The organism is Streptomyces sp. NBC_00250 (assembly GCF_036192275.1).
Classification (GTDB): domain Bacteria; phylum Actinomycetota; class Actinomycetes; order Streptomycetales; family Streptomycetaceae; genus Streptomyces.
The window spans coordinates 5,618,435-5,733,777 of the sequence record NZ_CP108088.1 but is presented as its reverse complement, the minus strand read 5'-3'; the positions used below and the strand labels follow the sequence as shown (position 1 = coordinate 5,733,777).

Here is a 115,343-nt window from a genome sequence, read left to right as displayed (position 1 = left end):
CACCCCCTCCGCATCCAGCTGCTGCGCGCCCTGCGCAGTCACGGCCCCGCCACCGCCTCCCAACTGGCGGAGCGCCTCGGCGAGTCCAGTGGTGCGACCAGCTACCACCTGCGCCAGCTCGCCGCCCACGGCTTCGTCGAGGACGACCCGACGAGGGGCAAGGGACGTGAGCGGTGGTGGAAGGCCGGCCAGCAGGGCGTGACCGTCGACGAGACGCTCTCCCGGAACCCGGACCCCGAGGTCCGCGGCGCCCTCGACCTCTACGTCCACGAGATCGCGACGATCCACACCCAGGAGCTGAGCACCTACCTCGGCACCCGGCACGACTGGGGCGACGCCTGGCTCGGCGTGTCCGACATGAGCGACTTCACCCTGCGCCTGTCCCCCGAGAAACTCCGCGAGCTCGACAAGAGGATGCACGCCCTCATCGCGAGCTACCGGGACATCGAGGAGGCCGACGCGCCCGACGCCGAGCGCGTACGGATCCATCTGCACGCGTTCCCGCAGCACGAGAACTGACGGAAGGAACCACGGAGTCATGCACGCCGACATTCACCTCCAGCTCCATCAGCTGCACGCCGCCGAACTCCACCGCGAGGCCGCCGCCGCCACCGCCACCGCACCTCGCCCCCTCGCCCCCGCCCTCCGCGTCCAGCTCGGCTGGAGGCTCGTCGAGCTGGGCCTGCGCCTGGCCACACCCGCGGACCGTCGCCCGGTCACCCTGGCCGCATGACCGCTCCGGGGGGACACGAAGCGGGTACGGCGAAGAGGGACCGGATCCCCCTGGCGACCGTCCTGGCCGCCAACGCCGTATCGATCACCGGAAATTCACTCACGCTCATCGGCGTCCCGTGGTTCGCGCTCGACACCACGGGAAGCCCCGGCAAGGCCGGGCTCGTCGCCTTCTGCGCGGCCCTGCCAGTCCTGGTCTCCGCGATCGCCGGCGGTCCGGTGATCGACCGGATCGGGCGACGCCGGGTCTCCGTCGTCTCGGACCTCGTCTGCGCCGTCGCGCTCGCCGCGATCCCGCTGCTCAACCGGGCCGGACTTCTGCAGTTCTGGATGCTGTGCGCCCTGATGGCCGTCACCGGCCTCTTCCACGCGCCCGGCGAGACCGCGCGCAACGTCCTCATCCCCGACCTGGCCCGCCGCGCCGGCACCCCGCTCTCCCGCGCCGCCAGCCTCTACGACGCCGTCTCGCGCGGCGCCCGTATGACCGGCGCCGCCCTCGCGGGCCTCCTCGTGGCGTTCATCGGCGCCGACACCGTGCTGTACGTCGACGCCGTGACGTTCGCCGCCTCCGCGCTCCTCGTCCTCGCCGGCCTGCGCGGCATCCCCTCCGCCGAACCCCTGCGGGGAGCCCCACCGCTCTCCGCGGCGGCCTACCGGGCCGACCTGCGCGAGGGCTACGCGTTCCTGCTGCGCACCCGACTGCTGCTCGGCATCAACTTCGCGGTGATGACGACCAACGGTCTGGCACAGAGCTGGAGTTCCGTCCTCCTCCCGCTCCACGCCCGGGAGGACCTCGGCGGTTCGGGCTCGCTCGGCCTGCTCGTCGCCGTCTCCGGCGGCTGCGCCCTCCTCGGGGCGCTCGGCTACGGGGCCGTCGGCCACCGCTTCCCGCGCCGACGGGTCTTCGCCGTCGGGTTCCTGCTCACCGGCGCCCCCGCCTATGTGACCGCGGCCTTGACCGACACCACCGCGCCGCTGCTCGTGGCGATGGCCCTCGGCGGGCTGGGGGCGGGAGTGCTGAACCCCATCCTCACCACGGTCTTCTACGAGACGGTCCCGGAGGAACTGCGCAGTCGTGTCGGCGGCGCCAGCACCGCCTCGGTGCTGCTCACCGCCCCGCTCGGCGGACTCGCCGCCGGATTCCTGGTGGAGAGCACGGGGCTCACCACGGCGCTGCTCACGGTGGGCGGGGTGTACTTCCTGGCCGGCCTCTCGCCACTGGTGTTCCCCTCCTGGCGGGGAATGGACGCCCCGCCGGCCGCCGCCGCGCGCGGTACGGCCGTCAGCAAGCCGGAACCTTCGACTCCTGCCCCTGTTCCAGGGCCCGCAGGGACGCCGCCGCGTCGCTGAGCGCGGTGACGGGGATGAGCCGCAGGCCCTTCGGCAGCTCGGCCTCGGCGTCCGAGCACTCGGCCTTCGGTACCAGGAAGACGGTGGCCCCGTCGCGGGCGGCCGCCTGGGTCTTCAGGGAGACCCCGCCGACGGCGCCGACCGTGCCGTCCGCGTCGATCGTGCCCGTACCGGCGACGATCCGGCCGCCGGTGAGGTCACCGCCGGAACCGTCGCCCGCGAGTTTCTCGACGATGCCGAGGGAGAAGAGCAGCCCGGCGCTGGGCCCGCCGATGTCGGCGAGGTGCAGGGTCACCTTCACCTTCTCGGGGTCCATCTTGAGGTAGTCGAGGGCGGCGAGGGTGGCCGAGTCCTGCGACTCCTTCATCTGGCCGAGGTTGTGCTTCTCGATCTCGGCGTCGGACTTCCCCGCGGGGTAGACGGAGTCGTGCGGCAGGACGGCCCGGTCGGTACGGAACCAGGCGTCGGCCACGTCCCCGAAGTCCACGTCCGTGGACGGCCCGGTCGCGACGATCGTCGTCATCCGCAGCTGCCCCTCGGTGGGCCGGACCGGGGCGCCGGTGATCGTGATGATCTCCCGCCCCTTGTCCTTGCCGAGCACGTCGGCGGTCGTGCCGGGCTGCGCGATGGCATAGGGCAGCGGCGCGAGGCCGACGACGGCGAAGAGGGCGGCGACGGGCAGGGCGCAGAGCGCGAGAGCACGGGGACGGGAGAGACTGGAGAGCACGCCCCCAATCTACTGGGGCGCGTCTCCCGGGACACCCGAGCTACCGGGGCACGGGCAGGTGGCGGGCGAAGAAGGACCGTACGAGCTTGCGGACGGCGGGCACCGAGACCCGGGGGTCGACGGTGCCGACCATCTCGGCACGCCCTGCGGCGGTCGTCAGACCGGCGGCCTGGAGCTGCGGGACGAGGGCCGCGTAGTCGGTGAAGACCCAGTGGTCGCTGTCGGCGAGCTCCCGGCGGGCGACGGGACCGCCGTGCGCGAGCAGCGCCGACCAGGAGCGGTCGAGCCGGTCGTCGCGGAAGCCGTCGGTACCGGCGAGGAGCAACGGCCGGTCCGTGCCCTCGCGGGCCACCGGGAGGAGCGCGCCGTCCATCCGGTCCAGGTACCCCTCCAGGTTCACGGCGGCGGCGACCCTCGGGTCCTCGTGGAGCGCCTGGGCGACGGCGGTGCCGCCGGCGGAGTGCCCGTAGAGCCCGACCCGGTCGAGGCGGAGGGCGTCGAGGACGAAGCGGAGGTCGGCGACCCGGGTGTCGATCATGGTGCGGAAGGTCCCGGCGTCCAGGTCCGGGCGGAGCACGGTGGTGCGGACCCGCTCGCGTCCCGGCCGCCCGTCGGGGAACTCCACCTCGGACGCGTCGCCGGGGTGGTCGACGGTGACGACGGTCCAGCCGTGCGAGGCGAGGTCGATCGCGAGGGAGCTGCCCATGGCGCGGGAGTCCCCGCCGCCGGGGCTGTGGAGCAGCACCGGGCGGCGGCCGGGCAGGGGCGGTGCGCCGGTCCGGGCGTGGGTGAGGGTGGCCGCCCAGTCGACTCCGGCGGCCGGCAGCCGCGGGCGGACGAGGGGGGCGAGGACGGTGAACGCCTCGGCGGCACCGGGGGTGAGCTGGGGCATGCGCGGGAAGCCCCGGCCGGCGGCGGTCGGCCGCAGCACGGTGACCATCAGCTCCCGTACGCCGATCGCGGGTTCCCACGGGTCGTTGCGGGAGGAGTCGACGAGGTGCCGGACGGTGGCGCCGACGGCGTACGGGCCGGTGGGCGCGGGCAGTCGGAGGCTTCGCGCACCGGAGGGGACGGCCGGGGCGGAGGCGGAGGCGGCGGGGGCGGGCGCGGCGCCGAGCAGCAGGGCGGCGGCCCCGGCGAGGGCTCCCTTGGCCACGGTGCGGCGGGCGGGTGCGTGGTCGGGTGTCATGGGCGTCATCCTGGGAGCGGCAGAACGCCGGAGCGAACGTTACGGCCCTGCCCGAAAGGCTGGCGACAGACGGGGGGGTGTGCGGTGCTCCGCATCCGTTTCACGGCGGACGACTTGACCCGGGTACGGCTCGCGCGCCGCCCCTCTCCCGTGCCCGAGCTGCACGCGGCACTGCTGATGCTGGGCGCCCCGCACGAGGGGCTGCTCTTCGGCCGCTGGCGGGGCAGGCTCCTGCGGGCCCTGCCGGCGGCGGCCGAGCCGCTCGCGGAGCTGGCGCCGGGCGGGACGGCCCCGTACTTCCTCGACGTCCTCGGCGAGACACGGGAGGAGGGCTTCGCGCTGATGCGGTCGGCGCGGCCGGAGGTCGTACGGTCCGAGCTGGCACGGGTGTACGCGGGACAGGGCACCGTCCCGCCGTGGATCCGGGCCCTGCACGCCGGGGACGCCGAGGCCTGGGGAACCCTCGACCGGGCCCAGCGGGCGGCGTACGAGACGGTCCTCGCGCCGGTGTGGCCGCTGGTCCAGGACCTGCACCGGGCGGAGTTCACCCGGTACGCGCTGACGGCCGCCGAGCGGGGCCTCGCCGCCGCCCTGACGGCGGTGGCCCCGGGCTCACGGCTGCGCGACGGGGCCTGGGAGTGGCCGACAGACCCGGCGGGCCGTGAGATCCGGCTCGGCGGGCGGGGCCTGGTCCTGCTGCCGACCTTCCACTGGCGGGGCGGCCCACTGGTCCAGGACCTGCCGGACCGCCCGGTGGTCGTCACCTACCCGGCGGGCGAGGGCCTGCCTCTCACCCCGGAACCCCGGGGAGAGGGCCTGGCGGCGGTCCTGGGCCGCACGAGGACCGCCGTGCTGCACGCCCTGGCGGAAGAACCCCGCACGACGACGGACCTGGCCCGCCTCACCGGCACGAGCAACGCGACGGCCTCGGCCCACGCGGCGGCCCTCCGGACAGCAGGCCTGATCACCACGACGAGAACAGGGAGATCGGTCCACCACGAACAGACCCCCCTGGGGGCCCTGGTGGTGGGCATGCGTTCCGCCGGGGCGGTGGAGGCACCCCCCGGACGGAGTCCGGGGAGGGCGGGCACGACACCCCCAGGGCGGCACCGACACACCGAAAACCGCCCTCAGGGCAGTGACCGGGTGAGCCGCGCGCCCTAGCGCAACGCGTCGGCGACCTCCCGAGCCGCGTCCACCACCCGCGGCCCGACCCGCTCCGGGACCGCGTCCGCGAGCATCACGACGCCGACGCTGCCTTCCACGCCCGTGACGCCGACGAGAGGCGCGGCCGCACCGCTGGCGCCCGCCTCAAGTTCGCCGTGGGTGAGCGTGAAGCCCGGTTCGATGAGACCGCCCTGGCGGGCGGCGAGGATGGCGCGGCCGGCCGCGCCCCGGTCGAGCGGGTGACGGAAGCCGGCCCGGTAGGCGACGTGGTAGTCGGTCCAGGTCGGTTCGACGACCGCGACCGCGAGCGCCTCCGCGCCGTCGACCAGCGTCAGATGGGCCGTCGCCCCGATGTCCTCGGCGAGGGAGCGCAGCGCGGGCAGCGCGGCCTCCCGGACCAGGGGGTGGACCTGGCGGCCGAGCCGGAGCACGCCGAGGCCGACGCGGGCACGCCCGCCGAGGTCGCGGCGGACGAGGGCGTGCTGCTCCAGGGTGGCGAGCAGCCGGTAGACGACGGTCCGGTTGACACCGAGTTTGTTGGACAACTCGGTGACGGTCAGGCCGTGGTCGGTGTCGGCGAGCAGTTTGAGGACTCTGAGTCCCCGGTCGAGCGTCTGGGAGGTCTCCGCGGTCACGACGCCCTCTCCTTCGGAGTGAGTGGCGGCGGGACTCTCACGGGGTTGCGTCACCGGTCCCGTCGGCGACGCACGTCAGAGGCCGCCGGCAGGAAGGGGTACACCGGCTGCGCTCCGCGGCGGCGCTGCCACGGGGCGATTGCTTTTGAGCCGGGACAGTAGCGACCCGCTCCGCTCAGCGGAAGACCTCGTCCAGAATCCGGGCGTCGGCGACCGTATAGAGACGGTTCGGGACCTTCGTCGGTCGGACGCGGGACTTTGGCGGACAAGATCGGCTTTGTCGTGCACGTAGCGTGGAGGTGCCCGGAGGCCGACCGTGGGGGCCGGTCTCCGACGCCGGTCCCGCCGCCGTTCCTTCACCGGTTCCGCCGCGGTGGGACGAGTGAGGCCCGTACGAACGCCGTCGTACGGGCCTCAGCTGTTCCTCCGACGGGTCACCGCATCCGGGTGGCCCACTCCTGCACCTTCTTGATCCGTTCCCGGATCTGGCCGGCGGTGGCCTCCGCGCTCGGCGGCCCGCCGCACACCCGGCGCAGCTCCGTGTGGATCACGCCGTGGGGCTTGCCGGTCTGGTGGACGTACGCGCCGACCATGGTGTTGAGCTGCTTGCGCAGCTCCAGGAGCTCCTTGTGGGAAACGACAGGGCGCCGCTCGGCGGGAAGTTCGAGCAGATCCGCCTCGTCGTCCGGCTTCTTGCGGCTGTGCGCGATCTGCCGGGCCTGGCGCTTCTGGAGGAGCAGCTGGACCTGGTCGGGTTCGAGGAGGCCCGGGATGCCGAGGTAGTCCTGCTCCTCCGCGCTGCCGGGGTGGGCCTGCATGCCGAACTCGGCGCTGTTGTAGAGGACGCGGTCGAAGACGGCGTCGGACTCCAGCGCCTCGAAGGGCAGCATGTCCTGCTCGCCGGTGTCCTCGTCCTGCTGCCGCTCGGCCTCGGCGAGTTCCTTCTCGGACTCGGCGTACGGGTCCTCCTCGCCCTGCTTCTTGGGCTTGTCGAGGACGTGGTCCCGCTCGACCTCCATCTCGTTGGCGAAACCGAGGAGGCTGGGGATCGTGGGAAGGAACACGGAGGCGGTCTCGCCGCGCCTGCGCGAACGCACGAAACGGCCGACGGCCTGCGCGAAGAAGAGCGGGGTCGAGATCGTCGTCGCGTACACGCCCACGGAGAGACGGGGTACGTCGACGCCCTCGGACACCATGCGGACGGCGACCATCCAGCGGTCGTTGTTCTCGCTGAACTCGTCGATGCGGTTCGAGGCGCCGGTGTCGTCGGAGAGGACGACGGTGGCCTTGGTGCCGGTGATCTCTCGGATCAGCTTGGCGTACGAGCGGGCCGAGTCCTGGTCGGAGGCGATGACGAGCCCGCCCGCGTCGGGGATGGACTTCCGGACCTCGGTGAGCCGCTGGTCGGCGGCCCGGAGGACGTTCGGCATCCAGTCGCCCTTCGCGTCCAGGGCGGTGCGCCAGGCCTGCGAGACGGCGTCCTTCGTCATCGGCTCGCCGAGGCGGGCGGCGATCTCGTCGCCGGCCTTGGTGCGCCAGCGCATGTTGCCGCTGTAGGAGAGGAAGATGACGGGCCGGACGACGCCGTCGCCGAGGGCGTTCCCGTAGCCGTACGTGTAGTCGGCGGAGGACCGCCGGATGCCGTCGTTCCCCTCCTCGTACGTGACGAAGGGGATGGGGTTGGTGTCGGAGCGGAAGGGGGTGCCGGTGAGCGCGAGCCGCCGGGTGGCGGGCTCGAAGGCCTCAAGGCAGGCCTCGCCCCAGGACTTGGAGTCTCCGGCGTGGTGGATCTCGTCGAGGATGACGAGGGTCTTGCGCTGCTCGCAGCGGTTGCGGTGGAGCATCGGGCGGACGCCGACACCGGCGTAGGTGATGGCGACCCCGTCGTACTCCTTGCTGAGCGGCCCGGCGCTGTAGTCCGGGTCCAGCTTGATGCCTATCCGCGCGGCTGCGGCGGCCCACTGCTTCTTGAGGTGCTCGGTGGGCGCGACGACGGTGATCTGCTGCACGACGTGGTGGTGCAGCAGCCAGGACGCGAGGGTCAGGGCGAAGGTCGTCTTGCCGGCGCCGGGGGTGGCGACGGCGAGGAAGTCACGGGGCTGCTCCTGGAGGTACCTCTCCATGGCGCCCTGCTGCCAGGCTCGCAGCTTGCCGGCGGTACCCCATGGGGCCCGGCCGGGGAAGGCGGGAGAAAGGTGATGGGAGGAGGTGGTGGTGGTAGTAGTCACGATCTCCGGGTTCGACGCTCGTCCAGATATGACAACCGGGCCACCTTACCGGTGCGGGTGCCTCGCCCCACCCTCGGCGAGGGTGTGGCGAGGCCGCTTGAGAGAGTCCTCACAGCTCCCGCAGCCGCTGCGCAATGCCGGAAATGTCCACCTCGGTGCCGGCCGCGACATCGATGACCAGCGCGTATGCCCGGTCCTGGTCGACATCGACGAGATCGACTCCGTTCACGGCGAGGAAGGTCGCCGCGGAGAGCCAGGCGGCGCGCTTGTTCCCGTCGACGAAGGGGTGGTTGGCGGCGAGCGCGTGAAGCAGCACGGCCGCCTGCTCCCAGAGGTCGGTGTACGCGCTCTCGCCGAACATCCGGGCCCTCGGCCGGTGCACGGCGGACTCCAGGAGCCCGGGGGCCCGCAGCTCGGGCAGGCCCTCGCCGGTGAAGGCGATCCGGGCGATCACCTCGACCTCCGCGACGGTCAGGAACCGAGTGGTCGCACGCGTGGTCATTCGCCGAGCCTCCTCAGGAGGGACTGGTGCCGCAGGGCGAGGCGCATGGCCTGCTGCCGTACGAAGGAGGTCTCGACGACCAGGAACCGGTCGAGGGCCTGCTCTGCGAGCTCCTCGGGGGTGACGCCCCGGGCGTCGGCGAGGTCGGCGAACCCGTCGCCGACCGGAAGGGTCATGTCACGCATGGCGCGAGAGTACGCAGGCGGGCACACGGGCCGCGACGGCTTTACGGGCCCTGGCCGGCGGTCCCGGGGCCTCCGCACCGGGCCGGTGTGCGGCGGGCGGCGGGCGGCGGGCACACGGGCCAGCCACCGTGGTCCGGGCCCCGCCGCACACCCCTGCGCCCGCGCCGCCCTGCTTGCAGCCACAGCCCTGCGCCCGACGCCTGCCGCGTGCACCCCTACGCCCCCGCCTGGCCCGCGTACACCCCTGCACCCCGCCTGGCCCGCGTACGCCCCCGCACCCCGCCCGGCCCGCGTGCAGTCCTACGCCCGTGCCTGCGCCTTCTCCGCGTGCAGCCGGGTCGCCACCCACGCGCCCACCGCCGCGACCCCCGCCATCGGCAGGAAGACCGCCGCGAAGGCCCCCGGGTGGGAGCCCGTGGCCGCGGAGGACGTGACCGCGTGGCCGACCGCGCCGCCGCCGAGCGCCGCGAAGGCCGCGCCGCCCGCCGCGAGGAGCAGGACGTTGGAGAGGCCGTCGGAGATCTGCAGGGCGGCCGAGTTCGCGCCGACCTCCTCGGGCGCGGAGAGCTTCATGAGCAGCACGCTCGTCGAGGCGATCACGGCCCCCATGCCGAGGCAGCCGAGGCTCCAGGCCACGGCGAGCACCCACACCGGCACCGCCGGGATCAGCACGGTCGGCGCCGCCGCGATGGCAAGCGCGACCAGGACCATGCCGAGGACCACGAGCCGTTCCCGGTACGGCTCCGTCCACGGCCGGGCCTGGATCCAGGAGCCGAGCGCCCAGGTGAGGCCGCCCGCGGCGAGGGAGAGTCCGGCCAGGGTGGGGCTCAGGCCACGCTGGGTGACCAGCATCAGCGGCACGAAGGACTCGGCCGCGATGAAGGCACCCGCGGCGATGCCGCGGAGCAGGACGACGGACGGCAGGCCACGGGCCGCCCGGTAGGTGCCGTGCGGAAGGAGCCCGCGGACGGCGGGCACGAGGAGCGCGGCGCCCGCGGCCGCCGGGGCCAGGGAGAGCCAGCGCAGCTCCTGACCCGCGTACTGGAGGAGCGCCGCGCCCGCCGAGATGCCGAGCGCGAGCCGGATCCGGCGCCGGTCCCAGGGGGCGAGGGGCGCGGTGGGGTCGGCGGGGCCGGAGGCGGTGCGGCGTATCGCGGGGAGGGCGAGGGCCAGCGGGAAGACGACGAGGGCGGGGATGCCGACGAAGACCCAGCGCCAGCCGAGGTGCTCGGTGATCGTTCCGGCGGCGAGCGGCCCGACGACGGAGGGGACGACCCAGCTCGCGGCGAACGCGGCCATGATCGCCGGTCTGAGGTGCTCGGCGTAGGCCCGGCCGACGATCACGTACAGCGCGACGATGACCAGCCCTCCGCCGAGGCCCTGGACGGCCCGGCCGAGGATGAACAGCCACATGGCACCGGCGGTCCCGGAGAGCAGCAGCCCGGCGGCGAAGGCGCTGATGCCGGCGGTGAGGGGGGCGAGCGGCCCGCCGCGGTCGGACCACTGCCCGGCCAGGACCATGGCGAAGAGGCTGGTGGTGAAGTAGGCGGAGAAGGCGAAGGCGTAGAGGGGGATGCCGTTCAGCTCGCGGGCGGCGACGGGCATGGCGGTGCCGACGGCGGTGGCCTCGAAGGCGATGAGCAGGACGACGGAGACGATGCCGATGCTGAGCGCCCGGTGGGCCGGGTCGAGGACGGACCCCTTGGAGTCGACGCCGTCGAAGGCGTCGACGACGGTGTCGGCGTCGCGCGGGGCAAGGGGTCCGGGGCTTGGGGCGACGTCGGTGTCGCTGGGTTCGAGGGCGCTCATTCCCCCAGAGTAAGAGGTGAAGAGGCAAATGACCCCTGTCAGGAGTCCCAGTACGGCTCAGCCCTTGGACGTACGACGGACGCCCGACGGCCGCAGGACTGTGAACGCGGTGTGGCAGCACCGTTGCAGTCACATGGCACGACCCCGGAACCCCTTGAGCCCCTCCCGGCCCCCGCCTACGGTCGTACTCGTTGCACCACATGACCGTGTGCCCGAGTGGTTGAGGGGCTCGCCTGCAAAGCGAGTTACGTGGGTTCAATTCCCGCCACGGTCTCCAGCGCCTTGACCAGGCAGAAGAAAAGGGCGGCACCCCTCACAGGGTGCCGCCCTTTCGTTCGCCCGGCTCGGTTTCCGTCTCGATCGGCCGGCACGAGCACGCCGGCCGTCCCATCGTCGCCATCGTCTGGCCGGGCCCGAAGATCGGCGACCTCCGGATCGAGGGCCTTGGCACGATCCTCCTCGCGGCGCTGATCACCCGCGCGACGGTGGTGCTCCTGTCCCGGCTGTCCCCGCCGGCGATGTCGGAGACGGCGGAGGACTGATGGCGGAGGCCGCGCGCGTCACGGGAGCAGATCAGCAGGGACGGACACCGTCTCCCTACAGCCGAGAAGCCGACGCGTGTTCTCGGCGAGGGCCTTCAGGAACTGCTCCGTCGACACGGCCGAGTCCGCCTTCCGGCCCTCGTCCTTCACCGCGACCTGGAGCGGCAGCTCGCGACCCTGGCCGGCGGCGGCGCCCGGGACGGTGCAGGGCACGACGAGCGGCGTACCCCAGGCGTCGGGGCGGGAGGCCACGTGGACCCCGTCCGCGACGGTGCGCCACCGAAGCCTGCCGTCGCCGGAGCCCACGGAGTCGATGTCGTACATCGACCACCCGACGGTGCCGGTGACCCGAGCCGCGCCCGCTCCGCCCTCCATCTCGCACGGGTGATAGGTGGTACGCCGAAGATCGTCCCCAACGGCGCTCCAACCACGCGCCTCCACGACCATGGCGTCCCGCATCCCGGCCGGCGAACGCCCGAACGCCCGAAACCCGCCACCGAACTCGGCCCGCACCGCGTCGACGCCGGCCACACCGAACACCTCCTGGCAGGACTTGAGAGCCGCCGAGTGCTCCACGTCCGCCGCGTCGGAGGCCTTACCGGTGTCCCCGCCTCCGGAACACGCCGAGACGGCGAGAAGCACAACGACCGCCGCGCTCAGGATTCTTCGCATCTTCCGCTTCACTTCTTCTCCGTGAGAACCGGCTTCTCGGGAAGTCCGGCGTTGTTCTCGCAGCCGAGTTCCTTCACCACCGCAAGGCTCACGGAGTGCAGGATCGCGATGTACGCCTCACGAGTGGCTTCTCCTGCACGGTGGACATCGCGGACCCGGTGAGGAAGCCGTGGCTGGACATGCCCGTCGCCGCTTCCGTCGTGTTCGTACGCGCGTGGTTCCCGTCCTTGACCAGCCGGCCGTGCAGCGCGTAGGCGGCGCTGCCGATGGCTCCGAGCTTGTCCTGGTCGACGCTGAGGTCGGCGTTGCCGCCGCCACCGCCACCCGGCTCGGGGGCGACCTGGTTGAGCCTCATGCTCACCTCGGCCGTGGACGTGGACCGTACCGTCGCCCACTCCTGTTCGAACGACATGCTCTCCCCCGTGACGTGATCGTTCCGGCTTCGCCTCAGCAAGTTCTGTTCCCACGGAAACATCGCGATCGTAGTACTCCGGGTGAGCGTTCGAGCACTGCTCACCGGGAATCACGGACACCCCCGAGATCTTCACGATGTCCGCATGCCTACTTCGCCTTCGCAACCGGGACAGCCCGGACTTCCCGGACCACCACGCATCCGGGCCCCGCTCCCCGCACCTCCCGGGCACAGCTCCCCACCCGCCTCTCGGTAGGCTCGTCCCGCCCCCGTCACCACGGGGTGCACGAAAGACGGGGGGCACGAACGGTGGAACAGTCGCGCACACAGCAGGAATCCGCGCGGCAGGAATCGGCGCGACGGATCGGACCGTACCGGCTGATCACCCGCCTCGATCCGCCCCACTCCGCCCTGCCCTGCCGCCGGTTCGTGGCCCGCAGCGAGGACGGCGAGCACACCGTGCTGCTCAGCGCCCCGCTGCCCGGCACCGATCCCGCCCGGTTCGCCGTGGAGGCCGGCGCCGCCCGTCACCTCCTCGGACCCTGGATCGCTCCGGTGACGGGCGTGGCCGGCCCCGGCGAGGCCCCCTGGTACGCGAGCCCCTACGTCCCGGCGCTCCCGCTCCCCGTCGCCCTCGCCGTCCACGGCGGTCCGCTGCCCGAGACCACCGTCCGGGCCGTCGGCGCCGCCCTCGCCGAGGCGCTGGGCGCCGCGCACGGCCAGGGCCTCACCCACGCCGGGGTCTCCCCCGCCGCCGTCCTGCTCACCGCGGACGGCCCCCGGCTGACCTGCTTCGGCGCGGTACGGGCCGCCTCGGCCGACGGCGAGCGGCGCACCGGCCTGCCCGGCCTCGACCCGGGCGCCCTCGCACCCGAGCAGGCCTCGGGAGGCCGGCCGCGTCCGCCGGGTGACGTCTTCGCGCTCGGCGCCGTCCTCGCGTACGCCGCCACCGGGCACACCGTGCCCGAGCGGGACGAACTCCCGCCCGCCCTGCGCCCGGTGCTCGCCTCCTGTCTGGCCCGCGACCCGGCCGACCGGCCCACGGCCGCCGCCCTGATGACCGCCCTCGCCCCGCCCTCGACGCACGGCACGGTCCTGAACTCGGCCGGTTCCCTCCTCGCCCCGGGCTGGCTGCCGGGCCGGGTGGTCGCCGCACTGGCCCGCCAGTCCTCGGAACTCCTCGCCGCGGAACTCCCCGCGCCGGCCCGGGTCTGATCCCCCCGCCACAGCCCGCCCTTCCATACGCCCCCGGACCTGACGGACCTCATCCCATGCTGTCGCCCCTGACCCACGACGACCCGGCCGCCGTCGCCACGTACCGTCTCCTCGCCCGCCTCGGCTCCGGCGGCATGGGCACGGTCTATCTGGCGCGCACCCCCGGCGGGCGTACCGTCGCGCTGAAGACCGTGCACGCGCGGCTCGCCACCGACCCCGCGTTCCGTGCCCGTTTCCGTCTGGAGACGGACGCGGCGCGGATCATCGGCGCCCGGCACGGTGCGGCCGTCGTCGACGCCGACCCGTTGGCCGAGACGCCGTGGCTGGCCACCGAGTACGTCCTCGGCCCGCCGCTCGACGACGCCGTGGCGCTCGGCGGCCCGCTCCCCGAGCCGACCGTCCGCGCCCTCGGTGCCGCGCTCGCCGGGGCGCTCGCCCAGCTGCACTCCTCGGACGTGGTCCACCGCGACCTCAAGCCCTCGAACGTCCTCGTCACCGCCTACGGCCCGAAGATCATCGACTTCGGTATCGCCCGCGCGGCCGGCGACGACCACCTCACGCGTACGGGAGCGGCGGCCGGCACACCCGCCTTCATGTCGCCGGAACAGGCGAGCGGCCAGGAACACCCGCCCGCGGGCGACGTGTTCGCGCTCGCCGGCGTCCTCGTCTTCGCCGCCACCGGCCACGGCCCCTTCGGTACGGGCTCCGCCGCCGACCTCCTCTACCGCGTCCGCTACGCCGACCCCGACCTCACCGGCGTACCGGAAGCACTGCTCCCGCTCCTGACGGCCTGCCTGTCCAAGGACCCGGCGGCCCGCCCCACGACCGGCGTCCTGGTCGACCACCTCCACGACGGCCACGGCGAGTTCGCCGACCACCTCCCGCCGCTGCTCCTCACCGACATCGCCCGCCGCGCGACCGACATCTGGCTGCACGCCCCCCGCCGCCTGCCCGCCCCGGCGGAGTCGGCGGTGGCGGAGACCGTGGCGAGCACGCCGCTCTCGCGGCGACGGCTGTTCTCCCTGGGCGGCGGAGCCCTGCTCGGTGTCACGGCGGCGGGCGGAGGCCTCTGGGCGTGGCTGGGGTCGGAGGACACCCCGCAGGCCACCGGCGGCACCCCCACCCCCACGGGTCCCACCGCCGTCCCTGCCCCGACTGCGGCCGACGGATCGCCGAAGGCGCTGTGGCAGGGGTCGACCCTCGATCGCGAGCAGCGGACGGTGCAGCTGCTCGCGGGCGATGCCGTCGGCTTCGCCGAGACCGTCTCCTTCCGGGCCCTCAACCCGGAGAACGGCCTCGAACTCTGGTCCGATGCCCTGGATCCGTTCCAGATCGTCAGCGACGGCACGAACTTCTACGCGTCGGCCGGCACCTACGAAGGTCCGGGTGCCCTGAAGATCCGTACGCTCGCCCCCGCTACCGGCAAGGAGGCGGCCAAGCTGATCGTCCTCAAGGGCTTCGACGGCACGAACTCGGGCACCGCACTCCTCGCCGCCTCCGGCGGAATGCTCTTCGCCGCCTCCCGGCGCGGCAAGAAGGAGATCGATTCGGACGCGAACGAGAAGGGCTGGCACCTGATCGCCGTCAACCTCCGGGCGGGCAAGGAGGCATGGCGCCAGGCGTACGAGTGGGACGGCGTCCGCCCCTGGATCTCCAAGGTCGTCGGCGACCGGCTGATCCTCGGCAAGAACAGCGGCGACCTCAAATACTTCGTCGTCCAGGCGCGGGAGCTGAACACCGGCCGCCTGCTCTGGCAGCGCCGCATCGCCCTGAAGGAATCCCAGAGCTTCCGGCCCGGCGAGCTCGCGGTCGACGAGCGGCACGTGTACATCGGTGGCAACCGGCTCCGCGCCCTGCGCCTCACGGACGGCAAGAGCGCCTGGGAGCACGGCTCCGGGTCCACGTTCTTCGGTCTGCCGGCCGTCGCACGCGGCATCGTCTACGCGCAGGAGTCCAGGACCTCCCCGGGGCTCGTGGCCCTCGGGGCCGACAAGGGAACGCCGTACTGGACGGAGCGGCCCGCGGACCGCGAGCTGACCCCCTCCTACTTCACCGTCCCCGTGGTCGGGGACAAGTACGTGTACGCCCCGGTGCGGGGCGGGCTGAGCGCGATCGACGTGACGACCCACAGATCGGCCTGGGTGTTCGCCACCGAGGCCACCCGGTACGTCGTCGACAAGGAACGGACCCGGATCATCGGGGCGGGGGCGACGTCCGTCGTGGCCATCCCCTTCGCCTGATCCCCGGCCCCGCCCTTCACCCCCGTCCCTCACCCCGCCCTTCACCCCCGTCCCTCACCCCGTCCCTCACCCCGTCCCTCACCCCGTCCCTCACCCCGTCCTTCGTCCCCATCCCCCTCCCCGTCCTTCGCCCCATCCCTCGTTTCCCCCGATCCGGAGAACACCCCGTGACCACGCAGCCCCTCGCCACCGGCGACCCGCTCCGGCTCGGCCCGTACCGTCTGCTCGGCGTCCTCGGCGAGGGCGGCATGGGCAAGGTGTACGTCGGCCGGGACGGTGACGGGGCCCCCGCCGCCGTCAAGGTCCTGCGGCCCGAGCTCGCCCACGACCAGCACCTCGCCCAGCGCTTCGTACGCGAGGCCGACATGGCGCGGGCCGTCACCAGCGGCGGCGTGGCCCGGGTCCTCGGCGCGCAGACCGAGGGCGGGCGGCCGTGGATCGCCGCCGAGTTCCTCGCCGGTCCGACGCTCGACGAGGCCGTCCGCGCGTACGGGCCGATGGACGTGCCGGCGGTCCGCGCCCTCGCCGCCCACCTCGCCCGCACCCTGCACGACATCCACGCGGCCGGTCTCGTCCACCGCGACCTCAAGCCCGCGAACATCGTGCTCACCTCCACCGGCCCCCGGATCATCGACTTCGGCATCGCGCGCCCCGAGCACGGACTCACGCTCACGACGACGGGCCAGATCCCGGTCACGCCCGGGTACGGGGCTCCCGAGCAGGTCCTGGGACAGCGGGTCGGACCGGCCTCGGACGTCTTCTCTCTCGGCGCGGTCCTCGCGTACGCGGCGAGCGGCCGGCGGACCTTCGACGGCGCCCACGTGTCGGCCGTCCAGTACGAGGTCGTGCACGGCACCCCGGACCTGAGCCTGGTGCCGCCGGAGCTCCAGGAGCTGATCGGGCCGTGCCTGGCGAAGGACCCGGCGTACCGCCCGCTGCCCCCGCAGGTCGCGGAGGCCTTCGCCCCGCCCAAGGGCGCCGACCGCGCCTGGCGCAAGGGCCCGCTCGCCGAGGACATCAAGCGCCGTGAGACCGCCACGAAGCGCCTGACGGCACCCGCGGACACCGTCGCACCCTCCTCCTCGCCGTCCCGCCGCCGCTTCCTCACCGGCGCGGCCGTGGGCGTGGCGGTCCTGGGCACGGCCGGCGGGGCGGGCGCGTGGTGGCTGAACCGCGAGAAGGGGCAGTCGAAGTCACCGACCGCCGATGTGCCGCCGGCCGTGGCAACCCCGGAAGCGGCGTTCGTCTCGGCCATCGACACCCAGCAGGGCCAGGTCCCGAAGCCCCTGTGGGGACCGCTCGACGTGACGGCGCCCGGGGGAGAACTCCCCTTGCCGGTACGGGACGTGGTGATCGTGCAGGCGAAGATGGGCGGTCTGCTCGCCCTCTCCGTCAAGGACGGGAAGGAGCGGTGGCGGGCCAAGGACGTCGACGCCGACGCCGGTTTCGTCTCGGTCGCCGACCGGCTTGTGGTGGGTGTCGACAAGGAGGGCGGCCTGAAGGCCTTCGTCGCCTCCACCGGCGCCCCCGTCTGGCAGACCGGCAGCGATGTCGACGACCTCCTCGCCGCCGACGACACCCATGTCTACCTGGTGACGAAGGACAACGAACTCCGCGCGCTCAATGCCTGGACCCTCGCGACGACATGGTCCCGCCCGATGACCTCGCCCCGCTCCCACAACGGTCCGGCGAAGGCCGCCGTGGGAAGGAAGCGGCTCGTGATCCACGGCAGGGACGGCTATGTCGCCGCGCTCTACACGGAGAACGGCGAGACGGACTGGTACATCAAGGGCCAGGGCACCGACGGCCAGGCCCCCGCGGTCGGCGAGAACAACATCGCCTACCTGGGCGGTCACAGCCTCATGGCCCGCCGCCTCGACCGCGGCGACTTCCTGTGGGAGGACGAAGCCCTGGGCGCGGAGCCCGGGGAACCGGGCTTCGGCTCCCCGGCCGTGGACGGGGAACACGTGATCGCGGTGGCGGAGTACGGCGTCTACCGCCTCGGCACCATGCCGCAATTCCACTCGCCGGACTCGAAGTGGTCCAAAATCCTGGACGGCTTCGGCCGCTCCGCCGATCCCATCACCCCTCCGGCAGTGCAGGGAACGACGGTCTGGGTCCACGGCCTTGAGGACCGCGTCGAGGTCATCCACAAGGTGTCGGGCGACCTCCTCTTCACGACGCAGATGGAGGGCGCGGGCTCCTACCAGCTGGCGGGCGGCGGTAACCGCGTCTTCATCTCCCGCGCGGGCCAGATCGCGGCGATGCCGGTGTACGGGGTGTAGCGGACTCCACCGGGCCCGGTGCCCGCGCAGCCGGCTCGTCGGCGACGTGCCGGGCGGCGGCGCTGCCGGGCCCCATGGTGCGGCCGACCGCACCCCGTACGAGGGATGCGGCCGGAAGGACGGCTCCGAGGACGCCGGCCCGTATCGAGCGGCCTGGTCAGGAGGACGGAGCGGATGAGGTGGCCGGGATGGCCTTCGGTACCCCGGTCGCCAGCTCGTCTCCCTGGCAGCCCAGCTCCGCCGAGACCTGCCGGGCCGCGGCGTTGGCGAGCGTGATCAGCCGCGTCCGCTGTTCCAGGTCCGCGTCCGGGATGCCCGCGGGGCCCCAGATCGTCGTCTCGACGACGAAGTCGTGGGCAGGCTCCTTGAGATCGCAGGAGAAGTAGACGTTGCCCAGCCCCGAGGACGAGTAGGCCAGCGCGCCCGAGGTGTAGAGGGTCACCTTCTTGAGCAGCTCCGGGTCCATCCCCGGGGCCTTGGACGCCGGGCTCAGTTCGATCTTGAGGTCCTTGTCGATGTCCCCGACGCGCCAGATCTTGCAGTACGGCCTCGGCTGCGGCCGGTAGGAGTCGGACAGCGGCGCGCGGGTCGCGTCCCGCAGGAGGTCGAGGGCCTTGTCCGGCTGGGACGCCGACAGGCCGTCGTGGAAACGCTCACTGTCGGTGGCCGTCTTGAGCGCCGCCGTGACAGCGGCGTCCTTCGCGAAGCCCCGGCAGACCTCGGCCGCCGCCAGGCCCTCCGGTTCCTTCGTGGCGTCCCCACCGTCGCCGCCGGAGCAGCTCGTGAGGAGGGCGGCCGCGACGGCGGCCACCCCGATCCTTCCCAGCGCGGACCTCATGAACGTCACTTCTTCTCGTACGGGTCGGGGAGCGAGTTGTCCCGGGCGTGCAGGCGTGCGTCCCGAACGTAGTCGACGAGCGTCTCGTCGAGGTAGTTGCGGTCCTTCTCGCTCCAGCCGGGCGCGTTGGCGTAGGCGATACCGGGTCGAAGCGAGTTCTCCTTGCCCATGGCCAGCGCCTCGTCCTTGAGGTCGTCCGACTTCTTCTTGAGCATCTCGTCCTTCTCGTACTTCTCCCCGATGTCGTCGGCCTCCATCCCGATGAAGGTCGTCACGGCACCGCCCACCGTCTCGGCGGCCAGCGGGACGAGGACGCCACCGGCGCCACCGGTCAGGGCCACGACACCGCCCGCCGCGACCGCGCCCACACCGAACTTGACCCATTCGGTGGTCCTGCCGACGGCCTTCTTGTGCTCCTCGGAGTCCTTCTCGTAGTCCTTGTCGATCTGCGCCATGCGGGACTCGTCCATGATTCCCTGCGCCTCCGACCCGATGCGCAGCGTCGTCCGCGCGTCGGTGAGGTCCCGCTCGTCGAACGGGGTTCCGGGCTTCGGGCCGACCTGGTCGAGGACGCTCGTCGTGTACAGCGTCTCGGCCGCCGACAGCGTGGCGTGTCCGCTCTCGCTCTGCGAGACGATGCCCATGAAGTTGACGGTGTCGCCGCGGTTGAACAGCAGCCCGGTGTCGAACTCGGGGCCGAAGCGGGACTTGCCCTTGTCGTCGTTGTTGCCGAAGGGGGAGTTGGTCTTCTCCTCCATCGTCGTGTCGCTGTCCGTCTCCAGGGAGCGGTTCAGCTCGTCGATGTAGGCGGCGCCCATCTTGCCCAGGCTGTCGTCGATGCCCGGCTGCTCGTGCATGTACTTCGGGTCGCTGCCGTACCGCTCCAGGACCTTCTGCATGACCTCCGCGTTCTCCTTGGTCCGCACGTCCTTGAGGCCCTCGGCCTCGGCGTCGTACGGATGGCCGGTGGTCGCGGACTCCAGGGCGTGGCCCAGCGCGTTGTAGCCGGGCTCCTTCGTCATGTTGCCCTTGTCGTTCAGCTCCTCGGGCCACTGGCGGTCCTTGGAGAAGTAGTCGAACGGGTCGAGCTTCTTGTTGTCCTTGCTGTTCTCGGGCGTGAGGTCGATGTCGCTGTTGAAGAACTCCGTGGACGCCTTCGGGTTGTGCCCGAGGCCCTCCATGAAGCCGATCATCGGGTCCTTGCCGAGGTCGCCGCCCAGCCAGTTCAGATGGCTCGGCTGGCCGCCCATCTGCTGCCAGGCGCGGCCCGGGGGCAGGGCCCCGTCGTGGGTCATCTTCCGCTCGGCGACGACGAGTCCGTTGCCGTAGTCCTTCAGGAACTTGTCGTCGTAGTCGCCGACCCGCAGCAGGTTGCTCATGACCTGGAAGCCGTAGGGGCTGGTGCCGCGCGTCTGGATCGGCTCGGTGCCGGCCTTGATGACGTCGGCCTTCCACTGCTCCATCTCGGGGCTCGTGGAATGGGTCGCGGTGGCGAGCGTCATACTCCAGTTCGTCTGGAGCTCCTTGAGCTTGTCCCGGTGGTCCACGCCCAGGCGGGAGCCGTCGCTCGGGTCGCCCATGTCCGCCCAGTACTCCATGCTGCCCTTCGGTCCGACCTCCAGGGCGAACTTCTCGGCGAAGTAGGGGTCCTTCTGGTTGGCCTTGAAGAGGGCGTTGAGCTTGTCGATCTCCTCCGGAGTGGCCTCGTCGCCCTTCTTGTACAGCTCGTAGGCGGCGTGCGCGTCCTCGGCGTCCTGGGCCTTGGAGGCGGTCTTGAGGGAGTCGTAGTTCGTGCCGGAGAAGTTGTTCTTGTCCCCGCCGACAAGCGTGCGCAGGGCCCGCGAGGCCACGTCGTCGGCGTCGTCGGCGCGGGTGATCGCGGCCTTGATCGCGGATCGCATCGCCTCGAAGTCGGCCTGCTCCGGCTTGGGGCCGTCGTAGTCCTTGGACCGGCGGTCGGGGTGGATCAGATAGCTGACGACACCGTCCTGGTCGATCCGGATGCCCTTGCCGGGCGCCTCCGCGACCAGCCTCTCCAGCTCGGTCTTCGCGGCCTGGAACTCGGTCTCCGCGTCCCGCAGGATGTTGCGGATGCTGGACGCCTCGGTCAGGGCGTCGCCGAACTCCTTGGCCGTCTTCCGGACAAACGCCTGCGTGACGCCGGCGTTCTCACCCTTCCAGTCGGCCTTCTCGGCCTTGCCCTGGAGGCCCGTCTCCGCCTTCTCCTTGGCCTTCTCCAGCTTGGTGACCGTCTCGGACCAGCCCGTTATCGCCTCCTTGAGGCTCCCGAGGTGGGCGTGGAGGACCTGGTCGAACTTCAGCATCTGTTTCCCTCGTCAGCCGCTGGCAGGCGCGTCGGCTCAGTTGAAGTGCTTGTCGATCGTGGACATGGAGAAGTTCGTGACCAGTACTTCTTCATGGTTGGCGTGGCTGATGACGGTGTCCTCAAGGTGGTTGTGGATGTGCGCGCACGCGCTGAGGAGCGTCTCGCACTGCTCCCGCCAGGTGTCCCACATGGCCCACATCGCCGACCCGGTCCGGAAGCCGTCACCGTCCAGGCTCTTGCCGGCCGCGTCGGTCTGGGCGCCCGCGTGGAAGGCGTCCCGCTCGAACCAGTGGAAGAGCTCCTGCGCCTCGTTGCCGACCGCCTTGAGCTCGGCGGACGTCACCTTGTAGTCACTGGCACCGCCCCCGCTGGGCTCGGCGGGCACACCATTGAGCCTCATCGCCGCAGTCTCGCTGCGGACCTGGCTCCACTCCTCGTCGAACGACATCTACTTCCTCATAAGTGAGTTACGGACGTCCACCGGCAGAGTCGCGCTCAGCTCCGCCGTGAACGGAGTACGGGTACGGCGACGGCGGCACCGATCAGCACGGCCGCGCCGATCCCGAGCCCGATCCAGAGGCCGGTGTTGCCGCCGTCGTCGGTGGCGGCGGCCTGGGGAGCCGGGGCGGGCGCGGCGGACGACTCCGCGGGAGCCGGGTCGGCCGACGGCAGGTCCGTGGGCGTGGGCGTAGCCGTCGCGGTCTCGGGTGCGGCCGCGGTGAGGTCGTCGATGGGCCGCACATCGGCCGGGCCGGGATCGCCGGGCGTCTTGAGGGTACGAAGCGGGCGGACGGCACCGAAGCCGATGTAGTCGCTGCGCTCCTCAGCCCCCTTGGGACCGGCGATCGTGTTGAGCATGACCTTCAGGACCTGGTTGTTGGTCCAGTCGGGGTGCTTCGCCCAGAGCAGCGCGGCGGAGGCGGAGGCGAGGGCGGTGGCGTCACTGGTACCGCTGGACTTGCAGAGGCCGGTGCCGCCGCCGCAGGCGTGCACGGTGTCCTTCCCCGGGGCGACCAGATCGACCTGGGGGCCGAACTGGGACATCGTGATGCGCTTGCCCTTGTTGTCGACGGCACCGACACCGACGACGCCGGGGGTCGCTGCCGGGTACTCGGTCTGATTGCCTTTCTCGGCGCTGTTCCCGACCGCGGCGAAGACCAGAGAACCCTTGTCCAGCGCGTACTTCACCGCGTCGGTGAGTGCCTGGGAACCGGCGGTGGCGCCCAGCGAGATGCTGATGACCTCGGCACCGGAATCGGCCGCGTACTTGATCGCCGGCGGAACGACGCGGTTGAACTCCTTGTCGCTCTCCGCCATGCTCCCGTCGCCCGCCTCGAGCCCGGGAACACGAACCGGAAGGATCTTGGCGCCCGGAGCCAGTCCGAAGGCCCCGTTACCGCCGTCCCTTGCTCCGGTACCGGCGATCAGGCCGGCCATCCCCGTGCCGTGGCCGATGTAGTCGGTGAACTGGTCGCCCTTCTCCTCCGGCGCGAAGTCCTTCCCTTGGAGCACTTGGCCACGGAGGTCCGGGTTGTTCCTCTCCACACCGGAGTCGATCACTGCGACGGTGATGCCCTTGCCCGTGCTGTGCTGCCAGATCTCCTCGGCACCGAAGGCGTCGAGGTGCCACTGCTGGGCGCGGACGCCTTCCGCGTGGGCGGGCACGGAAGCGATGCCCACCAGCAGCATCCCCAAGGCGGCCGAGGCGGTGGCTCGGGCACGGCTCCGACGAATACTGCTGGTACGCATCTGCTTCCTCGCGCTGATCAGTCGATGACGGGCGGCGCCACGCGGCGCCCCTGCTGCCAGGTCTCCTCGTCCTCGACGAGGTAGTCGGGACGCTCTCCGTTCGTTTCCTCGCGGTCGCCGGCCTGCGTCGAGCCTCCGCGCACGAGGCCGGAGCCACCGGGCGTGAAGGGCCGTCCGGCGCCACCGGTGGCGCCGGCGCGCTGCGCCTTGCCTCCGACGACTCCGCCGGACTCACCGGCGAGACGGCGTCCGCCGGTGATGCCGTTCTGTCCGGCGCCCATGCCGCCCATCGGGCCGCCCATGCCGCCGCCCATGGGGCGGCCCATGCCCATGCCGTTCCGTCCGCCCTGCTCGGTGCCGATCACCGTGCTGCGCGGGAGGCCGGTCTGGGGGCGCCCCGTGTGGGGCACCGCCTTGCCGCCGCTGATGCCCTCACGGGTACCGCCCAGCGGGCCGGGACCCGTCGGAAGGCCGCGCGGTCCGCCGGGGTTCATCGGGTTGCGCATGCCGCCGGTGACGGGACCGGTGGGAGGCGGCAGCCCCGGGCCGCCCTTCGAGGGGAGCGGGGGCATGCCGGTGGTCACGAACGGAGGCGTGCTGCCGTCCGGCTTCGTGATCGGCGGCGGAGAGCCGGGGGTCTGCGTCGTCGGTCCGGTCGTCGGCGGCGTCTTGGTGTCGACGCTGTCGATGCCGAGGTCCACGGGGGCGTCGGGCCGGACCTCGGGGCGTACGACGTGCGTCGGCCCGGTGGGGTCACCCTTCGGCGGGACCGTGTTCGTGTCCTGAGCGGGGCGGGTGTCCTGCTGCGGACGCGTGGTGTCCACCGTCGACGTACCCGTGTCCGTACCCGTGGAACGCCGCTCGCTCTGAGAGGGCGAACCGATGTAGGTGGACTCGCCCCCTCGGACGTCCCGCTCCTCGGGAACGAACGCCCCGGGCGGCGGCGGGAAGGTCGGCGGCTGGTCGTTCTTCATGTAGAAGCTCGACCACTTGTACGTGTCCGAGAGGCGGTACATCTCGGCCGCCGCAGCCTGCTTGTTCGCCTCTTCCTTGGCCGCGATCGCCGCGGGGTCGTCGCTGGTGGCCATCGAGCTCCGCGCGTTGCGGGCGATGGTCTGCGAGTCGGGGTCGTTGCGGTACTTCAGCGCTGCGTCGAGGTTCTCCTTGGCGTTCGCCTGGGAGGTGTAGCGAGGCATCGCGCTCTGCGCCGAGGCGATCGCCGCGGCGTTGTCCGCCATCCGGCTGGCCCCGCGCTCGCTGTAGTCCGAGAGGTGCGTGGTCGAGTTGGCCACTTCGGTGGCCCACTCGACGAAGGCCTTCTCGGCCTCACCCTCCCAGTCCATGCTCTTCATGCTGACGCGCAGGTCGGTGGCGATCGTGGCCAGTTGCTCCGAGACCGACTTCAACCGGTCCGCAGCGTCCCTGACGTAGTAGCTGCTCGCCTCGTCCAACCATGCCAGCATCTGCTGGTGTTCCATGCCGGCGAAGTTGGTTCCGCCGCCTCCGCCGCCCTCTGCAGGCCTCATCTCTCGCCTCTTCCCCGTGTCCCCGGAATTCTGTCCGCGCCTCCCTACTGGAAGGAGCCGCCGCTTTCGGACGTGTCGCCCTGTCCGCCCGCCGCGGTGTCGCGGCCCGCTTCCTTGTCCGCCTTCTCCTTGGCGTCATACGTCCGCTGGTGGATGTCGATCATCTTGCGCTTGATGTCGTCGTCCATCTCTTCCATGCCGTTCTTGGAGGCGACGACCGCGATCCCGAGGCCTTCCAGGCAGTCCTTGAGCAGACCGGAGAGTGCCACCAGGCGCCCGAGGGTCTCGTCGTACGCCGCGTAGGCGTTCTGAGCCTCGCCCCAGGCCGCGCCGCCACCGCCGAACTGCGTGCGGGACACCGGATCCGACTTCAACTTGCCGGAACTCGCGTCGGAGCCGTTGAGCTGCTCGATGAGCTCGTCGACGCGCAGCTTGAACTTCTGCATGGAGTCGGCGCTGTACTTCACCGCCTGCGTTCGCATGCCCCCGCCTACGTAGGCTTCCATGCCCGCGCTCCTCCCCCGTGAACCACCGTCAACGTGACGTGACGTCTACTACCGAGTCTAGAAGTTCACTGTAGCCAGGAAGGACGACAACGCGCACCTCCGGGTTGCACAAGCAACGGGCATCACATGGTTACGAATTGGGCACGGCGACGGCTGCCTGGGGCCTGATCGGGAGGCGGTTGACCGGGCGGCCCGTTGCGGCGCGCACCGCTGAGGCCACTGCGGCGGGTGAGGTGACGACCGGGATCGCGCTCGCGGCCTTCGCTCCGAACGGGGCGACGACGTCTCGTTCTTCGACGAGTTTCACGATGCGAATGTCCGGGGCGTCCAGGGATGTCGGGAGTGCGTAGCCGGTGAAGTCGGGGTGCCGGACCAGGCCGCGGGCGGTGCGGAGGTTCTCCGTGAGGGCCGCGCCGACGCCCTGGGTGACGCCCGCTTCGATGCGGGTGGCGAGCTGGGCGGGGTTGAGGATGCGGCCGACGTCCTGGGCGACGGCCATCTCCACGACGCGTACGGCGCCGAGTTCGATGTCCACGTCGACCACCGCGCGGATCGCGCAGAACGCGAGGCCGACGAACGCGTCGCCCTGGCCCGCCTCGTCGAGCGGCTCGGTCGGGTGGGGGCGGCACTGGGCGGTGGCCCAGAGTTCCTTGCCGTCCATCGCCTCGGTGACGGTCGTCGAGAGGACTCCGTCGTACGAGGTGATCTTGCCGTCGGTGATCTGGAGGAGCTCCGTCGACATGCCGAACTGGTGGGCCAGCGGCTGGAGGAGCTGCGTACGGACCATCTTCGCGGCCCGCTCCACCGCCCCGCCGGAGACCCAGGTGTGGCGGCCGTGTGCCGCGGGTCCGGCCGGCGGCTGGTCGGTGTCGACGGGGGCCACGTGGACCTCGTCGATGCCGAGGGTGTCCTGCACGATCTGGCGGGCGAGGGTCGAGAAGCCCGAACCGGTGTCCACGGCCGAGCAGATGACCGTCGCCACGCCCTCCTGGACGCGTACGGTCGCCGTCGACACCTCGTCCGCACCTTCGGCGCCCAGCATGTGCACCATGCCCAGCGCGTAGCCCACGCCCCGCCGCACCGCGCCGGGTTCGCCCGCGCCCTCGGGGCCGCCGGGCAGCAGCCACTCGCCCTCGGGGGTGTCCTTGGGGAGCGGGGGCAGCGGGAAGTCCCGTACGGCGGAGAGGAGTTCGGCCACCGGGGCCGGGCACGTGACCGTCTGGCCGGTGGGGAGGATGTCGCCGGTCGACATCACGTTCCGCATGCGCAGCTCCGCCGGGTCGACACCCAGCTTCGACGCCAGTTTGTCCATCTGCGCCTCGTACGCCGCGCACACCTGCATCGCGCCCTCGCCCCGCACATGACCGGACGGCGGGTTGTTCGTACGGACCGCCCAGCCTTCGACGAAGGCGTGCGGGACGACGTACGGGCCGCAGGCGAAGGCCACGGCCGCCGCGAGGGACTCCGACGAGGAGTCGGCGTACGCGCCCGCGTCGAGCAGGATCTGCGCCTCCACCTTCACCAGCCGCCCTTCCGCGTCCGCGTGGTGCCGGTAACGCAGCAGGGTGGGGTGCCGGTGGGCGTGGCCGAGGAAGGATTCCTCGCGCGTAGCGGTGAGCTTGACCGGGCAGCCGGTACGCAGCGCGAGCAGGCCCAGCGGGATCTGGAAGCCCGGGTCCTCGCGGTCGCCGGTGGCGCCGGGGACGCCGGTGACGACCAGCTTGACCTGCTCGGGCGGCAGGCCGAAGCAGGCGGCGGCCAGGTCGCGGTCGGTGTGCGGGTCGGTCGAGGCGGTGTAGAGCTCCACCCCGCCGTCGGGGCGCGGTACGGCGAGGCCCGCCTCCGCGCCGATCGGCGCGGGGTCCTGGCGGCCGATCCGGTACAGGCCCTCGACGACGATCTCGCCCGTCGCCTCCGGGTCGCCGAAGCGGAGCGGAATGTGCCGGATCAGGTTTCCGTCGGGGTGCAGCGCCTCCGCAGCGAACGCCTTCTCCGGGTCCGTGACCGGGTCGAGCACCTCGTACTCGACGCTGATCGCGGCGGCGGCCAGGCGGGCCGTGTCGGGGTGGTCGGCGGCCACGGCGGCGAGTGCCTCGCCGTGGTGCCGGACCAGGTCGGCGGCGAACACCGGGCGGTCGGCGACCCGGCGGCCGTACGTCGCCGCGCCGGGCACGTCGGCGGCCGTCACCACGGCCCGTACGCCCGGCATGGCGGTGGCGGCGCTGGTGTCGACGGAGACGATGCGCGCGTGCGGGTGCGGGGAGCGCAGGATCGCGGCCCAGAGCAGCCCCTCGGCCCACAGGTCGGAGGCGTACGGGAAGGTGCCCTCGGTCTTCGCCCGCGACTCGGCCTGCGGGAGCGAGGTGCCGAGGCCGCGCGCGGGCGGCTCCTGGCCGAGGGGCCCGGGGGTGTCCAGGGCCGGGACCGTGGGAACGGCGGTGATCGCGTCGCTCACGCCATGCCTCCGTCGTGCGGGTGGGGAATCTGGTGCGGGACACGGGGCCCGTCGGAGGCTTCGGCCGCGCCGGCCGCGGCGCTCGCCTCGCGCTCGGACACGACGTCGCGTACGGCTTCGAGGACGCCCCGGTAGCCGGAGCAGCGGCAGAGGTTGCCGGCGAGCGCCTGGCGGGTCTCGAGTTCGCTGGGGGCGTGGTTGCCCTCCAGGAGGTCGTGCACGGTCATGCACATGCCTGGGATGCAGAAGCCGCACTGCACGGTTCCGCACTTGGCCATCGCCCGCTGCACGTCGGAGGGCTCCCCGTCGACCGCGAGGCCCTCGACCGTCCGCACCTCGCTCCCGGCGGCGGTCGCCGCGGGGACCAGGCAGGAGGCGACGAGCCGGCCGTCGACCTGCACGTTGCACGCGCCGCACTCGCCCTGCGAGCAGCCGTCCTTGGCCCCGGCGAGGCCGAGGCGCTCGCGCAGGACGTAGAGCAGCGACTCGCCGATCCAGGAGCCGGTGACGGGCCGGTCGGCGCCGTTGACCCGCAGGGTGTACGAGGTGTGGGGGTGCTCGTCGCTGTCGGTGGAGGCGGCGAGGTTCGGGCCGGAGGCCGGGTCGGATGCGGGCGCGGGGTCCTCGTGGGCGGCGGCCGACGTGTCGGGCTCACCCGGACCGTCGCCCGGCTCCTCACCCGGCTCCTCGCCGGGGCCCTCCGTCTCCGCCTCGGTCTGCTCGGCCTCCGGGCTCGCGCCCGGCTCGCCGTCGCCCGCCGCATCGGTCTCGGTGACGGCCTGCGCGGCCGGCTCCTCCGGAAGCGCCCACGGCGCCGGGGCGCCGCCCGGCAGGGTCGCCGGGGCCTCGGCGTAGGGCCTGACGGACGAGGCGGCGAACTCGCCCGGCTCCTCCGTCGGCTCGGCGCCCTCGACCTCGGCGATGTCCGGTACGACCGGAATCTCCCACTGGCCGGTGGTGCCGGAGGCGGCGGCGGGCGCCGTCACCTCCGTGAAGCGCCACTCGGCCGTCGCGTGCGGATCCTGCTCGAAGTGCTCGACGCGCTCCGTGTGGCCGGTGTGGCCCGTGTGACCCGCCTGCTCGAAGTGCCCGGGCTGCCCCGCGTACCCCGTCGGCTCGACGTACTCGGCCGGCTGCCCGAAGGGCGCGCCCTGGTCGGCGTACTCCGCACCGTCGAAGTACTGGGTCTGCTCCGCGTACCGGGTCTGCTCCGCCTGCGTCGGCAGGTGGACCGTCCACGTGCCGGTCGCCGCCGGGTCCGTCGCCGCCGGGGTGAGCGGCTGCAGCGGGGTGATCATCGGCGGTACGTAGCCGTGGCCGGGGGCTTCCAGGGGGACGCCGTCCAGCATGAAGTCCGGGGGCAGCTGGACGAACGCGGTGGCGTCCCCGTCGTACCCCTCGCTCTGCGGGATCGGCTCCCAGCCGCCCGGGCTCCCGCCCTGGTTCCCGTGCTGTTCGTTGCTGCTCACGACAGTGCCCTCCCCAGTGCCCGTCGGGCGAGTGCGGCGACGGTGCGCCGCAGGTGCAGTACGGCCGGGGGCAACACTTCGTCGCCCGGCGGGTCCGGGATGCAGGCGGCGGCGACGTACTCGCCGAACGCCGCGAGCGCCTCGGGGGCGAGCCCCCGGTCGTTGTCCCAGTCGACCAGCGAGGCGATCCAGCGCTCCGCCTCCAGCGGGCGCAGCGGCATCGGCGCGACGGCGCCGACCGCGCAGCGCACCCCGCGCCGGGCCGGGTCGAGGACGACGGCGACGGAGGCGGTGGCGCGGGCCGGGCCGGTGCGGCCGGTGGCCTTGACGAAGACCTGGGGGGCGTGGAGCAGGGGGACGCGGACGAAGGCGACGAGCTCGCCGGGGGCCAGCAGGTCACGTCCTGCCAGCAGGTGGGAGACGGGGATCTCGCGGCTGCCGAGCGGCCCGAGGACGACCAGGTCGGCCTCCAGGGCGGCGAGGACGGGCAGCGAGTCGCCGGTGGGCGCGGCGGTGACGACGTTGCCGCCGAGGGTGCCCGCGTTGCGGATCTGGGGCGGTCCCGCCGCGCGGGAGGCGGCGGCGAGGGCGGGGATGAGGGCGGCGAAGTCGGGGCGGCCCATGCGCGCGTGCGTGAGGCCCGCGCCGAGGAGTGCGTGGCCGTCCTGGTACTGCCAGCCGCGGATTTCGTTGATGCGGCTCAGGCCGACGAGTCCGGCGGGGCGGAGCTGGCCCTTGTTGACGGCGGCCATCAGGTCGGTGCCACCGGCGACGGGGACGGCGGCCGGCATGGCCGTGAGCGCCGCCACGGCCTCGTCGAGCGAGGCGGGCAGCGTCACGGACTGCGCCGTCTGTGGTGCGTGCGTGGTCAACCCGCTGCCCCTTCCCGGTGTCCCGGTGGTCCCCGAATGTGCCCGGCGGTCGCGCCTGCGTGTGGGCGTACCGTACGTGCTCACAGGCCGGACGTGGCAACTCTGGCACATCTTCCGAGCGGTCCGGCGCGAGGGCCCGCGAAGGACTGTTCCGTCCGGGACGCCCCGACGAGTGACGGTAACTTCCGTTTCGCCGCTCTTGGGTGAAGGGGGATGTCGGGTCCCTCACACGATCGGGGGCGTCCCTTCGCGAGGGCGTCCCAGGACCCCGGGGCGCTGCTGCCGGGGGTGGGGCCCGGCGGGCGGGCGGTAGTCCACGCCGAGGGCGTCCAGGCGCGCGTAGTGGGTGTCCATCCGGCGTGCGAAGGCCGGGTAGTCGCGTGCCTCCGGCGCGGGCAGCATGGACCAGGCGACCTCGGCGAAGGCGGCGAGGCGCGGGAAGACCTGGTAGTCGACGCGGGACCGGCTCTCCATCACCTCGGTCCAGACGTTGGCCTGGGTTCCCAGGATGTGGGCGGCGGCCTCCGGCGAGAGGCCCGGCGGGACGGGCTCGAAGCGGTAGACGTCCTCCAGGGTGCGGACGTATCCGATGGGCATCGGTTCGTCCTCGCCCGGTGCCTGACGGTGGTCCAGGTACACCTGCTGCTCGGGGCACATGACGACGTCGTGGCCGGCCTCGGCGGCGGCGATCCCGCCGCCGTATCCCCGCCAGGAGGAGACGGCCGCGCCCTCCGCGAGACCGCCCTCCAGGATCTCGTCCCAGCCGATGAGCCGCCGTCCGCGGGCGGTGAGCCAGCGGTCGAAGTGGCGGATGAACCAGGACTGCAGCTCGTCCTCGTCGGCGAGCCCGAGTTCCTCGATGCGGGCCTGGGCGGCCGGGGAGGCCTTCCACTGGTCCTTGGGGCACTCGTCGCCGCCGACGTGGACGAAGGGTGACGTGGCCGCCGGGAAGAGGTCGAGGACCTCCTCGAAGACGCCCTCGTAGAAGCGCAGGACGGCCTCGGTGGGGGCGAGGACGTTGGGGTTGACGCCCCAGGTGTCCCAGACGGTGAGGGCGGCGGTGTCGACGACGTCGGTGTTGCCGAGTTCGGGATACGCGGCGATGGCGGCCTGCGAGTGGCCGGGCAGGTCGATCTCGGGGACGACGGTGATGTGCCGCTCGGCGGCGTACGCGACGATCTCGCGGATGTCGTCCTGGGTGTAGAACCCGCCGTGCGGGGTCTCGTCCCAGAGCGGCGAGGCCCGGTGGCCCCACTTGCTGCGGGCCCGCCAGGAACCGACCTCGGTGAGCTTGGGGTGGCGCTTGATCTCGATGCGCCAGCCCTGGTCGTCGGTGAGGTGGAAGTGGAAGACGTTGAGCTTGTGGGCGGCGAGGAGGTCGAGGTAGCGCAGGACGTCGTCCTTGGGCAGGAAGTGCCGGGAGACGTCGAGCATGAGGCCGCGCCAGCCGAATCGCGGGGCGTCCTCGATGGTCTGCGCCGTCAGGGCCGCGACCGCGCCCTTCTTCACCGGCGCCTCGCGGAAGGCCTCGGGGCCGAGGAGCTGACGGAGGGTCTGGGCGCCCCAGAAGACGCCGGCCGGCCCGCCTCCGGTGATCTCGACGACCTGGTCGATCAGGACGTGGAGCCGGTACGCCTCGGGGGCGAGGGTGTCGTCGAGGCGCAGCCGGATGCTGTGGGTGGCGTCCTCGTCGGCCGTGTCCTGGAGCGGGAGCGCGAAGGCGGCGCCCAGGGTGGTGCGCAGCCAGCGTGCGGTGCTCTCGGTGCCTGCGGCCGCGCTGAGGGTCGTCCGCTCGTCCAGGACGAAGCCGCAGCGGTACGGCCCCTCCACGCGCGCGGGTGCCGGGATCAGGTCCATGGGGTGGGTCATCGCGTCAGTCCTTCACCGCCCCGCCCAGTCCCGAGACCAGACGGCGCTGTACGAGTACGAAGAAGACGAGCACCGGGACGGTCATGACGGTCGAGCCGGCCATGATCCCTCCCCAGTCGTTCTCGTCCGGCTTGAAGAAGACGAGCAGGGCCATGGGGAGGGTCGACTGCGAGGTGTCGCTGATGATGAACGACTTCGCGAAGAGGAAGTCGTTCCAGGTCGAGATGAACGAGAAGACGCTCGTCGCGACGAGCCCCGGGAAGACCAGCGGGAAGAGGATCTGCCACAGGAACCGGGTCCGGCTCGCTCCGTCGATCTGGGCCTGTTCCTCAAGGGCCTCGGGGACCGCCTTGACGAAGCCGCGCAGCATCCAGATCGCGAAGGGCAGCGAGAAGGCGATGTGCGGCAGGATCAGCGCGCCGAGGGTGTTGAGCCGGCCGGTGTCCCGCATGAGGAAGAACAGCGGGATGGCCAGGGCCTCGACCGGCACCATCTGGGCGACCAGGAACATGATCAGGAGCGTCGTCCGGAACCTGAAGCGGAACCGGGTGACGGCCGTCGCCGCGAGGAAGGCGATCAGCGCGGAGGCGAGGACGACCGTGCCCGCCACGATCAGCGAGTTGAGGAAGTAGCGGCCGAAGTCCTGCTGTTCGAAGACGCGCCGGAAGGAGTCGAGGGACGGGGAGAGCGTCCACGGCCGGGGGTCGGTGGACTGGATCTCGCCGGCCGGTTTGAAGGCCGAGAGGACCATCCAGTACAGCGGGAAGGCGACTGCGGCCGCGACGAGCAGGGTGACGGCCTCGGCGGCGAGGCGCCCGGGCCGCCGCACTCGGAATGTGGTCACAGTTCTTCTCCCTGGCGTCGCAGCAGGCGCAGGTAGACGAGCGTCACGCCCAGCAGGATCAGCAGCATGACGACGCCGATCGCCGAGCCCAGGCTGTACTGGGACGAGGCGAAGGCCTTCTGGTAGGCGTACACGTTGAGGACGAGGTTCTGGCCGGCGATGCCGCCGCCGTTCGTCATCACGTAGATCTGGGTGAAGAGCTTGAAGTCCCAGATGATCGACTGGATCGTGACGACGACCAGGATCGGCCGGAGCATCGGCGCCATGACCGAGCGCCAGATCCGCCACTGCGAGGCGCCGTCCAGGGCGGCGGCCTCCAGGACCTCGGACGGGATGGCCTTGATGCCCGCGTAGACGGTGACCATCACGAACGGGAAGGAACACCAGACGACTTCGAGGAGGACGAGGGCGAAGGCGCTGTACCTGCCGTACGTCCAGGAGAAGTCGCCGAGCCCGAGCAGTTTGTTGACGGGGCCGAAGTCGGCGTCGAAGAGGAAGACCCAGACCGTCGAGCCGGTGATCGCGGGCGTGGCCCAGGCGCCGAGCGCGGCCATCATCAGGACGAGCCGCGGCAGGGCACGCACGCGCGTGAGGAGTACGGCGAGGGCGCAGCCGACGGCGAGCGTGGTGACGACGCAGGCGGCGGCGAAGAGGACGGTGGCGAGGAGGACCTGCCGGAACTGGGGGTCGGCGAAGAGGGTCGTGTAGTTACCGAAGCCCTTGAAGGAGGTGGGTTCGCCGCCGCTGACCTGGGCCTGGGTGTACTCCAGGAAGGAGATCAGGCCGAGCTGGTAGACGGGGTAGACGAGGAGTCCGCCGAGGACGGCGAGGGCGGGCAGGAGGTACAGCCAGGGGGTCCACGGGCGGTGGCCCCTGGGACCGCCGCGCCCGGCCGGCCGGGGGGCCGGGGGCGCGGTCCCGCCCGGCCGCTTCTCGGTGACGGTGAGCTGGGTCGTCATGCGGCTCAGCCCGCCGGCGCGAAGGCGGCGTCCATCTTCTTCGCGGCGTCGTCGGCCGCCGCCTTGACGTCCTTACGGCCGCTGACGACCTCCTGGAACAGGGTGGGCAGCACGAGGGAGGCGTCGATCTGGCCCCAGCCGGGGGACGCCGGGACGAACTTGGTGCCCGCGCCGAGGGTGTCGATGAAGGGCTTCACGAAGGGCTGCCGCTGGGCGGCGGCGGTCCGGACGTCGGTGTACGTGGGGAGGAAGCCCATCGCGTCGAAGAGCCGGCCCTGGGTCTCCTTGCCGGTGAGGGACTTGAGGAGGTCGACGGCGAGGCTGCGGTGCGAGGTGCTCTTGAGGACGCCGATGTTGTTGCCGCCGGCGAAGGCCGGGGCGATGGAGCCGGGGGTGGTGCCGGGCAGCGGGACGACGGCGTACTTGCCCTTGACGGTGCCGGCTTCGACGGCGGCGTGGCTGAAGTCGCCGCCGATGGCCATGGCGGCCTTGCCGGAGGCGAAGGCGGTGACGGTGGCGTTGCCGCCCATCTGGGCGCACTTGGCGGCGGGGCAGTTGTCGTCGCCGAAGAGCGAAGTGTAGGTGCCGATGCCCTTGAGGGCGGCCTCGCTGTTGACGGCGGCCTTGTACGAGTCGCCGTTCGCGGTGGCGAGTTCGCCGCCGGCCGCCCAGACGAAGGGCATGGCGCCGTAGGTGTACGCGCCGCCGACGGCGATGCCGTACAGGTCGGGCTTGGCCTTGCGGATCTTCTTCGCGGTGGAGACGAGTTCGGCCTGGCTCTTGGGGGCGGTCAGGCCGAGTTCCTCGAACACGTCGGTGCGGTAGTAGAGGGCGCGGACGCCGACGAAGAGCGGGGCTCCGTAGACCTTTCCGCCGACGGTGACGGACTGCTTGGCGGTGGGGTCGGTGTCCTTGGCCTCGTCCCAGGCGCCGAACTCGGCGCTGATGTCGGCGAGTCCGCCGTCCTTCACGTATCCGGCGGTGTCGGTGTTGCCGTACTCGATGAGGTCGGGGGCCGACTTGGGGTCGTTGAAGGCGGCCTTGACGCGCTGGGCGCGGGTCTCGACGGGGATGTACTCGACCTCGACCTCGGCGCCCTGGTGCTGCTTCTCGAAGGCGGCGACGGCCTGTGCGACGACCTGTTCCTTGGGCTTGTTGCTCACCTCCTGGAAGAGCCAGACCCGCAGGGTGCCGGTCTTCTCGTCCGTCGTCGCCTTGCCGTCGGCGGTCTGGGGCGCGCAGGCGGTGGCGGTCAGGCCGGCCAGCAGGAGTGCGGCGGCGCGGGCAGGAAGCTTCATGACGGATCCCCTCCAGGTGCGTGCGTTGCAACATGCGCAATGCGCGTTTCGTTCTGCACAACACGCGTGAGGTTAGGCGCGCCTCGGGCGACCCGACAAGAGGTCTCGACCACCTCAACCACTCCGTGACCGGCGAACGCACCCTGCGCAACGCGCGCCGAAAGGTCCCCGGAACGCGAAACGGCCCCCGCCACCCGTACCGAAGTACGCGTGACGGGGGCCGCCCCCGACATCCCCGGGCGTCAGGACACCGCTACTTGTCCTTGCCGCCCTTGTCCTTGTCGCCACCGCCGGCGCCCATGGAGTCGTAGATCTCCTTGCACATCGGACAGACCGGGTACTTCTTGGGGTCGCGCCCCGGTACCCAGACCTTTCCGCACAGCGCCACGACGGGGGTGCCGTCGAGGGCGCTCGCCATGATCTTGTCCTTCTGGACGTAATGGGCGTAGCGCTCGTGGTCGCCGTCACCGTGGGACACCTGCGGCGTCGGCTCGACGAGGGTTCCCGTACCTGCCCCGCGCTCGGGCTCGAGAGTGCTCATAACCGCCAAGGGTACTGAAAGCCGGGGCCCGCGGTTGAGGGACGGGGCGCCGTCAGTTGAGGGACGGGTCGTCGGGGTACGTCGCGATCATCGCGAGGTCGCCGCGCTGCCGCCTGAGCACCTGCCGCCAGAGCGTCTCGGGCTGCGGCGAGGAGACGTCGCCGGGCTCCGACTCGACCACGTACCAGGCCCCGTCGCCGAGCTCGGACTCCAGCTGGCCGGGGCCCCAGCCCGCGTATCCGGCGAAGATCCGCAGCGAGCCGAGGGCCGGTCCGAGCAGCTCGGGCGGGGTCTCCAGATCGACCAGGCCGATCGCCCCGTACACCCGCCGCCAGCCGAGCGGGCCCTCGTCGCCGGGGATCACGGCGACGCCGAGGGCCGCGTCGAGCGAGACGGGGCCGCCCTGGAAGACGACGCCGGGTTCGCCGGCGAGTCCGGCCCAGGGGGCGAGGATGTCGCCGACGGTCACCGGCGTCGGCCGGTTGAGGACCACGCCGAGCGAGCCCTCGTCGTCGTGGTCGAGCAGCAGCACCACCGCGCGGTCGAAATTCGGGTCCGCGAGGGCGGGGGTGGCGACGAGCAGCCGCCCTGTGAGCGAGGACACCTCGGTCATGCGACACATGATCCCGCATCTTCGGCGTTCGCGGGGGTTGTCGGACGGGACGAACCGGAGCGATGGCGGGAAGTCGCCGACCACCGCAGATCAGCTCGGTGACCGCCGCGCCGAAGAGGGGGCCGTGGGCCGCCCCGGCGACGGAAACGGACGGTGACGCTCCGCAAGATCACGGGAACAGAGGGTGTTGTGCCGAATTCATTACATCTGACAGGCCCCCCGAGGCACCCGTTGGAGGTCTCATGGCCCCTTACCCTTTTCACTGGCCACCCGACCGACCCCACTCCGGAACGCGAGATTCATGACCGGCACAGACGATGTCCTGCTTGTCCACGGCGGAACCCCGCTGGAGGGCGAGATCCGCGTCCGCGGCGCGAAGAACCTCGTGCCCAAGGCGATGGTCGCCGCCCTGCTCGGCAGCGGCCCGAGCCGCCTGCGCAATGTGCCCGACATCCGTGACGTCCGCGTGGTCCGCGGACTGCTCCAGCTGCACGGAGTGACGGTCCGCCCGGGCGAGGAGCCCGGCGAGCTCGTCCTCGACCCGACGCACGTCGAGTCGGCGAACGTCGCCGACATCGATGCCCACGCCGGTTCGTCCCGCATCCCGATCCTCTTCTGCGGCCCGCTGCTGCACCGTCTCGGCCACGCCTTCATCCCGGGCCTCGGCGGCTGCGACATCGGCGGTCGGCCCATCGACTTCCACTTCGACGTGCTGCGCCAGTTCGGCGCCACCATCGAGAAGCGGGACGACGGGCAGTACCTGGAGGCCCCGCAGCGTCTTCGCGGTTGCAAGATCCGGCTGCCGTACCCCTCGGTCGGCTCGACCGAGCAGGTGCTGCTGACGGCCGTGCTCGCCGAGGGCGTCACCGAGCTGTCGAACGCCGCCGTGGAGCCCGAGATCGAGGACCTGATCTGCGTCCTGCAGAAAATGGGCGCGATCATCTCCATGGACACCGACCGGACCATCCGGATCACCGGCGTCGACCGCCTCGACGGCTACACCCACCGGGCGCTCCCGGACCGCCTCGAGGCGGCCTCCTGGGCGTCCGCGGCGCTCGCCACCGAGGGCAACATCTACGTGCGCGGCGCCCAGCAGCGCTCGATGATGACCTTCCTCAACACCTACCGGAAGGTGGGTGGCGCCTTCGAGATCGACGACGAGGGCATCCGCTTCTGGCACCCGGGCGGCTCGCTCAACGCGATCCACCTGGAGACGGACGTGCACCCCGGCTTCCAGACGGACTGGCAGCAGCCGCTGGTCGTGGCCCTGACGCAGGCCTCCGGCCTCTCCATCGTCCACGAGACGGTGTACGAGTCCCGGCTCGGCTTCACCTCCGCGCTCAACCAGATGGGCGCTCACATCCAGCTGTACCGCGAGTGCCTGGGCGGCTCGGACTGCCGCTTCGGCCAGCGCAACTTCCTGCACTCGGCGGTCGTGTCCGGCCCGACGAAGCTCCAGGGCGCCGACCTGGTCATCCCCGACCTGCGCGGCGGCTTCTCGTACCTGATCGCGGCGCTCGCGGCCCAGGGCACCTCCCGGGTGCACGGCATCGAGCTGATCAACCGCGGCTACGAGAACTTCATGGAGAAGCTCGTCGAGCTCGGCGCCAAGGTCGAGCTGCCGGGCAGCGCACTGGTGTAAACGGGCGGTACGCGGGCGCGTGGCCTGCCCCTGGGGGCGCCACGCACCCGCGTACACCGCCTTCCGAAGGCGCCAAGGCCCGTCTGACGGGCAAACGGAAGGGCGGCCACCCCCTGACAGGGTGGCCGCCCTTTCTGCGCCTCCAGGCTGCCTTACGCGGCCTTGGTGGCCTTACTTGCCCTTGGCGGCTTCCTTGAGCTTCGAGCCCGCGGAGACCTTCACGCTGTAGCCGGCCGGGATGTTGATCGGGTCGCCGGTCTGCGGGTTACGAGCGGTGCGAGCGGCACGGTGGGTGCGCTCGAAGGTCAGGAAGCCGGGGATGGTGACCTTCTCGTCGCCCTTGGCGACGACCTCACCGACGGTCTCGGCGAGAGCGGCCAGCACGGCGTCGGCGTCCTTGCGGGTCACCTCGGCGCGGTCGGCCAGGGCGGCCACCAGCTCACTGCGGTTCATGTTGTTACTCCCGTGTTCTTCTTGCCTGTGAGGCGTGCCACGCGGCGGAAGCCGCGTGATTGGGTACAGCGAAGCCGATGCTGCCAGGGCCTTCGGACAGTCCCCGGACCCGGGTCTAATGACAGACCCTCGCGCCCAAACACGCATCCTGCCCCCACCAGCGGCGGGAACGCCAATCCGGCACCCCCTGGGGTCACACGAAAAGCGCCAGAGCCCCGTGGTGGTGACGTTCTGTCGACTCCACGAAAACCACGCGGAGCCGAAAAGCCACCCTAAAGGCGGGTTTACGGCTCCGCGAATCGCGACGCGCCGTCAGCGCCCGGTCGCCGCCGGACCGCCGGCCGCCGCCTTCGCCGCGTTGCGCACGGCTCCGGCGACCGCACCCGCGACCTTGTCGTTGAAGACCGACGGGATGATGTAGTTCGGGTTCAGCTCGTCCTCGGTGACGACGTCGGCGAGGGCCGTGGCGGCCGCCAGCATCATCTCCGTGTTGACCGTACGGGACTGGGCGTCGAGGAGACCGCGGAAGACACCCGGGAAGACCAGCACGTTGTTGATCTGGTTCGGGAAGTCCGAGCGGCCGGTGGCGACGACGGCGGCCGTCTGACGCGCGGCGGCCGGGTCGACCTCCGGGTCGGGGTTCGCGAGCGCGAACACGATCGCGCCCTCCGCCATGGCGGCGACGTCCTGCGCGCCCAGCAGGTTGGGGGCCGAGACGCCGATGAACACGTCCGCGCCGACCACGGCCTGCTTGAGGGTGCCGGTGACGCCCTCGGGGTTGGTGTTGTCGGCGATCCAGCGCAGCGGAGTGCCGGGCGCCGCGTCCACGAGGTCCTCGCGGCCCGCGTGCACGACGCCGTGGATGTCGGCGACGACGGCGTGCTTGACGCCCGCCGCGATCAGCAGCTTCAGGATGGCCGTACCGGCGGCGCCGGCACCGGACATGACGACCCGTACGTCGCCGATGCCCTTGTTGACGACGCGCAGCGCGTTGGTGAGGGCGGCGAGGACGACGATGGCGGTGCCGTGCTGGTCGTCGTGGAAGACGGGGATGTCGAGGGCCTCGCGCAGCCGGGCCTCGATCTCGAAGCAGCGCGGCGCGGAGATGTCCTCCAGGTTGATGCCCGCGAAGCCGGGGGCGATCGCCTTGACGATCGCGACGATCTCGTCGGTGTCCTGCGTGTCGAGGCAGATCGGCCAGGCGTCGATGCCGGCGAAGCGCTTGAAGAGGGCGGCCTTGCCCTCCATGACGGGCAGGGCGGCCATCGGGCCGATGTTGCCGAGGCCGAGGACGGCGGAGCCGTCGGTGACGACCGCGACGGAGTTGCGCTTGATGGTGAGGCGGCGGGCGTCCTCGGGGTTCTCGGCGATCGCCATGCACACGCGGGCGACGCCCGGGGTGTAGATCATGGAGAGGTCGTCACGGTTGCGGATGGGGTGCTTGGACGCCATCTCGATCTTGCCGCCGAGGTGCATCAGGAACGTACGGTCGGAGACCTTGCCGAGGACGACGCCCTCGATGGTGCGCAGCTGCTCGACGATCTCGTCGGCGTGCGCGGTCGAGGTCGCGGCGATGGTGACGTCGATTCGGAGCTTCTCGTGGCCGGAGGCGGTCACGTCGAGGCCGGTGACGGATCCGCCGTGGGACTCCACCGCCGTGGTGAGCTGGGAGACCGCGGTTCCGCTCGCGGGAACCTCCAGCCGGACCGTCATCGAGTACGAGACGCTGGGCGCCGTTGCCATGGCCGAGTTCCTCTGCTTTCCCTGAGCTTCGTTGCTACGCCGCCCCGGCTGGTTGCCCGGCGGCGCCCTCCGATGGTCGCACCTACCTGCCGGTAGCAGGTAATGCGGTCATTTTGTTTTCGGAAAGTAGTTTCCACCATACGAGAAGTTGTGGGGAAACAGAAGAGGCCCCCGTCACCAGGGGTGACAGGGGCCTCAACTTCGTAGCTACACACGAGAAGACGACTGAGTGGCACCGACCCGCCATGCTCGCCTCGCGGCAAGTGGTCCCTCAGAGGGACGAAGGTTGGGCCCGGGGGCTTGGATCGAGCCGGTGCCACGACAAGGCTAACAAACGACCCTGTTCAGTGATTCCAGCGCCACAGGTTGACCGGAAATCGGCCCTACGACCCCTCCTTGCGGCGCCCCGGATCACTCCCCCGCGGCGCCCGGATCAGTCCCTCAGCAGGTCCGGAACCCCCGCCTCGTCCGGCATGTCCGCCGCCGCCGCGACCACCGTGAGCTGCTGCGTCGCCCGGGTGAGGGCCACGTAGAGGACCCGCAGACCCGCCGGGGACTCGTCGGCGATCTCCGCCGGCGAGACGACCACCGTGGCGTCGTACTCCAGGCCCTTCGCCTCCAGGGAACCGAGCGCCACCACCCGGTCGCCCAGCTCGGCGAGCCAGCGGGCCGCCTCCTGACGCCGGTTCATGGCGACGACGACACCGACCGTGCCCTCGACCCGCTCCAGGAGCAGCCGCGCCTCGGACCGTACGGTTTCGGCCAGATCCGGCTTCCCCGCCGTCTCCCGCACCGGTACGAAACGGGGCTCGACGCCCGTCGAGCGGACCGCGCGCGGCGACTCCTTGCCCGGCATGGCGAGGGCGAGCACCTTGGCGGCCAGCTCGGCGATCTCCGCCGGGTTCCGGTAGTTCACGGTCAGCTCGAAGCGGCGCCGCGGCCGTGACCCGAGGGCCTCGTCGCGGGCCTCGGCCGCCTCGTCCGGGTCCGACCAGGAGGACTGCGCCGGATCTCCGACGACCGTCCAGGTGGCGTGCCGGCCGCGCCGCCCGACCATCCGCCACTGCATGGGCGTGAGGTCCTGCGCCTCGTCCACGATCACGTGCGCGTACTCGGTGCGCTCGGCGGCGAGCCGCTCGGCCCGCTCGCGCTGCGTCTCCTCCCGCACGGGCATGAGCTCTTCCAGACCCGTGAGCTGGTCGAGCGGGTCGTACTCCCGGCGCTTCCTCGGCCGGGCCGGGGCGCCGACCAGGGTGTGCAGCTCGTCGAGGAGCGCCACGTCGTGGACGGACAGCTCCTTGCGGCGCAGCGAGCGGGCGAGCCGGCGCACCTCGCCCGGGTTGAGGATGCGGCGGGCCCAGCGGCCGAGCCGCCGCTCGTCGGCCATCGCGTCGAGGACCCGGCGCGGGGTGAGTTCGGGCCACCACGCGTCGAGGAAGCCGAGGAAGGAGTCCTCGGTGGAGACGTCCTCGTCGAAGGAGGAGCGCAGTTCGGCGGCCAGCTCGGGGTCGCTGTGCCGGCCGACCGCACCCGACTTGGAGTACAGCGCGTCCAGGAGCAGCCGGCGGGCCCGCGGGCGCAGCAGGTTGACCGGAGCCGTACCGCCGAGGACGTTGTGCCGGATGCGCCGCAGCTCGTCGGCCTCCAGCTCCAGGCGACGGCCGAAGGCGACCACACGCAGGCGCGTGGGGGTGCCGGCGGGCACGGCGGCCTCGTCGTCCTCGTCGCCCAGGGCGAGCTGGGCCTGAGCCCTGGGCGCCGGGGTCTCCAGGGCTCCACGGGCGGCCTTGCGCAGCACGTGGAGCATCCGGGAGGAGCCCTTGATCCGGGCGACGGCCGGATCGTCGTAGGCGGTGGCCTCGGCCCCGTCGACGAGCGAGCCGACGGCCCGGATCGCCACCTGGCCCTCCTCGCCCAGCGAGGGCAGGACGCCTTCGGTGTACGAGACGAGGAGCGGGGTCGGGGAGACGATCAGGATGCCGCCCGCGTACCGCCGCCGGTCCTGGTAGAGCAGGTACGCGGCCCGGTGCAGCGCGACCGCCGTCTTCCCCGTACCCGGACCGCCCTCGACGTACGTGACGGAGGCGGCGGGCGCGCGGATGACGAGGTCCTGCTCCGCCTGGATGGAGGAGACGATGTCCCGCATGGTGTGGCTGCGGGCCTGGCCGAGGGCGGCCATCAGGGCGCCGTCGCCGATCACCGGCAGTTCGCGCCCGTCGAGGCTGGCCCGTAGCTCGGGGCGCATCAGGTCGTCCTCGACGCCGAGGACCTGGCGGCCCTTGGAGCGGATGACCCGGCGGCGTACGACCCGGCCCGGGTCGACCGGCGTCGACCGGTAGAAGGGCGCGGCGGCGGGCGCGCGCCAGTCGATGACCAGCGGCGCGTAGTCGGAGTCGAGGACCCCGATCCGGCCGATGTGGAGGGTCTCGCCGATCTCGGCGGTGTTGTCCGGCCGGACGGCGTCCTCGGCGGGCTCGATCGAGGTGTAGGCCCCGTCGGGCCCCTTCTTCCCGTCCTTCCCGTACAGCAGATCGATCCGGCCGAAGAGGAAGTCCTCGAACTCGTTGTTGAGCCTGTTGAGGTGGATGCCGGCCCGGAAGACCTGGGCGTCGCGCTCGGCGAGGGCGCCGGGCGTGCCGACCTGGCCCCGCTGGGCGGCGTCGTTCATCAGGAACTCCGCCTCGTGGATCTTCTCCTCCAGTCGGCGGTAGACGTGATCCAGATGTTCCTGCTCGACACCGATCTCACGGTCTCTGACCGTGTCCACGGCTTCCTGCGCGGCCACCTAAGGCCCCCTTCTGACGTGCACTGGGCAGCCGTCGAGCGTACGCCACCACAGGCCACCGTGTCAGGCGGGTCAACCACGCGCCCCCACGTCCGGCTACTCGTCGTACTTCGTGTCCGCCGTCGGGTCCAGTGCCAGCCGGTACCCCCGCTTCACCACCGTCTGGATCAGCTTCGGCGTGCCGAGCGCCGCCCGCAGCCGCGCCATCGCCGTCTCCACCGCGTGCTCGTCGCGCCCCGCGCCCGGCAGCGCCCGCAGCAGGTCGGCCCGGGACACCACCCAGCCGGGGCGGCGGGCGAGGAGTCCGAGGAGGGCCATTCCGGCGGGCGGGACGGGCCGCAGGAGGCCGTCGACGAGGACGGCGTGGCCGCGGACCTCCACCCGGTGGCCGGCCACGGGCAGGGCCCGTGAGCGGGCCGGCAGCTCCTTGCAGAGCAGCTGGACGAGGGGGCCGAGCCGGAAGCGCTCCGGCTGGTACGTGTCGATGCCCTCGGCCTGCAGCGGGAGGGCCGTCACGGTGCCCACGCAGACCGCGAGGACGTCGTGCCGGAGCGCGGCGACGAGGGCGTCCCGTACGCCCTTCTCCGCGGCCCGGGAGAACAGCGAGGCCGCGGCGGGGGCGCTGGTGAAGGTGACGGCGTCCAGGCCGCCCGACAGGATTCCGTCGAGGAGCCGGTCGAGCGGGCCGATGTCCTCCGGCGGCATCCAGCGGTAGACGGGGACGCCGACGACCTCGGCGCCGCCGGCGGTGAGCGCCTCGACGAAGCCGGGCAGCGGCTCCCCGTGCAGCTGGAGCGCGATCCGCCGGCCCGCCACGCCTTCGGCGAGGAGCCGGTCGAGGACCTCGGCCATGGACTCCGAGCCGGGCGACCAGGACTCGGTGAGTCCGGCGGCCCGTACGGCTCCCTTGACCTTGGGGCCCCGGGCGAGGAGTTCGACGTCCCGCAGGACGGCGAGGAGGTCCTCCCCGCACCCCCAGCCCTCCGCCGCCTCGATCCAGCCCCGGAAGCCGATCGCCGTGGTGGCGATGACGACGTCCGGGGCGTGGCCGATGAGTTCCTTGGTGGCGGCGAGGAGTTCGGTGTCGTCCGCGAGGGGCACGATCCGCAGGGCGGGGCCGTGGACGACGGCCGCGCCGCGTCGGCGCAGCAGCGCGATGAGTTCGTCCGCGCGCCGCGCCGCGGTGACGCCGACGGTGAAGCCGGCGAGGGGGCCGTGTTCTTGCTCGTCCATGAGGTCAGAGCCTGACGGGGACGCGTGACGGTCTCGGTTCGCCCGTATTTCCTGATCGTTACGGTCCGCGCCGGGCACCGGACATCACACCTTCGCGTAGCCGGGCCGGGGCTCCGGCTCGGTGACGGCCCCGGCGTTCTCGGGTACCGCGGCCGGAGCCCGAAGGTATACCGCCCAGGTGACGACCATGCAGGCCGCGTAGAAGGCGAGGAAGGCGACGAAGGCCGCGGTGCCGGTGCCGGAGGTCTGGAAGGACTGACGGAAGGCGAGGTTGATGCCGAGGCCGCCGAGCGCGCCGACCGCGCCGATGAGGCCCATGGCAGCCCCGGAGAGGCGCCGCCCGTAGGCCTCGGCGGCATCTCCCGCGAGGCCCTTGCGGTGCCCCTGGGCGAGGAAGATCGCCGGGATCATCTTGTACGTGGAGCCGTTGCCGAGGCCGCTGAGGACGAAGAGTCCGATGAAGCCGACGAGGAAGACGGTGAGGGATTCGATCACGGAGGCGTAGATCACCACACCGGTCGCGGCGGCCATCGCGGCGAAGGTCCCGAGGGTGATGCGGGCGCCGCCGTGCCGGTCGGCGAGGGAGCCGCCGACGGGCCGGATGAGGGAGCCGAGCAGCGGGCCGATGAAGGTGAGCGAGGCGGCCTGCAGCGGGGTGCGGCCGAACTGGGTCTGGAGGACGAGTCCGAAGGCGAAGCTGTAGCCGATGAAGGAGCCGAAGGTGCCGATGTACAGGAAGGCCATGATCCAGGTGTGGCGGGCCTTCACGGCCTCCTTCGCGGCCCCGGTGTCGTTCTTGACGGGGGCGAGGTTGTCCATGAAGAGCGCGGCGCACACGGCGGCGACGACGATCAGGGGCAGGTAGACGCCGAGCACGATCCGGGGGTGCATGGCGCCCGCCGTGCCGATGACGAGGAGGCCGACGAGCTGGACGACGGGGACGCCGATGTTGCCGCCGCCGGCGTTGAGCCCGAGTGCCCAGCCCTTCTTCCGCAGCGGGAAGAAGGCGTTGATGTTGGTCATCGAGGAGGCGAAGTTGCCGCCGCCGACGCCGGTGAGCGCGGCCACCAGGACGAGGGTGGTGTACGAGGTCCCGGGCTCCATCACCGCGAACGCGAAGCCGGTGGGCAGCAGGAGCAGCAGGGCGCTGTAGACCGTCCAGTTACGGCCGCCGAAGCGGGCGACGGCGAAGGTGTACGGGATGCGGATCAGCGCGCCGACGAAGGTCGCGGTGCCGATCAGGAAGAACTTGCCGGCCGGGTCGACGCCGTACTGCGGCCCCATGAAGAGGACCATGACCGACCAGAGGCTCCAGATGGAGAAGCCGATGTGCTCGGAGATGACGGAGTAGAGCAGGTTCCGCCGCGCGATCCGCTCCCCCTTCTCGCGCCAGAACGTCTCGTCCTCCGGCTCCCACTGCTCGATCCACCGGCTGCCGCCCATGTCGTACCTCCGCGGGTGTCGGGTCCTGGGGCGTCCACAGCCCCGGTCCACCTGTCACCGACCCTAGAGAGGTCGCGTTTCAGCCTGGTGCCGAGAAGTGACGGCGACGGAACCTTGCTCTCACCCGGCGCGCGACGGCTCTGTGAGCGCCTGTACGCGCCCCTGGGGCCGGGCGACCCGCTACGGCAGCCCCGGTTCCCCCTCCGGCAGCCAGGACCCCGCCGGGCGGGTGTGCCAGCCCTCCCGGGCGCCGATCTCGGCGGCGGCGGTCCGCAGTGCGTCCAGGCCGGGGTGGCTCAGCCCCTTGCGCCACACCAGGCTCACGGGTGACAGGGGTACGGGGTCGACGAGCGGCCGCAGCACGCACCCCGGCATGGGCGGGAAGTCGACGACGGCGAGCACCGGGTTGCGGTGCTTGGCCATGATGCGGCGGAACTCCTCCTTGCCGACCGCGAGCGGCGCGGGCGGGGCGACCTCGATGCCGCGTCCGGCGAAGAGCCGGGCGGCGAGGTCGGTCCACTCGGGCGTGCGGTCGTTCCCCGCGCCCGCGTAGATCCGTTCCCCGGCGAGAGCGGCGAGCGGCACTTCGGGCAGCCCGGCGAGCGGATGGTCCTCGGGCAGGATCACGGCCATCCGCTCGTACCGTACGAACTGGACGTCGAGCCGCGCCCGCAGCCCGGCGTCGAGCCCTCCGTACCGGCCGAACGAGGTGTCGAGCTGGCCGGCGAGGATCTCCCGTACGGCTCCGGTGAGTCCGCTCTCGTAGCGGGCCATCAGCTCCTGGTCCGGGGCGAGTTCGCGGGCCCGGCGCAGGACTTCCTCGGGGGCGAGGCCGGGGCTGTTGAGGTCGACGAGGAGGGGTCGGGGTACGGCCCGGAAGGCCTCGGCCAGTTCGTCCTGGGCGGCCAACACCCGGTGCGCGTACGGGAGGAGGCGCTCGCCGTCCGGGGTGAGGGAGACCTGCCGGGTGGTCCGTACGAAGAGCTCGGCGCCCAACTCGCGCTCCAGGCGCCGGATGTCACGGCTGAGGGCCTGCTGGGCGACGTAGAGGCGGGTGGCGGCGCGGGTGAAGTGCAGGTCCTCGGCGACGGCGGTGAAGGCGCGCAGGAGGCGGGGGTCGATGTCGCGCGGTGCGGCGGACGCCGACGTGGGGAAAGGTACCGGGGAGACCATCGCCGCATTTAACAACACAGATGCGTGAATGGCCACCGAACAGGTGTTGGACCCACCCGGCCCGCTCCCGCGAGCCTTGATCCATGCCGCAACCGGACCTCACCCTCACCCCGGCGGGCCCGGCCCTCGCCCCCCGCTACAGCGACCGGCACACCGCCGCCGCCGGCACCCCCACCCCTCCCCCTGCCGCCATCCCAACCCCCCGCAATTCCTACCTCCGCCTCTTCGCCGTCCCCGGCGCCCGCGCGTTCATCGTCGGCAATCTGATCGCCCGGCTCCCCATGGGCATGTTCGGCGTCAGCGCCGTGATCATGATCGCGGGGGCGTACGACTCGTACGCCCTCGCGGGCGGGGTGACCGCCACCGGCATGGCCGCCGGGGCCCTCACCGCCCCCTGGGTCGCCCGGCTGGTCGACCGGTACGGCCAGGCGCGGGTCGCCGTCCCCGCCACCGCCTACGCGGTTCTCGGCCATCTGGTCCTGCTCCTCTGCGTCCACGAGAAGGCGCCCGTCTGGGCGCTGTTCGCCACCACGGCCCTCACCGCCACGTCCCCCAACACCGGCGGCATGTCGCGGGCCCGCTGGGCCCATCTCCTGAAGGGCGACCGGGACGCCCTGCACACCGCCAACGCCTTCGAGCAGGCCACCGACGAGCTCTGCTTCATGCTCGGCCCTGTCGTCGCCGCGCTGCTCTGCTCCACCCTCTTCCCCGAGGCGGGCACCCTCGTCGGCGCCGCCCTGTTCCTCACCGGCGTCCTGATCTTCGCGGCCCAGCGCTCCACCGAACCGCCGGTCTCGCCCCGGACCTCCGCGGGCTCCCCGCTCCGGGTCCGGGGCATGGCCCCGCTCCTGGCGGTCTTCCTCGCCACCGGCGCGGTCTTCGGCTCCATGGAGGTGGTGACCGTGGCGTTCGTGGACGGCCCCGTCGCGGGACCGGTCCTCGCTCTCCAGGCCGCCGGCTCCTGCGCGGCCGGCCTCCTCTACGGCCGCGCCCACCGCACCGCACGGCTCCGGACCTGCCTGGCCGCGATGGCCCTCCTCATGACGATGCCGCTGCTCGCCGCCTCGACCGGCTCGCTGCCCGCCCTCGCCGCCGGACTCCTCCTGGCCGGCATGGCGACGGCCCCGACCATGGTGACGGGCATGGGCCTGGTCCAGCGTCTGACCCCGGCGTCCCAGCTCAACGAGGGCATGACGCTGGCCGTGACCGCCCTCCTCGGCGGCATCGCGGCGGGCTCCGCCACCGGCGGCTGGGCCGCCGACCACGCCCCCTTCGCGGCCTTCGGTTTCCTGATCCCGGCCGGGGCGGCGGCCCTCGCCCTGACCCTCTGCGCGGCGACGCGAGTGGACGGCCGGGCATGACAGACGCCGGGCATGACAAAGGCCCGGCAGTCTGACGACTGCCGGGCCTCTGCCCACATGGGATGAGGTGTCCGAGGGGGCTTGCCTCTCGGACGCTCGGTGGAGATGGCGGGAATCGAACCCGCGTCCAACGGTACGGAAACAGGGCTTCTCCGTGCGCAGTCCGCTACGAGTTTCTCAGCCCCGGAGATCACACGGACAAGTCTCCGACGGGCTCAGTCACTGTTTGATTTCCCTCTAACCCCCGTGACCGGGGCTAGAGGTTTAGATCCCTAAATGACGCCAGGATCCGGGTCGGGACCACCCCCGGGCTGACGCTCCTCACAGAGGCTTCTTGTCGTTACCTAAAATTAGGCAGCGAGGGCGAAGCGGGAGTTATCGCTCTTGGAGTTGGCGATTATTGGTTGCGACATATGGTTAACGAGATCATTGCCGCTTCCTCGACACGCTTCCCCTGCATCGGTATCCGCTGTCGAAACCGATCATCCCCATGTTTATTTTTCAAAGCACACCTCTTGCGAGGTGGGCACGACCCATCGTACGTGACCGACGGGTGCTGTCGCCAGCGTATTACCCGCGACCGCGCCGCTCCGCCGAACAGCGCCGAGCGGGCTACGCGGCCTGTGCCGCCCGCTGCTTGCGCTTGGCCGCCGCGATGGCCCGGTTGGTCTCGCGCGTGTCCTGCTTCTCCCGCAGGGTCTGACGCTTGTCGAACTCCTTCTTGCCCTTGGCGAGCGCGATCTCGACCTTGACGCGGCCGTTGAGGAAGTACAGCGCGAGGGGCACGATCGTGTGACCCGTCTCCTGCGACTTCGCCTCCAGCTTGTCGATCTCCTCGCGGTGCAGCAGCAGCTTGCGCTTCCGCTTCGCCGAGTGGTTGGTCCAGCTGCCCTGCATGTACTCGGGCACATGGATGTTGTGCAGCCACGCCTCGTGCCGGTCGATCTGCACGAAGCCGTCGACCAGCGAGGCACGGCCCATCCGCAGCGACTTCACCTCGGTGCCCATGAGCACCACGCCGCACTCGTAGGTGTCGACGATGTGATAGTCGTGGCGCGCCTTCTTGTTCTGCGCGATGATCTTGCGCTCGGGCGCCTTGTCCTGGTTCTTCTTCGCAGGCTTGCCCTGCACGTTCACGAGTCCCTTTGCCATAGTGCCGTCATTTTCGCACTACGAGCCCCCTCCGAGGCCACTCAATACCGTCTTCGCCCGTTCTTCCGCCCGTTCCCCGGCCGTCAGGTCGGGGGTGATGCCCCGGCCGTCCACGGCGTGACCGGCCGGTGTGCGGTAGTGGCCGACGGTCAGCTCGGCGACGGAGCCGTCCGGCAGGGCGCTCGGCATCTGGACCGAACCCTTGCCGAAGGTGCGCGAACCGACCGTGACGGCCCGGCCACGGTCCTGGAGGGCGCCGGTGAGCAGCTCGGCCGCGCTCATCGTGCCGCCGTCGATCAGCGCCACCAGGGGCCGGACGGTGTCGCCGCCGCCCTCCGCGTACACGGCCCGTTGCTCGCCCTCCACGTCGTACGTGGCGACCAGACCGCCGTCGAGGAAGGCGGAGGCGGCCACGGCGGCCTCGGCGACCAGTCCGCCGGCGTTGCCCCGCAGGTCCAGGAGGACGCCGGCGCCGGCCGGGGCGTCCCGTACCGCGTCACGCACGCGCGTGCCCGCGCCCTTGGTGAAGGCGGCGACCCGGATCATCAGGGTCCCGTCGTCGAGGCGGCGGACGGTGACCGGGTCCGTGGCCAGCCGGGCCCGGCGCAGGGTCTGCGTCCAGACGGCGCGGCCGCGCTCGACCCGGAGGGCGACGGTGGAGCCGGGTACGCCGTCGCCGCGCAGGAGGGCGACGACCTCGGAGACCGAGAGACCGTCGACGGGGCGCCCGTCGACGGAGACCAGCCGGTCGTCGGCCCGGAGCCCGGCGCGCTCGGCGGGGCCGCCGGACTGCACCCGGGTCACCCGGACCCTGCCTTCGGCGGCCCGGCCCGCGGAGAGCCCCACGCCCGTGTAGGCGCCGTCGAGGGCCTGCTCGAACTCGGCGTACTCCCGCTTGTCGTACACCGCGCCCCAGCGGTCGCCGCTGCGGCTGACGAACTCCTCCGCGGCCTTCTTGCCCGACTTGCCGTCGGCCATGGCATCGGCGGCGGCCCGGCTCAGGGCGGCGCTGTCGACGGTCGTGGAGTCGCGGGACCCCTCCCCGACGCGCAGGGCCGCCTCCGCCCGCCCGGCCGCGGGCTCCTGCCGGGGCAGCGAGCCGGTGGCGGCGGCGGTGGCGAGGACACCGGTGAAGACCAACGTCAGAACGGCCCCACGGAGCACTCCGCGGGGCCGGATACAGAGGTGGTCGGTGCCGGCCGGCATGGCGCCCACTCTAGGACAAGGCAATGGCGCCGCACGGGCTTTGCCCGTACGACGCCATCCACCGTCAGAAGTGTCTTCTCACACCTTCAGGTACTTGCGCAGCGCGATGAAAGCGGCCACGGCGGGCATCAGCAGCCCGATGGCGATCACGAGCGGCAGCTTGGCGAACACGGCGTCCCAACCGATGAAGTTGACGAGCTGCATCTTCTCCGCGAGCGCGATGCCGTGGTCGATCAGGAAGTACCGGCCGACGAGCAGCAGCACGCAGGCGACCGCGCCACCGAGGAGTCCGGCGAACGCCGCCTCCATGATGAACGGCATCTGGATGTAGAAGCTGGACGCGCCGACCAGCCGCATGATGCCGGTCTCCCGGCGACGGCTGAAGGCCGAGACGCGCACCGTGTTGACGATCAGCATCAGCGCGATGACCAGCATCAGCCCCATGACGCCGAGGGCGGCGATGTTCATGCCGTTCATCAAGTCGAAGAGGTTCTGCAGGATGCCCCGCTGGTCCTGGACCGACTCCACGCCGTCACGCCCCGCGAAGGCGGTGGCGACGACCTTGTACTTCTCCGGGTCCTTCAGCTTCACCCGGAACGACTCGGGCATCTGGTCCGGCGTGATGACGGAGGCGATGGCGGTGTCGCCGTACTCCTCCTTGTAGCGCTTGAACGCCTCGTCGGCCGACTCGTAGAAGACGGTCTCGACGATGTCCAAATCCTTCAGGTCGGCCTGGAGCTGCTCCTTCTGCTGGGCCGTGACCGCGCCCTTGCCGCACTTGCCCGCCGCGGAGGCGGCGTCGGCCTTGGTGCAGAGGTAGATGGAGACGTTGACCTTGTCGTACCAGTAGTCCTTCATCGTGCTGACCTGCTCGCGCATGAGCAGCGCGCCGCCGAACAGGGCGAGCGAGAGGGCCACGGAGACGATGACGGCGAACGTCATCGTGAGATTGCGCCGGAGACCGACGCCGATCTCGGAGAGCACGAACTGAGCGCGCATGGTGTGTTGAGTCCCCTACCTGCTCAGTGCTGGTAACCGTAGACGCCGCGGGCCTGGTCGCGGACGAGTCGGCCCTTCTCCAGCTCTATGACGCGCTTGCGCATCTGGTCGACGATGTTCTGGTCGTGGGTCGCCATGACGACGGTGGTCCCTGTCCTGTTGATGCGGTCGAGCAGCTTCATGATGCCGACCGAGGTCTGCGGGTCGAGGTTGCCGGTGGGCTCGTCGGCGATCAGCAGCATGGGGCGGTTGACGAAGGCGCGGGCGATGGCGACGCGCTGCTGCTCACCACCGGAGAGCTCGCCCGGCATCCGGTCCTCCTTGCCGCCGAGCCCGACCAGGTCGAGCACCTGCGGCACGGCCTTGCGGATCTCGCCGCGCGGCTTGCCGATGACCTCCTGGGCGAAGGCCACGTTCTGGGCGACGGTCTTGTTGGGCAGCAGGCGGAAGTCCTGGAAGACGGTGCCCAACTGGCGCCGCATCTGCGGCACCTTCCAGTTGGAGAGCCGGGCCAGGTCCTTGCCGAGGACGTGCACCTGGCCCTGACTGGCGCGCTCCTCACGCAGGAGCAGTCGCAGGAAAGTCGACTTACCGGAGCCGGAGGAACCGACGAGGAAGACGAACTCCCCCTTCTCGATCTCCAGGGAGACATCCCGGAGCGCGGGGCGGCTCTGCTTCGGATAGGACTTGGAGACGTTGTCGAATCGGATCACGGATGCACCACGGTCGGCCGGGAGTAGGTGTGCGTGACCTTACGCGAACGGGGAAGGACCGCGCAGTCGCGGTCCTGGCTTGCGAGGTTTATCCTTTTCGCCCTTCGGGACGGAACGGGGGCAATCCGGTGGGGCGCGCCGAAACGCCGTCGAGCTGGCACAGTGGTAGGGGGAACGTCGGGACCCCACCGGACGTTGTCCTGATGTGAAACCCAGTGCGGGAGGAGGAGAGCGCATGACCTACGACCGACTGGTGTGCGCCAACTGCGCGGCCCCGGTCGCCGAGGGCCGCTGCCCCGTCTGCCGCGCGAACCGGGAGCGACTGACCCCGCAGGGTCTCTCGCCCGCGATGCTGCTGACGCTGGCGATCGCCCTGCTGGCCGCGATCGCACTGCTCGCGGCGGTCCGTACGGTCTAGCGGGACCGTACGGCGTCCACACGAGCCGGAACCATGAGGAAGGGCCGGGGAGAAGCTCCCCGGCCCTTCCTCATGCTCTGTACGTCATGCGGCGCATGCTCTGTACGTCATGCGCCGCACGTCACGCGCCGTACGGATCCACGCTCACGGCTGGATCAGACGGCGGTACGGCCACCGCCGACGAGACGCGGCAGCATACGGAAGCCGATGCCACCGGCGATCATGGTCGCGGCGCCGATGATCAGGAACGAGGTCTCGGCCGCACCGGTCTCGGCGAGCTCCTCCTTCGCCTGACCCTGCTGCACGGGCTGCGAGCCGGCGTTGTTGGTGTCGGTGTTGTTGTTGCCGGTGTCGACGCACTCGGCGCCGTCGAGGTCGACGGTGCAGGTGCCGGCGTCACCGTTGTCGGTGTTCCCGCCGTCCTCGTCCGGGGTGACGGGCGCCTCGGTCTGACCGGGGCCGTCCGTGTCGCCCGGCTCCGGGTCGGTGGTCGGCGGCGTGGTGACCGGCGGCTCCGTGGTGCCCGGGTCGGTGGTCGGCGGCGTGGTGACCGGCGGCTCCGTGGTGGGCGGCTCGGTGGTCGGCGGCTCCGTGGTGGGCGGCTCCGTCGTGGGCGGCTCCGTGGTCGGAGGCTCGGTCGTGGGCGGCTCCGTGGTCGGAGGCTCCGTCGTGGGCTCCGTCGTCGGCGGCTCGGTGGTCGGAGGCGGCGTGGTCTCCTCGCAACCGAGGTCCCCGGGGAGGCACGTGGGCTCCGGGGTCGGGTCACTCTCGCTGAAGGCACCCACGGCCTGCGCCGCACCCGCCGCGGTGAGCGACGCGCCGGCGGCGATCACCGCACCGGCGGCGATGCGCGCGATACGGATTCGCATCTGCTTGGTCATCTGGCTGCTACCCCCAGTAGCTCATCTCGTCATGGGGCAGCGCTCGGGGCACGCGGCAGAGGCGGCTCACTACTGGGCCGGCCCCCGCTCGCACGCGCCCCAGAAATGCGCATGCCAGTACGCCACCCTTCCGATTTTCCGATGAAGCGTCAAGGTCGTTGCGCGTGCGATGCCCGAAAGATCACCAGCTGTCCCACATACAACGATGCAACTGTGACGTAAACCCAGAACTCCGGGCCCCGCGGCGCCAGTTCCCTTGTCGACAAAGCGCCCCAGTGGCCCTGTTTCCGCTTGCGTCAGCGAATCCGCCGACCGGACGGACACGGCCGGACGGAACGACGACGGGCCCCGCACCTGACGGTGCGGGGCCCGAACGCGGGGTACTTCGGGGCTACTTCTCCTGCTGCTTGCGCCAGCGGATGCCGGCCTCCAGGAAGCCGTCGATCTCACCGTCCAGGACGGACTGCGGGTTGCCGACCTCGAACTCCGTACGAAGGTCCTTGACCATCTGGTACGGGTGCAGGACGTACGAGCGCATCTGGTTGCCCCAGGAGCTGCCGCTGTCCTTGAGGGCGTCCATCTTGGCCCGCTCCTCCTGGCGCTGGCGCTCGAGGAGCTTGGCCTGGAGGACGTTCATGGCGCTCGCCTTGTTCTGGATCTGCGAGCGCTCGTTCTGGCAGGAGACGACGATGCCGGTCGGGAGGTGCGTGATGCGCACGGCCGAGTCGGTCGTGTTGACGCCCTGGCCACCGGGGCCCGAGGCGCGGTAGACGTCGATGCGCAGCTCGGACTCGTCGATCTCGACGTGGTCCGAGGACTCGACGACCGGCAGGATCTCGACACCGGCGAACGAGGTCTGGCGACGGCCCTGGTTGTCGAAGGGCGAGATGCGGACCAGGCGGTGGGTGCCCTGCTCGACGGAGAGCGTGCCGTAGGCGTACGGCGCCTTCACCACGAAGGTGGTCGACTTGATGCCGGCCTCTTCCGCGTACGAGGTCTCGTAGATCTCGGTCGAGTAGCCGTGGCGCTCCGCCCAGCGCAGGTACATGCGCTGAAGCCGCTCGGCGAAGTCGGAGGCGTCGACGCCACCGGCCTCGGCGCGGATGTTGACCAGCGCCTCGCGCTCGTCGTACTCGCCGGAGAGGAGGGTGCGGACCTCCATCTCGTCGAGGGCCTTGCGGACGGAGGTCAGCTCCGTCTCGGCCTCGGCGAGGGTGTCCGGGTCGTCCATCTCCTCGGCGAGCTCGAAGAGCACCGCGAGGTCGTCGATGCGCCCGCGCAGGGTCTCGGCCTTGCGGACCTCGGCCTGGAGGTGCGAAAGCTTGCTCGTGATCTTCTGCGCCGCCTCCGGGTCGTCCCACAGGGACGGGGCCGCGGCCTGCTCTTCGAGCACGGCGATGTCGGCCCTCAGCTTCTCGAGGTCCAGGACGGCCTCGATCGACCCCATGGTCGAGGAGAGGGACTTCAGCTCTTCGGATACATCGACGACTGCCACGCGTCCAGCGTAACGGCTCGCCGCCGCTGTTACGGCAGCGAGGACTGCTTCGAGTCCTGCGGCGGGGTGTCCGCGTCCCCTGAGGTCGCGAGGTAGCCGCCCGCGCCGAGGGCGCCCGCGACGACGACCGCGGCGATGGTGAGGGTGATCCGGCGCTTGCGGACCGCCTCGGCCTTGTGACGGGCCGAGCCGGGTCTGCGGGCGCCCGCGGGGCGCGGGGCGCGGGCCGTGCCCAGGGGGCCGCCGGAGAGCTCGTCGGGGGCCGGGACGCGCATGGAGGTGTGGGTGTCGCGGTTGGAGTCGGCCGAGGATCCGGGGACGAGCGGGACGGCGGCCCGGCGCGGTCCGGGCTCACCCGTGCCCGTACCGGCCGGGTACACGTCCTCCTCGTACGGCTCCGGCGCCGGCTCGGCGTCCGGTTCGTCCACGTCGAGCGGCGGGATGCCCTTGAGCAGCGGCAGGACGTCCTTGAGGCGGGCGGCGAGCTCGGAGGCGCGCAGCCGGGAGGCCGGGGCCTTCGCCAGGCACTGCACCATCAGCTGCCACAGCTCCTCGGGGATGCCGGGCAGCGGGACGACGGTCTCGGTGACGTGGCGGCGCAGGACGGCGCCCGGGTGGCCGCCGCCGAACGGGGTGAAGCCGGCGAGCAGCTCGTACAGGACGGTCGCGAGCGCGTAGATGTCGACGGCGGCGCGCGGCGGGAGGCCCTCGACGATCTCGGGGGCGAGGTAGTCGGGGGTGCCGATGATCCGGGTGGCCTTGGTGCGGCCAGGCGTGTCGATCAGCTTGGCGACGCCGAAGTCGGTGAGGAGGGCGGGGTGGGCGCCGCCGGGCCCGAGCGGTCCCTCCATGTCGAGCAGGATGTTCTCCGGCTTGACGTCCCGGTGGACGATCCCGGCGGCGTGCGCGGCCGCGAGGGCGTCGGCGACGTCGGCGACGATCGCGACGGCGGCCTCGGGGGCGAGCCGCCGTTCCCGGTCGAGGCGGGTGCGCAGGTCGGTGCCGCGGACGAGGTCCATGACGAGGGCCAGGTCGTTGCCGTCGACGACGAGGTCGCGGACCTTGACCACCCGGGGGTGGTCGAGGCCGAGCAGGGCGGTCCGCTCCTGCACGAAGCGGCCGACGAGCTCCTGGTCGGAGGCCAGGTCCTCGCGCAGCAGTTTGACGGCGACGGGACCCTCGGGCCCCTCGCCGAGCCACACCGTTCCTGCACTGCCCCGCCCCAGGATCTGGTGGGTGGTGTAGCGGCTGCCGATGTTCCGTGCCAAGACTGCTCCCTCAGCGGCTGCGGTTCGCGTGCAAAGTTACGCGTCCGCAGCCGCCGGACGTCACTTCCGAGCGGAAATCACTCCCCGGAAGTCGATAAATCGGCAGTATTACGTGGTCCTACGCGGTGCGGCGCGGTGTCACTGCCCTGTCGTACCGCCGGTAGTACCCCCGGAGTCGGTGGCCTCGCCGATCGTGGAGATCCAGTCGGTCACGGTCGAGATGCCGTCGCCGATGGCCTCCCAGTAGCCCTTGCCCTCGGCGATCCAGTCCTGGAGGGGGGTCAGCTCCCAGATCAGCCAGCCCGCGACCACGAACAGCACGATCATGACCAGACAGCCCTTGAGGCAGCCGAGGCCGGGGATCCGCACCGGGTTGGCGCTGCGCTGACGCGGCGGCCGCGGCTCGCGCGGGGCCGGGGCCTGGGGCGGCGGCTGCGGCGGGGTGTACTGCTGCTGGGGCGGCGCGTACTGCTGCGGGGCGGGCGGCGGCGCGTACTGCTGCGGCTGGTGCTGCTGCTGCGGCGGGTACGGCTGCTGCTGCCGCTGCGGAGCGGGACGCTGCTGCTGGTACGGCTGCGGCGGCTGCTGCCCGTACTGGCCGGGCCGCTGGTCCTGCGGGGGCTGCTGGGGCTGCCGCTGCGGGCGTCGGCGCAGCGGGTCCTGGCTCGGGTCCAGGTACTGCACCTGCGTCTGCTCGTTGCGGTCGCGGGCCGCGCGCAGCTGGTTCTGCCAGGGGTGCGGCTCCTCGGACTGCGCGCCCTGCCCGGACTGCGGCGGGCCCGGCGGTACGGGGGGCATGACGGCCGTCGGGTCGGCGGCGCCCGCCGGGCCGCTGGTCGGCATGACGCTGGTCGCGCCGGCGGGGTCGTACCGGGGCGCCGTCCCGGCGCCGCTGGGCAGCACCTGGGTGGGGTCGGCGGCCCCCTGGGCCTCCGGGGTCCCCGGGACCGGCGCGGGTGCCGGGTCCGGGGCGAGGAGCGCGCCGACGCCGTCGGCCGCCTCGATCTGGGCGGGCGTGGAGTGCACGCCGATGCCGGCGGCGACCGCGCGCAGACCGCGCGCGAGGTTCACCGCGCTCGGCCGCCGGTCCGGGTCCTTGCTGAGGCAGCGCTCTATGACCGTCCACAGCGGTCCGGGCACGGTCGAGGGGCGGCGCGGCTCCTCGCTGAGGTGCCGGTGCAGGACCTCCAGGGCGGTGCCGCCCGCGAACGGGGGCCGACCGGTGACCAGCTCGTACAGCAGGATGCCCGCGCCGTAGATGTCGACGGCGGAGGTCTGCGGGCGGCCCTCGGCGGACTCCGGCGCCACGTACGCGGGCGTGCCGACGAACTCGTGGGTGCGGGTGAGGCCCGGGGAGTCCGCGAGGCGCGCGATGCCGAAGTCGGTGAGCATCGGGTGCATCTGGCCGCCCTGCTCGGCGAGCAGGACGTTGGCCGGCTTCAGGTCCCGGTGGACCACGCCGTCGGCGTGGCTGGCGGCGAGCGCGTCGGCGATCTGGGCGGTCAGGAGGGCGGCGGCGACCGGGGTGAGCGGGCCGCTCTCCCTGATGTACCGGTGCAGGTCGGGGCCCTCGACGAGGTCCATGACGAGCGCGAGGACATCGCCCTCGACGACCAGGTCGCGGGTGCGCACGATGTTGGGGTGGGTGAGCCGGAGCAGCACGGACCGCTCGCGCAGGAAGCGCATCACGATGTCCGCGTCGTTGGCCAGCTCCTCCTTGAGGACCTTGATCGCGACGGTCTCGCCGGGCTGGCCGGGCACGGCCGCATCGGCGCCCGCCGTCTCCCGCTGGCGGGCTCGCCAGACGGTGCCCGTGGCGCCGCGGCCGAGCGGCTCCTCGAGCAGGTACTTGCTGCCGATAGGCCGCACGTCACGCGCTCCCTGCTGATCGTGGTCCTGGAGTGGTCCGGTGGTGTTTCCCTGGGTCCCTGTCTCTGTTGTGACCCGTCCGGGTGTCCGACCCACTTTAGTGCCGCCGAACGGGGTGGAGACCGGTCGTCCACAGGCCGGTTCCGATGTCGGTGGACGGGGCCGGTGGGGTTCCGGCTCCTGTCCGGGGTGGGCCGGGCGGAGGGCCGCGACGGACCGGAGGCATCCGGTCCGGACCCGTCCTTCTGTCCGGCTTCTGTCCGGAAGAAGACGCTTCGGGAGGCCGGACGGTTGCCGGGCATGTTCCGAAGGCATGCTCAACCAGGCACTTTTGCGTTCACAGCCGACCATTCAAGATCACTTCCGGCCGACCCGGGGGCGGGTTGTCGGTGGCAGGTGCGAGGATGCCTCCAGCACGTCGCATCGGTGGGGTCGGGAGCCCCCGCGCCGTGCCGACCTGTACCGGGCGACGCGTCCGTGCCGGGTGGGGGGAGTCACAGGGCGGTTCCCCTGCCGGGCATCTCGCGCAGAAGGGACCGCTGACGGCGATGCAGATCCGGCTGACCGTCCTCGCGCCGTACGCCGGCCATGGCGCCGGACGTACCTGCGACGTGCTCGTCACGGCCCCCGCCGGGACGGCCCTGGCCGCCGTGGCCTCGAATCTCGCCGCCGCCGTCACCGGCCCCGACACCTCCGCCTCGGGCACCACCGTGCTCTACGCGGGCGCGGAGCGGCTCGACGGCCGCCGCTGCGTGCTCGGCGAACCCCCGCTGGTCGACGGCGCGGTCCTCTCCCTCCAGGTCCCCGGCCCCGACGACCGGGTCGGCGAGACGGCCGCGGCCCGGCTGCACGTGGTGGCGGGCCCGGACGCGGGCGGAGTGCATCTGCTGCACGGCGGACCGATCAGAATCGGCCGTTCCGTGGACGCCGATGTACCGCTCGACGATCCGGACGTCTCCCGCGCCCACTGCACGGTGACCGTCGGCGAGGACGGCCGCGTCACGGTCGCCGACCGGGGCTCGACGAACGGCACGACCCTCGACGGCGTACCGGTCGGCGACCGCCCGGTCGGCTTCCGCCCGGGCGCGCTGCTGCGCCTCGGCGAGTCCGCCCTCCGCCTGACCGGCCCCGGCGACGACCTCGGCGGTACGGACACGAGGGCGACGGCCCCGGACGGCGAGGGCCACCTGCGCGTCGCGCCGCCGGGAGCCGACGGACGGGCACCGGCGGACCTGGGCGACCGGCCCTCCCACGCGGGCGTGCCCCGCACGGCGGCCGGCGGCCCGACGGACGACACCACCCACGGCGGGGCGCGCGGCGTGCCGCTCGGCGGGACCCCCGAGAGCGCGTACACCGACCCGTACGCCCCGGGTGCCCCTCGCGGTACGGACTCCCCCGGCGCCGGTCACGCGCGCGCGGGCGACCAGGCCGGCGGTGCCGACGGGCCCGGCGGCGAGGCCCACGGCAGGACCCGCCCGTCCCGCGTCGACGCGGGCTCGGAACCGGCCGACGCCCCCTCCCCGCGCCCCGGTGGCAAGCGCGGCCTCGGCGCCTGGGCGCGGCGACTGGCGGGCGGGCGCGAGGAGCTCCCGGCCCCCACCGCCGGCCCCCGTACCGCACCGGACACCCACGCGGGCGCCCGGACCGGCACCGGCGCGCGGGACGGCTCGGCCGCGCCCGCACCGGTGGCCGACACCTGGCCCGATCCGGCCACCGTCCTGCTCACCGCCCTCGGTCCCGGCCCCCGGCTCTGGGAGCGCGGCCAGGACCACCCCGAGTCCCTGGTGGTGCGGCTCGGCACGACGGACCGCGCCGAGCTCTCCGGCGTGCCGGTCACGGTGGGACTCCGGGAGGCCGGTTCGCTGGGCCTCGCGGGCCCCGCCGACCGGCTCGCGGGGCTCGCCCGCTCGGTGGTCGCCCAGCTCGCCGCCCTGCACTCCCCGGCCGATCTGGAGATCGTGCTCATCAGCGCCGACCGGAACCGCTCCCTCGACGAGCGGCGCCGGGCCTGGGGCTGGCTCGGCTGGCTCCCGCACGTCCGGCCCGCCCACGGCCAGGACTGCCGGCTGCTCCTGGCGTACGACCGCGAGCAGGCCCAGGCCCGTACGGCGGAACTGACCCGACGGCTCGACGACGGCCCGCTCGGGCCCGGCTGGCCCAGCGCCGACCGCTCGTCCGTCGCCGAAGCGGCCGCCCGCCACACGGGGCCGACGACGGTCGTGATCGTCGACGGCGACCCCGGTTCCGCGGCGCTGCGCGAGACGGTCGCGCGACTGGCCGGAGCCGGAGCGGCGGCCGGCATCCACCTCCTCTGCCTCGCCGAGGCGCCCTCGGCCTCCCCCGTCTCCCCGGTGGCCGCCACGTACGAGACGGCGTGCGCCGCCTCGCTCGCCTTCCGCGAGTGCGGGGCCGCCGCGCTCCTCAGCGGCGACGTGGCGACGGCACTGCGGCTGCTCCGGACCTCCGGCGGGCGGGTCGCGGGCCACGGCACCGTCGGCGTGGTCGACGCGGTCTCCGTCGCCTGGGCCGAGCGGTTCGGCCGCGCGCTGGCCCCGCTGCGTACGGACACGACGGCGGTTCCGGGCGCGCGTGCCGCCGCGCTGCCCCCGTCGGCCCGTCTCCTCGACGAACTCGGGCTCGCCCGTGCCACCCCCGCCTCCTTGATGGCCCGCTGGGCCTCTGCCGGGGACGGCACGGCGGTCCTCGGTGCGGGGCCGCGCGGCCCGCTGGCCGTGGACCTCACCAAGGAGGGTCCGCACCTGCTGATCGAAGGCCCGGCGGGAAGCGGACGCACGGAGCTGCTCCGTTCGATCGCGGCCTCGCTCGCGGCCGGTGGCCGCCCCGACCGGCTCGGCCTGCTCCTGGTCGACGGAGCGGGCGGCGAGCGCGGCGAAGGACTCGCGGTCTGCACGGAGCTGCCGCATGTGACCGAGCATCTGGTCGCCTCGGACCCGGTGCGGATGCGGGAGTTCGCGCAGGCGCTCGGCGCGGAGCTCAAGCGCCGGGCCGAGATCCTGGGTGACGGCCACTTCGCCGACCGCCGGGGCCCGCGCGCGGCGCCCGCCGCCGACCGGCTGATCGGCCAGCGCGCCCCGAGCGCGGCGGAGTCCGTGCCGCAGGGTGCCCGCGCGACCGTCCGTCTCCGGGAATCCGGCGACCTCGCGGACCGCCGGAGCGGCCGCACGCTGCGCACGGGCGACGGCACGATCGGCGCCCTCCCGAGCACGAGGAGCGGCCGCACGGACGGCCCGTACCCCGGTTCGGACGACCTCGGTGGCCGGCCCAGCGGCCGGATCACGTACTCCGGCGACCTCGACGGCCGGCCGAGCGGCCGGAGCGCGTACCCCGGGTCGGAGGACGTGGGCGGGCGCCCCAGCAGCCGCACGCTCCGCGCGGGCGACGACGACCTGACGGGGCCCTCCAGCGGCCGGGTCCCGTACCCCGGGGCCGACGACCTCGGCGGCCGAGCCGGCGGGCGCGTGTCCCGTGCCGGGGACGGCTCGCTCGACGAGCGGTCCAGTGCCCGTACGCGGGCGGGTGGCGACGCCTATCTGGCCGATACGCCCAGTGGGCGGCTGCCGCGCAGGGACGGCGACGACCGTGCGAGCAGCCGCACCCTTCGTACCGGCGACGGCGATCTCACGGACCGCCCCAGCGGGCGCGTGCACCGCTCCGGAGCCGAGGACGTCGTCGGCCACGGCAGCGGGCGCGTGCTCCGCTCCGCGGGTGAGGAGACGGCCGGGCGGATTCCCCGTCCCGCGACCGGTGAGCACGACCCCGTGCGCGCCGCGAGCCCCGCCCACCTCCCCCGGCTCATCGTGCTCGTCGACGATTACGACGCTCTCGTCGCGCCCGCGCTCGGCGCCTCCGGGCGGCCCGCGGCCGGTTCCGTCGTGCGGGCTCTTGAGGCCGTCGCGCGCAACGGCGAGCGGCTCGGCGTGCACCTCGTCGCGACCTCCGCGCGCCCCGACCGGACGGCCGACACCGAGCTGGCCCACGGAGCCCGGCTGCGGATCGTGCTCGACGCGCCGCCGGTGACCGCCGGACCGGACGTACCGGCCGCCGGGCGCGGACGCCTCGGGCATCCGGACGGCCGGGTGACCCCCTTCCAGGCGGGCCGAGTCACCGGACGGATCCCCCGGACGGCGACGCTCCGGCCCACCGTCGTCCCGCTGGAGTGGGAGCGGATGGGTGATCCGCCCACCCGTCGCCCGGTCCGCGAGCTGGGCAACGGTCCGACGGATCTGGCGCTCCTCGCCAGCGCGCTGGACCGGGCCGCACGCTCGGTCGAGGCGGCTCCCGTGCCCCCGCTGACCCCTGCGGCCCACAGCTGACGTCACGTCACGAGGACGTCACGATCGCCCAGTTGACACGGAAGGCGGTATTGCGGGGCCCGGTCACCGGGCGTAGACCTGTCGGCACGGGACAGCGAAGCGCACGGGAGAGACGGGGCAGCGATGCGGACAACTCTTCGTCCACGCAGCAAGACCGCGGTGACCATCACGGCGTTCACGGCGATCACCGCACTCACCCTCGCGGCGTGCGGTGGCGGCGGGGCCGAGAAGGATCCGGGGGAATCCGGGCCCAGCGGCGGCGCCCTCCCCCTGAAGGGCGAGAAGATCGAGGTCGCCGCCGTCTGGACGGGCCCCGAGCAGGAGAACTTCACCAAGGTCCTGAAGGAGTTCGAGAAGCGCACCGGCGCGACCGTCACCTTCGTGCCCGCCCAGGACCCGATCGTGAACTTCCTCGGTACGAAGATCGCGGGCGGTTCGCCGCCGGACGTCGCGATGCTCCCGCAGGTCGGCGCGATCCAGCAGGCCGCCGCGCAGAAGTGGCTGAAGCCGGTCGGGCCGGAGGCCGAGGCCCAGCTGGCCGCCAACTACTCGCGCGGCTGGCAGGAGCTCGGCGCGGTCGACGGCACCCAGTACGGGGTCTACTTCAAGGCCGCGAACAAGTCCCTGGTCTGGTACAACTCCGCCGTCTTCGAGAGCGCGGGCGCCACCGAGCCGAAGACCTGGAAGGAGTTCCTCACCACCGCCGAGACGATCTCGGCCTCCGGCGTCACCCCGGTCTCGGTGGGCGGCGCGGACGGCTGGACCCTCACCGACTGGTTCGAGAACATCTACCTCTCCCAGGCGGGCCCGGCCAAGTACGACCAGCTCGCGAAGCACACCATCAAGTGGACCGACCCGTCCGTCACCGCCGCCCTGACCACACTCGGCGAACTGTTCGGCAAGCCCGCCCTGCTCGCGGGCGGCACGAGCGGCGCGCTGCAGACGGAGTACCCGGTCTCGGTCACCCAGACGTTCACGGGCGGCGACCAGCCCAAGGGGGCGATGGTCTTCGAGGGCGACTTCGCGGCCGTCAACATCGCCCAGACGAAGGCGAAGATCGGCACGGACGCGAAGGTCTTCCCGTTCCCCACCGTCGGCACGGGCACCACCCCCGTGGTGACGGCCGGCGACGCGGCCGTGGCCCTCAAGGACACCAAGGGCGCGCAGGCGCTGCTCGCCTTCCTCGCCTCCGCGGACGCGGCGAAGATCTGGGCGGCCGAGGGCGGCTTCCTCTCCCCCAACAAGAACCTGGACCTGTCGGCGTACCCGAACGACGTCCAGCGGGAGATCGCGAAGGCGCTCATCGGCGCCGGTGACTCCTTCCGCTTCGACATGTCGGACCAGATGCCGCAGTCCTTCGGCGGGACGCCGGGCAAGGGCGAGTGGAAGGCGCTCCAGGACTTCCTGAAGAACCCGAAGGACATCGCGGGGACGCAGGCGCGTCTGGAGAAGGACGCGGAGAAGGCGTACCGGGCCGCGGCGAAGGGCTGAGGCCCCGGCATGCCGAGGCACACCACTCCCCACAGGGCCGGAAGCAGGAGCAGGACGGTCGCGGCGGGGTTCCTGCTCCCCGCCCTGCTCCTGCTCGGCGCGCTCGTCGTCTACCCGATCGGATACTCCGTCCAGCGCTCGTTCTTCGACCGCTCGGGCACCTCCTTCGTCGGCCTGGACAACTACCTCGCCCTGGTCACCGACGACTCGCTCCGCACCGCCGTCCGCAACAACGTGATCTGGCTGGTCTTCGCCCCGGCGGTCGCGACCGCCCTCGGCCTGGTCTTCGCCGTGCTCACCGAACGCGTGCGCTGGGGTACGGCGTTCAAGCTGGTCGTCTTCATGCCGATGGCGATCTCGATGCTCGCCGCCGGGATCATCTTCCGGCTGGTCTACGAGCAGGACCCGGACCGCGGCGTCGCCAACGCCGTCTGGGTCGGGGTCCACGACACCTTCGCCGAGTCCTCCGGCTTCCCCCGGGCCCGGCCGCTGCCCGTCCATCCGCTGAAGGCGGCCGACGGCGGCGCGTTCGTCACCGAGGAGCCGGTCCGCGCCGGGAAGCCCGTACGGCTTCCGCTGATCGGGGTGGCGCCGGGGCAGATGCCGGAGGAGGCCCGCCCGGCCCGGCAGCCGGCTCCCGCGCCGGACACGATCGCCGGCACGGCCTGGCTGGACTTCACCCGGGGCGGCGGCGGTCGGCAGAACGCCGTCGATCCGACCGAACTGGGCCTCGCGGGGCTGCGGATCGAGGCCGTACGGGACGGAAAGGTGGTCGCCAGGACCACGGCGGCGGCCGACGGCAGCTTCACGCTGCCCGCCGACCGCGCCGACGGAGCCGTACTGCGCCTGCCCGCGAGCAACTTCCGGGAGCAGTACAACGGCGTGGAGTGGCTCGGCCCCTCGCTCGTCACCCCGGCCGTCATCGGCTCGTACGTGTGGATGTGGGCCGGGTTCGCGATGGTGCTGATCGGCGCCGGGCTCGCGGCCGTCCCGCGCGAACTGCTCGAAGCGGCACGGGTGGACGGGGCGAACGAGTGGCAGGTGTTCCGCAGGATCACGGTGCCGCTCCTCGCCCCGGTCCTGGCGGTCGTCCTCGTCACCCTGATGATCAACGTGCTCAAGGTCTTCGACCTGGTGTTCGTCATCGCGCCGGGCTCGGCCCAGGACGACGCGAACGTGCTCGCGCTCCAGCTGTACCGCTCGTCGTTCGGTACGGACGCCGATCTCGGGATCGGCTCGGCCATCGCCGTCCTGCTGCTGCTCCTGGTGGTCCCGGTGATGGTCCTCAACATCCGCCGCCTGCGCCGGGAGGCCCGCCGATGAGTTCCCCCGCCACCCGCACGCGCGCGCGTACCGACGTCTCCGCGCCGCCCCCGGGCTCCCGCGCCCGCCCGACGCTCGCCGCGCGGGCTGCGGCCCGGGCCGCCGGGGGCACGGTCCGGGTGTTCCTCGTCCTGGCCGGTCTGTTCTGGCTGCTGCCGACGGTGGGGCTGCTGCTCTCCTCGCTCCGCTCGCCCCCGGACATCGCGGCGAGCGGCTGGTGGCAGGTGTTCACGGCGCCGGCCCAACTGACCACCGAGAACTACACCCGTCTCCTCGCGAACGACACGATCACCGGCTCCCTCGTCTCCACCGTCCTGATCACGGTCCCGTCCACCCTGCTGGTCCTCCTCCTCGGCTCGTTCGCCGGGTACGCGTTCGCGTGGCTGGAGTTCCCGGGCCGGGACTGGTGGTTCCTCGGGGTGGTCGCCCTGCTCGTGGTCCCGGTGCAGGTCGCCCTCGTCCCGGTGTCGAAGCTCTTCGGCGCGGTGGGCCTCTTCGAGACGACGCTCGGGGTGGTCCTCTTCCACACGGCCTTCGGACTGCCGTTCGCGATCTTCCTACTGCGGAACTTCTTCGCGGAGATCCCGCGCGAGCTCCTGGAGGCGGCGCGGCTCGACGGGGCGGGCGAGCTACGGCTCTTCACCCAGGTGGTGCTGCCGCTCGGCGGTCCGGCGATCGCCTCACTGGGGATCTTCCAGTTCCTGTGGGTCTGGAACGACATGCTGATCGCGCTGATCTTCGCGGACTCGCAGTCGCCGCCGATCACGGTGGCGCTCCAGCAGCAGGTACGGCAGTTCGGCAACAACGTCGACGTGCTGGCGCCGGGGGCGTTCGTGTCGATGGTGGTGCCGCTGGTCGTCTTCTTCGCGTTCCAGCGCCAGTTCGCTTCCGGGGTGATGGCGGGCGCGGTGAAGTAGGGCCTGTCCGGCGGATCGCGTCGGCCTGGCCCTGTCCCGCGGGATCGGCGTCAACCTCGGCCCTGTCCGGCGGATCGGGTTCGGCCCTCGCCATGGTCCGCCGGACACTCCCTGGCTCAGGCCTTGAGCGCGGCCACCGCCGACCGCGTCAGATCGTCCACGTACCCCGGAGGCAGCGGCGTACGGACGACGACGAGGCGCCAGTAGAGCGGCCCGACGACCAGGTCGAGGGCACGGCCCGGGTCGGCGCCCGCCGGGAGTTCGCCGCGCGCGACGGCCTCGCGGACGATCCGGGTCACCACGCCCTGCTGGCCGTCGAGCAGCGCGGCGGTGACGGCCTCGGCGATCTCGGGGTGCCGGGCCGCCTCGACGAGCAGGTCGGGGATGACCTGCGAGGCGACCGGGTGGCGCAGGGCGTGCGAGGCCACTTCGAGGAGCGCGCGCACGTCCCCGTACAGGGAGCCGGTGGCGGGCGCCGGCAGGCCCTGGGTGGCGAAGGCGCCGACGAGGTCGAGGACGAGGGCGAGCTTGGACTTCCAGCGCCGGTAGACGGCGGTCTTGCCGACGCCCGCGCGGCGCGCGATGCCCTCGATGGACATCCGGGCGAAGCCGACGGCCGCGAGCTCCTCGAAGACGGCGGCGCGGATGGCCTCGGTCACGTCCTCGCGGAGTACGGCGGCTCCGGCGGGGGCGCGGCGGGGGGTCGGTTCGGTCATGAACGGCATCCTAACCAAAGGCGACGCCCCGGATGCGTCACGACGATACGGTTGCGTTCCGACGTCGAGTCGCCCTAGTCTCCACGTAACGACGATACGGACCCGTTCCATCGCCGAGGATGCCCGCACCCTTCGTCGAAAGCGCCCGCCCGTGACCACCCAGACCCTCTCCCCGCCCACCGGGAAGGCCCCTCCACAGGCGGCCCCCACCGAGGACCTGCGCGCGCTCGCCCTGCGCCACGGCCTCACCGTCAGCGGGGCCCGCCCCTCACTGCCCGCCTACACCCGGCAGCTCTGGTCCCGCCGCCACTTCATCACGGCCTTCGCGACCGCCCGCCTGACCGCGCAGTACAGCCAGGCGCGCCTCGGCCAGGTCTGGCAGGTGATGACCCCGCTGCTCAACGCCGCCGTCTACTACCTGATCTTCGGCGTCCTCATGGACGCGAAGCAGGGCGTCGCCGACTACGTGCCCTTCCTGATCACCGGCATCTTCGTGTGGACGTTCACCTCGAACACGATCCTGGCCGGCACCCGGGCCATCAGCGGCAACCTGGGCCTGGTCCGCGCCCTGCACTTCCCCCGCGCGAGCCTGCCGATCTCGCTGGCACTCCAGCAGCTCCAGCAGCTGCTGCTCTCGCTCGCCGCGCTCGTCATGATCCTGTTCGGCCTCGGCGAGTTCCCCACCTGGAGCTGGCTGCTCGCCGTCCCCGCGCTGCTCTGCCAGGCGCTGTTCAACACGGGTGTGGCGCTCGCCCTCGCCCGGCTCGCGGCCCGCACCCCGGACATCTCGCAGCTGATGCCGTTCGTGCTCCGCACCTGGATGTACGCCTCGGGCGCGATGTGGTCGATCCAGAACCTGGCGAGCAGCGGCCGTTTCCCCGGGGGCGTGGTGCTGGCCCTCCAGTGCAACCCGGCGGCCGTCTACATCGACCTCGTGCGCTTCGCGCTGATCGGGAGCTACACCTCGGAACAGCTGCCGCCGCACGTCTGGGCGCTCGCCGCCGGCTGGGCCCTGCTGGCCTTCGGGGGCGGTTTCATCTGGTTCTGGAAGGCGGAGGAGACGTACGGCCGTGGCTGACAAACAGGGCACCCCCACCGTCGTGGTCGACGGCGTCCACATCACGTACACCGTCCGCGGAGGCCCCACAGGCGGCCGAGGTACCGCGACGGCCGCGCTGAGCAAGATCCTGCGGTGCGGCGACGCAAAGCGCGGCAGCGCAAAGCACGGCACCGCAGAGCGCGGCGACGCCACTCCCCCCGGCAACCGCGTCCACGCCGTGAAGGGCGTCAGCTTCGTCGCCTACCGGGGCGAGGCAATTGGCCTGATCGGTTCGAACGGATCTGGGAAATCCACCCTTCTGAAGGCCATCGCGGGCCTCCAGCCCGTCGAGCGGGGCCACGTCTACACCCACGGCCAGCCCTCGCTCCTCGGCGTCAACGCCGCCCTCATGAACGACCTCACCGGCGAGCGGAACGTGATCCTGGGCGGTCTCGCGATGGGCATGAGCCGCGCGGAGGTCCGGGCGCGCTACGCCGAGATCGTGGACTTCTCCGGCATCAACGAGAAGGACGACGCGATCTCCCGCCCCATGGGGACGTACTCCTCCGGGATGGGGGCCCGACTGCGCTTCTCCATCGCCGCCGCGAAGAGCCACGACGTCCTGCTCATCGACGAGGCCCTGTCCACCGGCGACGCCCGCTTCCGCCGCCGCAGCCAGGAACGGATCGACGAGCTGCGCGCGGAGGCGGGGACGGTCTTCCTGGTCAGCCACTCGAACTCGACCATCACGGAGACCTGCGAGCGGGCCCTGTGGCTGGAGGCGGGCACGCTGCGGATGGACGGCCCGGCGAAGGAGGTGGTGGCGGCGTACGAGGAGTTCACGGCGACAGGGCCCGGAACGGGGCCCGGGAAACCGGGCAAATGACGCATTAAGGGCTACAGTGCGGAGGGATGACGAACGATCACCCTCAGTCGCCCCACGGGATCGGGACCGGGCCCCCCGCCCCGCACCGGACGGGGACCGAGCCCCCCCACCGCACCCGGTCGCCGTTCGACTCGGACACCTTCACCTCCGCCACCTTCGTCACGGTCGGCCGCGGCCCCTACCTCGCCCTCGCCTCCGTCTGGCTGCTGGCCCGCGCCGGCATGGTGCTGCTGCTCCTCCGCGACACCCTCGGCATCGGCGGGGTCGGCCGCGAGGTGGACCTCTACCGGTACTGGTACGGGCAGTTCGCGCAGGGCACCTTCCCGCCCGGCGACGTCACCTGGCAGTACCCGCCCGGCGCGGGGCTCGTGATCATGTCGCCGGGCCTCCTCCCCTGGCTGACGTACTTCCAGGCGTTCGTCGCGATCACCCTGCTCGCCGACGCGGTCGTCACCGCCGCCCTCGCCCGCGCCGACAGCGCCCGCCTCACCCACGGCGCCTGGATCTGGGTCTGCGGCCTGCCGCTGCTGCTGCACCTGCCGCTCGCCCGGTACGACGTCCAGACCACCGCCCTCGCCGTCCTCGCGCTGCTCGCCGTCAACGCCCGCTCGACCGCCGCCCACCGGCTCGGCGGGGCACTCGCGGGCATCGGCGCGATGGTCAAGGTCTGGCCGGCACTCACCCTGATCGGCACCCCCCGGGGCCGTACCACCCGCGAGGCCTGGACCGCCGCGGTCGTCGCGGCCCTCGCCCTCCTCGCCACCCTCGGCCTCTTCTTCTCCGAATCCCTCGGCTTCCTGCGCCAGCAGGGCAGCCGCGGCATCCAGATCGAATCCCTCGGCGGCACGGCCCTCGCGCTGGCCAAGGCCACCGGCGGCTGGCCGGGCAGGGTCGAGTTCCGCTACGGGGCCTTCGAGTACGTCGGCCCGTACGTCTCCAGCCTCGGCCACCTCGCCCTGCTGCTCACCGTCATCGCCTTCGGCTGGCTGCTCCTGTGGCGCCTGCGGGCCCACCGCTGGACCGCGGCCACCCCGCTCGACGCGGCCCTCACCGCCGTCCTGCTGTTCACCGCCACCAGCCGGGTGATCAGCCCCCAGTACATGGTCTGGCTGCTCGGCCTCGCCGCCGTCTGCCTGACCTCACGCGACACCGTGATGCGCCCGGTGGCCCTGCTCCTCCTCCCGGCGGCCGCACTGAGCTCACTCGCCTACCCCGTCCTGTACGACCAGGTCATCGAAGGCACCACCCAGGGGCTGACCGTCATGGCGCTCCGCAACGGCCTGCTGCTCGCGGCGTCCCTGCTCGCCGCCCGCCGCCTGTGGACGTCGACGGTCACGGGACCCCCGGAGGAGTCCGCGTAGCACGCACAACGGCAAGGGCCCCGCCGGACGTCCGGCGGGGCCCTTCTCGCTCAAGCCACTAGCTGTGCGAACGAAGCAGCGTGCGCATGGTCCGCATCGCCACCGACAGGTTCGCCAGGTCGAAGGTGTCCGAGCCCTGGATCTCCTCCAGGGTCGACTTCGCGCGGCCCAGGATCGCCGCGTTCTTCTCCTCCCAGTCCTTGAACCGCTGCTCCGGGCTCGCCGCGCCGTTTCCGGCCGCCAGGACGTCCGCGGTCAGCGCCGAGTGCGCCGCGAAAAGGTCCTCGCGGATCGACGCGCGGGCCATCGACTGCCACCGGTCACTGCGCGGCAGCTCGATGATCCGGTCCATCAGGTCGGTGATCCGCAGCCGGTCGGCCAGGTCGTAGTAGACCTCGGCCACGGCGAGGGGGTCCTTGCCCGTCCGGTCCGCGATCGCGACGACGTCGAGGATCGGGAAGGCGGAGGAGAAGCCGGCGACCCGCAGCGCGAGCTCCTCCGGCACGCCGACCTCGGTCAGCTCCTCCACGATCGACTGGTACCACTCCAGGTCCGCGCCGCGCAGCAGGTTCGGCAGCTGCGCCCAGACCTGCTCGACCCGCTCGGAGAAGAACTCGATGGTCTCGGTGAGCTGGAGCGGCTGCGGCCGGTTGTTGAGCAGCCAGCGCGTGCCGCGCTCGACGAGCCGGCGGGAGTGCAGCCGCATCCGGGTCTGGACGTCGGCGGGCACCTGGTTGTCGAGGGCCTCGACGGCGTCCCAGACCTGGCCGAGGCGGAAGACGACACGGGCGGCGGTCTGCGCCCGGACGATCTCCTCGATCGACGCGCCGGTCTCCTCGCGGAGGCGGTGCAGGAAGGTCGAGCCACCGGTGTTGACGGTGTCGTTGACCAGGACGGTGGTGATGATCTCGCGGCGCAGCGCGTGGTTGTCGACGGCCTCGGTGAACTTCTCGCGCAGCAGCGTCGGGAAGTACGCGTGGAGCAGCCCGCGCAGGTACGGGTCGTCCGGCAGCTCCGTACCGATGAGCTCGTCGGCCACCGTGATCTTGGTGTACGCGAGGAGGACGGCGAGCTCCGGCTGGCTCAGACCGCGGCCGTTGTTGAGCAGCTCGCGGATCTGCCGGTCGTTGGGCAGGAACTCCAGGGACCGGTCGAGGGCCCCGTCGCGGCCCAGGCGACGCATGAAGCGCTGGTGGGCGTGGAGCAGGGACGGCGACTGGGTGACGGCGTTGGCCAGGGCCGTGTTCTGCGCGTAGTTGTTGCGCAGGACGAGCGTGCCGACCTCGTCGGTCATCTCCGCGAGGATCTTGTTGCGCTGCTTGACGGTCATGTCGCCCTCGGCGACGAGCCCGTTGAGCAGGATCTTGATGTTGACCTCGTGGTCGGAGGTGTCGACGCCGGCGCTGTTGTCGATGGCGTCGGTGTTGACCTTGCCGCCCTGGCCCTCGGGGCCGCCGGTGCGGGCGAACTCGATGCGGCCCAGCTGGGTCGCGCCGAGGTTGCCGCCCTCGCCGACGACCTGGGCGCGCACGTCCTGGCCGTCGACGCGGATGGCGTCGTTGGCCTTGTCGCCGACGTCGGCGTTGGACTCGGCCGAGGACTTGACGTACGTACCGATGCCGCCGTTCCACAGCAGGTCGACGGGCGCGTGGAGCACGGCCTTCATCAGCTCGGCCGGGGTCATCTTGGTGATGCCGTCCTCGATGCCGAGGGCGGCCCTGACCTGCGCGTTGACCGGGATGGACTTGGCGCTGCGGGGGTGGATGCCGCCGCCCGCGGAGAGCAGCGAGGTGTCGTAGTCGGCCCAGGACGAGCGGGGCAGCTCGAAGAGCCGGCGGCGCTCGGCGTACGAGACGGCCGCGTCCGGGTTCGGGTCGATGAAGATGTGCCGGTGGTCGAAGGCGGCGACCAGGCGGATGTGCTCGCTCAGCAGCATGCCGTTGCCGAAGACGTCGCCGGACATGTCGCCGACGCCGACGACCGTGAAGTCCTCGGTCTGGGTGTCGTGGCCCAGCTCGCGGAAGTGCCGCTTGACGGACTCCCAGGCACCGCGGGCGGTGATGCCCATGCCCTTGTGGTCGTATCCGGCGGAGCCGCCGGAGGCGAAGGCGTCGCCGAGCCAGAAGCCGTACGACTCCGCGACGCCGTTGGCGATGTCGGAGAAGGTCGCGGTGCCCTTGTCGGCGGCGACCACCAGGTAGGTGTCGTCCTCGTCGTGGCGGACCACGTCGACCGGCGGCACGACCTCGCCCGCGACCAGGTTGTCGGTGATGTCGAGCAGCGCCGAGATGAAGGTCTTGTACGAGGCGATGCCCTCGGCCAGCCAGGCGTCACGGTCCACGGACGGGTCCGGGAGCTGCTTGGCGACGAAGCCGCCCTTGGCGCCGACCGGCACGATGACGGTGTTCTTCACCATCTGCGCCTTGACCAGGCCGAGGATCTCCGTACGGAAGTCCTCACGGCGGTCGGACCAGCGCAGACCGCCACGGGCGACCTTGCCGAAGCGCAGGTGGACGCCCTCGACGCGCGGGGAGTACACCCAGATCTCGAAGGCCGGGCGGGGCGCCGGAAGGTCCGGGATGGCCTGCGGGTCGAACTTCATCGACACGTACGAGTGCGGCTTCCCGTCCGCCGTCAGCTGGAAGAAGTTCGTCCGCAGCGTGGCCTTGATGACGGTCAGGAAGGACCGCAGGATGCGGTCCTCGTCCAGGCTCGCGACCTGGTCGAGGGCGGCGTCCAGCTCCTCCAGGAGCGCGTCGATCAGCTCGGTGCCGGCACGCTGGCGCTCCGGGGCCATCCGGGCCTCGAAGAGGTTGACGAGCAGCCGGGTGGTGTGGACGTTGTTGCGGAGGGTGTCCTCCATGTAGTCCTGGCTGAACGTCGAACCGGCCTGGCGCAGGTACTTCGCGTAGGCGCGCAGCACCATCGCCTCGCGCCAGGTGAGCCCGGCGGAGAGGACGAGCGAGTTGAAGTTGTCGTTCTCGGCCTCGCCGGTCCAGGTGGCGGAGAAGGCCTCCTGGAAGCGCTCGCGGGCGTCGTCGCCGAGGTAGTCGCCGCCGTTGCCGGTCGCGAGGGGCATCCGCAGACCGAAGTCGTAGACCCAGGCGTGCGTACGGTCGGCGCAGCGCAGCTCGTACGGCCGCTCGTCGGTCACCTCGACGCCGAGCCGGTTGAGCACCGGGAGCACGGCGGAGAGGGAGATCGGGTCACCCGTCTTGTAGATCTTGAAGCGGCGCTCGCCGGGACCCGCGCCGACCGGCTCGTAGAGCGAGAGCGCGAAGTCCTTGCCGCCGCCGGTACGGGCGAGGGCCTCCAGGTGGACCAGGTCGGCGACGGCCGCGCGCGGCGAGTGGTCGGCCTTGTAGCCCTCGGGGAAGGCGTTGCCGTAACGGCGCAGCAGCTCGGCGGCACGCTCCTCGCCGCACTCGGCGTTCAGCGCCTCGGCGAAGCCGTCGGACCAGGAGCGGGCGGCCTCGACGAGCCGGGTCTCGATGCGGTCGACATCGGCGTCGGTGAGCTTCGCCAGCTCGGTGCCGGGCTGGACGCGGACGACGAAGTGCAGCCGGGACAGGATCGACTCGGTGTTCCAGGCGGTGAAGTCGACGCTGGTGCCGTCGAGCTCCTCCTTCAGGATGTCGATGATCCGCAGCCGGACGCGGGTCGTGTAGCGGTCGCGCGGCAGGTAGACGAGGGCCGAGTAGTAGCGGCCGTACTCGTCCTGGCGCAGGTAGAGCCGCAGCCGGCGCCGCTCCTGCAGGTACAGGACGCTGGTGACGACGGACCTGAGCTGGTCGGCCGGGGTCTGGAACAGCTCGTCGCGCGGGTACGTCTCCAGGATCTGGAGCAGGTCGCGGCCGTCGTGGCTGTTGGGCGAGAAGCCCGCGCCCTCCAGGACCTCCTGGACCTTGCGCTTGACGACGGGAACGCGGCGCACGGACTCGGTGTAGGCGGCCGAGGAGAACAGGCCGAGGAAGCGGCGCTCGCCGATGACGTTGCCGTCGGCGTCGAACTTCTTCACACCGACGTAGTCGAGGTACGAGGGGCGGTGCACGGTCGAGCGGCTGTTGGCCTTCGTCAGGATCAGCAGCTTGTGCTCGCGCGCCTTGGCGCGGACGTCCTCGGGCAGCCGGCTGAAGGACGGCGAGACGGGGTGGGCGTGGTGGCCCTGGTCGTCGCCCGCGTGCTGCGGGTCGGAGCGCAGGATGCCGAGGCCGGTGCCGGGCACGGCGGACAGGGCGTCGCCGTTGACCAGCTGGTACTCGCGGTAGCCGAGGAAGGTGAAGTGGTCGTCGGCGAGCCAGCGCAGCAGCTCGCGGGCCTCCTCCACCTCGGTCGGGCGCAGGTCGGAGGCGGTGGGCTCGGCCGGGAGGCCCTCGGCGATGCGCAGCGCGGCGTCGCGCATCTTGTCCCAGTCCTCGACCGTCTCGCGGACGTCGGACAGGACGCGCAGCAGATCGGCGGTGATCTGCTTGAGGTCGGCGCGGTCGGTCTCACGGTCGATCTCGACGTGGATCCAGGACTCGGTGAGCGCGTCGTGCGGCAGATCGCCCTGGATCTGCGCCGACAGGACCTCGATGAGCTTGCCGGTGACGTCACGGCGGACGAGGACCTGCGGGTGGATCACGACGTGGATGCCGCGGCCCTGGCGCGAGAGCTCGTTGGTGACCGAGTCGACCAGGAACGGCATGTCGTCGGTGACGACCTCGACGACGGAGTGGCTGCTCGTCCAGCCGTTCTCCTCGACCGTCGGAGTGTGCACACGCACGTTCGCCGTGCCCTGCGGACGGTTCTCCGCGAGCCGGTAGTGAGAGAGCGCGGCACCGAACACGTCGACCGGGTCCCGGTCGCCGAGGTCCTCCGGCGCCGTGTGCAGGTAGTAGCGCTGGAGGTACTCGAGCACGGTGTCCCGGTCCGGGCGCTCCCCGGCACCCTCCGGGCCCGTCGGAAGTCGCCCCCCGACCGGGCTGTGCTCAGCTACCCGAGCGGCCCTTTCGAGCAGCTCGGCCTTGGCTTCGTCCAGCTTGGTCTGCATGTCCTCTGACTCCTGTCGCGCGCCGTTGCGTGACGTCGGTGGAAGAAAGGACACAACGACGCCTCGACGCGGTGATTCCGGTCGAAGACGACGTTATGCCCGAATGAGAGATGCCCGGGTCGTTATCGGCCACGGAGAGCGGCGCGCCCGGACGGAGAGGATCGGCGAACGCGCTGTCGGCCCGGCCGCTGTCGCGGACCGGGCGGCAGCCGGGGGCTTCACTGCCCCCTCGGCGTATCGCGCTGATCACGGCAAAAGCCTATCGCCCTCGCCCCCCGAACCGTCATGGTCCGTATGTGTACAAAAGAGGGGGTGGAAGTTTGACGTTCTGGACAGCGACACATGTCCTCTTGGCAAAGCGCCCCGTCGGGGGCGGCACGTGCGCGAGCATGGACGCAGCACGGCAGACCGACCATCTGTGATCTGGGAGAGCCATGGCGAAGATCCTGATCGTGACCGGTGACGCGGCGGAGTCGCTGGAGGTGATGTACCCCTACCAGAGGCTGCTGGAAGAGGGCTACGAGGTCGACATCGCCGCCCCCGCCCGCAAACAGCTGCGCTTCGTCGTCCACGACTTCGAGCCCGGCTTCGACACGTACACCGAGAAGCCCGGCTACACCTGGCCCGCCGACCTGGCCTTCTCGGAGGTCGACCCGGGCGCGTACGTGGCCGTGGTGATCCCGGGCGGAAGGGCCCCGGAGTACCTGCGCAACGACCCGGAGCTCCGCAAGATCCTCAAGGCCTTCTTCGACGCGGACAAGCCGGTGGCCCAGATCTGCCACGGCCCGCTCCTGACGGCGGCGATCGGCGGCCTGGAGGGCCGCCGGGTCACGGCGTACCCCGCGCTGGAGCTGGACATGCAGGCGGCCGGCGCGACCTTCCAGGACAGCGCGGCGGTGGTGGACGGCCTCCTGGTCTCCTCAAGGGCCTGGCCGGACCACCCCACCTGGATGCGCGAGTTCCTGAAGGTCCTCCGAGCCAAGAGCTGACCCGCGCCGGGGGTTGTGGGCATACGTTCCGCAGGGGCGGAACGGGTGGGCACAACCCCCCACCGGGCCGCACCCGGTCGGGTGGGCACACCGCCCCACCGGGCCGCACCCGGCCCCGCGAGCCCCGCCCACCACCCGGCGGACCCGCAAGCCGCTAGACCAGCTCCTCCGCGACAGCCACGGCCTCGACGAGCGAGTCCACCACCGGCACACCCACCCGCTCAAGCGACGCCCGACTGTGCGACCCCCCGGTGTAGAGCACCGCCCGGGCCCCCACATGCGCCGCGGCCAACGCATCGTCCGCGGCGTCACCGATGACGACGACCCGGTCCGCCGGCACACCGCCCAGCGCGGCAAGGTGCCGCACCATGTGCCCCGACTTCCCGTCCGTGGACGCGTCCACCCGCCCGTCCATCCGCACGAACCGCTCCGCGATCCCGTGCCGCCGCACCAGCGGTATCAAATCCGCGTGCGGCGCGAGCGACAACAGCGACTGCGTGAACCCGGACTCCTGCCGCGCCGCGAGCAGCTCCGCGGCCCCGGAGGTCAGCCCACACCCCTCGGCCCGCTCCCAGTAGTGCCGGTGGAAGGCGCCGTCCATGACGGACCACTCGGCGTCGGTGGGCAGCCGCCCCATGAGCCGCTCGTAGAACTTGGGCACCGGCACCGTGTACAGCTCGCGGTACCGCTCAAGAGTGATCGGTTCGAGCCCGAGCTCGGCGAACGCGGCGTTGGTCGCCCCGATGACCGCGCCGATGTCGTCGAGCAGTGTGCCGTTCCAGTCCCAGACCAGATGCTTGCCGCGCAAGCCGTCGTGCTTCCCCATGGAAAGACGGTACCCGCCGCCACCGACACCCAAGACCCGGGGACCTCAGCCCAGCAGCGCGGGAATCTCCTGCACGCCGAACCACAGCAGCTCGTGGTCCTCGGCCCCGTCGACGACGAACTGCGCGTCGTCGTCCCCCTGGTCCGCCGCGCCCAGCGCGTCCGCCGCCGCCGTCACGTCCGCCTCCGCGTCGTCCGCGTCCGCGTGCACCGCCGCCGCCTTGGCGAGCCGGACGGGCCCGGCGATCCGGACCTCGCCGATGGAGCTCACGGTGAGTGCCCCGTCGGGGTCCGTGGCGGCGTCCTTGTCGGCGACGTCGATCGCGACGACGATCCGGCGCCGGGGCGCCTCGGGGTCGCCGGCGAGCAGCCGCAGGGAGGCGGACGCGGCCCGGTTCAGCGCCGCGTACTCCAGTTCCTCGATGTCGTCGGAGACGTACCACTCGCGCAGGGCGGGGGTGACGGCGTAGGCGGTCAGCGGACCGGGGCCCAGCTCGCCCGCCTTGTGCGCCTGTGCGAGACCGGGGAGGGTCAGGGGGACGTACACGCGCATGGCTGGCCGCTTTCGTAGACGGAGAGGCCCTCAGGATATCCGCGGAGTCCCCCTTCGGGGTGGCCGGCCGGAGTCGGCGTACGTCCACCCCGCGAGGCCCTTCTCAGGCCCCCCGAGAGTCGATTTTCTCCCGCGTCACCCGGATAGGTGATTCCGTTTTCGACCCGCCCGGCGGCGGCGGACTCCTTGCGGCCCCTCCGAGCCCACCCGTACAAGATCCCCAACGGAAAGTTACTGACCGGTATCACTCGGTGACGCGACGACAGGGGCAGGCCCACCATGAGCACCACCACCCTCACCACCACCGGCACCCCACGCCCCCGCCGGGCCCCCGGCGGGCCCGCGGGCACCCGCCCCCGCGGCCCCGCGGGCACCCACCCCCGCACGAGCCGCCCGCGCGCCCTCCCGCCGCACACCGTCTTCGCCGAGCGGCTCCTCGCCGTGCTCAGCGGCGAACGCCCGGTCCACTGGATGCTGGGGCACACCGTCGGCGAGGCGTACGAGCAGCTCGTCCGGATCGCCCCGGAGACGCCCCTGCGCTCGCTCGGCCCCCGCCCGGTCCTGCGCCGCTGCTCGGTCCAGGTGGACGACGACCGGACCGCGGTGGAGGCCTTCGCCACGATCGCCACCGGCGCCCGCGTACGGGCCATGGCGTTCCGCCTGGAGCGCGGCGAGGACCAGCGCTGGCGCTGCGCCGCGGTGGAACTCGACGGCCTGGGCACGGCACCCCACCCCGCATGACGAAGGGGCCGGCCGCCCACCGGGCAACCGACCCCTCCGCTCAGCTCTCAGCCGGCGTCACTTCTTGCGACGACGCCCGCCACCCGCGTTCTTCTGCGCCTTGCGGCGCTCCGCCCGCGTCATCCCGTCACCCGAGTCGACGTCGTCCGAGGAGAAGTCACCCTCGACGACACCGCCGTCACCGTCCACGGTCGGCGCGGAGAAGTGCAGCCGGTCCGGCCGCTGCGGGGCGTCGAGCCCCTTGGCGCGGATCTCCGGACGACCGGCGCCGGCGGGCACCGCGTCCTCCTTGGCGAGCGACGGACTGCTCGCCTGCACCGGGACCTCCTCGACCTGCTGCTCCACCTGGACCTCCAGGTTGAACAGGTAGCCGACGGACTCCTCCTTGATGCCCTCCATCATGGCGGTGAACATGTCGAAGCCCTCGCGCTGGTACTCGACCAGCGGGTCCTTCTGCGCCATGGCGCGCAGGCCGATGCCCTCCTGGAGGTAGTCCATCTCGTAGAGGTGCTCGCGCCACTTGCGGTCCAGGACCGACAGGACCACGCGCCGCTCCAGCTCGCGCATGATCTCCGAGCCGAGCTGCTTCTCGCGCGTCTCGTACTGCTCGCGGCCGTCGTCCTTGATCGACTCGGCGATGAACTCGGCGGTGATGCCCGCTCGGTCACCGGCCGCGTCCTCCAGCTCCTCCACGGTGACCTTCACCGGGTAGAGCTGCTTGAACGCGTTCCACAGACGGTCGAGGTCCCACTCCTCCGCGAAGCCCTCGGCGGTCTCCTGGCGGATGTAGTCGTCGATCGTGTCGTCCATGAAGTGCTGGATCTGCTCGTGCAGGTCCTCGCCCTCCAGGACGCGGCGGCGCTCGCCGTAGATGACCTGGCGCTGCCGGTTGAGCACGTCGTCGTACTTCAGGACGTTCTTGCGCGTCTCGAAGTTCTGGGTCTCGACCTGCGACTGGGCGGAGGCGATCGCCCGGGTGACCATCTTGTTCTCGATCGGCACGTCGTCCGGCACGTTGGCCATGGCCATCACGCGCTCGACCATCTGCGCCTTGAACAGGCGCATCAGGTCGTCACCGAGCGAGAGGTAGAAGCGGGACTCGCCCGGGTCGCCCTGACGGCCGGAACGACCGCGCAGCTGGTTGTCGATACGGCGGGACTCGTGGCGCTCGGTACCGAGGACGTACAGCCCGCCGAGCTCCTTGACCTCCTCGAACTCCGCCTTCACGGCCTTCGCGGCGCGCTCCAGGGCGGCGGGGAGGGCCGCGGCCCACTCCTCGACGTGGTCGACCGGGTCCAGACCCGCCTGGCGCAGCTCGGCCTCGGCGAGGTCGTCCGGGTTGCCGCCGAGCTTGATGTCCGTACCGCGACCGGCCATGTTCGTGGCGACGGTGACGGCGCCGCGGCGGCCGGCCTGGGCGACGATGCTGGCCTCGCGGTCGTGGTGCTTGGCGTTGAGGACCTCGTGCTGCACACCGCGCTTGGAGAGCTGCTGCGAGAGGTACTCGGACTTCTCGACGGAGGTCGTGCCGACGAGGATCGGCTGACCCTTCTCGTGCTTCTCCGCGATGTCGTCGACGACGGCGGCGAACTTGGCGACCTCGGTCCGGTAGATCAGGTCGGACTGGTCCTTGCGGATCATCGGCCTGTTCGTGGGGATCGGGACGACGCCCAGCTTGTAGATCTGGTGGAACTCGGCGGCCTCGGTCATGGCCGTACCGGTCATGCCGGAGAGCTTCGAGTACAGCAGGAAGAAGTTCTGCAGGGTGATGGTGGCGAGGGTCTGGTTCTCGTCCTTGATCGCCACCCCTTCCTTCGCCTCGATCGCCTGGTGCATGCCCTCGTTGTAGCGGCGGCCGGCGAGGATACGGCCGGTGTGCTCGTCGACGATCATGACTTCGCCGTCCATGACGACGTAGTCCTTGTCCTTCTTGAACAGTTCCTTCGCCTTGATGGCGTTGTTCAAGTAGCCCACGAGCGGGGTGTTCACCGACTCGTAGAGGTTGTCGATGCCGAGCCAGTCCTCGACCTTGGCGACACCGGCCTCGTGGATGGCGACGGTGCGCTTCTTCTCGTCGACCTCGTAGTCGCCGGTCTCCTCGATGCCCTTGAGCTGGTTGCCGGGCTCGCCCTTGGAAAGACGGGTGACGAGCTTGGCGAAGTCGCCGTACCACTTCGTCGCCTGGTCGGCCGGGCCGGAGATGATCAGCGGCGTACGGGCCTCGTCGACGAGGATGGAGTCGACCTCGTCGACACAGGCGAAGTTGTGGCCGCGCTGGACGAGCTCATCCTGGGACCACGCCATGTTGTCGCGCAGGTAGTCGAAGCCGAACTCGTTGTTCGTGCCGTAGGTGATGTCGCAGTTGTACTGCTCACGGCGCTGGGCCGGCGTCATGTTGGCGAGGATGCAGCCGATGGTCAGACCCAGGAAGCGGTGGACCCGGCCCATGAGCTCGGAGTCACGCTCGGCCAGGTAGTCGTTGACCGTGATCAGGTGCACGCCCTTGCCGGAGAGCGCGTTGAGGTACGCCGGGAGGGTACCGACGAGGGTCTTGCCCTCACCGGTCTTCATCTCGGCGACGTAACCGAGGTGGAGCGCGGCTCCACCCATCAGCTGGACGTCGTAGTGGCGCTGACCGAGAACACGCTTGGCGGCCTCGCGCACCGTCGCGAAGGCCTCGGGCATCAGGTCGTCGAGGCTCTCGCCGTCGGCGTACCGCTGCTTGTACTCATCGGTGAGCGCCCGCAACTCGGCGTCGGAGAGGTTGACGAAGTCCTCTTCGATGGAGTTGACCTGGTCCGCGATGCGGTGCAGTTTGCGCAGGATCTTTCCTTCGCCTGCACGCATGAGCTTGTTGAAGACGGACACTGAGGCTGGTCTCCTTGCCGGTCGGGCCTGGCACTGGGTCTTGTCATGGACGCGAGCGCGGGCACGGCAGGTGGTCCCCACCGCAACGGCCATCGTAAGCGAGACCGCCCTCGCGAAGGGAGGCCCACAGTGCCGGAGCCGTACGTCCGCCCGGAAAGAGAACGCACGAGGTGGGCGGAAGGTGCCGCCCCACCCGAAAAGTGTTCGCATCCGGTCGGGCTGCTCACCAGAATCCACACATGGAGCCGATCACCCTCACCACCGACCGACTGCGGCTGCGGAACTTCGTTCCCGAGGACGCCGACGCGGTGTACGCCATCTGTCAGGACCCGGACATCCGGCGCTGGACCGTCGTCCCCGACCCCTACACGCGCCAGGACGCCGAGTTCTTCCTGAACCGGCTCGTGCCCGACGGCTGGCGTGAGGACACCGAGTACACCTTCGCCGTCGAACCGCTGGCCGGCGGACCGCTGCTCGCCGCCGTCACCCTGAGCAGCCGCGGCATGGGCGTCTGGGAGGTCGGCTACTGGCTGGCCGGCGAGCACCGCGGCAGCGGATACATGACGGAGACCGTCCGGGCCGTCGCCCACTGGGCCTTCACCGGGCTCGGCTGCACCCGCCTGGTCTGGCGCGCCGAGATCGGCCACGTCGCCTCGCGCGCGGTGGCCGAGCGGGTCGGCTTCGTCATGGAGGGCGCCCAGCGTGCCGCCCTGACCAACAAGGGCACGCTCCGGGACGGCTGGATCGCCGCCCTGCTCCCCTCCGACTTCGGCCTCCCGAGCCCCCTGCCGTACCTCCCGGCCCGCGAGGAACCCGCCTCCAGGCCGTAGCGGTGTCCTGCCGGTCAAGGCCCTGACCTGGCACGCGAGATCGGCTGTCAGTGCCGGGGCCTAGGGTGCGGTCCATGACGACTGTGCCGCGCGCCGCCGCCGAACTGTCCGCCGACGAAGCCCGCCGGATCGCGTTGCGAGCCCAGGGCTTCCTGGGTGCGCCCGACCGCCGCGCCGGGGTGCGCGGGGTGCTGCGCGGGCTCGGCCAGGTCCAGCTCGACACGATCTCCGTCCTGGCCCGCTCGCACGAGTTGATTCCGTACGCGCGGCTGGGCGCCGTGGGCCGTACGACGGTCGAGGACGCCTACTGGACCGGCTCCCACGCCTTCGAGTACTGGTCGCACGCGGCCTGCGTGCTGCCCGTCGAGGAGTGGCCGCACTTCGCCTTCCGCAGGCGCGCCTACCGCGACCGCCCGCACTGGGGCCACGAGCTGTCGGCGGGGGCGTACGACAAGGTGATCGACCAGCTGCGGGCCGAGGGGCCGCGGACGGCGACCGAGCTGGGCGGCGCGAAGAACAAGGGCGAGTGGTGGGACTGGTCGGACGCCAAGATCGCCGTCGAGCGGGCGCTGATGTACGGCGAGGTGGTCGTGGTCGAGCGGCGCGGCTGGAAGCGGGTGTACGACCTGGCGGAGCGGGCGATCCCGCAGGCCCTGCTCCACGACGACCTCGACGACACCGAGTGCGTGCGACGCCTTGTCCGGCAGGCGGGCGAGGCGCTGGGCGTGGGCACGCGCGCGGACATCGCCGACTACCACCGGCTCAAGGGCGAGCAGTTCGACGCGGTGGTCGAGGCCGCGGGCCTCGTGCCGGTCACGGTGGCGGGCTGGGGGAAGCCCGCCTGGGCGGACCCGGCGGCGCTGGCCTCGGAGCCGCGCGGCCGACACCGTACGACCCTGCTGTCGCCGTTCGACTCGCTGATCTGGGAGCGGGCCCGCACGGAGCGGATCTTCGGCTTCACGCACCGTCTGGAGGCGTACGTGCCGAAGCAGAAGCGGATCCACGGCTACTTCGCGATGCCGGTCCTCGCCGGCGGCCGTCTGGTCGGCCGGGTCGACCCGGCACGGGAGGGCGGCACGCTCGTCGCCCGTCAGGTCACGCTCGACGGCCCGAAGGCCGTACCGGCGGTGGCACGGGCGCTGCGCGAGGCCGCCGAATGGGTCGGCTGCGACGCGGTGAAGGTGGAGCGGGTGGACGCCCCGGAGCTGGCGAAGGACCTGGTCGCGGCCCTGGGCTAGGTCATGGCCGGGCGCCGCGGCCCGCGCGGGACTTCCCCGGACACGGCCCGGCTACCGGATCTCCAGGATCTTCTCCCGCATCGCGTAGACGACGGCCTCCATCCGGGAGTGCAGCTGAAGCTTCTCCAGGATGTTCCGGACGTGGTTCTTCACGGTGTTCTCGGAGATGAACAGTTCCTTGGCGATGTCCCGGTTGTTCATGCCGGTCGCGACCAGCTTGAGGACCTCCAGCTCACGGTCGGTCAGCCGGGGCGCGGGCACGAGTCTGCGCTCGTCGGTGCGCTGGATCATCGACTTGAACTCGGTGAGGAGCTTGGACGCCATCGAGGGGCTGATCTGCGACTGCCCGTCCGCGACCGCGCGGATGGCCGTCGCGACCTCGTCGGTGGAGATCTCCTTGAGGAGGTAGCCGGTGGCCCCCGCCTTGATCGCGTCGTAGAGGTCGGCCTCCTCGTCGCTGATCGTCAGCATGATGATCTTCGCGCTGGGGGCCACCTCCTTGATGGAGGTGCACGCCTCGATGCCGCCGCGCCGGGGCATCCGTACGTCCATCAGGACGATGTCCGGCAGCAGATCGGCTGCCTTGTCGACGGCCTCCGCCCCGTCCCCGGCCTCCCCGACGACCTGGATGTCCTCCTCCTGCGCGAGGACGATCTCCAGTCCGCGACGGAAGAGGGCGTGGTCGTCCACGACGAGGACCCGGATCGGCTCCTTGCGGAATGTGTCGCTGTCCGAATCCGATCCCTCCGGGGCCGCGCTACCGTGCTCACGCCCGCTGAGCACCGGTCCGAAGCTGTCCGCCATCGTTCCTCCCCCTGAAGGCCGTGGCCTGAATTCGTTTCCGGTCCTCCAACCGCTACTCAGGGAGCACCGGTTGGCGTGCACGCCATGCTTTCATGCTCCGGCGGCAACGGGGTGATCCGCAGGCGCACGGGGGTGCCCCTGGGGGCGCGAAGAGCGCTCCAGGGGCACCGTGAGAGGCAATTGGGGTGTGGGGGGGCGCGAAGCGGCGGTCAGCCGCCGAGCGCACCGCCGGCGCCGCCACCCTCGGCGAGCGGGTCGCTCTCCACGTGGATGACGCCGTAGTCGTACGCGTGCCGGCGGTAGACGACACTCGGCTGCTTCGTGTCGGAGTCGACGAAGAGGTAGAAGTCGTGTCCGACCAGCTCCATCTCGTAGAGAGCCTGGTCGAGCGTCATCGGTGCGGCCCGGTGGGTCTTCTCGCGGACCACCAGCGGGCCCTCGCCCTGGACTTCGATCGAGCCCATCATCGTGGTGGGCACCTTGTCGGACTCGTCGGCGACGAGCTGGCCGTCTCCGTTGAGCTGGGCGGCGCCGGGCACCACGTCCCCGACCTCCGCCGCCGAAAGCCTGCCGTTTCCACGGCGGGTGTACCGCTTGTCGTGCTGCTTGCGCAGTCGTGCCTCGAGCTTGTCACTGGCGAGGTCGAGCGCCGCGTACGGGTCGGCCGCAGCGGCTTCCGCCCGGATCACCGGGCCTCGGGAGTGGAGGGTGATCTCCACGCGGTCCGACCTGTCGGCCTGCCGCGGGTTGTGTTCCTTGGACACCTCGACGTCGAGGCTGATCACCTTGCCGTCGAGCTTCTGGATCTTCTCCAGCTTCAGCTTCTCGGCCACGTGCTTGCGGAACCGCTCGGGCACCTCGGTCTTGCGGCCCTTGACGACGATGTCCACGCAGAACTCCGTTCCCGGATCGCCCTGGTCGGCTCTCTCGGCCGCCGGGCATCTCCCTTTGCACCAGACTCCGGTGGTTACCGGAGCTCGGACTTGGCGACTTTCACCTCCTCCTCCCCAGTCGACAAGATCCCCACCCCATCGACAAGAGGTTAATTCGCCCTGAACTCCTGTCCTGTAGGCGCAACCATGTATTCGGTGAGGCGATGGCTTTCACCATTCCTCACAACCGAACATAGCCCCTTCGGACGGGTGTCGGCACCCGCTACCGCGACATAGCTCCGTTCGAGTGCTTTCACCTCTCACCACCTGCAACGATCCAAGTTCCTGGCGAGTTCCGGTTTATTTCGAACGAAGCGGGAGAGGATGCGATCACAGCCGCTACCCGCTGTTCGAATCCGTGCTGCGCCGAACCGTCCGGTAAACCTGCCGGTAACCCGTGCGGTATTCCAGGAATGAACGGAAGGTGTACGGCTCCGAGGGCGCGCGCCGCCTCCGCCAGCGAGGCTCCCGTGGTCATCAGATCGTCGACGAGCACCACCCTTCCCGCCCCGAGAAGCCGCCCGCCGCCGGGCACGACCTCCAGCGCGCCGGTGAGGTTGGCGAGCCGTCCACGGGCTCCGAGACCCGCCTGGTCCGCCACGTACCGCCGCTGCCGCAGCACGGGCACGACCCGCGCCGGCCGTCCCGCGCTCCGCAGCCGGGCCGCCGCGGCCAGTGCGACACGGCGCGTCGGATCGTGGCCACGCGCCCGCACGGAGCGCCGTGAGGACGGCACCGGTACGAGGAGCAGCGGTCGCGCCCCGGGGCCCTCGGTGACCCCGGCAGCGGTCTCCACGGCGGCGGCGAGCGCGCCGCCCAGGGGCCGGGCGAGGGTGAGCGCCCCGCGTTCCTTGTGGGCGATGAGGAGTTCGCGTACGGCATCGGCGTACGGCGCGACGGCATGGACGACGGGCAGCCCCGCCGGCTCGGGCGACGGCCGCACCCTGCGCGGCCCCTCCCCCGCCCCGGTCAGGGCGTCCTCGCACGACGGACACAGCTCCGTGCGCGGCCGGCCGCAGCCTCCGCAGGCGACCGGCAGCACCAGCCCGGCGATCTCGCGCCACCACCCCCGCATGGCTCCACTGTGCGCCTTCCCGAGCACCCCGGCCACCCCTGTGGAAAACCCACGGGTGCCCCCGGAGTACGTCAGGTGCGCCCCGCCGCGCCCGCCGCGGAGGTCACGCGGCGGGGTGCCGGGGTCGGCCACCCCGACCGGTGGTGGGAATCGCTACCCCGGATAGACCGGCGAGGTCCCGGTCTTGACCATCGGCTGCCAGTTCGTGCCCGGCGCGAGGCGCACGATGCCGTCGTTGCCCGAGTCGGCGACCACCGGCACGGAGTCGTCGTGCGGCGCGGCCACCGAGGTGACCCCGTTCAGACCGGGGAGCACCGAACTCGCCGAGGTCGAACCGTCCGTCTGGAGGTAGCGGATCTGCTGGACGCCGCCCGCCTCCTTGCCGACGACGACCAGCCGGCTCGGCCCGGCCCAGGAGACGGCCGTCACCGACTCCATCCGGGGCGCGGCGGGCTGGAGGTCGTCCACGGAGACGACCGGTTCGTCGCCCGACGTCTGCCGCTGGATCCGGCCGATCTGCAGGGTCGTGTCCCCGCCCCGGGTGACCACGAGGGCGATCCGGACCCCGTCGGCGGAGACCCGCAGCGATTCGATCCTGACGTCGTCCGCCGGCCACGGTGTCCGCACCTTGACGGGGTCGCCGGTGCCGTCGGGCACCATCCACAACTGGGGCGCGGCGGGGTCGCGGTCGGCGATCCACAGGTCGCCCCGGCCGTCCCAGCTGGGCGCGGACAGCCGCTCGGTGGGCTTGGCGGCCTTGCTGCGCAGGATCGCCGGCGCCGCTTCCTGCTCGGTGGTGATGGAGGAGACGTACAGCTCGCGGCCGCCCTCCCCGACCCCGGCGGCGCGGGTCTCGCCCCGGTCGACGGCGACCGACTGGAGCCGCGTGGTGCCCTTGCCGAGCGGGCCGGGCACCTCGGTGGGCGCGTTCGCCTCCTTGCCCCCGACGTCCAGCATCATCAGCTTGTGGTGCTCGTCGACGAAGTACGGGTTCTCGTCCCGGTCCGTGTTCCGGACCGCGGCGAACTCCGCCGCCTGCCCCTTGCCGAGCCTGCACAGCGGGCCCTTCGACCCCTGGAGCTCCACCTGCTCGACGCGTACGGAGGTCAGGTCGCCCAGCGTGAACAGCAGTTGCGCCGCCATCCGACGGCACGGCTCGCCGCCCACCAGGTCCGCCTTGGCGTTGAGCGGCACCTTGAGCGTGGACTGGTCGTCGGTGGTGAGTGTGGTGACGCCCTTCTTCAGCTCCGTACCGGAGGGGAAGCTGGAGTCGACGGCCGGCTTCAGCCAGTCCGTGGGGCCTTCGAGGAGCGCCCTGACCGTCTGCGTCACCGGGTCCATCCGGGTGACGGGGTCCTGGCGCTGCCGGATGTAGACCGGGTCGGCGACGACCCAGTCCTCTCTGGAGGCGAAGTAGTACTTGTTGACCGACCGGTAGTTGCGCAGGAAGTCGGCCTCGCCGAGCACCAGGCCGGGCGGCAGGCTGTCGATACGCCACTCCCTGCCCTTGCCGTTGGCGGTGGGCTGCTGCACGACGTGGATCGACTGCAGGTACTTGGCGGGGCTGATCGGCTGGTACGCGTGACGGTCGTCCACGGTCGCGATCTTGCGCCCGGAGAGCGGATAGGCGCGGCCCTGGTTGTCGGGGTCGGCGTTGCGGTCGGCCTGGTCGCGGTCGGGCGCGGTGGTGAGCACGGTGATGCTCTGCTCGGGCTTCCAGGTCTGCGCGGCGTGCTTGGTCAGGTACTTGCGGGCGGTGGCGAAGCCGGGGTCGTCACTGGTCATGGCTTCGAGGAAGCCGTCGACGATCTCGTCCGGGTTCGCGTTCTCCCGGGGTGCGACGGCGTAGACCCGCACCTGCGAGTCGCCCTGGTTGGCGCCCCCGACCGGCTGGACGTCCCCGTTGTCGGGCATCGTCGCGCACCCGGTCACCAGGAGCCCGCCGCACGCGGCGATCATCACCGCGCGGGCGCTCCTCCCCTGCCCCGGGCGGAATCCCTGATCCGGGTGCCCCACTCGGAAGCCCCACACTCCGTGCCTCATTCGGAAGCCCCGCCCCGCGTGCCCCTTTCGGGAGTCAGCGCCCACGTGTCCCGTCCTCCCGCTCCGCGTTCCCGTGTGCATCTGCCGTCGCCGGACCCGCCGCCCCGCCGCCGTCGTTGTCCGTCGCCGCGCGCGCCACGACCCGGGAGCCGCTGCCGGGCAGGGCGGTCGGGTCGACGGTCGCCCGCGTCGGCGCGGGCAGCCTCGGCGGTACGGGGAGCTGGGTCCGGTCTCCGGCGGGCTGCGCCGGCACCGCGGTGAGGCGGGCACTGTCCTGGGCGCGCCCGGCGGCCGCCTGCTCGCGGTTGCGCCGTGAGTCCTCGGGCTCCAGGGGTATCGGGGAGCCCCGCAGCGGCTCGTCCGCGGTACGCGGCAGGGTGAGCCGGAACTGCGAACCTCCGCCGGGCTCGCCCCAGGCCTGGAGCCAGCCGCCGTGCAGCCGGGCGTCCTCCACCGCGATCGACAGGCCGAGGCCGGTGCCGCCGGTGGTGCGCGCGCGGGCCGGGTCGGCGCGCCAGAAGCGGTTGAAGACCCGGGTCGCCTCGCCCGGCTTGAGTCCGACGCCGTAGTCGCGTACGGCGACGGCGACGGCTCCACCGGCGGCGGCCAGCTTCACCACCACGTCCTTGCCCTCGCCGTGTTCGACGGCGTTGACGACGAGGTTGCGCAGGACCCGCTCGACCCGGCGGGCGTCCGCCTCGGCCACCACGGGCTGCTTGTCGCCGACGACCACGATCCGGGTGCCCTTGCGTTCGGCGAGGGGTTCGGCGCCGCCGATGACCCGGCGCACGACCTGGCGCAGGTCTATCGGCTCGGCCTCCAGGGCCGCGGCTCCCGCGTCGAAGCGGCTGATCTCCAGGAGGTCGGAGAGCAGCGACTCGAAGCGGTCGAGCTGGTCCCCGAGGAGTTCGGCGGAACGGGCGGTGATCGGGTCGAAGTCGACCCGCGCCTCGTGGATCACGTCGGCGGCCATCCGGACCGTGGTGAGCGGGGTGCGCAGTTCGTGCGAGACGTCCGAGACGAACCGTCGCTGCATCCGCGACAGCTCCTCCAGCTGCTGGATCTTGAGCTGGAGGTTCTGGGCCATCTTGTTGAAGGCCTCGCCGAGCCGGGCGATGTCGTCCTCGCCGGTGACCTTCATCCGTTCCTGGAGGCGGCCGGCCGAGAGCCGTTCGGCGATCCCGGCGGCCATCCGTACGGGTGTGACGACCTGGCGCACCATGAGCCAGGCGATGGCGCCGAGCAGCACCACGACGAACAGTCCGGCGGTCGCGAGGGTGCCCTTGACCAGGGTGAGGGAGTCCTCCTCCTGGGTCAGCGGGAAGAGGTAGTACAGCTCGTACTGGGTGCCCTCGGCGTCGTTGAGCCGCTTGCCGATCACCAGACCGGCCTCGGACGCCTTGCCGCTGGTGTAGTGGATGCGGGTGAACTTCTGGAAGGTGTCCGTGCCCTGGGCCACCGAGTGCCGTAGTTGGGCGGGGATGCTGGTGGTCGGGTCGACCTCGCCGGAGGCCCGGGCGCCGCGACTCGCGGCCTCACCCGTGTCGAGGGAGAGCGCGACCACGTTGAAGGCGCTCTGGCCACCGCTGGCGAGCTGCTCGACGAGCGTGGAGCGCCAGTTCACGGAGGCACCCGCGCGCCCGCCGTCCTGCTGGCCGGGTGCCGAGGGGGTCGTCGCCGCCCGGTCCTGGGCAGCCGAGAATCCACCGGCGGCCTGGCTCTGTGCGGCCCTCTCCTTGGCGTCGAGCAGTCCGTTGCGGACCTGGCCGATCACGACCAGGCCGAGCAACAGCACCACTCCCAGGGACATCAGCAGGGTGCCCGCGACGATCCGCAGCTGGATGTTCCGCCGCCACAGCCGCACGGCGGGCAGCAGCGGCCGGCGCACCCAGCGTGCGAAGAGCCGGAGGACCGGTCCACCCGGCGCCCCGTCCCTGAACAGCCTTCCACCGCGCGGCGGGCGGCCGGAACGCGAGCCCCCCCGCCCCGGTCCGGCAGCCCGCCCCGTACGGACTCCCGGGTCCCCGGGCTTCGGAGCAGTACTGCCTGTGCTCATGTCAGCTCGGTCCCGCCTTGTACCCGACACCACGGACGGTCACCACGATCTCCGGGCGCTCCGGGTCCTTCTCGACCTTCGAGCGCAGCCGCTGGACGTGCACGTTCACCAGCCGGGTGTCGGCCGCGTGCCGGTAGCCCCAGACCTGCTCCAGGAGCACTTCGCGGGTGAACACCTGCCACGGCTTGCGCGCCAGCGCGACGAGCAGGTCGAACTCCAGCGGGGTCAGGGCGATGGACTGCCCGTCCCGCTTCACGGAGTGCCCCGCCACGTCGATGACCAGGTCACCGATGGTGAGCTGCTCGGGAGCCGGCTCCTCGGACCGCCGCAGGCGTGCCCGGATACGGGCCACGAGCTCCTTCGGCTTGAACGGCTTGACGATGTAGTCGTCGGCCCCGGACTCCAGACCCACGACCACGTCGACCGTGTCGCTCTTGGCCGTGAGCATGACGATCGGCACACCCGACTCGGCCCTGATCAGGCGGCACACCTCGATGCCGTCCCTTCCGGGGAGCATCAGGTCGAGCAGCACCAGGTCAGGCTTGGCCTCCCGGAATGCGGCAAGCGCCTTGTCACCGTCCGCGACGAACGACGGCTCGAACCCTTCTCCCCGCAGCACGATGCCGAGCATCTCGGCCAGTGCGGTGTCGTCGTCGACGACAAGAACGCGTCCCTTCATATCGACATCATCCCATTTCCGTATCAGTCTCAAGGCGGCTGGTGAGATACCTCACTGACCTGCGGTGACGTCCTGGATCGGCTACTGATGACCGTCCGTGTCCGTGGGTGTCGATGTCAGTCATGGCTGTCACCCCCGTGGCCCCCGTGGCCGCCCCGAACCGTACCGCGTGCCGCCCGGCCCGGCCCATGCATCGCACTCGACCGCGCGATCCCGCCACATCCCGCTCCCCCCAACGGCCGTCAAAGCTCAGAAGAACCTCTGAACACGGCCGATACCCGAGCCGGAACTCCCCCGCCGAGAAACCATGCGCGCGAAGGCGCGTCCGGAGAGGGGAGGCGGTATGGCAACGACGTACCACCGCACACCAGCGGAGAACATCGGCGAGGCACTGGACCTGTACGACTACGCCTACCTCGCCGGCGGCGAGCGCCGGGTCGTGGAGACAGCGATCGTCTCGCTCACCGAGCGCGGGATGCTGACCATGCGGGCCGCTCGCCTGCGCAGCGTCGGCGACGAACGTCCCCGGCATCCGGTCGAACGCGCGGTCGTCGCCGCCTGCCCACGGAGCAAGCGCGTCCAGGAGGTCACCGAGGCCCTCAGGCACTCCCCCGAGGTGGACGAACTCGCCCGCCGACTCGTCTCCCTCGGCCTTGTCCGCGGCCGACGCCGACGGACCACCCGATCGGGGCGGCGCCGACTCGCGACCGCGGCATCCGCGGGAGGCCTCCCCGCGTACGCCCGTGAAGGCCCCGCAGCGCTCGACCCGGGCCCCGTCCGATACGGACTGCTCAGCACCCGCACCGTCCCCGACGGCCTCGGGCGCACGCTGCTCCGCATGGCCAGGGCCCTCGACGACGGCCCCGCCCACACCACGGACAGCGGTCCGGACGGCAGCGTCGGCTTCGGGTGCGGAGCCGGTGGTGGGGACTGATTCGACCGTGGTGATGATCGGGTATCCGCACGGTCCCGCCAGCCGCTCGCACACCGAAGGTCCGGACAAAGGTACGAAGGACAAGGCCGCTCCCGCCCACGGGCGGGCCCCGCGTGGCACGATGGCACCCGGCCCGCCGCCGTGTCAGGTGTCGGCCGCCGTGACCGAGCCGGTTCGCCGATCCGGCACCGCGACCATTCCTCCGAGGTGGACGACCGTGAACGACACTCCGGGCTGGACCTCGCCCGGATCCGCCCCCTCCGACGACCAGGACGGCTCCGGGGTCCCCCGGCCCGCCGCTCCGGCCGACGCGAACGGCTCCGCCCCTCAGTGGTCCAAGGACCAGCCGCCCGCCGGCCAGTGGTCCCCGCCGACCGGCCAGACTCCGCCCCCGGCACCCGGCCAGGGCCCGGGCTGGGGCGCTCCTCCCCCGAACGTCCACTGGGGCAGGCCGCCGGCCGCGAAGCCCGGTGTGATCCCGCTGCGCCCGCTGGGCATGGGCGAGATCCTCGACGGCGCGGTGAAGACCCTCCGCACCTACTGGCGCACCGTCCTCGCGATCACCGTCACGGTCGCGGTGATCTCCCAGATCGCCGACATCCTGGCCCAGCGGTATCTCGTCCCCGACGTTCCCGCCACGAGCCCGGACGCCACCCCCGCCGAGGCACTCGAACAGTCCCTCGAAGCGGCCCAGGCGTCCCTTGTCGGCCTGGGACCGGCCTTGCTCGTGACCCTGATGGCGTCCCTGGTCAGCGCGGCCCTGCTGACCGTCGTCATCAGCCGCGCCGTGCTCGGCCGCCCGGTCTCGCTGGGCGCCGCCTGGCAGGAGGCCCGGCCCAGGCTCCTCCAGCTCATCGGCCTGACCCTGCTGCTCGCGGCGCTGAGCGCCGGCATCGTCATGGTCGGTCTGCTCCCGGGTCTCCTGATCGGCGGCCCGGCAGGCGTGGCCCTGACCCTCCTCGGCGGACTCGGTGCCGTGGCGGCGGCCATCTGGCTGATGATCCGCTTCAGCCTCGCCTCCCCCGCCCTGATGCTGGAGCGCGGTGGCGTGATCCCCTCGCTGAAGCGCTCGGCGAAGCTGGTGCAGGGCTCGTGGTGGCGGATCTTCGGCATCACCCTCCTCACCCAGCTGCTGATCTTCATCTTCGCCATGATCATCGCGATCCCGTTCACCATCATCGGCATCGCGGTCGACGGCGACGGCTTCTCCGGCATGCTCTCCGGTTCGTCCACCACCTTCGGTTGGCCGTTCCTCATCATCACGGGCATCGGCGGCGTGATCACCAGCGCGATCACCTACCCGATCTCGGCCGGCGTCACGGTCCTCCTGTACGTGGACCAGCGCATCCGCCGTGAAGCCCTGGACCTCGAACTGGCACGGGCCGCGGGTCTCCCCGGCTACGGCCCCACACCGGGCGACCAGACCGTCGGGGGCTGATGCCGTGACGGTCACGGGGGGAACGACCACGGCTCCGGCGCGGCTCCGCGCCGACGGCGACATCCCGGTGGACATCTCCCGCGTCCCCGCCCGCGAGGCGGCGGAACGGGAGCTGTCCGAGCCGAGGTACCACGAGAACGACCCGAACCTGCTCCAGCGCGGCCTCGACCGCTTCTGGGAGTGGCTCGGCGACCTCTTCGGCGCCGCGTCCGGCGCCACCCCCGGAGGCGTGATCGGCCTCGTCGTGGTCGCCCTGCTCGTGATCGCCGTGGTCGCCGCCCTCTGGTGGCGCCTCGGCACCCCCCGCCGGACACCCGGCACCACCGGCGACTCCCTCTTCGCGGACGGCCCCCGCACTGCCGGCGAACACCGCGCGGCCGCCGCCCGGCACGCCTCGGCCGGCCGCTGGAACCAGGCCGTCCAGGAACGCACCCGGGCCATCGTCCGCTCCCTCGAAGAACGCGCCCTGCTCGACCCCCGCCCCGGCCGCACCGCGGACGAGGCCGCCGCCGAGGCAAGCCGCTCCCTGCCCTCCCACGCCGACGACCTGCGCCTCGCCGTCCGCGTCTTCGACGACGTCACATACGGCGGCCGCACCGCCGACGAGCCCGCGTACCGCCGCATCGAGGAACTGGACACCGCCCTGGAGCGCACCCGTCCCACCCTCGACACCGCCCCCACGGGGACGCCCGCATGAGCCGCCCGGTCACCAGCACCACGTCGACCGCCCCCTCCGCCCGTCAGGTCTGGACCCGAACCCGCGGCGCCGCCCTCGTCCTCGCCCTCGTCCTCATCGGAGGCCTCGTCCTCGCGACGGTCCGGTCCACCGAGGCCCACGGCGCCCTCGACCCCCGCTCCGCCGACCCGACCGGGAGCCGGGCCGTCGCCGAACTCCTCAAGGCCCGTGGCGTCACGCTCACCCTCGCCACCACCCTCGACGAAGCCACGGCCGCGACCGACACCGGCTCGACCCTCCTGGTCACCACACCCGACCTGTTGACGGGGGCTCAGCAGTCCACTCTCCGCCGGACCATGACGGACTCCGTCGGCCGAACGGTCCTCCTCGGCGCCGGACCGTCCTCCCTCCCCACCCTGACCCCAGGGGTCACCAGCGCCACCAGCACCCCCGTGGAGAACCGCGACCCCTCCTGCACCCTGTCGGCCGCCACCCGCGCCGGCAGCGTCGACCTCGGCGGCGAGCGCTACGCCACCGCCCCGGGCACCTCCGCGGACTCCTGCTACCCCTCCGACGGCCTGCCGTCCCTGCTCCGCCTCCCCGGCCCGAACAGCACCGACACGGTGCTCCTCGGCTCGCCCGACATCCTCTACAACAACCGTCTCGACCAGCAGGGCAACGCCTCGCTCGCCCTGCAACTCCTCGGCTCCCGGCCCCATCTCGTCTGGTACCTCCCCTCCCTGACCGATGCCTCCGCCGACGCCTCCGACGACGACACGACGGGCGACTTCCTCGCCCTGATCCCCTCCGGCTGGCTCTGGGGCACGCTCCAGCTCGCGATCGCGGCCGTGCTCGCCGCCATCTGGCGCGGCCGCCGCCTCGGCCCCCTGGTCACCGAGCGCCTCCCCGTCGCCCTTCGCGCCTCCGAGGCCACCGAGGGCCGCGCCCGCCTCTACCGCAAGGCGAACGCCCGCGACCGCGCCGCCTCGGTGCTGCGCACCGCGACCCGCACCCGGATCGCCCCGCTGCTCGGCGTCCCCGTCCAGGACGCCCACTCCTCCGATCGCCTCCTCCCCGCACTCTCGGCCCGTCTCCCCGAAACCACCGCGGACCCCACGAACCTCCTCTTCGGCCCAACTCCCGCCGACGACGCCACTCTCATCCGCCTGGCGGACCAACTCGACGCCCTCGAAAGAGAGGTACGCACCTCATGAGCGCCCCGACCCCCGAGACCGCTACGAACTCGGACAGCGCCCGCGCCTCCCTGGAGGCCCTGCGCACCGAGATCGCGAAGGCCGTGGTCGGCCAGGACCCCGCCGTCACCGGTCTCGTCGTCGCCCTGCTCTGCCGGGGGCACGTCCTCCTCGAAGGCGTCCCCGGCGTCGCGAAGACCCTGCTGGTCCGCGCGCTCGCCTCCGCACTCGAACTCGACACCAAGCGCGTCCAGTTCACCCCCGACCTGATGCCGAGTGATGTCACCGGCTCCCTGGTCTATGACACCCGGACCTCCGAGTTCTCCTTCCAGCCCGGCCCGGTCTTCACCAATCTCCTGCTGGCCGACGAGATCAACCGCACGCCCCCGAAGACCCAGTCCTCCCTCCTGGAGGCGATGGAGGAGCACCAGGTCACGGTCGACGGCACCCCCCGCGCCCTGCCCGAGCCGTTCCTTGTCGCCGCGACCCAGAACCCCGTCGAGTACGAGGGCACCTACCCCCTCCCCGAGGCCCAACTGGACCGGTTCCTACTGAAGCTGACGGTCCCTCTGCCCTCCCGCACGGACGAGATCCAGGTCCTCACCCGTCACGCCGAGGGCTTCGATCCCCGCGACCTGAAGGCCGCCGGAGTCCGCCCCGTGGCGGGCCCCGCCGAACTCGAAGCCGCTCGGGCCGCCGTCGCCAAGGTCTCGGTCTCCGCCGAGATCGCCGGCTATGTCGTCGATATCTGTCGTGCGACGCGTGAATCCCCCTCACTCACGCTCGGGGTCTCCCCCCGAGGCGCCACCGCCCTGCTCTCCACCGCCCGCGCCTGGGCCTGGCTCACCGGCCGGGACTACGTCACCCCGGACGATGTGAAGGCCCTCGCTCTCCCCACCCTGCGTCATCGCATCCACCTGCGGCCCGAGGCCGAGATGGAGGGAGTCACCCCCGACTCCGTCATCAACTCGATCCTCGCCCACGTCCCCGTACCCCGCTGAGAACGGCGCCCCATGGCCCTCACCGGACGAACCGCGCTGATCGCCGCCCTCGGATCGCTCCCCGTCGGCATCCTCGCCCCCAGCTGGACGGGGATGCTCGCGGTGAACGTGCCCCTCTCCCTCGCAATTCTGTGCGACTACGCCTTGGCCGCGCCAGTACGAACGCTCCAATTCACCCGAAGTGGTGATACATCCGTTCGACTCGGTGACGCGGCAGACGTCCAGCTCACGGTCACCAACCCGTCCCGCCGCCGCCTCCGCGCCCAGCTCCGCGACGCCTGGCCGCCCAGCAGCTGGGTCCCCGGCACCGAACAGGCTTCCTCACGCCAGCGCCTGACCGTCCCCGCCGGAGAGCGCCGCCGCCTGACCACAAGCCTGCGCCCGACCCGCCGCGGCGACCGCCGCGCCGAGCGGATCACCGTCCGCTCGTACGGCCCCCTCGGCCTCGCGGCCCGCCAGGGCAACCACGAGGTCCCTTGGACCATCCGGGTCCTGCCCCCGTTCACCAGCCGCAAGCACCTTCCGTCCCGCCTGGCCCGGCTCCGTGAACTCGACGGCCGCACCAGCGTGCTGACCCGCGGTGAGGGAACGGAGTTCGACAGCCTCCGCGAGTACGTCCCCGGCGACGACACCCGCTCCATCGACTGGCGTGCCACCGCCCGCCAGACCACGGTCGCCGTCCGCACCTGGCGCCCCGAACGCGACCGCCACATCCTCATCGTCCTGGACACCGGACGGACCTCGGCCGGACGCGTCGGCGACGTCCCCCGCCTGGACGCCTCCATGGACGCCGCTCTGCTCCTCACCGCGCTCGCCTCCCGCGCCGGTGACCGCGTGGACCTCCTCGCGTACGACCGGCGCCTCCGCGCCCAGGTCCAGGGCCGCTCCGCCGGCGACGTCCTTCCCGCCGTGGTCAGCGCCCTCGCCCCACTCGAACCCGAGCTGGTGGAGACCGACGCCCGCGGCTTGGCCGCGACGGCCCTCGCCCGCGCGCCCCGCCGCTCCCTGATCGTCCTTCTGACCAGCCTCGACGCCGCCCCGATCGAGGAGGGCCTCCTCCCGGTCCTGCCGCAGCTCACCCAGCGCCACACGGTCCTGATCGCCTCGGTCTCCGACCCCCACATCGCTCGCATGGCCGCGACCCGCGGCACGATCGAGGGCGTCTACGAGGCCGCGGCAGCCACTCAGACCGGGTCCCAGCGCTCCCGCACCGCAGAGCAGCTCCACCGCCACGGCGTGACCGTCGTCGACGCCACCCCCGACACGCTCGCCCCCGCGCTGGCCGACGCGTACCTCGCTCTCAAAGCAGCCGGCCGTCTGTAGCGCCCCGAGCACCGATGGCCGGCACGGCGAGCAGCACCGCACCGACCCATCGATCACGCAGGGCGCCCCGACTCAACGAAACACGACGGAGGCCTCCCCGGCCGCGGCACTGAAGGACCCCGGGCACAGGAACGAGCCCGAGACCTTGGTGGCCGTGAAGGGGGTGTTCACGTACTTCCTGGTGGCCCCGTCCCGGTTCCAGACGATGTTCGTCACCTTGTAGCGGCAGGAGACGAACGACTGCTTCCCGGTGAGGTCGATGACGTCCGTCGTCGCCGTACCGGCGGCGTCGTCAAAGGTGAAGGCCGGGTTGTTGTTGAGCGAGGCGGTGATGCCCCCGCCGCAGGTCAGGTTCCCGCCCGGCTTGTTGATCGTGGACCGGTCGACGGTGAGCGCGCTCGGCGGAGCCGCACTGGCATCGGCACCGGTCCAACTACAGGTGTTCCCAGAGACGACGATCACGCCGTCGACCTCCGCGCCGGCAGCGGTGCCGCTCGCATAGGCCGACGGAGGAACACCGATGCCGACCGCCATCACCAGCGCGGCCAAGCCAGTCAGGGTGGGGGTGAACTTCATGTCGCTCTCCTTGCCACAGCTTGTGGGTGGGGGAACCCGAGCCGCTCGACGGAGCCGCCCGGGTTCGGAGTGCGCCACGGAGCGTGTCACAACAGGCATGAGATGTCATGCACGCATCAATCTTTGGCTGAAAGTAGCTGAACGCAAAAATGCCTCAACCCCCGGACAAGGTCCGGGGGTTGAGGCTAAAAATTGTTCGGCGGCGTCCTACTCTCCCACAGGGTCCCCCCTGCAGTACCATCGGCGCTGAAAGGCTTAGCTTCCGGGTTCGGAATGTAACCGGGCGTTTCCCTAACGCTATGACCACCGAAACTCTATGAAGTTGACCAACCGGATATCGGCACGGTTCGTTACTTCAGAACTAACACAGTGGACGCGAGCAACTGAGGACAAGCCCTCGGCCTATTAGTACCGGTCAGCTCCACCCATTACTGGGCTTCCACATCCGGCCTATCAACCCAGTCGTCTACTGGGAGCCTTACCCTCTCAAGGAGGTGGGAATACTCATCTCGAAGCAGGCTTCCCGCTTAGATGCTTTCAGCGGTTATCCCTCCCGAACGTAGCCAACCAGCCATGCCCTTGGCAGGACAACTGGCACACCAGAGGTTCGTCCGTCCCGGTCCTCTCGTACTAGGGACAGCCCTTCTCAATATTCCTGCGCGCGCAGCGGATAGGGACCGAACTGTCTCACGACGTTCTAAACCCAGCTCGCGTACCGCTTTAATGGGCGAACAGCCCAACCCTTGGGACCGACTCCAGCCCCAGGATGCGACGAGCCGACATCGAGGTGCCAAACCATCCCGTCGATATGGACTCTTGGGGAAGATCAGCCTGTTATCCCCGGGGTACCTTTTATCCGTTGAGCGACGGCGCTTCCACAAGCCACCGCCGGATCACTAGTCCCGACTTTCGTCCCTGCTCGACCCGTCGGTCTCACAGTCAAGCTCCCTTGTGCACTTACACTCAACACCTGATTGCCAACCAGGCTGAGGGAACCTTTGGGCGCCTCCGTTACCCTTTGGGAGGCAACCGCCCCAGTTAAACTACCCATCAGACACTGTCCCTGATCCGGATCACGGACCGAGGTTAGACATCCAGCACGACCAGAGTGGTATTTCAACGGCGACTCCACCATGACTGGCGTCACGGCTTCAAAGTCTCCCACCTATCCTACACAAGCCGAACCGAACACCAATATCAAACTGTAGTAAAGGTCCCGGGGTCTTTCCGTCCTGCTGCGCGAAACGAGCATCTTTACTCGTAGTGCAATTTCACCGGGCCTATGGTTGAGACAGTCGAGAAGTCGTTACGCCATTCGTGCAGGTCGGAACTTACCCGACAAGGAATTTCGCTACCTTAGGATGGTTATAGTTACCACCGCCGTTTACTGGCGCTTAAGTTCTCAGCTTCGCCCTGTCGAAACAGAGCTAACCGGTCCCCTTAACGTTCCAGCACCGGGCAGGCGTCAGTCCGTATACATCGCCTTACGGCTTCGCACGGACCTGTGTTTTTAGTAAACAGTCGCTTCTCGCTGGTCTCTGCGGCCACCCCCAGCTCACGGAGTAAATCCGATCACCAGACGTGGCCCCCTTCTCCCGAAGTTACGGGGGCATTTTGCCGAGTTCCTTAACCATAGTTCACCCGAACGCCTCGGTATTCTCTACCTGACCACCTGAGTCGGTTTAGGGTACGGGCCGCCATGAAACTCGCTAGAGGCTTTTCTCGACAGCATAGGATCATCCACTTCACCACAATCGGCTCGGCATCAGGTCTCAGGCTATGTGCTGTCCGGATTTACCTGGACAACGCCCTACACCCTTACCCCGGGACTACCACCGCCCGGGTTGGACTACCTTCCTGCGTCACCCCATCGCTTACCTACTACCACCTTGGGTCAGCGGCTCCACCACTTTCCTTTCCCCGAAGGGTCCGGAACGGCTTCACGGCCTTAGCATTAATGGGCTCGATATTGGGCGTTTCAAAGCGGGTACCGGAATATCAACCGGTTGTCCATCGACTACGCCTGTCGGCCTCGCCTTAGGTCCCGACTTACCCTGGGCAGATCAGCTTGACCCAGGAACCCTTAGTCAATCGGCGCACACGTTTCTCACGTGTGTATCGCTACTCATGCCTGCATTCTCACTCGTGAACCGTCCACAACTCGCTTCCGCGGCTGCTTCACCCGGCACACGACGCTCCCCTACCCATCACAGCGGGCGTTGGCCCTATTGCTGCAATGACACGACTTCGGCGGTACGCTTGAGCCCCGCTACATTGTCGGCGCGGAATCACTTGACCAGTGAGCTATTACGCACTCTTTCAAGGGTGGCTGCTTCTAAGCCAACCTCCTGGTTGTCTCTGCGACTCCACATCCTTTCCCACTTAGCGTACGCTTAGGGGCCTTAGTCGATGCTCTGGGCTGTTTCCCTCTCGACCATGGAGCTTATCCCCCACAGTCTCACTGCCGTGCTCTCACTTACCGGCATTCGGAGTTTGGCTAAGGTCAGTAACCCGGTAGGGCCCATCGCCTATCCAGTGCTCTACCTCCGGCAAGAAACACACGACGCTGCACCTAAATGCATTTCGGGGAGAACCAGCTATCACGGAGTTTGATTGGCCTTTCACCCCTAACCACAGGTCATCCCCCAGGTTTTCAACCCTGGTGGGTTCGGTCCTCCACGAAGTCTTACCTCCGCTTCAACCTGCCCATGGCTAGATCACTCCGCTTCGGGTCTTGAGCGCGCTACTGAATCGCCCTATTCGGACTCGCTTTCGCTACGGCTTCCCCACACGGGTTAACCTCGCAACGCACCGCAAACTCGCAGGCTCATTCTTCAAAAGGCACGCAGTCACGAGATACAGCAAGCTGTATCCGACGCTCCCACGGCTTGTAGGCACACGGTTTCAGGTACTATTTCACTCCGCTCCCGCGGTACTTTTCACCATTCCCTCACGGTACTATCCGCTATCGGTCACCAGGGAATATTTAGGCTTAGCGGGTGGTCCCGCCAGATTCACACGGGATTTCTCGGGCCCCGTGCTACTTGGGTGTCTCTCAAACGAGCCGTTAATGTTTCAGCTACGGGGGTCTTACCCTCTACGCCGGACCTTTCGCATGTCCTTCGCCTACATCAACGGTTTCTGACTCGTCTCACAGCCGGCAGACTGTGAAAGAGAGATCCCACAACCCCGCATGCGCAACCCCTGCCGGGTATCACACGCATACGGTTTGGCCTCATCCGGTTTCGCTCGCCACTACTCCCGGAATCACGGTTGTTTTCTCTTCCTGAGGGTACTGAGATGTTTCACTTCCCCTCGTTCCCTCCACATGCCCTATGTGTTCAGGCATGGGTGACAGCCCATGACGACTGCCGGGTTTCCCCATTCGGAAACCCCCGGATCAAAGCCTGGTTGACGGCTCCCCGGGGACTATCGTGGCCTCCCACGTCCTTCATCGGTTCCTGGTGCCAAGGCATCCACCGTGCGCCCTTAAAAACTTGGCCACAGATGCTCGCGTCCACTGTGTAGTTCTCAAGCAACGACCAGCCACCCATCACCCCACCCGACAAGCAGATGAGTTCACTGGGGCCGGCATCGCGAAGATACAAACCTTACGGCCGTACCCTCAGATACCCAACAACGTGCCAAGCACAGTCCGTTCCTCGAAGCTCGTTTTCCACGCCGAAGCAGTACTAACGATTTCTCGGAGAGAGACTGTGCCAACTAATCAACGTTCCACCCATGAGCTGACCGTGCAGAACATTTGCCTGCAATCGGTACTGTGCTCCTTAGAAAGGAGGTGATCCAGCCGCACCTTCCGGTACGGCTACCTTGTTACGACTTCGTCCCAATCGCCAGTCCCACCTTCGACAGCTCCCTCCCACAAGGGGTTGGGCCACCGGCTTCGGGTGTTACCGACTTTCGTGACGTGACGGGCGGTGTGTACAAGGCCCGGGAACGTATTCACCGCAGCAATGCTGATCTGCGATTACTAGCAACTCCGACTTCATGGGGTCGAGTTGCAGACCCCAATCCGAACTGAGACCGGCTTTTTGAGATTCGCTCCGCCTCGCGGCATCGCAGCTCTTTGTACCGGCCATTGTAGCACGTGTGCAGCCCAAGACATAAGGGGCATGATGACTTGACGTCGTCCCCACCTTCCTCCGAGTTGACCCCGGCGGTCTCCTGTGAGTCCCCATCACCCCGAAGGGCACGCTGGCAACACAGGACAAGGGTTGCGCTCGTTGCGGGACTTAACCCAACATCTCACGACACGAGCTGACGACAGCCATGCACCACCTGTATACCGACCACAAGGGGGGCACTATCTCTAATGCTTTCCGGTATATGTCAAGCCTTGGTAAGGTTCTTCGCGTTGCGTCGAATTAAGCCACATGCTCCGCTGCTTGTGCGGGCCCCCGTCAATTCCTTTGAGTTTTAGCCTTGCGGCCGTACTCCCCAGGCGGGGAACTTAATGCGTTAGCTGCGGCACCGACGACGTGGAATGTCGCCAACACCTAGTTCCCAACGTTTACGGCGTGGACTACCAGGGTATCTAATCCTGTTCGCTCCCCACGCTTTCGCTCCTCAGCGTCAGTAATGGCCCAGAGATCCGCCTTCGCCACCGGTGTTCCTCCTGATATCTGCGCATTTCACCGCTACACCAGGAATTCCGATCTCCCCTACCACACTCTAGCCTGCCCGTATCGGATGCAGACCCGGGGTTAAGCCCCGGGCTTTCACACCCGACGTGACAAGCCGCCTACGAGCTCTTTACGCCCAATAATTCCGGACAACGCTTGCGCCCTACGTATTACCGCGGCTGCTGGCACGTAGTTAGCCGGCGCTTCTTCTGCAGGTACCGTCACTTTCGCTTCTTCCCTGCTGAAAGAGGTTTACAACCCGAAGGCCGTCATCCCTCACGCGGCGTCGCTGCATCAGGCTTTCGCCCATTGTGCAATATTCCCCACTGCTGCCTCCCGTAGGAGTCTGGGCCGTGTCTCAGTCCCAGTGTGGCCGGTCGCCCTCTCAGGCCGGCTACCCGTCGTCGCCTTGGTAGGCCATTACCCCACCAACAAGCTGATAGGCCGCGGGCTCATCCTTCACCGCCGGAGCTTTCAACCAGCTCCCATGCGGAAGCCGGTGTTATCCGGTATTAGACCCCGTTTCCAGGGCTTGTCCCAGAGTGAAGGGCAGATTGCCCACGTGTTACTCACCCGTTCGCCACTAATCCACCCCGAAGGGCTTCATCGTTCGACTTGCATGTGTTAAGCACGCCGCCAGCGTTCGTCCTGAGCCAGGATCAAACTCTCCGTGAATGTTTACCCGTAATCGGGTGACACTCGCGTTGAGCGGGACAGTCAGACCGGAATAAGGCCGACTGTCCACAGCGTCCTCGCTGTGTATGTTGCCTACCCGCCACAAGGGCCGGCAGGACTTTCAAAGGAACCTCGCCATCCGAAGATGGACGGGGTATCAACTAATCTGGCGTTGATTTTTGGCACGCTGTTGAGTTCTCAAGGAACGGACGCTTCCTTTGTACTCACCCTCTCGGGCTTTCCTCCGGGCTTCCCTTCGTTCTTGCGTTTCCGACTCTATCAGATCTTTCCGATCCGATTTCCTCGGTGCTTTCCGGTCCCTTTTGTTTTCACTCCGGGGGCCTTTCGGCGGTTCCGACTTTATCAGAATCATTTGGGCCGACCTAATCGGTGGCTTTCGTGATTCGAATAAGAATCGGGGTGACTCCGTGGAATCGAATTCCCGACCGGAGTGAGTGAGACTCTACTTGATCGCTGCCGAACTGTCCAGTTCCAGGCAACCGTTTGAATCTACCTCCCCACGTCCACCATGTCAATGGCTTTTGTGGGCACCGGAGGACACTAGCAGGTCAGCGGGGTCGTACGCACATCAGGCAGCGGTGGGGAGCTCCGCGCTGCGGTCGGGCTCTTCGAGGTCGCCCTGGTCGCCGGCTCGGGAGGCGCGGCCGCCGAGGACGTAGACGTAGGCGAGGAACGCCAGCTCAGCGGCGACGCCGATGGTGATGCGGGCCCAGGTGGGCAGGCCTGAGGGGGTGACGAAGCCTTCGATCAGGCCCGAGACGAAGAGGACCAGGGCCAGGCCGATCGCCATGCCGACGGCAGCCCGGCCGCGTTCCGCGAGGGCGGCGCGGCGGGTGGTCGGGCCCGGGTCGATGACGGTCCAGCCGAGGCGGAGGCCCGTGCCGGCGGCCACGAAGACGGCGGTCAGTTCGAGCAGGCCGTGCGGAAGGATCAGGCCCAGGAAGACGTCGAGGCGGCCGGCGGCGGCCATCAGGCCTATGCCGACGCCCACGTTCAGCATGTTCATGAAGAGGATCCAGAGCACCGGGATGCCGAGGAAGGCGCCCAGGACCAGGCACATGGCGGCGGCCTTGGCGTTGTTCGTCCAGACCTGGGCGGCGAAGGAGGCCGCCGGGTGGCTGGAGTAGTACGTCTCGTACTGGCCGCCGGGGCGGGTCATCTCGCGGAGGTCCGCAGGAGCGCCGATCGAAGCCTGGACCTCCGGGTGCGTACCGATCCACCAGCCGATGAGGACGGCGAGCAGGGTGGAGAGGACAGCGGTGGGGATCCACCAGTGGCGGGAACGGTAGACGGCCGCCGGGAATCCCGCGGTGAGGAAGCGGGCCGCGTCGCGCCAGGAGGCACGGCGGGTGCCGGTGACGGCGGCGCGGGCGCGGGCCACGAGCTGGGTGAGCCGGGCCGTGAGCATCGGGTCCGGAGTGCTCGACTGCACGATCGAGAGATGGGTGGCCGTGCGCTGGTACAGGGACACGAGTTCGTCGGCCTCGGCGCCGGTGAGCTTGCCGCCCCGGCGCAGGAGGTGGTCGAGGCGTTCCCACTCGGCGCGGTGGGCGGTGACGTAGACGTCGAGGTCCATGATCGGCTGCTGCTCCAGGCATCTGCTGCGGACGGGTCCGTACTGCTGCGGCGCGCTGCGGGTCAGCTTGGCAGACTGGCGTTCGGAGGGGTCGGGAAGGGCTGAGAAGGGTGGGTGCCGTGAGTGGCTTGGTGACCGGGGATGCCGTCGTACTGGGGTTGCAGCCCGCGCGGCTGCCGAGTCGTGCGCTGGCGGTGCTCATCGACCTGACGGTGGTGGTGGCCGCGTATCTGCTGATCTCGATCGGGCTGGCGGTCGCGACCGCGTCGCTCGACGAGGCGGCGGTGATGGCGGTGTCCATCGCCTCCTTCCTGCTGATCCTGGTGGGGGCGCCGATCGCGGTGGAGACGCTGTCGCACGGGCGGTCGCTGGGGAAGATGGCCTGTGGGCTGCGTGTGGTGCGGGACGACGGCGGGCCGATTCGGTTCCGGCACGCGCTCGTGCGGGGGGCGATGGGGGTCGTGGAGATCCTGATGACCTTCGGGGTGGTCGCCTGTGCCGCGTCGCTGGTGTCGGAGCGGGGGCGGCGGGTCGGGGACGTCTTCGCGGGGACGCTGGTGGTGCGGGAGCGGATACCCGCGGCGCGGGTTCTGGCCGTGCCCCCGCCGCCGCCGTGGCTGGTGGGGCGGTTCTCCGGGCTCGATCTCTCGGCGGTGCCCGAGGCGCTGTGGCTGGAGATACGGCAGTACCTCACGCGGGCGCGTGACCTGGACCCGGCCGTGGGGCGGCGGCTCGCGGAGCGGCTCGCCGACGAGCTGGTGACGCGGACGGGGACGCCTCCGCCGCCGGGGGTGCCGGCCGACGCGTTTCTGGCGGGGGTGGTGGCCGAGCGGCAGGCGCGGGACGCCCGGAGGGCCTTCGGTCCTTCGGTGCGGGCGGGCGCCGCCGGCGGAGGCGGGGGGATGTCCGCGCCGGCGCCGGTTGTCGTTCCGCCGTCAGCGGCGGCGGTTGCCGTTGCGCCGGTGGTTGCTTCTCCCGTTGCGCCACCTGCGACCAGGGGCGGGGAGTCGCGGCCGCCCGCTACCGGGTTCGCTCCGCCCGCCTGATCGTCAGGGGAAGACCGACGGCGGGGTTTCCAGGGCTTCGAGTTCGATGCCGGGGGCCGCGAGGACCACGTCTCCGGCGATGTGGACGGTGTGCCGTTCGCCCGTGTCCAGGGCGCTGACCTGGTACTCGTCCACCATCAGGGGGCCGTTGTCAGTGGCGTGCGCTTCACTTTTCAGCAGGGCCCAGGACTGGTCGACCGTGAGGGGGGCGAGCACCGGGTCCGTGAAGGCGACGAGCCGGACACGGGTCTCGGGGGAATCGGGGGTGAGACGCAGGAGTCGCGTGAGTGCGACGAGGAACGCCGGGGACGTGCCGGTGAAGGCATGGGCGCGCACATTGCCTTCGGTGGCGTGGGTTCCTGTGGGGTCCGTGCGGACCCAGGTGACGCCGTCGATGGCCGCGCCGCGTACCTGCCAGCCGGCGGCGTGGAGTTCGAGGCGGATGGGGCGGCCGAGTTCGTCGACGGCCAGGTCGACGGAGCCTCGGTGGTCGCCGGAGGGGGTGGTGATCTGCGAGACGTAGCGCCAGCCGGAGGGGCCGGGTGCGCAGTGGAAGTGCTCTTCACCGAGGGGGGTGTGGTCGTGCGGGTCATGGAGCGAATAGCGGCCGCGGGGCATGAGGCGGGTCCTCGGGAGGGGGGCTTCCGGGAGCGGTAGCGGGGGCGGGACGGGGCAGGCCCCCGGCACGGGGGTGCGGGGGGCCTGCCTGAATCCTCTACGGGTGTCCGGGACGGCGTCGCGTCAGCGCGCGGGCGCCGCCGGCCGGGGCATCAGTAGCGGTAGTGGTCCGGCTTGAACGGGCCCTCGACGTCGACGCCGATGTACGCGGCCTGCTCGGGGCGGAGGGTCGTCAGCTTGACGCCCAGCGCGGCCAGGTGGAGGCGGGCGACCTTCTCGTCCAGGTGCTTCGGCAGGACGTAGACGTCGGTCGGGTACTCCTGCGGCTTCGTGAAGAGCTCGATCTGGGCCAGGGTCTGGTCCGCGAACGAGTTCGACATGACGAAGGAGGGGTGGCCGGTCGCGTTGCCCAGGTTGAGCAGGCGGCCCTCGGACAGGACGATGAGGACCTTGCCGTCGGGGAACTTCCAGGTGTGGACCTGCGGCTTGACCTCGTCCTTGACGATGCCCTCGATCTTGGCGAGACCGGCCATGTCGATCTCGTTGTCGAAGTGGCCGATGTTGCCGACGATGGCCTGGTGCTTCATCTTGGCCATGTCCGCGGCCATGATGATGTCCTTGTTGCCGGTCGTGGTGATGAAGATGTCGGCCGTCTCGACGACGTCGTCCAGGGTGGCGACCTGGTAGCCGTCCATCGCCGCCTGGAGCGCGCAGATCGGGTCGATCTCGGTGACGATGACGCGGGCGCCCTGGCCGCGGAGGGACTCGGCGCAGCCCTTGCCGACGTCGCCGTAGCCGAAGACGACCGCGGTCTTGCCGCCGATGAGGACGTCGGTGGCGCGGTTGATGCCGTCGATGAGGGAGTGGCGGCAGCCGTACTTGTTGTCGAACTTCGACTTCGTGACGGCGTCGTTCACGTTGATCGCCGGGAAGAGGAGGTCGCCGGCCTGCTGCATCTCGTACAGGCGGTGGACGCCGGTGGTGGTCTCCTCGGTCACGCCGCGGATCTCGGACGCCAGCTGGGTCCACTTCTGCGGGTTCTCGCCGAGGGTGCGGTTGAGGAGACGGAGGATGTGGCCGTACTCCTCGCTGTCCGCGGTGGCCGGGTCCGGCGCGGAGCCGGCCTTCTCGAACTCGACGCCCTTGTGGACGAGGAGGGTGGCGTCACCACCGTCGTCGAGGATCATGTTCGGGCCGCCGGTGGGCGTGTTCGGCCAGGTGAGGGCCTGCTCGGTGCACCACCAGTACTCCTCCAGGGTCTCGCCCTTCCAGGCGAAGACCGGGACGCCCTGCGGGTTCTCCGGGGTGCCGTTCGGGCCGACGGCGATGGCCGCGGCGGCGTGGTCCTGGGTGGAGAAGATGTTGCAGGAGGCCCAGCGGACCTCGGCACCGAGGGCGACGAGGGTCTCGATGAGGACGGCGGTCTGCACGGTCATGTGCAGGGAGCCGGTGACGCGGGCGCCGGCGAGCGGCTGCTGCTCGGCGTACTCCCGGCGGATCGACATCAGGCCGGGCATCTCGTGCTCGGCGAGGGTGATCTCCTTGCGGCCGAAGGCGGCCAGGGAGAGGTCGGCGACCTTGAAGTCCTGGTGGGCGGCAGTCGTCATGACTGGGCTGCTCCTCGTGTGTTCGAGTGCGAGGGTCGGTTGGGGCGCCGGGCACCACGGAGGCTCCCTGGGCACAGGAATGCCCGGGGTTTTCCACGATGCCGTCGTCGGAGGCCCTCTCTCCCTCGGCCGGTCCGCGAGGACCGCCCGACCGCCATCAGCAGCGACGTCTGGCTGGTCACGAATCTACACCGGACAGCGCGGCGGGCCACAGTCCGCATCGGGCCGCGGGGCGCCGCCGACGACCCGTACAGATGCGCGAAACCCCCGGAACCGTGGGGTTCCGGGGGTCTTGTGGGGCAGGGTCAGTGGTCGCTGCCGCCCGGCGTCTTGGCCGGATTCATGCCGGCCGACGCGGCCGCCTCGCTGTAGACGTCGGGCTCCAGGTAGATGACCCGGGCGATCGGGACGGCGGCACGGATACGGCCCTCGGCGGCGTTGATCGCGTTCGCGACGTCGGCGGCCGAGTCGTCGTGCTGGACGGCGATCTTGGCGGCGACGAGGAGCTCCTCCGGGCCGAGGTGGAGCGTACGCATGTGGATGAGGCGGGTGACGGTCTCGCCGTCGACGACCGCGGCCTCGATCTTCTCGACGTCGTCGGTGCCGGCGGCCTCGCCGAGCAGCAGCGACTTGGTCTCGGCGGCCAGCACGATCGCGATGACGATGAGCAGGATGCCGATGCAGAGGGTGCCGATGCCGTCCCAGACGCCGTCGTCGGTCAGCAGGGCGAGGCCGACGCCGCCGAGCGCGAGGAAGAGGCCGACGAGCGCGCCGAGGTCCTCCAGGAGGACGACGGGGAGTTCAGGGGCCTTGGCGCGGCGGACGAACTGCGTCCAGGTGAGGCCGCCGCGGATCAGGTTCGACTCCTTGATGGCGGTGCGGAAGGAGAAGGACTCGGCGATGATCGCGAAGACGAGCACGCCGACCGGCCAGTACCAGGCCTCGATCGGGTGCGGGTCCTTGATCTTCAGGTAGCCCTCGTAGATGGCGAACATGCCACCGACGGAGAAGAGCACGATGGAGACGAGGAACGCATAGATGTAGCGCTCACGGCCGTAGCCGAAGGGGTGCTGCGGCGTCGCCTCGCGCTGGGCCTTCTTGCCGCCGAGGAGCAGCAGGCCCTGGTTGCCGGAGTCGGCGAGCGAGTGGACGCTCTCCGCGAGCATCGACGACGAACCACTGAAGAGGAACGCCACGAACTTGGCTACGGCGATCGCGAGGTTGGCGGCGAGTGCCGCCACGATCGCCTTGGTTCCGCCTGACGCGCTCATGGGTGTACGTGGTCCCTTCGTCGATGCACCGGCTCTGTCGCCGCGGTTCGGCCGGTCATTGTCGCATCAGGCCACGACGGTGGCGCGGAAGACCGTCCCCGTACCGGAGAGTTCGGTGCTCTCGCCCGCGGGCACGAAGACGGATTCGCCGGGGGCGAGGGTGACTTCGCCCGCCTTCGGGCGGCCCGCGACCGCGAGCAGGATCTGCGGGGTGGGGCTTGTCAGGTCGGTCGGGGCGGCGCCCTCCGGCCGTACGAAACGGGACAGACGGAACTCGTCGATCGGGGTGTCGTAGACCTCCTCCCCCGTCGGGGAGGCCTCGGGGCGCAGGACGGCCGGGTCGGTGGGCTCGAAGCGGACCACGCGCAGGAGCTCGGGGACGTCGATGTGCTTGGGGGTGAGGCCGCAGCGCAGCACGTTGTCGGAGTTGGCCATGATCTCGACGCCGAGGCCGGCGAGGTAGGCGTGCGGGACGCCCGCGCCCAGGTAGAGGGCCTCGCCGGGCTGGAGCCGGACCGGGTTGAGGAGCATCGCGGCGATGACGCCGGGGTCGCCCGGGAAGTGGTGGGCGAGGCTCGCGTACGGGGTGTACGCGCCGCCGAGACGGTCGGCGGCCACGGCCGCCTCCGCGACGGTGTGCGCCATCTCCTCCGGGTCGGCGGTCAGCAGCGCCGTCATGACCTCGCGGAGCGCGGCCTCTTCGGGGTGGGCGTACAGCAGGTCGACATACGGCTTCAGCGAGTCGACACCGAGCCCGGCGAGGACGTCGGCGGCCTCGGCGGGGGCGCGGAAACCGCACAGCCCCTCGAAGGGGGTGAGCGCGCAGATCATCTCGGGCTTGTGGTTGGCGTCCTTGTACGTGCGGTGCGGGGCGTCGATCGGGATGCCGGCGGCCTCCTCGGCCGCGTACCCCTCCTGCGCCTGGGCCAGGTCGGGGTGGGCCTGGAGGGAGAGCGGGGCGCCGGCGGCGAGCACCTTCAGCAGGAACGGCAGACGCGGTCCGAACTTCGCCGCGGAACGCTCCCCCAGCTCGCGTACGGGATCGGCGTCGATCAGCTCGTTCAGCGCGCCGCGCTCGGTGCGGGAGGGCGCGCCGGGGTGGGCGCCCATCCACATCTCGGCCTGGGGATCGCCGGTCGGGGCGATGCCGAGCAGCTCCGGGATGGCCGTCGTGGATCCCCAGGCGTAGGGGCGAACGGTGTTGACGAGGCGGTCCATGGTGCCTGCCAGCTCCTCAAGGTCGTGACGGATGGTGAGGGGTGTCGGGAGACAGATGACAGGGGGCGGGTGACGGGTGGGTTACCGGGTGGTGGACGGGGTGGTGGGACGGGTGGTGGAGGGGGTGGTGGGCCGGGTGGAGGGGGTGGTGGGCCGGGTGGAGGGGGTGGTGGGCCGGGTGGTGGGCGGGGTTTCGGGTGGCGGGCGGTCCCCGGGCGGGGCGCCTTCGCCGCGTCAGACCGCCGTACGGCCCGGAGTGGTCAGGGAGAGGTAGACGGCGGCGAAGTCGGTCACCGCGAGCAGTTCTGCCAGGGTCTCCAGGTCATCACCCTCCTCCGGCTCCAGCTCGCTGATGGCCGTCTCGTGACTCAGCGCCAGTTCGCGGGCCGCGTGTGCGGCGGTCAGGCCGTCCGCCGGGCGGTCCCTCAGCAGGACGACCCGGGCGCGGAGCGCCTGCGGCTCGTCGACCCGGTCCCGGAAGAAGTCGTCGGGATCGGCACCCGCCGCGTAGTCGCCCGCAAGTAGGACGCCGTGGGCCGGCAGCGCCTCCGGAAGTTCGGCGGCCAGGGCCGGCAGCCCCGCGAGCTCGGCGAGGACCGCGGCGAAACGACGGCCCGCCGGACCCGCCGCGGCGCCCTCCGTCCAGATCAGCGGAAGCGAGTCCGCGAGCTCGGCGGCGAGCGTCTTCGCCGGGTTGCTGTACGTGGCGATGGCCGGGCCGCAGCGCTCGGCCGTACGGTCCAGGCGGTCGGCGACCTTCTCCAGGGCCTCCTGCGACGCCTCCAGGAGACCGACCCGGTCGAGCAGCATGAGCAGCGGGGTGAACAGGGCCCAGAGGGTGCCGGGGCTCGCCGCGATGTTCTCGGCGTACTCGTTCGGGGCCTCGTTCGGGGCGATGGCCATCGGCACGAACAGGCCCACGGAGCCGCTGACGGTCTCGGCCAGCGGGGAGGCCTTGGGTGCCACGGCGACGACGGTGATCCCGCGCCGGTATGCCTGCTCCGCCAGGAGCGCCAGGCCCGGTTCGGAGCCGTCCGTCGTCGGCAGCAGGAGGAGGTCCACGGAGCCCGCCCAGCCGGGCAGCGCCCAGCGCAGGGCGCCCGCGGCGGGGGCGACGCCGGTCGGCTGGAGGCGTACGACGGGGGCGGAGGCTCCGGCCAGGGCGCCGATCAGGTCGGCGACGGCCGCGGCGGCCGTGCCCGGGCCCGCGACCAGGACCGCGCGGGGGCGGCCCTCGGGGTGGAGGTCCGCGATGCCGGCCTCGGCGGCGTGGCGGGCTGCCGTCCTCACCCGGGCGCCGGCTTCGGCGGCGCCGCGGAGGAGGCCGCGGCGGTCGGCCAGGGCGAGGTCGTCCGGGGCGTCGAGGAGGGTCTCGTCGAGCATGGGGCGGGTGCCTCCGGTCGCGTCGTCGTCGCGGGTCCCCTTGCGGGGGGCTTGGGGGGCCGGTGCCTGTTGGTGGGGGCACCTTCCATGGTGCGGGTGTTTTGGGGTGCGGGGCCTCTTGGTGCGGGGCCCTGTGGTGCGGGCTCGGCCCTGTGGTGCGGGCTCGCGGTGGTGCGGGTGCGGTGGCTTGGGGGTGCCCGGCCTTCGGCCGGGCTTTTCGGTTCCCACCCGCACCACCCGTGCAGCTGGGAGGGCAGAGGTGCGGGCTTCCCGTGGGGGGTGCTCGCCGTTGGCGGCGGACCCTCCGGGGGAGAGAGAAGGTCGCCGGCCGACCCTCCCTGGGGGAGAAGAGCACCGGCCGGCTCTCCCCGGGGAGGAAGGCTGCTGCCCGGCTCTCTGGGGGAGGAAGGCTGCCGGCCGACCCTCCAGAGACGAAGACTGCTGCCCGGCCCCTTCCGGGTGAGGAAGGCTGCCGGCCGACCCTCCGGGGACCAGGACCGCTGCCCGACCCTCCGCGGACGAAGGCTGCTGCCCCATCCTCCGGAAACGAAGACCGCTGCCCCACCCTCCGCGGACGAAGGTTGCCGCCCCACCCTCCGGAGACCAAGACCGCTGCCCCACCCTCCGTAGGCGAAAGCTGCTGCCCCACCCTCCCGGGGGACGTTGTCCGGCGGGGTGTCGGGGCGCTCGGTGGGGTGGGTCCGGGGCCTGAGTGGGCCGGGGCTTCGGCTTGTGTGCCGCTGCCTCGGCTTCGTCGTGGTGACGTTCCTCGGGTGGCGGGCGCCTTCGGTGGCCGCTGCCTCCGGCCGGGGTTACGGGCGGCGGGCTTCGTCTGTCAGGAGGACCGGGATGTTGTCGCGGACCGGGTAGGCGAGGCCGCAGTCGGGGCTCGTGCAGATGAGTTCGGGGGTCTCGTCCGCCGTGCGGTCGTTCAGTGGAGCGTGGCACGCGGGGCAGGCCAGGATCTCCAGGAGGCCGGCTTCGAGCGGCATGGGGTGTCCCTTCGAACAAGCGGTTTCGGGCCAGGTCAGCCTACCGCCGGGGGACGGGGGGTGCCCCGTTCCCCGGCGGTCCGCTGTCGGCGGGTCAGGCCGTCGTGCGGACCAGGGCCAGGACCTCGTCGCGGATCTTGGTCATGGTCGCCTCGTCGCGGGCTTCGACGTTGAGGCGCAGCAGCGGCTCCGTGTTGGAGGCGCGGAGGTTGAACCACCAGTCGGCGGCCGTGACCGTGAGGCCGTCGAGGTCGTCGAGGGTGACGCCCTCGCCCTCGTACGTCGCCCTGACCTTGGCCGCGCTCGCCGCCTGGTCCGCGACCGTCGAGTTGATCTCGCCCGAGGAGGCGTAGCGGTCGTAGGCCGCGACCAGGCCGGACAGGGGGCCGTCCTGGCCGCCCAGGGCCGCCAGGACGTGGAGCGCGGCCAGCATGCCGGTGTCCGCGTTCCAGAAGTCCTTGAAGTAGTAGTGCGCCGAGTGCTCTCCGCCGAAGATCGCGCCGGTCTTCGCCATCTCCTCCTTGATGAAGGAGTGGCCGACGCGGGTGCGGACCGGCTCGCCGCCGTTCTCGCGGACGACCTCCGGCACCGACCACGAGGTGATCAGGTTGTGGATGATCGTTCCGCCGGGGGTCTTCGCGAGCTCGCGCGCGGCGACGAGGGCGGTGATCGCGGAGGGCGAGACGGGCTCGCCGCGCTCGTCGACGACGAAGCAGCGGTCGGCGTCCCCGTCGAAGGCCAGACCCAGGTCGGCGCCTTCGGCCAGGACGCGGGCCTGGAGGTCGACGATGTTCTTCGGGTCGAGCGGGTTGGCCTCGTGGTTCGGGAACGTGCCGTCCAGCTCGAAGTACATCGGGACGACGTCGAGCGGCAGGCCTTCGAAGACGGTGGGGACCGTGTGGCCGCCCATGCCGTTGCCCGCGTCCACGACGACCTTGAGGGGGCGGATCGTCCTCAGGTCCACCAGGGACTTCAGGTAGGTCGCGTAGTCCGTGAGGGTGTCCCGGTGCGTGATCGTGCCCGGGGTCGGGGCGGCCTCCGGCGCGCCGGTCTCCGACCACTGTTCAGCCAGTTCGCGGATCTCGGCCAGGCCGGTGTCCTGGCCCACCGGGGCCGCGCCCGCGCGGCACATCTTGATGCCGTTGTACTGGGCCGGGTTGTGCGAGGCGGTGAACATCGCGCCGGGCAGGTCGAAGCTGCCGGAAGCGAAGTACAGCTGATCGGTGGAGCAGAGCCCGATCAGGGTGACGTCGGCGCCGAGGCGGGCCGCGCCGCGCGCGAAGGCGTCCGAGAGGCCGGGCGACGAGGGACGCATGTCGTGGCCGACGACGATCGCGTCGGCGTCCGTCACTCGTACGAAGGCGGCGCCGAAGAGTTCGGCGAGCGTCTCGTCCCACTGGTCGGGTACCACTCCGCGGACGTCGTACGCCTTCACGATCTGCGACAGATCGGCAGTCACGGATCCACCCTCCTGAGTTCTCGGCACGCGTGTGCGGCGCGTGTAGGAACGCCAAAACTACCCGGAGCGGGGAGGGGGATCGCGGACGGTGGCCGGTTGCGCTCAGTTGTCGGGGGAGCGCAGCACTCTCAGGTGCCCGCGGCGTCCGACCTCCATGGGGTCGCCGCCGCGGCCTCCGCCGCCCTTGCCGCCGGCCTCGGCCGCGCGTTCCTGGGGGCGGGCCGCCTCCCGTACCGCGTTGGCCAGGGCTTCGAGGTCGTCGCCACTGGGGCGGGGCGGGGCGGAACCGTCGGTCAGCCGCACGACCTCCCACCCCCGTGGGGCGGTCAGGCGCTCGCTGTGCTGGGCGCACAGGTCGTAGCAGTGGGGCTCGGCGTAGGTGGCGAGCGGGCCGAGGACCGCAGTCGAGTCGGCATAGACGTACGTCAGTGTCGCGACGGCAGGGCGGCCGCACGCAGTGCGCGAACAGCGACGTACAGGGCTCACGACGTTGGACGGTACCGCACTCTTGAGCGGGCCGCGACGACTCTCCCTCAGGTCACTCCACCGTGTCGCGCTGTGACCTCCGCCACCCCCCTTCGAGTGGCGGCCGGTCCGACCTGCGCGGGAGGGGGCACAAGGGGGTGGCGCCGGGAGTCGATCCGGACAGTCCGGGGTACGGATCCGGTCAACCACGGCCAGATGGCCGATCGCGAGCGGCCCCGGAATCGGGCAGGTGGTTGGCCGGAATGTTCAGGTTTCGACATGGGGCGTGGTGGCGGGGCCGGGTCGCCCGGGAAGGTGGCGAGGATGCGCCACGGTGCGCGGACACCGATGAGGGTTACGCTGCGTCAGTGATGGACAGTCCTGTGCCGCCGAGCCCCCCGCAGAACTCCACGGAGCCCCCGGCGGAGCCTCGGGTGCGCCGCCGCGACCGGCACGGTCGCGGGATGCGCGGGCCGGTCGCCCCGCCGCAGGTGCCGCTCTCCACGAGCCGGGCCGACACCTTCCGCGATCTCGTCCTCGACTCGGTGGAGCGCCTCGAACGGCGCTGGCCGCAGCTCGCCGACGTCGAGTTCCTCGTGATGGAGGTGCCGCCGCCGGTGCCCGGCGAGACGGTGCCGCTGGGCGGTTCGGCGCCCGCGGAGAAGAACGATCCGGCCCGGGTGGTCGTCTATCGGCGGCCGGTCGAGATCCGGTCGAAGAACCGGGACGAGCGGGCGCTCCTGGTCCACGAGGTGGTCGTGGAGCAGGTCGCGGAGCTTCTGGGGCTGTCGCCCGAGTCGGTCGATCCCCGGTACGGGCAGGACTGATCCCCGGAGGACCGAGTCCTCGGGATTCCTTCGTAAGGATTGCTTCCCTCGTGAGGGTTGCTTCCTTCATGCGGCCGCGA

The 115,343-nt window shown here is 71.2% G+C and carries 89 protein-coding genes, 1 tRNA gene, 3 rRNA genes and 1 other RNA gene (1 of these 94 cut by a window edge); 31 read left to right on the top strand and 63 right to left on the bottom strand.

Annotated elements, in window-relative coordinates; genetic code table 11:
- The 3 genes in view from OG259_RS25990 to OG259_RS25980 are tightly spaced (at most 19 nt apart) and all read left to right on the top strand, a layout consistent with a single transcriptional unit that may run on beyond the window.
- On the top strand, nt 1–519 hold the 3' portion of the coding sequence (locus OG259_RS25990; RefSeq protein WP_328944455.1) for an ArsR/SmtB family transcription factor. It extends 63 nt beyond the left edge of the window; 519 of the gene's 582 nt are visible here — the last part of the coding sequence; the start codon falls outside the window, past its left edge; its stop codon occupies nt 517–519.
- Between the two features lie 19 nt (nt 520–538).
- Nucleotides 539–733 (top strand): hypothetical protein, encoded by a 195-nt coding sequence (locus OG259_RS25985; protein WP_328944454.1) that lies wholly within the window; start codon nt 539–541, stop codon nt 731–733.
- Nucleotides 730–2,082, top strand: a complete 1,353-nt coding sequence (locus tag OG259_RS25980) for an MFS transporter (RefSeq protein ID WP_328944453.1) — start codon at nt 730–732, stop codon at nt 2,080–2,082. The genes OG259_RS25985 and OG259_RS25980 overlap by 4 nt, the downstream gene beginning before the upstream one ends.
- Here the strand turns inward: OG259_RS25980 and OG259_RS25975 are convergent.
- Both OG259_RS25975 and OG259_RS25970 read right to left on the bottom strand, forming a co-directional pair.
- A complete protein-coding gene (locus OG259_RS25975; protein ID WP_328944452.1) occupies nt 2,015–2,809 on the bottom strand; it encodes a S16 family serine protease in 795 nt (264 codons plus the stop codon). The two genes, OG259_RS25980 and OG259_RS25975, sit on opposite strands and share 68 nt — an antisense overlap.
- 40 nt (nt 2,810–2,849) lie before the next feature.
- Nucleotides 2,850–3,998, bottom strand: coding sequence for an alpha/beta fold hydrolase (locus OG259_RS25970; RefSeq protein WP_328944451.1), 1,149 nt, complete (start codon nt 3,996–3,998; stop codon nt 2,850–2,852).
- An 84-nt stretch (nt 3,999–4,082) separates the two neighbouring features.
- On the opposite strand from OG259_RS25970, the gene OG259_RS25965 reads away from it, so the two are divergent.
- Nucleotides 4,083–5,162 (top strand): winged helix-turn-helix domain-containing protein, encoded by a 1,080-nt coding sequence (locus OG259_RS25965; RefSeq protein WP_328944450.1) that lies wholly within the window; start codon nt 4,083–4,085, stop codon nt 5,160–5,162.
- Here the strand turns inward: OG259_RS25965 and OG259_RS25960 are convergent.
- From OG259_RS25960 to OG259_RS25940, 5 genes are all read right to left on the bottom strand, one after another.
- Complete coding sequence (locus tag OG259_RS25960; RefSeq protein WP_015033894.1) at nt 5,159–5,800, bottom strand: IclR family transcriptional regulator; 642 nt, start codon at nt 5,798–5,800, stop codon at nt 5,159–5,161. The two genes, OG259_RS25965 and OG259_RS25960, sit on opposite strands and share 4 nt — an antisense overlap.
- Before the next feature lie 434 nt (nt 5,801–6,234).
- Nucleotides 6,235–8,028 carry a DEAD/DEAH box helicase gene (locus OG259_RS25955; protein WP_328944449.1) on the bottom strand — a complete coding sequence of 598 codons (1,794 nt, stop codon included), beginning with the start codon at nt 8,026–8,028 and terminating at the stop codon, nt 6,235–6,237.
- A 109-nt stretch (nt 8,029–8,137) separates the two neighbouring features.
- Complete coding sequence (locus OG259_RS25950; RefSeq protein ID WP_328944448.1) at nt 8,138–8,530, bottom strand: type II toxin-antitoxin system death-on-curing family toxin; 393 nt, start codon at nt 8,528–8,530, stop codon at nt 8,138–8,140.
- Nucleotides 8,527–8,715 (bottom strand): hypothetical protein, encoded by a 189-nt coding sequence (locus tag OG259_RS25945; protein WP_328944447.1) that lies wholly within the window; start codon nt 8,713–8,715, stop codon nt 8,527–8,529. Before OG259_RS25945 ends, OG259_RS25950 begins: the two co-directional genes overlap by 4 nt.
- Nucleotides 8,716–9,015: 300 nt before the next feature.
- Nucleotides 9,016–10,524, bottom strand: a complete 1,509-nt coding sequence (locus OG259_RS25940) for an MFS transporter (protein ID WP_328944446.1) — start codon at nt 10,522–10,524, stop codon at nt 9,016–9,018.
- 202 nt (nt 10,525–10,726) lie between these two features.
- Between OG259_RS25940 and OG259_RS25935 the strand changes: the two genes are divergently transcribed.
- Together OG259_RS25935 and OG259_RS25930 are read left to right on the top strand one after the other, a co-directional pair.
- Nucleotides 10,727–10,801, top strand: a tRNA-Cys gene (locus OG259_RS25935).
- A 43-nt stretch (nt 10,802–10,844) separates the two neighbouring features.
- Nucleotides 10,845–11,066, top strand: coding sequence for a hypothetical protein (locus OG259_RS25930; RefSeq protein WP_328944445.1), 222 nt, complete (start codon nt 10,845–10,847; stop codon nt 11,064–11,066).
- An 18-nt stretch (nt 11,067–11,084) separates the two neighbouring features.
- On the opposite strand, the gene OG259_RS25925 is transcribed toward OG259_RS25930, so the two are convergent.
- Together OG259_RS25925 and OG259_RS25920 are read right to left on the bottom strand one after the other, a co-directional pair.
- Nucleotides 11,085–11,738, bottom strand: a complete 654-nt coding sequence (locus OG259_RS25925; protein ID WP_328944444.1) for a hypothetical protein — start codon at nt 11,736–11,738, stop codon at nt 11,085–11,087.
- A gap of 88 nt (nt 11,739–11,826) precedes the next feature.
- Nucleotides 11,827–12,150, bottom strand: coding sequence for a hypothetical protein (locus OG259_RS25920; protein WP_328944443.1), 324 nt, complete (start codon nt 12,148–12,150; stop codon nt 11,827–11,829).
- A 309-nt stretch (nt 12,151–12,459) separates the two neighbouring features.
- Between OG259_RS25920 and OG259_RS25915 the strand changes: the two genes are divergently transcribed.
- The 3 genes from OG259_RS25915 (at nt 12,460) to OG259_RS25905 (ending at nt 17,890) form a co-directional block, all read left to right on the top strand.
- A complete protein-coding gene (locus tag OG259_RS25915; protein WP_328944442.1) occupies nt 12,460–13,365 on the top strand; it encodes a serine/threonine protein kinase in 906 nt (301 codons plus the stop codon).
- A gap of 56 nt (nt 13,366–13,421) precedes the next feature.
- Nucleotides 13,422–15,605, top strand: coding sequence for a protein kinase domain-containing protein (locus OG259_RS25910; protein WP_328944441.1), 2,184 nt, complete (start codon nt 13,422–13,424; stop codon nt 15,603–15,605).
- A gap of 167 nt (nt 15,606–15,772) precedes the next feature.
- Nucleotides 15,773–17,890 (top strand): protein kinase domain-containing protein, encoded by a 2,118-nt coding sequence (locus OG259_RS25905; protein WP_328944440.1) that lies wholly within the window; start codon nt 15,773–15,775, stop codon nt 17,888–17,890.
- A 157-nt stretch (nt 17,891–18,047) separates the two neighbouring features.
- Here the strand turns inward: OG259_RS25905 and OG259_RS25900 are convergent, their stop codons facing one another.
- The 15 genes from OG259_RS25900 to OG259_RS25830 all read right to left on the bottom strand — a co-directional run bounded on the left by OG259_RS25900 (nt 18,048) and on the right by OG259_RS25830 (nt 35,755).
- Nucleotides 18,048–18,728, bottom strand: coding sequence for a hypothetical protein (locus OG259_RS25900; protein ID WP_328944439.1), 681 nt, complete (start codon nt 18,726–18,728; stop codon nt 18,048–18,050).
- 5 nt (nt 18,729–18,733) lie between these two features.
- Nucleotides 18,734–21,052 carry a DUF6571 family protein gene (locus OG259_RS25895; RefSeq protein ID WP_328944438.1) on the bottom strand — a complete coding sequence of 773 codons (2,319 nt, stop codon included), beginning with the start codon at nt 21,050–21,052 and terminating at the stop codon, nt 18,734–18,736.
- Between the two features lie 36 nt (nt 21,053–21,088).
- Nucleotides 21,089–21,502 carry a hypothetical protein gene (locus tag OG259_RS25890; protein WP_328944437.1) on the bottom strand — a complete coding sequence of 138 codons (414 nt, stop codon included), beginning with the start codon at nt 21,500–21,502 and terminating at the stop codon, nt 21,089–21,091.
- Nucleotides 21,503–21,549: 47 nt separating this feature from the next.
- On the bottom strand, nt 21,550–22,803 hold the full coding sequence (gene mycP, locus OG259_RS25885; protein WP_328944436.1) for a type VII secretion-associated serine protease mycosin: 1,254 nt from the start codon (nt 22,801–22,803) through the stop codon (nt 21,550–21,552).
- A 17-nt stretch (nt 22,804–22,820) separates the two neighbouring features.
- Nucleotides 22,821–24,329 (bottom strand): hypothetical protein, encoded by a 1,509-nt coding sequence (locus OG259_RS25880; protein ID WP_328944435.1) that lies wholly within the window; start codon nt 24,327–24,329, stop codon nt 22,821–22,823.
- Between the two features lie 44 nt (nt 24,330–24,373).
- Nucleotides 24,374–24,835 carry a hypothetical protein gene (locus OG259_RS25875; protein WP_328944434.1) on the bottom strand — a complete coding sequence of 154 codons (462 nt, stop codon included), beginning with the start codon at nt 24,833–24,835 and terminating at the stop codon, nt 24,374–24,376.
- A gap of 130 nt (nt 24,836–24,965) precedes the next feature.
- Nucleotides 24,966–27,290 carry a xanthine dehydrogenase family protein molybdopterin-binding subunit gene (locus OG259_RS25870; protein WP_443052014.1) on the bottom strand — a complete coding sequence of 775 codons (2,325 nt, stop codon included), beginning with the start codon at nt 27,288–27,290 and terminating at the stop codon, nt 24,966–24,968.
- The gene (locus OG259_RS25865) at nt 27,287–28,759 is read right to left on the bottom strand and encodes a (2Fe-2S)-binding protein (RefSeq protein WP_328944433.1); all 1,473 of its coding nucleotides are present in this window, start codon (nt 28,757–28,759) and stop codon (nt 27,287–27,289) included. The genes OG259_RS25870 and OG259_RS25865 overlap by 4 nt, the downstream gene beginning before the upstream one ends.
- Nucleotides 28,756–29,631 (bottom strand): FAD binding domain-containing protein, encoded by an 876-nt coding sequence (locus OG259_RS25860; RefSeq protein ID WP_030324484.1) that lies wholly within the window; start codon nt 29,629–29,631, stop codon nt 28,756–28,758. Before OG259_RS25860 ends, OG259_RS25865 begins: the two co-directional genes overlap by 4 nt.
- A gap of 225 nt (nt 29,632–29,856) precedes the next feature.
- Nucleotides 29,857–31,500: a beta-N-acetylhexosaminidase gene (locus OG259_RS25855; protein ID WP_328944432.1), complete on the bottom strand. Its 1,644-nt coding sequence runs from the start codon at nt 31,498–31,500 to the stop codon at nt 29,857–29,859.
- 4 nt (nt 31,501–31,504) lie between these two features.
- Nucleotides 31,505–32,344, bottom strand: coding sequence for a carbohydrate ABC transporter permease (locus OG259_RS25850; RefSeq protein WP_328944431.1), 840 nt, complete (start codon nt 32,342–32,344; stop codon nt 31,505–31,507).
- On the bottom strand, nt 32,341–33,303 hold the full coding sequence (locus tag OG259_RS25845) for a carbohydrate ABC transporter permease (protein ID WP_328944430.1): 963 nt from the start codon (nt 33,301–33,303) through the stop codon (nt 32,341–32,343). Before OG259_RS25845 ends, OG259_RS25850 begins: the two co-directional genes overlap by 4 nt.
- A 5-nt stretch (nt 33,304–33,308) precedes the next feature.
- Nucleotides 33,309–34,601 (bottom strand): extracellular solute-binding protein, encoded by a 1,293-nt coding sequence (locus tag OG259_RS25840; RefSeq protein WP_328944429.1) that lies wholly within the window; start codon nt 34,599–34,601, stop codon nt 33,309–33,311.
- 253 nt (nt 34,602–34,854) lie between these two features.
- Nucleotides 34,855–35,142 carry a DUF3039 domain-containing protein gene (locus OG259_RS25835; RefSeq protein ID WP_015033918.1) on the bottom strand — a complete coding sequence of 96 codons (288 nt, stop codon included), beginning with the start codon at nt 35,140–35,142 and terminating at the stop codon, nt 34,855–34,857.
- Nucleotides 35,143–35,194: 52 nt separating this feature from the next.
- Nucleotides 35,195–35,755 (bottom strand): YqgE/AlgH family protein, encoded by a 561-nt coding sequence (locus tag OG259_RS25830; protein WP_328944428.1) that lies wholly within the window; start codon nt 35,753–35,755, stop codon nt 35,195–35,197.
- 301 nt (nt 35,756–36,056) lie between these two features.
- On the opposite strand from OG259_RS25830, the gene murA reads away from it, so the two are divergent.
- Nucleotides 36,057–37,397: a UDP-N-acetylglucosamine 1-carboxyvinyltransferase gene (murA, locus tag OG259_RS25825; RefSeq protein WP_189503514.1), complete on the top strand. Its 1,341-nt coding sequence runs from the start codon at nt 36,057–36,059 to the stop codon at nt 37,395–37,397.
- 171 nt (nt 37,398–37,568) lie between these two features.
- On the opposite strand, the gene OG259_RS25820 is transcribed toward murA, so the two are convergent.
- The 6 genes from OG259_RS25820 to OG259_RS25795 all read right to left on the bottom strand — a co-directional run bounded on the left by OG259_RS25820 (nt 37,569) and on the right by OG259_RS25795 (nt 46,227).
- A complete protein-coding gene (locus OG259_RS25820; protein ID WP_017237029.1) occupies nt 37,569–37,850 on the bottom strand; it encodes an HU family DNA-binding protein in 282 nt (93 codons plus the stop codon).
- A 312-nt stretch (nt 37,851–38,162) separates the two neighbouring features.
- Nucleotides 38,163–39,593 carry an NAD-dependent malic enzyme gene (locus OG259_RS25815; protein ID WP_266892428.1) on the bottom strand — a complete coding sequence of 477 codons (1,431 nt, stop codon included), beginning with the start codon at nt 39,591–39,593 and terminating at the stop codon, nt 38,163–38,165.
- Between the two features lie 433 nt (nt 39,594–40,026).
- The gene (locus OG259_RS25810) at nt 40,027–42,378 is read right to left on the bottom strand and encodes a HelD family protein (protein WP_328944427.1); all 2,352 of its coding nucleotides are present in this window, start codon (nt 42,376–42,378) and stop codon (nt 40,027–40,029) included.
- 96 nt (nt 42,379–42,474) lie between these two features.
- Complete coding sequence (locus OG259_RS25805; RefSeq protein WP_328944426.1) at nt 42,475–43,611, bottom strand: uroporphyrinogen-III synthase; 1,137 nt, start codon at nt 43,609–43,611, stop codon at nt 42,475–42,477.
- Between the two features lie 84 nt (nt 43,612–43,695).
- The gene (locus OG259_RS25800) at nt 43,696–45,054 is read right to left on the bottom strand and encodes a nitrate/nitrite transporter (RefSeq protein WP_328944425.1); all 1,359 of its coding nucleotides are present in this window, start codon (nt 45,052–45,054) and stop codon (nt 43,696–43,698) included.
- Between the two features lie 180 nt (nt 45,055–45,234).
- Nucleotides 45,235–46,227 (bottom strand): LysR family transcriptional regulator, encoded by a 993-nt coding sequence (locus tag OG259_RS25795; protein ID WP_328944424.1) that lies wholly within the window; start codon nt 46,225–46,227, stop codon nt 45,235–45,237.
- 83 nt (nt 46,228–46,310) lie between these two features.
- Here OG259_RS25795 and OG259_RS25790 point away from each other — a divergent pair, with 83 nt between their 5' ends.
- Nucleotides 46,311–47,588: an MFS transporter gene (locus OG259_RS25790; RefSeq protein WP_328944423.1), complete on the top strand. Its 1,278-nt coding sequence runs from the start codon at nt 46,311–46,313 to the stop codon at nt 47,586–47,588.
- 97 nt (nt 47,589–47,685) lie between these two features.
- On the opposite strand, the gene ssrA is transcribed toward OG259_RS25790, so the two are convergent.
- The 5 genes from ssrA to ftsE all read right to left on the bottom strand — a co-directional run bounded on the left by ssrA (nt 47,686) and on the right by ftsE (nt 51,658).
- Nucleotides 47,686–48,078: a transfer-messenger RNA gene (ssrA, locus tag OG259_RS25785) on the bottom strand.
- 122 nt (nt 48,079–48,200) lie between these two features.
- Nucleotides 48,201–48,740: an SsrA-binding protein SmpB gene (gene smpB / locus OG259_RS25780; RefSeq protein ID WP_266892440.1), complete on the bottom strand. Its 540-nt coding sequence runs from the start codon at nt 48,738–48,740 to the stop codon at nt 48,201–48,203.
- Between the two features lie 18 nt (nt 48,741–48,758).
- The gene (locus OG259_RS25775) at nt 48,759–49,946 is read right to left on the bottom strand and encodes a S41 family peptidase (protein ID WP_328944422.1); all 1,188 of its coding nucleotides are present in this window, start codon (nt 49,944–49,946) and stop codon (nt 48,759–48,761) included.
- 78 nt (nt 49,947–50,024) lie between these two features.
- On the bottom strand, nt 50,025–50,945 hold the full coding sequence (gene ftsX / locus OG259_RS25770) for a permease-like cell division protein FtsX (RefSeq protein WP_328944421.1): 921 nt from the start codon (nt 50,943–50,945) through the stop codon (nt 50,025–50,027).
- A gap of 23 nt (nt 50,946–50,968) precedes the next feature.
- Nucleotides 50,969–51,658, bottom strand: a complete 690-nt coding sequence (gene ftsE / locus OG259_RS25765) for a cell division ATP-binding protein FtsE (protein ID WP_266892444.1) — start codon at nt 51,656–51,658, stop codon at nt 50,969–50,971.
- A 235-nt stretch (nt 51,659–51,893) separates the two neighbouring features.
- Here ftsE and OG259_RS25760 point away from each other — a divergent pair, with 235 nt between their 5' ends.
- Nucleotides 51,894–52,076 (top strand): hypothetical protein, encoded by a 183-nt coding sequence (locus tag OG259_RS25760; protein ID WP_015033932.1) that lies wholly within the window; start codon nt 51,894–51,896, stop codon nt 52,074–52,076.
- 155 nt (nt 52,077–52,231) lie between these two features.
- Here the strand turns inward: OG259_RS25760 and OG259_RS25755 are convergent, their stop codons facing one another.
- The 4 genes from OG259_RS25755 to OG259_RS25740 all read right to left on the bottom strand — a co-directional run bounded on the left by OG259_RS25755 (nt 52,232) and on the right by OG259_RS25740 (nt 57,589).
- Nucleotides 52,232–52,957, bottom strand: a complete 726-nt coding sequence (locus tag OG259_RS25755) for an LPXTG cell wall anchor domain-containing protein (protein WP_328944420.1) — start codon at nt 52,955–52,957, stop codon at nt 52,232–52,234.
- Nucleotides 52,958–53,348: 391 nt separating this feature from the next.
- Nucleotides 53,349–54,452, bottom strand: a complete 1,104-nt coding sequence (prfB, locus tag OG259_RS25750) for a peptide chain release factor 2 (RefSeq protein WP_073808025.1) — start codon at nt 54,450–54,452, stop codon at nt 53,349–53,351.
- A 29-nt stretch (nt 54,453–54,481) separates the two neighbouring features.
- The gene (locus tag OG259_RS25745; RefSeq protein ID WP_328944419.1) at nt 54,482–55,720 is read right to left on the bottom strand and encodes a serine/threonine-protein kinase; all 1,239 of its coding nucleotides are present in this window, start codon (nt 55,718–55,720) and stop codon (nt 54,482–54,484) included.
- Nucleotides 55,721–55,858: 138 nt separating this feature from the next.
- Nucleotides 55,859–57,589: a serine/threonine-protein kinase gene (locus OG259_RS25740; RefSeq protein WP_328944418.1), complete on the bottom strand. Its 1,731-nt coding sequence runs from the start codon at nt 57,587–57,589 to the stop codon at nt 55,859–55,861.
- Nucleotides 57,590–58,137: 548 nt separating this feature from the next.
- Here OG259_RS25740 and OG259_RS25735 point away from each other — a divergent pair.
- From OG259_RS25735 to OG259_RS25720, 4 genes are all read left to right on the top strand, one after another.
- Nucleotides 58,138–61,923 (top strand): FtsK/SpoIIIE domain-containing protein, encoded by a 3,786-nt coding sequence (locus OG259_RS25735; RefSeq protein ID WP_328944417.1) that lies wholly within the window; start codon nt 58,138–58,140, stop codon nt 61,921–61,923.
- Between the two features lie 123 nt (nt 61,924–62,046).
- A complete protein-coding gene (locus OG259_RS25730) occupies nt 62,047–63,414 on the top strand; it encodes an ABC transporter substrate-binding protein (RefSeq protein WP_328944416.1) in 1,368 nt (455 codons plus the stop codon).
- Between the two features lie 9 nt (nt 63,415–63,423).
- A complete protein-coding gene (locus tag OG259_RS25725) occupies nt 63,424–64,737 on the top strand; it encodes a carbohydrate ABC transporter permease (protein WP_328944415.1) in 1,314 nt (437 codons plus the stop codon).
- Complete coding sequence (locus OG259_RS25720) at nt 64,734–65,654, top strand: carbohydrate ABC transporter permease (protein WP_328944414.1); 921 nt, start codon at nt 64,734–64,736, stop codon at nt 65,652–65,654. Before OG259_RS25725 ends, OG259_RS25720 begins: the two co-directional genes overlap by 4 nt.
- Nucleotides 65,655–65,770: 116 nt before the next feature.
- Here the strand turns inward: OG259_RS25720 and OG259_RS25715 are convergent, their stop codons facing one another.
- Nucleotides 65,771–66,370 (bottom strand): TetR/AcrR family transcriptional regulator, encoded by a 600-nt coding sequence (locus OG259_RS25715; protein ID WP_328944413.1) that lies wholly within the window; start codon nt 66,368–66,370, stop codon nt 65,771–65,773.
- A 151-nt stretch (nt 66,371–66,521) separates the two neighbouring features.
- On the opposite strand from OG259_RS25715, the gene OG259_RS25710 reads away from it, so the two are divergent.
- From OG259_RS25710 to OG259_RS25700, 3 genes are read left to right on the top strand one after another with little or no spacing between them, the layout of a single operon-like run.
- A complete protein-coding gene (locus OG259_RS25710; protein ID WP_443052013.1) occupies nt 66,522–67,448 on the top strand; it encodes an ABC transporter permease in 927 nt (308 codons plus the stop codon).
- Nucleotides 67,441–68,295: an ABC transporter ATP-binding protein gene (locus OG259_RS25705; protein ID WP_328944412.1), complete on the top strand. Its 855-nt coding sequence runs from the start codon at nt 67,441–67,443 to the stop codon at nt 68,293–68,295. The genes OG259_RS25710 and OG259_RS25705 overlap by 8 nt, the downstream gene beginning before the upstream one ends.
- A gap of 26 nt (nt 68,296–68,321) precedes the next feature.
- Nucleotides 68,322–69,656 carry a glycosyltransferase family 87 protein gene (locus tag OG259_RS25700; protein ID WP_328944411.1) on the top strand — a complete coding sequence of 445 codons (1,335 nt, stop codon included), beginning with the start codon at nt 68,322–68,324 and terminating at the stop codon, nt 69,654–69,656.
- Nucleotides 69,657–69,714: 58 nt separating this feature from the next.
- On the opposite strand, the gene OG259_RS25695 is transcribed toward OG259_RS25700, so the two are convergent.
- Nucleotides 69,715–74,688: an NAD-glutamate dehydrogenase gene (locus OG259_RS25695; RefSeq protein ID WP_328944410.1), complete on the bottom strand. Its 4,974-nt coding sequence runs from the start codon at nt 74,686–74,688 to the stop codon at nt 69,715–69,717.
- Between the two features lie 434 nt (nt 74,689–75,122).
- Here OG259_RS25695 and OG259_RS25690 point away from each other — a divergent pair, with 434 nt between their 5' ends.
- Entirely contained in the window at nt 75,123–75,677 is a 555-nt protein-coding gene (locus OG259_RS25690; protein ID WP_328944409.1) for a DJ-1/PfpI family protein, read from the top strand.
- 154 nt (nt 75,678–75,831) lie between these two features.
- On the opposite strand, the gene OG259_RS25685 is transcribed toward OG259_RS25690, so the two are convergent.
- Nucleotides 75,832–76,503, bottom strand: coding sequence for an HAD family hydrolase (locus OG259_RS25685; protein ID WP_328944408.1), 672 nt, complete (start codon nt 76,501–76,503; stop codon nt 75,832–75,834).
- A 45-nt stretch (nt 76,504–76,548) separates the two neighbouring features.
- Nucleotides 76,549–77,055 (bottom strand): DUF6912 family protein, encoded by a 507-nt coding sequence (locus OG259_RS25680; protein ID WP_328944407.1) that lies wholly within the window; start codon nt 77,053–77,055, stop codon nt 76,549–76,551.
- Nucleotides 77,056–77,334: 279 nt separating this feature from the next.
- Here OG259_RS25680 and OG259_RS25675 point away from each other — a divergent pair, with 279 nt between their 5' ends.
- On the top strand, nt 77,335–77,796 hold the full coding sequence (locus tag OG259_RS25675) for an Rv3235 family protein (RefSeq protein ID WP_328944406.1): 462 nt from the start codon (nt 77,335–77,337) through the stop codon (nt 77,794–77,796).
- Between the two features lie 57 nt (nt 77,797–77,853).
- Here the strand turns inward: OG259_RS25675 and secA are convergent, their stop codons facing one another.
- Nucleotides 77,854–80,664, bottom strand: coding sequence for a preprotein translocase subunit SecA (gene secA / locus OG259_RS25670; protein WP_328944405.1), 2,811 nt, complete (start codon nt 80,662–80,664; stop codon nt 77,854–77,856).
- 239 nt (nt 80,665–80,903) lie between these two features.
- Between secA and OG259_RS25665 the strand changes: the two genes are divergently transcribed.
- Together OG259_RS25665 and OG259_RS25660 are read left to right on the top strand one after the other, a co-directional pair.
- Nucleotides 80,904–81,494, top strand: coding sequence for a GNAT family N-acetyltransferase (locus OG259_RS25665; RefSeq protein WP_328944404.1), 591 nt, complete (start codon nt 80,904–80,906; stop codon nt 81,492–81,494).
- A 74-nt stretch (nt 81,495–81,568) separates the two neighbouring features.
- Entirely contained in the window at nt 81,569–82,732 is a 1,164-nt protein-coding gene (locus OG259_RS25660) for a winged helix-turn-helix domain-containing protein (protein WP_266892478.1), read from the top strand.
- A gap of 51 nt (nt 82,733–82,783) precedes the next feature.
- Here the strand turns inward: OG259_RS25660 and OG259_RS25655 are convergent, their stop codons facing one another.
- The 6 genes from OG259_RS25655 to mtrA form a co-directional block, all read right to left on the bottom strand.
- Nucleotides 82,784–83,536 (bottom strand): response regulator transcription factor, encoded by a 753-nt coding sequence (locus OG259_RS25655; protein WP_328944403.1) that lies wholly within the window; start codon nt 83,534–83,536, stop codon nt 82,784–82,786.
- A 209-nt stretch (nt 83,537–83,745) separates the two neighbouring features.
- Nucleotides 83,746–84,426: a ribosome hibernation-promoting factor, HPF/YfiA family gene (gene hpf, locus OG259_RS25650; protein WP_055603779.1), complete on the bottom strand. Its 681-nt coding sequence runs from the start codon at nt 84,424–84,426 to the stop codon at nt 83,746–83,748.
- A gap of 295 nt (nt 84,427–84,721) precedes the next feature.
- A complete protein-coding gene (locus OG259_RS25645) occupies nt 84,722–85,543 on the bottom strand; it encodes a ComF family protein (RefSeq protein WP_328944402.1) in 822 nt (273 codons plus the stop codon).
- A gap of 153 nt (nt 85,544–85,696) precedes the next feature.
- Entirely contained in the window at nt 85,697–87,502 is a 1,806-nt protein-coding gene (locus OG259_RS25640; protein WP_328947174.1) for an LpqB family beta-propeller domain-containing protein, read from the bottom strand.
- 118 nt (nt 87,503–87,620) lie between these two features.
- Entirely contained in the window at nt 87,621–89,642 is a 2,022-nt protein-coding gene (gene mtrB / locus OG259_RS25635) for an MtrAB system histidine kinase MtrB (RefSeq protein ID WP_328944401.1), read from the bottom strand.
- A 1-nt stretch (nt 89,643) separates the two neighbouring features.
- Nucleotides 89,644–90,321 carry a two-component system response regulator MtrA gene (gene mtrA, locus OG259_RS25630; RefSeq protein ID WP_010356958.1) on the bottom strand — a complete coding sequence of 226 codons (678 nt, stop codon included), beginning with the start codon at nt 90,319–90,321 and terminating at the stop codon, nt 89,644–89,646.
- Nucleotides 90,322–90,664: 343 nt separating this feature from the next.
- Between mtrA and OG259_RS25625 the strand changes: the two genes are divergently transcribed.
- The 6 genes from OG259_RS25625 (at nt 90,665) to OG259_RS25600 (ending at nt 96,886) form a co-directional block, all read left to right on the top strand.
- The gene (locus OG259_RS25625) at nt 90,665–91,255 is read left to right on the top strand and encodes a TIGR04222 domain-containing membrane protein (RefSeq protein WP_328944400.1); all 591 of its coding nucleotides are present in this window, start codon (nt 90,665–90,667) and stop codon (nt 91,253–91,255) included.
- A 217-nt stretch (nt 91,256–91,472) separates the two neighbouring features.
- Complete coding sequence (locus OG259_RS25620; protein ID WP_328944399.1) at nt 91,473–92,693, top strand: DUF7544 domain-containing protein; 1,221 nt, start codon at nt 91,473–91,475, stop codon at nt 92,691–92,693.
- Between the two features lie 4 nt (nt 92,694–92,697).
- Nucleotides 92,698–93,390, top strand: a complete 693-nt coding sequence (locus tag OG259_RS25615) for a DUF4129 domain-containing protein (protein WP_328944398.1) — start codon at nt 92,698–92,700, stop codon at nt 93,388–93,390.
- The gene (locus OG259_RS25610; protein ID WP_328944397.1) at nt 93,387–94,583 is read left to right on the top strand and encodes a DUF4350 domain-containing protein; all 1,197 of its coding nucleotides are present in this window, start codon (nt 93,387–93,389) and stop codon (nt 94,581–94,583) included. The genes OG259_RS25615 and OG259_RS25610 overlap by 4 nt, the downstream gene beginning before the upstream one ends.
- Entirely contained in the window at nt 94,580–95,563 is a 984-nt protein-coding gene (locus tag OG259_RS25605) for an AAA family ATPase (protein ID WP_328944396.1), read from the top strand. The genes OG259_RS25610 and OG259_RS25605 overlap by 4 nt, the downstream gene beginning before the upstream one ends.
- 12 nt (nt 95,564–95,575) lie before the next feature.
- Nucleotides 95,576–96,886 carry a DUF58 domain-containing protein gene (locus OG259_RS25600; RefSeq protein ID WP_328944395.1) on the top strand — a complete coding sequence of 437 codons (1,311 nt, stop codon included), beginning with the start codon at nt 95,576–95,578 and terminating at the stop codon, nt 96,884–96,886.
- 72 nt (nt 96,887–96,958) lie between these two features.
- On the opposite strand, the gene OG259_RS25595 is transcribed toward OG259_RS25600, so the two are convergent.
- From OG259_RS25595 to OG259_RS25575, 5 genes are all read right to left on the bottom strand, one after another.
- Entirely contained in the window at nt 96,959–97,462 is a 504-nt protein-coding gene (locus OG259_RS25595) for a hypothetical protein (protein WP_328944394.1), read from the bottom strand.
- A gap of 194 nt (nt 97,463–97,656) precedes the next feature.
- A 5S ribosomal RNA gene (gene rrf / locus OG259_RS25590) occupies nt 97,657–97,773 on the bottom strand.
- A 74-nt stretch (nt 97,774–97,847) separates the two neighbouring features.
- A 23S ribosomal RNA gene (locus OG259_RS25585) occupies nt 97,848–100,965 on the bottom strand.
- Nucleotides 100,966–101,254: 289 nt separating this feature from the next.
- Nucleotides 101,255–102,780: ribosomal RNA gene (locus OG259_RS25580) — 16S ribosomal RNA — on the bottom strand.
- The 16S, 23S and 5S rRNA genes sit together here, the layout of an rRNA operon.
- 589 nt (nt 102,781–103,369) lie before the next feature.
- Entirely contained in the window at nt 103,370–104,377 is a 1,008-nt protein-coding gene (locus tag OG259_RS25575; protein WP_328944393.1) for a stage II sporulation protein M, read from the bottom strand.
- A 119-nt stretch (nt 104,378–104,496) separates the two neighbouring features.
- Here OG259_RS25575 and OG259_RS25570 point away from each other — a divergent pair, with 119 nt between their 5' ends.
- Complete coding sequence (locus OG259_RS25570) at nt 104,497–105,423, top strand: RDD family protein (protein ID WP_328944392.1); 927 nt, start codon at nt 104,497–104,499, stop codon at nt 105,421–105,423.
- A 3-nt stretch (nt 105,424–105,426) separates the two neighbouring features.
- Here OG259_RS25570 and OG259_RS25565 read toward each other — a convergent pair whose 3' ends face one another.
- The 8 genes from OG259_RS25565 to OG259_RS25530 form a co-directional block, all read right to left on the bottom strand.
- The gene (locus tag OG259_RS25565; RefSeq protein ID WP_328944391.1) at nt 105,427–106,041 is read right to left on the bottom strand and encodes a hypothetical protein; all 615 of its coding nucleotides are present in this window, start codon (nt 106,039–106,041) and stop codon (nt 105,427–105,429) included.
- 152 nt (nt 106,042–106,193) lie between these two features.
- Nucleotides 106,194–107,648 carry an adenosylhomocysteinase gene (gene ahcY, locus OG259_RS25560; RefSeq protein WP_328944390.1) on the bottom strand — a complete coding sequence of 485 codons (1,455 nt, stop codon included), beginning with the start codon at nt 107,646–107,648 and terminating at the stop codon, nt 106,194–106,196.
- Between the two features lie 305 nt (nt 107,649–107,953).
- Nucleotides 107,954–108,919, bottom strand: a complete 966-nt coding sequence (locus OG259_RS25555; protein WP_328944389.1) for a cation diffusion facilitator family transporter — start codon at nt 108,917–108,919, stop codon at nt 107,954–107,956.
- Between the two features lie 66 nt (nt 108,920–108,985).
- Nucleotides 108,986–110,137, bottom strand: a complete 1,152-nt coding sequence (gene manA / locus OG259_RS25550; protein WP_328944388.1) for a mannose-6-phosphate isomerase, class I — start codon at nt 110,135–110,137, stop codon at nt 108,986–108,988.
- A gap of 234 nt (nt 110,138–110,371) precedes the next feature.
- Nucleotides 110,372–111,520 (bottom strand): SIS domain-containing protein, encoded by a 1,149-nt coding sequence (locus OG259_RS25545; protein WP_328944387.1) that lies wholly within the window; start codon nt 111,518–111,520, stop codon nt 110,372–110,374.
- Between the two features lie 812 nt (nt 111,521–112,332).
- Nucleotides 112,333–112,512, bottom strand: a complete 180-nt coding sequence (locus OG259_RS25540; RefSeq protein ID WP_073915537.1) for a Trm112 family protein — start codon at nt 112,510–112,512, stop codon at nt 112,333–112,335.
- A 94-nt stretch (nt 112,513–112,606) separates the two neighbouring features.
- Nucleotides 112,607–113,971, bottom strand: coding sequence for a phosphomannomutase/phosphoglucomutase (locus OG259_RS25535; RefSeq protein ID WP_328944386.1), 1,365 nt, complete (start codon nt 113,969–113,971; stop codon nt 112,607–112,609).
- Between the two features lie 102 nt (nt 113,972–114,073).
- Entirely contained in the window at nt 114,074–114,508 is a 435-nt protein-coding gene (locus tag OG259_RS25530; protein ID WP_079042180.1) for a DUF3499 domain-containing protein, read from the bottom strand.
- Nucleotides 114,509–114,807: 299 nt separating this feature from the next.
- Here OG259_RS25530 and OG259_RS25525 point away from each other — a divergent pair, with 299 nt between their 5' ends.
- The gene (locus OG259_RS25525) at nt 114,808–115,263 is read left to right on the top strand and encodes a metallopeptidase family protein (RefSeq protein WP_328947173.1); all 456 of its coding nucleotides are present in this window, start codon (nt 114,808–114,810) and stop codon (nt 115,261–115,263) included.
- Nucleotides 115,264–115,343: the final 80 nt, after the last annotated feature.

What these genes read in the sequence shown, in the direction of transcription:
- OG259_RS25605 (WP_328944396.1), top strand. Translation starts at nt 94,580, where the DNA reads ATGAGCGCCCCGACCCCCGAGACCGCTACGAACTCGGACAGCGCCCGC.
- ahcY (WP_328944390.1), bottom strand. Translation starts at nt 107,648, where the DNA reads ATGACGACTGCCGCCCACCAGGACTTCAAGGTCGCCGACCTCTCCCTG.
- murA (WP_189503514.1), top strand. Translation starts at nt 36,057, where the DNA reads ATGACCGGCACAGACGATGTCCTGCTTGTCCACGGCGGAACCCCGCTG.
- OG259_RS25970 (WP_328944451.1), bottom strand. Translation starts at nt 3,998, where the DNA reads ATGACACCCGACCACGCACCCGCCCGCCGCACCGTGGCCAAGGGAGCC.
- OG259_RS25690 (WP_328944409.1), top strand. Translation starts at nt 75,123, where the DNA reads ATGGCGAAGATCCTGATCGTGACCGGTGACGCGGCGGAGTCGCTGGAG.
- OG259_RS25845 (WP_328944430.1), bottom strand. Translation starts at nt 33,303, where the DNA reads ATGACGACCCAGCTCACCGTCACCGAGAAGCGGCCGGGCGGGACCGCG.
- OG259_RS25815 (WP_266892428.1), bottom strand. Translation starts at nt 39,593, where the DNA reads ATGGCAACGGCGCCCAGCGTCTCGTACTCGATGACGGTCCGGCTGGAG.
- OG259_RS25525 (WP_328947173.1), top strand. Translation starts at nt 114,808, where the DNA reads ATGGACAGTCCTGTGCCGCCGAGCCCCCCGCAGAACTCCACGGAGCCC.
- OG259_RS25840 (WP_328944429.1), bottom strand. Translation starts at nt 34,601, where the DNA reads ATGAAGCTTCCTGCCCGCGCCGCCGCACTCCTGCTGGCCGGCCTGACC.
- OG259_RS25545 (WP_328944387.1), bottom strand. Translation starts at nt 111,520, where the DNA reads ATGCTCGACGAGACCCTCCTCGACGCCCCGGACGACCTCGCCCTGGCC.
- OG259_RS25760 (WP_015033932.1), top strand. Translation starts at nt 51,894, where the DNA reads ATGACCTACGACCGACTGGTGTGCGCCAACTGCGCGGCCCCGGTCGCC.
- OG259_RS25625 (WP_328944400.1), top strand. Translation starts at nt 90,665, where the DNA reads ATGGCAACGACGTACCACCGCACACCAGCGGAGAACATCGGCGAGGCA.
- OG259_RS25640 (WP_328947174.1), bottom strand. Translation starts at nt 87,502, where the DNA reads ATGATCGCCGCGTGCGGCGGGCTCCTGGTGACCGGGTGCGCGACGATG.
- OG259_RS25610 (WP_328944397.1), top strand. Translation starts at nt 93,387, where the DNA reads ATGAGCCGCCCGGTCACCAGCACCACGTCGACCGCCCCCTCCGCCCGT.
- OG259_RS25800 (WP_328944425.1), bottom strand. Translation starts at nt 45,054, where the DNA reads ATGGGCGGCAGCCGGTGGATCGAGCAGTGGGAGCCGGAGGACGAGACG.
- mycP (WP_328944436.1), bottom strand. Translation starts at nt 22,803, where the DNA reads ATGCGTACCAGCAGTATTCGTCGGAGCCGTGCCCGAGCCACCGCCTCG.
- OG259_RS25945 (WP_328944447.1), bottom strand. Translation starts at nt 8,715, where the DNA reads ATGCGTGACATGACCCTTCCGGTCGGCGACGGGTTCGCCGACCTCGCC.
- OG259_RS25685 (WP_328944408.1), bottom strand. Translation starts at nt 76,503, where the DNA reads ATGGGGAAGCACGACGGCTTGCGCGGCAAGCATCTGGTCTGGGACTGG.
- OG259_RS25790 (WP_328944423.1), top strand. Translation starts at nt 46,311, where the DNA reads ATGCCGCAACCGGACCTCACCCTCACCCCGGCGGGCCCGGCCCTCGCC.
- OG259_RS25805 (WP_328944426.1), bottom strand. Translation starts at nt 43,611, where the DNA reads ATGGACGAGCAAGAACACGGCCCCCTCGCCGGCTTCACCGTCGGCGTC.
- OG259_RS25950 (WP_328944448.1), bottom strand. Translation starts at nt 8,530, where the DNA reads ATGACCACGCGTGCGACCACTCGGTTCCTGACCGTCGCGGAGGTCGAG.
- OG259_RS25715 (WP_328944413.1), bottom strand. Translation starts at nt 66,370, where the DNA reads ATGACCGAACCGACCCCCCGCCGCGCCCCCGCCGGAGCCGCCGTACTC.
- OG259_RS25695 (WP_328944410.1), bottom strand. Translation starts at nt 74,688, where the DNA reads ATGCAGACCAAGCTGGACGAAGCCAAGGCCGAGCTGCTCGAAAGGGCC.
- OG259_RS25920 (WP_328944443.1), bottom strand. Translation starts at nt 12,150, where the DNA reads ATGTCGTTCGAACAGGAGTGGGCGACGGTACGGTCCACGTCCACGGCC.
- OG259_RS25755 (WP_328944420.1), bottom strand. Translation starts at nt 52,957, where the DNA reads ATGACCAAGCAGATGCGAATCCGTATCGCGCGCATCGCCGCCGGTGCG.
- ftsX (WP_328944421.1), bottom strand. Translation starts at nt 50,945, where the DNA reads ATGCGCGCTCAGTTCGTGCTCTCCGAGATCGGCGTCGGTCTCCGGCGC.
- OG259_RS25880 (WP_328944435.1), bottom strand. Translation starts at nt 24,329, where the DNA reads ATGAGGCCTGCAGAGGGCGGCGGAGGCGGCGGAACCAACTTCGCCGGC.
- OG259_RS25660 (WP_266892478.1), top strand. Translation starts at nt 81,569, where the DNA reads ATGACGACTGTGCCGCGCGCCGCCGCCGAACTGTCCGCCGACGAAGCC.
- OG259_RS25875 (WP_328944434.1), bottom strand. Translation starts at nt 24,835, where the DNA reads ATGGAAGCCTACGTAGGCGGGGGCATGCGAACGCAGGCGGTGAAGTAC.
- OG259_RS25700 (WP_328944411.1), top strand. Translation starts at nt 68,322, where the DNA reads ATGACGAACGATCACCCTCAGTCGCCCCACGGGATCGGGACCGGGCCC.
- manA (WP_328944388.1), bottom strand. Translation starts at nt 110,137, where the DNA reads ATGGACCGCCTCGTCAACACCGTTCGCCCCTACGCCTGGGGATCCACG.
- OG259_RS25830 (WP_328944428.1), bottom strand. Translation starts at nt 35,755, where the DNA reads ATGACCGAGGTGTCCTCGCTCACAGGGCGGCTGCTCGTCGCCACCCCC.
- OG259_RS25910 (WP_328944441.1), top strand. Translation starts at nt 13,422, where the DNA reads ATGCTGTCGCCCCTGACCCACGACGACCCGGCCGCCGTCGCCACGTAC.
- OG259_RS25985 (WP_328944454.1), top strand. Translation starts at nt 539, where the DNA reads ATGCACGCCGACATTCACCTCCAGCTCCATCAGCTGCACGCCGCCGAA.
- mtrB (WP_328944401.1), bottom strand. Translation starts at nt 89,642, where the DNA reads ATGAGCACAGGCAGTACTGCTCCGAAGCCCGGGGACCCGGGAGTCCGT.
- OG259_RS25890 (WP_328944437.1), bottom strand. Translation starts at nt 21,502, where the DNA reads ATGTCGTTCGACGAGGAGTGGAGCCAGGTCCGCAGCGAGACTGCGGCG.
- OG259_RS25540 (WP_073915537.1), bottom strand. Translation starts at nt 112,512, where the DNA reads ATGCCGCTCGAAGCCGGCCTCCTGGAGATCCTGGCCTGCCCCGCGTGC.
- OG259_RS25720 (WP_328944414.1), top strand. Translation starts at nt 64,734, where the DNA reads ATGAGTTCCCCCGCCACCCGCACGCGCGCGCGTACCGACGTCTCCGCG.
- OG259_RS25895 (WP_328944438.1), bottom strand. Translation starts at nt 21,052, where the DNA reads ATGCTGAAGTTCGACCAGGTCCTCCACGCCCACCTCGGGAGCCTCAAG.
- OG259_RS25555 (WP_328944389.1), bottom strand. Translation starts at nt 108,919, where the DNA reads ATGAGCGCGTCAGGCGGAACCAAGGCGATCGTGGCGGCACTCGCCGCC.
- OG259_RS25980 (WP_328944453.1), top strand. Translation starts at nt 730, where the DNA reads ATGACCGCTCCGGGGGGACACGAAGCGGGTACGGCGAAGAGGGACCGG.
- OG259_RS25595 (WP_328944394.1), bottom strand. Translation starts at nt 97,462, where the DNA reads ATGAAGTTCACCCCCACCCTGACTGGCTTGGCCGCGCTGGTGATGGCG.
- OG259_RS25820 (WP_017237029.1), bottom strand. Translation starts at nt 37,850, where the DNA reads ATGAACCGCAGTGAGCTGGTGGCCGCCCTGGCCGACCGCGCCGAGGTG.
- OG259_RS25775 (WP_328944422.1), bottom strand. Translation starts at nt 49,946, where the DNA reads ATGCCGGCCGGCACCGACCACCTCTGTATCCGGCCCCGCGGAGTGCTC.
- OG259_RS25855 (WP_328944432.1), bottom strand. Translation starts at nt 31,500, where the DNA reads ATGACCCACCCCATGGACCTGATCCCGGCACCCGCGCGCGTGGAGGGG.
- OG259_RS25940 (WP_328944446.1), bottom strand. Translation starts at nt 10,524, where the DNA reads ATGAGCGCCCTCGAACCCAGCGACACCGACGTCGCCCCAAGCCCCGGA.
- OG259_RS25645 (WP_328944402.1), bottom strand. Translation starts at nt 85,543, where the DNA reads ATGCGGGGGTGGTGGCGCGAGATCGCCGGGCTGGTGCTGCCGGTCGCC.
- OG259_RS25795 (WP_328944424.1), bottom strand. Translation starts at nt 46,227, where the DNA reads ATGGTCTCCCCGGTACCTTTCCCCACGTCGGCGTCCGCCGCACCGCGC.
- OG259_RS25835 (WP_015033918.1), bottom strand. Translation starts at nt 35,142, where the DNA reads ATGAGCACTCTCGAGCCCGAGCGCGGGGCAGGTACGGGAACCCTCGTC.
- OG259_RS25565 (WP_328944391.1), bottom strand. Translation starts at nt 106,041, where the DNA reads ATGCCCCGCGGCCGCTATTCGCTCCATGACCCGCACGACCACACCCCC.
- OG259_RS25655 (WP_328944403.1), bottom strand. Translation starts at nt 83,536, where the DNA reads ATGGCGGACAGCTTCGGACCGGTGCTCAGCGGGCGTGAGCACGGTAGC.
- OG259_RS25575 (WP_328944393.1), bottom strand. Translation starts at nt 104,377, where the DNA reads ATGGACCTCGACGTCTACGTCACCGCCCACCGCGCCGAGTGGGAACGC.
- OG259_RS25600 (WP_328944395.1), top strand. Translation starts at nt 95,576, where the DNA reads ATGGCCCTCACCGGACGAACCGCGCTGATCGCCGCCCTCGGATCGCTC.
- OG259_RS25730 (WP_328944416.1), top strand. Translation starts at nt 62,047, where the DNA reads ATGCGGACAACTCTTCGTCCACGCAGCAAGACCGCGGTGACCATCACG.
- OG259_RS25925 (WP_328944444.1), bottom strand. Translation starts at nt 11,738, where the DNA reads ATGCGAAGAATCCTGAGCGCGGCGGTCGTTGTGCTTCTCGCCGTCTCG.
- mtrA (WP_010356958.1), bottom strand. Translation starts at nt 90,321, where the DNA reads ATGAAGGGACGCGTTCTTGTCGTCGACGACGACACCGCACTGGCCGAG.
- OG259_RS25680 (WP_328944407.1), bottom strand. Translation starts at nt 77,055, where the DNA reads ATGCGCGTGTACGTCCCCCTGACCCTCCCCGGTCTCGCACAGGCGCAC.
- OG259_RS25665 (WP_328944404.1), top strand. Translation starts at nt 80,904, where the DNA reads ATGGAGCCGATCACCCTCACCACCGACCGACTGCGGCTGCGGAACTTC.
- OG259_RS25725 (WP_328944415.1), top strand. Translation starts at nt 63,424, where the DNA reads ATGCCGAGGCACACCACTCCCCACAGGGCCGGAAGCAGGAGCAGGACG.
- OG259_RS25900 (WP_328944439.1), bottom strand. Translation starts at nt 18,728, where the DNA reads ATGAGGTCCGCGCTGGGAAGGATCGGGGTGGCCGCCGTCGCGGCCGCC.
- smpB (WP_266892440.1), bottom strand. Translation starts at nt 48,740, where the DNA reads ATGGCAAAGGGACTCGTGAACGTGCAGGGCAAGCCTGCGAAGAAGAAC.
- OG259_RS25675 (WP_328944406.1), top strand. Translation starts at nt 77,335, where the DNA reads ATGAGCACCACCACCCTCACCACCACCGGCACCCCACGCCCCCGCCGG.
- OG259_RS25735 (WP_328944417.1), top strand. Translation starts at nt 58,138, where the DNA reads ATGCAGATCCGGCTGACCGTCCTCGCGCCGTACGCCGGCCATGGCGCC.